The organism is Nocardia sp. XZ_19_385 (genome assembly GCF_015355755.1).
In the GTDB taxonomy this organism is placed as follows: Bacteria; Actinomycetota; Actinomycetes; order Mycobacteriales; family Mycobacteriaceae; genus Nocardia.
In genome coordinates this window covers 1368524-1481661 of sequence record NZ_JACVEE010000002.1, presented here as the reverse complement: position 1 = coordinate 1481661, position 113138 = coordinate 1368524, and the positions used below count along the sequence as shown (strand labels likewise).

Annotated in this window: 113 protein-coding genes, 2 tRNA genes, 1 pseudogene and 1 riboswitch (1 of these 117 cut by a window edge); of the genes and pseudogenes, 49 read left to right on the top strand and 67 right to left on the bottom strand. The window is 67.1% G+C overall.

From position 1 onward, the window contains the following. The 4 genes in view from hpt to dacB are tightly spaced (at most 56 nt apart) and all read right to left on the bottom strand, a layout consistent with a single transcriptional unit that may run on beyond the window. Nucleotides 1-469 carry the 5' portion of a hypoxanthine phosphoribosyltransferase gene (gene hpt / locus IBX22_RS19585; protein ID WP_194816971.1) on the bottom strand. 89 nt of this gene lie to the left of the window's left edge, so 469 of the gene's 558 nt are visible here — the first part of the coding sequence; it begins with the start codon at nt 467-469; the stop codon falls past the left edge of the window. A gap of 56 nt (nt 470-525) precedes the next feature. Then, nucleotides 526-1551, bottom strand: a complete 1026-nt coding sequence (tilS, locus tag IBX22_RS19580) for a tRNA lysidine(34) synthetase TilS (RefSeq protein ID WP_194816970.1) — start codon at nt 1549-1551, stop codon at nt 526-528. Next, entirely contained in the window at nt 1527-2648 is a 1122-nt protein-coding gene (locus IBX22_RS19575; protein ID WP_194816969.1) for a zinc-dependent metalloprotease, read from the bottom strand. The genes tilS and IBX22_RS19575 overlap by 25 nt, the downstream gene beginning before the upstream one ends. A 13-nt stretch (nt 2649-2661) precedes the next feature. Then, nucleotides 2662-4101: a D-alanyl-D-alanine carboxypeptidase/D-alanyl-D-alanine-endopeptidase gene (gene dacB, locus IBX22_RS19570; protein WP_194816968.1), complete on the bottom strand. Its 1440-nt coding sequence runs from the start codon at nt 4099-4101 to the stop codon at nt 2662-2664. A gap of 184 nt (nt 4102-4285) precedes the next feature. On the opposite strand from dacB, the gene IBX22_RS19565 reads away from it, so the two are divergent. Next, nucleotides 4286-4777, top strand: coding sequence for an inorganic diphosphatase (locus IBX22_RS19565; protein WP_194816967.1), 492 nt, complete (start codon nt 4286-4288; stop codon nt 4775-4777). Between the two features lie 82 nt (nt 4778-4859). Here IBX22_RS19565 and IBX22_RS19560 read toward each other — a convergent pair whose 3' ends face one another. Beyond that, complete coding sequence (locus IBX22_RS19560) at nt 4860-6809, bottom strand: CocE/NonD family hydrolase (protein WP_194816966.1); 1950 nt, start codon at nt 6807-6809, stop codon at nt 4860-4862. Nucleotides 6810-7043: 234 nt separating this feature from the next. Here IBX22_RS19560 and IBX22_RS19555 point away from each other — a divergent pair, with 234 nt between their 5' ends. Continuing rightward, nucleotides 7044-8555 (top strand): alpha/beta fold hydrolase, encoded by a 1512-nt coding sequence (locus IBX22_RS19555; RefSeq protein ID WP_194816965.1) that lies wholly within the window; start codon nt 7044-7046, stop codon nt 8553-8555. 39 nt (nt 8556-8594) lie between these two features. Here the strand turns inward: IBX22_RS19555 and IBX22_RS19550 are convergent, their stop codons facing one another. The 5 genes from IBX22_RS19550 to IBX22_RS19530 all read right to left on the bottom strand — a co-directional run bounded on the left by IBX22_RS19550 (nt 8595) and on the right by IBX22_RS19530 (nt 13662). Continuing rightward, the gene (locus tag IBX22_RS19550; protein WP_194816964.1) at nt 8595-9239 is read right to left on the bottom strand and encodes a response regulator transcription factor; all 645 of its coding nucleotides are present in this window, start codon (nt 9237-9239) and stop codon (nt 8595-8597) included. Further along, a complete protein-coding gene (locus IBX22_RS19545) occupies nt 9227-10474 on the bottom strand; it encodes a sensor domain-containing protein (protein WP_194816963.1) in 1248 nt (415 codons plus the stop codon). Before IBX22_RS19545 ends, IBX22_RS19550 begins: the two co-directional genes overlap by 13 nt. Before the next feature lie 2 nt (nt 10475-10476). Continuing rightward, a complete protein-coding gene (locus IBX22_RS19540) occupies nt 10477-12252 on the bottom strand; it encodes an MDR family MFS transporter (protein ID WP_194816962.1) in 1776 nt (591 codons plus the stop codon). Next, nucleotides 12249-12752: a MarR family transcriptional regulator gene (locus IBX22_RS19535; protein ID WP_194816961.1), complete on the bottom strand. Its 504-nt coding sequence runs from the start codon at nt 12750-12752 to the stop codon at nt 12249-12251. Before IBX22_RS19535 ends, IBX22_RS19540 begins: the two co-directional genes overlap by 4 nt. A gap of 88 nt (nt 12753-12840) precedes the next feature. Continuing rightward, the gene (locus tag IBX22_RS19530; RefSeq protein ID WP_194816960.1) at nt 12841-13662 is read right to left on the bottom strand and encodes a crotonase/enoyl-CoA hydratase family protein; all 822 of its coding nucleotides are present in this window, start codon (nt 13660-13662) and stop codon (nt 12841-12843) included. 142 nt (nt 13663-13804) lie between these two features. Between IBX22_RS19530 and IBX22_RS19525 the strand changes: the two genes are divergently transcribed. The 3 genes from IBX22_RS19525 to IBX22_RS19515 all read left to right on the top strand — a co-directional run bounded on the left by IBX22_RS19525 (nt 13805) and on the right by IBX22_RS19515 (nt 15346). Beyond that, a complete protein-coding gene (locus IBX22_RS19525) occupies nt 13805-14131 on the top strand; it encodes a 2-oxo-4-hydroxy-4-carboxy-5-ureidoimidazoline decarboxylase (protein ID WP_194816959.1) in 327 nt (108 codons plus the stop codon). A gap of 120 nt (nt 14132-14251) precedes the next feature. Then, on the top strand, nt 14252-14803 hold the full coding sequence (locus IBX22_RS19520; RefSeq protein ID WP_375540256.1) for a flavin reductase family protein: 552 nt from the start codon (nt 14252-14254) through the stop codon (nt 14801-14803). A gap of 99 nt (nt 14804-14902) precedes the next feature. Continuing rightward, nucleotides 14903-15346 (top strand): hypothetical protein, encoded by a 444-nt coding sequence (locus IBX22_RS19515; protein ID WP_194816958.1) that lies wholly within the window; start codon nt 14903-14905, stop codon nt 15344-15346. Nucleotides 15347-15453: 107 nt separating this feature from the next. Here the strand turns inward: IBX22_RS19515 and IBX22_RS19510 are convergent, their stop codons facing one another. Then, nucleotides 15454-16509, bottom strand: coding sequence for an alpha/beta fold hydrolase (locus tag IBX22_RS19510; RefSeq protein ID WP_194816957.1), 1056 nt, complete (start codon nt 16507-16509; stop codon nt 15454-15456). Nucleotides 16510-16707: 198 nt separating this feature from the next. Here IBX22_RS19510 and IBX22_RS19505 point away from each other — a divergent pair, with 198 nt between their 5' ends. After that, a complete protein-coding gene (locus tag IBX22_RS19505) occupies nt 16708-17085 on the top strand; it encodes a glyoxalase superfamily protein (protein WP_194816956.1) in 378 nt (125 codons plus the stop codon). A gap of 47 nt (nt 17086-17132) precedes the next feature. Next, nucleotides 17133-17585 carry a DUF2752 domain-containing protein gene (locus tag IBX22_RS19500; RefSeq protein ID WP_309234689.1) on the top strand — a complete coding sequence of 151 codons (453 nt, stop codon included), beginning with the start codon at nt 17133-17135 and terminating at the stop codon, nt 17583-17585. 34 nt (nt 17586-17619) lie between these two features. Here IBX22_RS19500 and IBX22_RS19495 read toward each other — a convergent pair whose 3' ends face one another. The 3 genes from IBX22_RS19495 to IBX22_RS19485 all read right to left on the bottom strand — a co-directional run bounded on the left by IBX22_RS19495 (nt 17620) and on the right by IBX22_RS19485 (nt 23642). Continuing rightward, a complete protein-coding gene (locus IBX22_RS19495; protein ID WP_194816954.1) occupies nt 17620-18954 on the bottom strand; it encodes a M1 family metallopeptidase in 1335 nt (444 codons plus the stop codon). Beyond that, entirely contained in the window at nt 18954-22865 is a 3912-nt protein-coding gene (locus IBX22_RS19490) for a Pls/PosA family non-ribosomal peptide synthetase (RefSeq protein WP_194816953.1), read from the bottom strand. The genes IBX22_RS19495 and IBX22_RS19490 overlap by 1 nt, the downstream gene beginning before the upstream one ends. A 141-nt stretch (nt 22866-23006) precedes the next feature. Further along, nucleotides 23007-23642, bottom strand: a complete 636-nt coding sequence (locus IBX22_RS19485; RefSeq protein ID WP_194816952.1) for a LysE family translocator — start codon at nt 23640-23642, stop codon at nt 23007-23009. A gap of 126 nt (nt 23643-23768) precedes the next feature. Beyond that, nucleotides 23769-23883: riboswitch (SAM riboswitch) on the top strand. A 47-nt stretch (nt 23884-23930) separates the two neighbouring features. Here IBX22_RS19485 and IBX22_RS19480 point away from each other — a divergent pair. Further along, nucleotides 23931-25241: an aminotransferase class V-fold PLP-dependent enzyme gene (locus tag IBX22_RS19480; protein ID WP_194816951.1), complete on the top strand. Its 1311-nt coding sequence runs from the start codon at nt 23931-23933 to the stop codon at nt 25239-25241. A 51-nt stretch (nt 25242-25292) separates the two neighbouring features. Here the strand turns inward: IBX22_RS19480 and IBX22_RS19475 are convergent, their stop codons facing one another. Beyond that, nucleotides 25293-25586, bottom strand: coding sequence for a hypothetical protein (locus IBX22_RS19475; protein WP_194816950.1), 294 nt, complete (start codon nt 25584-25586; stop codon nt 25293-25295). Nucleotides 25587-25741: 155 nt separating this feature from the next. On the opposite strand from IBX22_RS19475, the gene IBX22_RS19470 reads away from it, so the two are divergent. Both IBX22_RS19470 and IBX22_RS19465 read left to right on the top strand, forming a co-directional pair. Then, nucleotides 25742-26383, top strand: coding sequence for a TetR/AcrR family transcriptional regulator (locus tag IBX22_RS19470; protein ID WP_194816949.1), 642 nt, complete (start codon nt 25742-25744; stop codon nt 26381-26383). A gap of 87 nt (nt 26384-26470) precedes the next feature. Then, nucleotides 26471-27874 carry a lipase family protein gene (locus tag IBX22_RS19465; protein ID WP_228538877.1) on the top strand — a complete coding sequence of 468 codons (1404 nt, stop codon included), beginning with the start codon at nt 26471-26473 and terminating at the stop codon, nt 27872-27874. Between the two features lie 3 nt (nt 27875-27877). On the opposite strand, the gene IBX22_RS19460 is transcribed toward IBX22_RS19465, so the two are convergent. Next, entirely contained in the window at nt 27878-28234 is a 357-nt protein-coding gene (locus IBX22_RS19460) for a MerR family transcriptional regulator (protein WP_194816948.1), read from the bottom strand. Nucleotides 28235-28299: 65 nt separating this feature from the next. Here IBX22_RS19460 and IBX22_RS19455 point away from each other — a divergent pair, with 65 nt between their 5' ends. Further along, nucleotides 28300-29406, top strand: a complete 1107-nt coding sequence (locus IBX22_RS19455; protein ID WP_194816947.1) for an alkene reductase — start codon at nt 28300-28302, stop codon at nt 29404-29406. 66 nt (nt 29407-29472) lie between these two features. Here IBX22_RS19455 and IBX22_RS19450 read toward each other — a convergent pair whose 3' ends face one another. The 4 genes from IBX22_RS19450 to IBX22_RS19435 all read right to left on the bottom strand — a co-directional run bounded on the left by IBX22_RS19450 (nt 29473) and on the right by IBX22_RS19435 (nt 33906). Beyond that, on the bottom strand, nt 29473-30849 hold the full coding sequence (locus IBX22_RS19450; protein WP_309234688.1) for a prolyl oligopeptidase family serine peptidase: 1377 nt from the start codon (nt 30847-30849) through the stop codon (nt 29473-29475). 9 nt (nt 30850-30858) lie between these two features. Continuing rightward, complete coding sequence (locus IBX22_RS19445) at nt 30859-31440, bottom strand: transcriptional regulator (protein ID WP_194816946.1); 582 nt, start codon at nt 31438-31440, stop codon at nt 30859-30861. A gap of 314 nt (nt 31441-31754) precedes the next feature. Next, nucleotides 31755-32861 carry a hypothetical protein gene (locus IBX22_RS19440; protein ID WP_194816945.1) on the bottom strand — a complete coding sequence of 369 codons (1107 nt, stop codon included), beginning with the start codon at nt 32859-32861 and terminating at the stop codon, nt 31755-31757. A gap of 802 nt (nt 32862-33663) precedes the next feature. Then, on the bottom strand, nt 33664-33906 hold the full coding sequence (locus IBX22_RS19435; RefSeq protein WP_194816944.1) for a hypothetical protein: 243 nt from the start codon (nt 33904-33906) through the stop codon (nt 33664-33666). A 584-nt stretch (nt 33907-34490) separates the two neighbouring features. Here IBX22_RS19435 and IBX22_RS19430 point away from each other — a divergent pair. The 5 genes and pseudogenes from IBX22_RS19430 (at nt 34491) to IBX22_RS19415 (ending at nt 37075) form a co-directional block, all read left to right on the top strand. Continuing rightward, a complete protein-coding gene (locus IBX22_RS19430; protein WP_194816943.1) occupies nt 34491-34817 on the top strand; it encodes a hypothetical protein in 327 nt (108 codons plus the stop codon). Then, on the top strand, nt 34798-35331 hold the full coding sequence (locus IBX22_RS19425; RefSeq protein WP_194816942.1) for a DUF6879 family protein: 534 nt from the start codon (nt 34798-34800) through the stop codon (nt 35329-35331). Before IBX22_RS19430 ends, IBX22_RS19425 begins: the two co-directional genes overlap by 20 nt. Continuing rightward, nucleotides 35280-36215, top strand: coding sequence for a helix-turn-helix transcriptional regulator (locus tag IBX22_RS19420; protein ID WP_309234686.1), 936 nt, complete (start codon nt 35280-35282; stop codon nt 36213-36215). Before IBX22_RS19425 ends, IBX22_RS19420 begins: the two co-directional genes overlap by 52 nt. A 221-nt stretch (nt 36216-36436) precedes the next feature. After that, nucleotides 36437-36586, top strand: a pseudogene (locus tag IBX22_RS37500) (translation initiation factor IF-2 N-terminal domain-containing protein); the annotation flags it as partial. Between the two features lie 54 nt (nt 36587-36640). After that, entirely contained in the window at nt 36641-37075 is a 435-nt protein-coding gene (locus IBX22_RS19415) for a helix-turn-helix domain-containing protein (protein WP_309234757.1), read from the top strand. Between the two features lie 542 nt (nt 37076-37617). Here IBX22_RS19415 and IBX22_RS19410 read toward each other — a convergent pair. Beyond that, on the bottom strand, nt 37618-38337 hold the full coding sequence (locus IBX22_RS19410; RefSeq protein WP_194816940.1) for a hypothetical protein: 720 nt from the start codon (nt 38335-38337) through the stop codon (nt 37618-37620). Between the two features lie 1183 nt (nt 38338-39520). On the opposite strand from IBX22_RS19410, the gene IBX22_RS37495 reads away from it, so the two are divergent. Then, nucleotides 39521-39781, top strand: coding sequence for a hypothetical protein (locus tag IBX22_RS37495; protein ID WP_228538876.1), 261 nt, complete (start codon nt 39521-39523; stop codon nt 39779-39781). Beyond that, nucleotides 39763-40044: a hypothetical protein gene (locus IBX22_RS37490; protein ID WP_228538875.1), complete on the top strand. Its 282-nt coding sequence runs from the start codon at nt 39763-39765 to the stop codon at nt 40042-40044. The genes IBX22_RS37495 and IBX22_RS37490 overlap by 19 nt, the downstream gene beginning before the upstream one ends. A gap of 92 nt (nt 40045-40136) precedes the next feature. Here the strand turns inward: IBX22_RS37490 and IBX22_RS19400 are convergent. The 5 genes from IBX22_RS19400 to IBX22_RS19380 form a co-directional block, all read right to left on the bottom strand. Beyond that, nucleotides 40137-40212 (bottom strand) — tRNA-Thr (locus IBX22_RS19400). Between the two features lie 59 nt (nt 40213-40271). Next, complete coding sequence (locus IBX22_RS19395) at nt 40272-41477, bottom strand: DNA polymerase III subunit delta' (protein WP_194816939.1); 1206 nt, start codon at nt 41475-41477, stop codon at nt 40272-40274. A gap of 31 nt (nt 41478-41508) precedes the next feature. After that, nucleotides 41509-42015, bottom strand: a complete 507-nt coding sequence (locus IBX22_RS19390; RefSeq protein WP_194816938.1) for a DUF664 domain-containing protein — start codon at nt 42013-42015, stop codon at nt 41509-41511. Between the two features lie 93 nt (nt 42016-42108). After that, entirely contained in the window at nt 42109-44997 is a 2889-nt protein-coding gene (topA, locus tag IBX22_RS19385) for a type I DNA topoisomerase (protein ID WP_194816937.1), read from the bottom strand. A gap of 295 nt (nt 44998-45292) precedes the next feature. Beyond that, complete coding sequence (locus tag IBX22_RS19380; RefSeq protein WP_194816936.1) at nt 45293-45499, bottom strand: cold-shock protein; 207 nt, start codon at nt 45497-45499, stop codon at nt 45293-45295. A gap of 498 nt (nt 45500-45997) precedes the next feature. Here IBX22_RS19380 and IBX22_RS19375 point away from each other — a divergent pair, with 498 nt between their 5' ends. Further along, nucleotides 45998-48316, top strand: a complete 2319-nt coding sequence (locus tag IBX22_RS19375) for a DEAD/DEAH box helicase (RefSeq protein WP_228538873.1) — start codon at nt 45998-46000, stop codon at nt 48314-48316. Nucleotides 48317-48612: 296 nt separating this feature from the next. Here IBX22_RS19375 and IBX22_RS19370 read toward each other — a convergent pair whose 3' ends face one another. The 7 genes from IBX22_RS19370 to ssd form a co-directional block, all read right to left on the bottom strand. Beyond that, complete coding sequence (locus IBX22_RS19370) at nt 48613-49047, bottom strand: Rv3654c family TadE-like protein (RefSeq protein WP_309234685.1); 435 nt, start codon at nt 49045-49047, stop codon at nt 48613-48615. After that, on the bottom strand, nt 49044-49355 hold the full coding sequence (locus IBX22_RS19365; protein WP_194816934.1) for a TadE family type IV pilus minor pilin: 312 nt from the start codon (nt 49353-49355) through the stop codon (nt 49044-49046). Before IBX22_RS19365 ends, IBX22_RS19370 begins: the two co-directional genes overlap by 4 nt. Nucleotides 49356-49396: 41 nt before the next feature. Beyond that, entirely contained in the window at nt 49397-49609 is a 213-nt protein-coding gene (locus IBX22_RS19360; protein WP_194817802.1) for a DUF4244 domain-containing protein, read from the bottom strand. Between the two features lie 90 nt (nt 49610-49699). Next, a complete protein-coding gene (locus tag IBX22_RS19355; protein WP_194816933.1) occupies nt 49700-50314 on the bottom strand; it encodes a type II secretion system F family protein in 615 nt (204 codons plus the stop codon). A 968-nt stretch (nt 50315-51282) separates the two neighbouring features. Next, nucleotides 51283-52074, bottom strand: coding sequence for a type II secretion system F family protein (locus tag IBX22_RS19350; RefSeq protein WP_194816932.1), 792 nt, complete (start codon nt 52072-52074; stop codon nt 51283-51285). Nucleotides 52075-52180: 106 nt separating this feature from the next. Continuing rightward, on the bottom strand, nt 52181-53368 hold the full coding sequence (locus IBX22_RS19345) for a TadA family conjugal transfer-associated ATPase (protein ID WP_194816931.1): 1188 nt from the start codon (nt 53366-53368) through the stop codon (nt 52181-52183). A gap of 40 nt (nt 53369-53408) precedes the next feature. Beyond that, entirely contained in the window at nt 53409-54521 is a 1113-nt protein-coding gene (ssd, locus tag IBX22_RS19340) for a septum site-determining protein Ssd (RefSeq protein ID WP_194816930.1), read from the bottom strand. A 417-nt stretch (nt 54522-54938) separates the two neighbouring features. Between ssd and IBX22_RS19335 the strand changes: the two genes are divergently transcribed. Further along, a complete protein-coding gene (locus IBX22_RS19335) occupies nt 54939-55742 on the top strand; it encodes an HAD-IB family hydrolase (RefSeq protein ID WP_194816929.1) in 804 nt (267 codons plus the stop codon). A 502-nt stretch (nt 55743-56244) separates the two neighbouring features. Here IBX22_RS19335 and IBX22_RS19330 read toward each other — a convergent pair. From IBX22_RS19330 to IBX22_RS19305, 6 genes are all read right to left on the bottom strand, one after another. Beyond that, a complete protein-coding gene (locus tag IBX22_RS19330; protein WP_194816928.1) occupies nt 56245-56994 on the bottom strand; it encodes an oxidoreductase in 750 nt (249 codons plus the stop codon). Between the two features lie 11 nt (nt 56995-57005). Continuing rightward, entirely contained in the window at nt 57006-57455 is a 450-nt protein-coding gene (locus tag IBX22_RS19325) for a MarR family winged helix-turn-helix transcriptional regulator (protein ID WP_228538872.1), read from the bottom strand. 95 nt (nt 57456-57550) lie between these two features. Beyond that, nucleotides 57551-59248, bottom strand: coding sequence for an ABC transporter ATP-binding protein (locus IBX22_RS19320; RefSeq protein ID WP_194816927.1), 1698 nt, complete (start codon nt 59246-59248; stop codon nt 57551-57553). Nucleotides 59249-59256: 8 nt separating this feature from the next. Next, a complete protein-coding gene (locus IBX22_RS19315; RefSeq protein ID WP_194816926.1) occupies nt 59257-60216 on the bottom strand; it encodes an ABC transporter permease in 960 nt (319 codons plus the stop codon). After that, complete coding sequence (locus IBX22_RS19310; protein WP_194816925.1) at nt 60209-61135, bottom strand: ABC transporter permease; 927 nt, start codon at nt 61133-61135, stop codon at nt 60209-60211. Before IBX22_RS19310 ends, IBX22_RS19315 begins: the two co-directional genes overlap by 8 nt. Nucleotides 61136-61202: 67 nt before the next feature. After that, nucleotides 61203-62804, bottom strand: a complete 1602-nt coding sequence (locus IBX22_RS19305) for an ABC transporter substrate-binding protein (RefSeq protein WP_228538871.1) — start codon at nt 62802-62804, stop codon at nt 61203-61205. Nucleotides 62805-63198: 394 nt separating this feature from the next. Here IBX22_RS19305 and acs point away from each other — a divergent pair, with 394 nt between their 5' ends. From acs to IBX22_RS19285, 4 genes are all read left to right on the top strand, one after another. Further along, nucleotides 63199-65154 carry an acetate--CoA ligase gene (gene acs / locus IBX22_RS19300; protein ID WP_194816923.1) on the top strand — a complete coding sequence of 652 codons (1956 nt, stop codon included), beginning with the start codon at nt 63199-63201 and terminating at the stop codon, nt 65152-65154. A 384-nt stretch (nt 65155-65538) separates the two neighbouring features. After that, complete coding sequence (nhaA, locus tag IBX22_RS19295) at nt 65539-66786, top strand: Na+/H+ antiporter NhaA (protein WP_194816922.1); 1248 nt, start codon at nt 65539-65541, stop codon at nt 66784-66786. Then, nucleotides 66783-67277, top strand: a complete 495-nt coding sequence (locus tag IBX22_RS19290) for a phage holin family protein (RefSeq protein ID WP_194816921.1) — start codon at nt 66783-66785, stop codon at nt 67275-67277. Before nhaA ends, IBX22_RS19290 begins: the two co-directional genes overlap by 4 nt. Nucleotides 67278-67356: 79 nt before the next feature. Beyond that, nucleotides 67357-68307: an alpha/beta hydrolase gene (locus IBX22_RS19285; RefSeq protein ID WP_309234683.1), complete on the top strand. Its 951-nt coding sequence runs from the start codon at nt 67357-67359 to the stop codon at nt 68305-68307. Here the strand turns inward: IBX22_RS19285 and IBX22_RS19280 are convergent. The 4 genes from IBX22_RS19280 to nth form a co-directional block, all read right to left on the bottom strand. Next, nucleotides 68300-69493, bottom strand: a complete 1194-nt coding sequence (locus IBX22_RS19280) for a MarP family serine protease (RefSeq protein ID WP_194816919.1) — start codon at nt 69491-69493, stop codon at nt 68300-68302. The genes IBX22_RS19285 and IBX22_RS19280 overlap by 8 nt on opposite strands. After that, entirely contained in the window at nt 69490-70194 is a 705-nt protein-coding gene (locus tag IBX22_RS19275) for a CoA pyrophosphatase (RefSeq protein ID WP_194816918.1), read from the bottom strand. The genes IBX22_RS19280 and IBX22_RS19275 overlap by 4 nt, the downstream gene beginning before the upstream one ends. A gap of 121 nt (nt 70195-70315) precedes the next feature. Further along, nucleotides 70316-70945 carry a TlpA family protein disulfide reductase gene (locus tag IBX22_RS19270; RefSeq protein WP_375540255.1) on the bottom strand — a complete coding sequence of 210 codons (630 nt, stop codon included), beginning with the start codon at nt 70943-70945 and terminating at the stop codon, nt 70316-70318. Beyond that, the gene (nth, locus tag IBX22_RS19265; RefSeq protein ID WP_228539176.1) at nt 70942-71652 is read right to left on the bottom strand and encodes an endonuclease III; all 711 of its coding nucleotides are present in this window, start codon (nt 71650-71652) and stop codon (nt 70942-70944) included. Before nth ends, IBX22_RS19270 begins: the two co-directional genes overlap by 4 nt. Before the next feature lie 232 nt (nt 71653-71884). Here nth and IBX22_RS19260 point away from each other — a divergent pair, with 232 nt between their 5' ends. Further along, on the top strand, nt 71885-72112 hold the full coding sequence (locus IBX22_RS19260; protein ID WP_309234682.1) for a hypothetical protein: 228 nt from the start codon (nt 71885-71887) through the stop codon (nt 72110-72112). Nucleotides 72113-72289: 177 nt separating this feature from the next. Then, on the top strand, nt 72290-72964 hold the full coding sequence (locus IBX22_RS19255; RefSeq protein ID WP_019044571.1) for a Crp/Fnr family transcriptional regulator: 675 nt from the start codon (nt 72290-72292) through the stop codon (nt 72962-72964). Nucleotides 72965-73044: 80 nt separating this feature from the next. On the opposite strand, the gene IBX22_RS19250 is transcribed toward IBX22_RS19255, so the two are convergent. The 3 genes from IBX22_RS19250 to IBX22_RS19240 form a co-directional block, all read right to left on the bottom strand. Then, nucleotides 73045-73836, bottom strand: coding sequence for an MBL fold metallo-hydrolase (locus IBX22_RS19250; protein WP_194816915.1), 792 nt, complete (start codon nt 73834-73836; stop codon nt 73045-73047). 73 nt (nt 73837-73909) lie between these two features. Continuing rightward, entirely contained in the window at nt 73910-74380 is a 471-nt protein-coding gene (locus tag IBX22_RS19245; RefSeq protein WP_194816914.1) for a RidA family protein, read from the bottom strand. Between the two features lie 3 nt (nt 74381-74383). Continuing rightward, nucleotides 74384-74548 carry a DUF4177 domain-containing protein gene (locus IBX22_RS19240; RefSeq protein WP_194816913.1) on the bottom strand — a complete coding sequence of 55 codons (165 nt, stop codon included), beginning with the start codon at nt 74546-74548 and terminating at the stop codon, nt 74384-74386. Nucleotides 74549-74740: 192 nt separating this feature from the next. Here IBX22_RS19240 and IBX22_RS19235 point away from each other — a divergent pair, with 192 nt between their 5' ends. Both IBX22_RS19235 and IBX22_RS19230 read left to right on the top strand, forming a co-directional pair. Beyond that, complete coding sequence (locus IBX22_RS19235; protein WP_194817799.1) at nt 74741-75778, top strand: ArsA-related P-loop ATPase; 1038 nt, start codon at nt 74741-74743, stop codon at nt 75776-75778. Further along, nucleotides 75779-76894, top strand: a complete 1116-nt coding sequence (locus tag IBX22_RS19230; protein WP_194816912.1) for an ArsA family ATPase — start codon at nt 75779-75781, stop codon at nt 76892-76894. Between the two features lie 89 nt (nt 76895-76983). Here IBX22_RS19230 and IBX22_RS19225 read toward each other — a convergent pair whose 3' ends face one another. Continuing rightward, nucleotides 76984-77307 (bottom strand): WhiB family transcriptional regulator, encoded by a 324-nt coding sequence (locus IBX22_RS19225; RefSeq protein WP_040686051.1) that lies wholly within the window; start codon nt 77305-77307, stop codon nt 76984-76986. Nucleotides 77308-77674: 367 nt separating this feature from the next. Here IBX22_RS19225 and IBX22_RS19220 point away from each other — a divergent pair, with 367 nt between their 5' ends. Then, nucleotides 77675-80062, top strand: a complete 2388-nt coding sequence (locus tag IBX22_RS19220) for a transglycosylase domain-containing protein (protein WP_309234681.1) — start codon at nt 77675-77677, stop codon at nt 80060-80062. A 64-nt stretch (nt 80063-80126) separates the two neighbouring features. Here IBX22_RS19220 and IBX22_RS19215 read toward each other — a convergent pair whose 3' ends face one another. Beyond that, nucleotides 80127-80591 (bottom strand): GatB/YqeY domain-containing protein, encoded by a 465-nt coding sequence (locus tag IBX22_RS19215; protein ID WP_194816911.1) that lies wholly within the window; start codon nt 80589-80591, stop codon nt 80127-80129. A gap of 121 nt (nt 80592-80712) precedes the next feature. Here IBX22_RS19215 and IBX22_RS19210 point away from each other — a divergent pair, with 121 nt between their 5' ends. The 3 genes from IBX22_RS19210 to IBX22_RS19200 all read left to right on the top strand — a co-directional run bounded on the left by IBX22_RS19210 (nt 80713) and on the right by IBX22_RS19200 (nt 82888). Continuing rightward, nucleotides 80713-81675, top strand: a complete 963-nt coding sequence (locus IBX22_RS19210; protein ID WP_194816910.1) for a metallophosphoesterase — start codon at nt 80713-80715, stop codon at nt 81673-81675. 68 nt (nt 81676-81743) lie between these two features. Further along, the gene (locus IBX22_RS19205; protein ID WP_194816909.1) at nt 81744-82733 is read left to right on the top strand and encodes a hypothetical protein; all 990 of its coding nucleotides are present in this window, start codon (nt 81744-81746) and stop codon (nt 82731-82733) included. An 81-nt stretch (nt 82734-82814) separates the two neighbouring features. After that, a tRNA-Pro gene (locus IBX22_RS19200) sits at nt 82815-82888 on the top strand. A gap of 60 nt (nt 82889-82948) precedes the next feature. On the opposite strand, the gene IBX22_RS19195 is transcribed toward IBX22_RS19200, so the two are convergent. From IBX22_RS19195 to IBX22_RS19185, 3 genes are all read right to left on the bottom strand, one after another. Beyond that, nucleotides 82949-83266: a DUF222 domain-containing protein gene (locus tag IBX22_RS19195; RefSeq protein ID WP_309234680.1), complete on the bottom strand. Its 318-nt coding sequence runs from the start codon at nt 83264-83266 to the stop codon at nt 82949-82951. A gap of 49 nt (nt 83267-83315) precedes the next feature. Next, entirely contained in the window at nt 83316-83882 is a 567-nt protein-coding gene (locus IBX22_RS19190; RefSeq protein ID WP_194816908.1) for a hypothetical protein, read from the bottom strand. 62 nt (nt 83883-83944) lie between these two features. Next, entirely contained in the window at nt 83945-84391 is a 447-nt protein-coding gene (locus tag IBX22_RS19185; RefSeq protein ID WP_194816907.1) for a hypothetical protein, read from the bottom strand. Nucleotides 84392-84521: 130 nt separating this feature from the next. Between IBX22_RS19185 and IBX22_RS19180 the strand changes: the two genes are divergently transcribed. From IBX22_RS19180 to IBX22_RS19165, 4 genes are all read left to right on the top strand, one after another. Beyond that, complete coding sequence (locus IBX22_RS19180; protein WP_194816906.1) at nt 84522-85154, top strand: TetR/AcrR family transcriptional regulator; 633 nt, start codon at nt 84522-84524, stop codon at nt 85152-85154. A 63-nt stretch (nt 85155-85217) separates the two neighbouring features. Beyond that, the gene (locus tag IBX22_RS19175; RefSeq protein ID WP_309234678.1) at nt 85218-85550 is read left to right on the top strand and encodes a hypothetical protein; all 333 of its coding nucleotides are present in this window, start codon (nt 85218-85220) and stop codon (nt 85548-85550) included. Further along, complete coding sequence (locus IBX22_RS19170) at nt 85550-86131, top strand: carboxymuconolactone decarboxylase family protein (protein ID WP_194816905.1); 582 nt, start codon at nt 85550-85552, stop codon at nt 86129-86131. Before IBX22_RS19175 ends, IBX22_RS19170 begins: the two co-directional genes overlap by 1 nt. A 219-nt stretch (nt 86132-86350) precedes the next feature. Then, complete coding sequence (locus IBX22_RS19165) at nt 86351-87358, top strand: Fic family protein (RefSeq protein WP_228538869.1); 1008 nt, start codon at nt 86351-86353, stop codon at nt 87356-87358. Between the two features lie 6 nt (nt 87359-87364). On the opposite strand, the gene IBX22_RS19160 is transcribed toward IBX22_RS19165, so the two are convergent. Continuing rightward, entirely contained in the window at nt 87365-87979 is a 615-nt protein-coding gene (locus tag IBX22_RS19160) for a hypothetical protein (protein ID WP_194816903.1), read from the bottom strand. Between the two features lie 54 nt (nt 87980-88033). Between IBX22_RS19160 and IBX22_RS19155 the strand changes: the two genes are divergently transcribed. The 5 genes from IBX22_RS19155 to IBX22_RS19135 all read left to right on the top strand — a co-directional run bounded on the left by IBX22_RS19155 (nt 88034) and on the right by IBX22_RS19135 (nt 93378). Next, a complete protein-coding gene (locus tag IBX22_RS19155) occupies nt 88034-88549 on the top strand; it encodes a GNAT family N-acetyltransferase (RefSeq protein WP_194816902.1) in 516 nt (171 codons plus the stop codon). A gap of 78 nt (nt 88550-88627) precedes the next feature. Beyond that, on the top strand, nt 88628-89326 hold the full coding sequence (locus IBX22_RS19150) for a GntR family transcriptional regulator (protein ID WP_194816901.1): 699 nt from the start codon (nt 88628-88630) through the stop codon (nt 89324-89326). Next, nucleotides 89323-91041 carry an allophanate hydrolase gene (gene atzF, locus IBX22_RS19145; RefSeq protein ID WP_194816900.1) on the top strand — a complete coding sequence of 573 codons (1719 nt, stop codon included), beginning with the start codon at nt 89323-89325 and terminating at the stop codon, nt 91039-91041. Before IBX22_RS19150 ends, atzF begins: the two co-directional genes overlap by 4 nt. Before the next feature lie 108 nt (nt 91042-91149). Beyond that, nucleotides 91150-92382, top strand: a complete 1233-nt coding sequence (locus IBX22_RS19140; protein ID WP_194816899.1) for an FAD-dependent monooxygenase — start codon at nt 91150-91152, stop codon at nt 92380-92382. 570 nt (nt 92383-92952) lie between these two features. Further along, entirely contained in the window at nt 92953-93378 is a 426-nt protein-coding gene (locus IBX22_RS19135; RefSeq protein WP_194816898.1) for a hypothetical protein, read from the top strand. Between the two features lie 108 nt (nt 93379-93486). Here the strand turns inward: IBX22_RS19135 and IBX22_RS19130 are convergent, their stop codons facing one another. From IBX22_RS19130 to IBX22_RS19120, 3 genes are read right to left on the bottom strand one after another with little or no spacing between them, the layout of a single operon-like run. After that, complete coding sequence (locus tag IBX22_RS19130) at nt 93487-94947, bottom strand: catalase (RefSeq protein ID WP_194816897.1); 1461 nt, start codon at nt 94945-94947, stop codon at nt 93487-93489. Then, entirely contained in the window at nt 94944-95390 is a 447-nt protein-coding gene (locus IBX22_RS19125) for a Fur family transcriptional regulator (protein ID WP_194816896.1), read from the bottom strand. Before IBX22_RS19125 ends, IBX22_RS19130 begins: the two co-directional genes overlap by 4 nt. Before the next feature lie 38 nt (nt 95391-95428). Further along, the gene (locus IBX22_RS19120) at nt 95429-98281 is read right to left on the bottom strand and encodes a tetratricopeptide repeat protein (protein ID WP_194816895.1); all 2853 of its coding nucleotides are present in this window, start codon (nt 98279-98281) and stop codon (nt 95429-95431) included. A 220-nt stretch (nt 98282-98501) separates the two neighbouring features. On the opposite strand from IBX22_RS19120, the gene IBX22_RS19115 reads away from it, so the two are divergent. Together IBX22_RS19115 and IBX22_RS19110 are read left to right on the top strand one after the other, a co-directional pair. Next, complete coding sequence (locus IBX22_RS19115) at nt 98502-98870, top strand: hypothetical protein (protein ID WP_194816894.1); 369 nt, start codon at nt 98502-98504, stop codon at nt 98868-98870. Then, nucleotides 98867-99097, top strand: coding sequence for a hypothetical protein (locus IBX22_RS19110; protein ID WP_194816893.1), 231 nt, complete (start codon nt 98867-98869; stop codon nt 99095-99097). Before IBX22_RS19115 ends, IBX22_RS19110 begins: the two co-directional genes overlap by 4 nt. Here the strand turns inward: IBX22_RS19110 and IBX22_RS19105 are convergent. Both IBX22_RS19105 and IBX22_RS19100 read right to left on the bottom strand, forming a co-directional pair. Next, on the bottom strand, nt 99094-100356 hold the full coding sequence (locus IBX22_RS19105; protein WP_228538868.1) for a 26S protease regulatory subunit: 1263 nt from the start codon (nt 100354-100356) through the stop codon (nt 99094-99096). The genes IBX22_RS19110 and IBX22_RS19105 overlap by 4 nt on opposite strands. Continuing rightward, nucleotides 100343-101437, bottom strand: a complete 1095-nt coding sequence (locus IBX22_RS19100; protein WP_194816892.1) for a tetratricopeptide repeat protein — start codon at nt 101435-101437, stop codon at nt 100343-100345. Before IBX22_RS19100 ends, IBX22_RS19105 begins: the two co-directional genes overlap by 14 nt. Before the next feature lie 321 nt (nt 101438-101758). Here IBX22_RS19100 and IBX22_RS19095 point away from each other — a divergent pair, with 321 nt between their 5' ends. Then, entirely contained in the window at nt 101759-103009 is a 1251-nt protein-coding gene (locus IBX22_RS19095) for an APC family permease (protein ID WP_194816891.1), read from the top strand. Between the two features lie 40 nt (nt 103010-103049). Continuing rightward, nucleotides 103050-104390: a serine hydrolase gene (locus IBX22_RS19090; RefSeq protein WP_194816890.1), complete on the top strand. Its 1341-nt coding sequence runs from the start codon at nt 103050-103052 to the stop codon at nt 104388-104390. A 17-nt stretch (nt 104391-104407) separates the two neighbouring features. Here the strand turns inward: IBX22_RS19090 and IBX22_RS19085 are convergent, their stop codons facing one another. From IBX22_RS19085 to IBX22_RS19075, 3 genes are all read right to left on the bottom strand, one after another. Next, nucleotides 104408-104665 carry a Txe/YoeB family addiction module toxin gene (locus tag IBX22_RS19085; protein ID WP_194816889.1) on the bottom strand — a complete coding sequence of 86 codons (258 nt, stop codon included), beginning with the start codon at nt 104663-104665 and terminating at the stop codon, nt 104408-104410. Further along, on the bottom strand, nt 104662-104910 hold the full coding sequence (locus tag IBX22_RS19080) for a type II toxin-antitoxin system Phd/YefM family antitoxin (RefSeq protein WP_194816888.1): 249 nt from the start codon (nt 104908-104910) through the stop codon (nt 104662-104664). Before IBX22_RS19080 ends, IBX22_RS19085 begins: the two co-directional genes overlap by 4 nt. Nucleotides 104911-104984: 74 nt before the next feature. After that, complete coding sequence (locus tag IBX22_RS19075; RefSeq protein WP_194816887.1) at nt 104985-105866, bottom strand: oxygenase MpaB family protein; 882 nt, start codon at nt 105864-105866, stop codon at nt 104985-104987. A gap of 78 nt (nt 105867-105944) precedes the next feature. Between IBX22_RS19075 and IBX22_RS19070 the strand changes: the two genes are divergently transcribed. Further along, nucleotides 105945-106568, top strand: coding sequence for a TetR/AcrR family transcriptional regulator (locus tag IBX22_RS19070; RefSeq protein WP_194816886.1), 624 nt, complete (start codon nt 105945-105947; stop codon nt 106566-106568). Here the strand turns inward: IBX22_RS19070 and IBX22_RS19065 are convergent. From IBX22_RS19065 to IBX22_RS19050, 4 genes are read right to left on the bottom strand one after another with little or no spacing between them, the layout of a single operon-like run. Further along, nucleotides 106563-107474, bottom strand: coding sequence for an aminotransferase class IV (locus tag IBX22_RS19065; protein ID WP_194816885.1), 912 nt, complete (start codon nt 107472-107474; stop codon nt 106563-106565). The genes IBX22_RS19070 and IBX22_RS19065 overlap by 6 nt on opposite strands. A gap of 18 nt (nt 107475-107492) precedes the next feature. After that, a complete protein-coding gene (locus tag IBX22_RS19060; RefSeq protein WP_194816884.1) occupies nt 107493-107639 on the bottom strand; it encodes a hypothetical protein in 147 nt (48 codons plus the stop codon). A 60-nt stretch (nt 107640-107699) separates the two neighbouring features. Beyond that, on the bottom strand, nt 107700-108734 hold the full coding sequence (locus tag IBX22_RS19055; RefSeq protein ID WP_194816883.1) for an aspartate-semialdehyde dehydrogenase: 1035 nt from the start codon (nt 108732-108734) through the stop codon (nt 107700-107702). Nucleotides 108735-108737: 3 nt separating this feature from the next. Beyond that, nucleotides 108738-110003 carry an aspartate kinase gene (locus tag IBX22_RS19050; RefSeq protein ID WP_194816882.1) on the bottom strand — a complete coding sequence of 422 codons (1266 nt, stop codon included), beginning with the start codon at nt 110001-110003 and terminating at the stop codon, nt 108738-108740. Nucleotides 110004-110180: 177 nt separating this feature from the next. Between IBX22_RS19050 and IBX22_RS19045 the strand changes: the two genes are divergently transcribed. After that, complete coding sequence (locus IBX22_RS19045) at nt 110181-110588, top strand: YjbQ family protein (protein ID WP_194816881.1); 408 nt, start codon at nt 110181-110183, stop codon at nt 110586-110588. On the opposite strand, the gene IBX22_RS19040 is transcribed toward IBX22_RS19045, so the two are convergent. Next, entirely contained in the window at nt 110585-111169 is a 585-nt protein-coding gene (locus IBX22_RS19040; protein WP_194816880.1) for a dihydrofolate reductase family protein, read from the bottom strand. The genes IBX22_RS19045 and IBX22_RS19040 overlap by 4 nt on opposite strands. A gap of 34 nt (nt 111170-111203) precedes the next feature. Further along, nucleotides 111204-111776 carry a dihydrofolate reductase family protein gene (locus IBX22_RS19035; RefSeq protein ID WP_194816879.1) on the bottom strand — a complete coding sequence of 191 codons (573 nt, stop codon included), beginning with the start codon at nt 111774-111776 and terminating at the stop codon, nt 111204-111206. A gap of 74 nt (nt 111777-111850) precedes the next feature. Here IBX22_RS19035 and IBX22_RS19030 point away from each other — a divergent pair, with 74 nt between their 5' ends. Continuing rightward, on the top strand, nt 111851-112423 hold the full coding sequence (locus tag IBX22_RS19030) for a TetR/AcrR family transcriptional regulator (RefSeq protein WP_194816878.1): 573 nt from the start codon (nt 111851-111853) through the stop codon (nt 112421-112423). A 50-nt stretch (nt 112424-112473) separates the two neighbouring features. Further along, nucleotides 112474-112665: a DUF1918 domain-containing protein gene (locus IBX22_RS19025; RefSeq protein ID WP_194816877.1), complete on the top strand. Its 192-nt coding sequence runs from the start codon at nt 112474-112476 to the stop codon at nt 112663-112665. On the opposite strand, the gene IBX22_RS19020 is transcribed toward IBX22_RS19025, so the two are convergent. After that, nucleotides 112666-113016: a spore germination protein GerW family protein gene (locus tag IBX22_RS19020; protein ID WP_194816876.1), complete on the bottom strand. Its 351-nt coding sequence runs from the start codon at nt 113014-113016 to the stop codon at nt 112666-112668. It lies immediately after the preceding gene. Nucleotides 113017-113138: the final 122 nt, after the last annotated feature.

Genomic DNA, 113138 nt, shown 5'->3' with positions numbered 1-113138 from the left:
CGAATTCGTTGGGGATGTCGAAGCCGACGTTGGCGACCTCGACCGGGGTCTTGAGGGCGTCCGGCTTGCGCAGCAGGGTGACGACCTCGAGCGAGGCGGGATTGCGGGTCTTCAGGTTGCGCATCAGCCAGGACAGGGTGAGGCCGGAGTCGATGATGTCCTCGACGATCAGGACGTTGCGGCCGGCGATGTCCTTGTCCAGGTCTTTCATGATGCGAACCACGCCCGAGGAGGAGGTGGAGGAGCCGTAGGAGGACACCGCCATGAATTCCAGCTGGGTCGGGATGGATAGCGCCTTGGCCAGGTCGGTCATGAAGAAGATCGCGCCCTTGAGCACGCCGACCAGCAGCAGGTCGCCCTCGGCGGCGTCGGGCGGGTAGCGCTTGGCGATGACTTCCGCCAGCTCCTGGGTCTTCTCGGCGATCTGCTCTTCGGTGATCAGCACCGATTTGATGTCATCCCCGTACACGTAAGTGGTGTCCCTTCCGTGAATTTTCGTTACCCAGTCACTGCCCAGACATCCGTTTACCGCCTGTGCATCGTCAGCCTGCCATGTTCGCGCCCGGCAACCAACCTCGTCCTCGGCGACCCGCCGCCGACCGCCACCCCGCCCTGCCCGCGCCAGGCCGTGACCAGCGCATCTACCGCACGTAAGTGCTTGTCGGTCAGTGCTTTCGCACCACCCGCCAGGAGCCAGGCGCGGATCGCGCGGCGGCGCAGGGCGGCCGGAGCAGTGGCGAGAATCTCGATGGACAGGGTGTCCTCATCAGTGGCGGTCGCCGGGTCGGTCCGATGCCCGCGTGCCGCCTCTAGCAAATCCGTAGCAAGCACATCGAGCACCGCGCCGTCCTCGCGCAGCTGCTCGGCCGTGCGGGCCAGTGCCGCGGCGACTCCGCCGCCGAGCACATCCTCGAGCAATGGCAGCGCCTCGGACCGCAGCCGCACCCGGGTGAAGTCGGGCGAAAAGTTGTGCGGATCCTCGTGCGGTGTCGCGCCGAAATCGGCGCAGAACTGCCGGGTCACGGCGCGACGCACGCCGAGCAGCGGCCGACCCCACGGTTCGGCATAGGACGCCATTCCCTGGATCGAGCGGCCGCCCGAACCGCGCGCCAAACCGAGCAGCACGGTTTCGGCCTGGTCATCGAGGGTGTGGCCGAGCAGCACCGGCAGCCCGGCGCGGGCCGCGCCCAGCGCCGCGTACCGCGCGTGCCGGGCCGCCGCCTCCATTCCGCCCTCGGTACCGACCTCGACCTCGAGCACGCGAGCGGATCGGCAACCGAGACGCAGCGCCGCCGCGGCGGCATCGGCGGCGACCTGCGCCGACCCGGGCTGCAACCGATGATCGACGATCAACGCGTCGACCGAATCCGCCTCGACGACAGCGGCGGCGGTCAACGCGAGCGAATCCGCGCCGCCCGACAACGCCACCGCGACCGCCCGCGCCGGTGCGTACTCCGGCAACCAGGCTCGGACGGCCTGCCGGATTTCCAGGACCGCGGCGGTCTCCGGCAATCTCCGGGTGCGCGCTAGGCGAGAACCCGGGCGATCCACAGGTCCGGATCTTCGATTTCGGCTGTGCGGGGCAGGGTTTCGGCCTCGGTCCAGATGATGTTGAACTGCTCCATGCCGACCCGGTCGACGACGTGGTCGACGAAGGCCTTGCCGCGCACATACTGCGCGACCTTCGCGTCGACGCCGAGCAGCGCGCGCAGCAGGCGCTGGATCGGATTGGCCGGACGAGTGCGGCGCTTGTCGAAGGCGGCCCGGATCTGGCCGACCGTCGGAACGACCGCGGGGCCAACGGCATCCATCACGTGATCGGCGTGGCCTTCCAGCAGCGTGCCGAGCATGAGCAGCCGATCCAGCGCCTCGCGCTGCGCCGGGGCCTGGGTGGCGCGCAGCAGCCCGACCACGCCCCGCGACGCCGGATCGTCGGCGCCGGTGCGGCGGCGCTCACGCAGCTCCTCCACCAGTCGCGACAGGATCTCGGTCATCGGTTCGTCACCGACCTGGCCGAGGATCTCGACATTGTTGCGCATGTAGTCGGCCAGCCACGGCGCCGAGGAGAACTGCACCCGGTGCGTCACCTCGTGCAGGCACACCCAGAGCCGGAAGTCGCTGGGCGAAACCCCCAGCGCGCGTTCCACTCCCATGATGTTCGGCGCGACCAGCAGCAGCGTGCCGTCCGGACCGGTGAACGGATCGTATTGTCCGAGAATCGCTGTCGAGAGGAACGCCAGCATCGCGCCGGCCTGCACGCCCGCGGGCTTACCGGCGAGCAGACCGCGGTCCTTGTCCTCGCCTTCGAGACCGGTCAGGGCGGCCATCGAATCGGCGGCGGCGGAAATCCAGCCGGGCCGGTCGACGATGCGGGCGGCGGGCACCGGGCGGTCGTCGAGCAGGCGACTCACTTCGCGCACCGGACCTTCGGCGCGCACCGAAGCGGCGGCGAGTTCGCTCACCACCTGCTCGGCCGACGAGCGCGAGGTGCGCGGCCCCGAAGGCACCAGCGCCGCGCCGGTTTTCGCGGCCAGCTTCCAATCGATGGCGCCGGACAGCGAGGAACGGCGTCTCTTGTCTACCGACGAACCCGGACCAGAAGACCCGATCGCCTTGTCAGCGTTTTCGGCTGAACTTGTCTCGAACATGGTCAACCACCCGTCACGAGCATCCACAGTTACGCAACGTGCCGGCGATGGCATCCAAGGCGGGCCTGCTCGCCTCGGGCGGCCGATCGTTCGACATCAGTGCGAAGGTCAGTACTCGGCCGTCTCGGTCGAGCACATAACCGACCAACGTGCTCGACACCGACAGAGTTCCGGTCTTCGCCCGCACCCAGCCGGCCGCGTGATGGTTCTGGGCGACATAGCGCGGTGCCAGCGAACCTGTGGCGCCGGCGATGGGCAGGTCATCCAGCAAAGGCGCCAAAGTGGCGGCGAGCTGGCTGTTTTCGGGCACCGCCTTGGTGCCGGTCGGCTTCACCAGCTGATTTCCGGTGGGCTGAGCCGCAGTGGCCAGGATCTCGTCGAGCGCGCGCGGGGACACCCGGTCGTCGGTGGAGAGCCCACTCGCATCGTGCATGACCGTCCCGCTCATCTCGAAGCCCGCCTTGTTCAGTGTGGCGGTCACCGCGGCCACGGCACCGGCGAACGAGGGTTCCCGTCCGGTGGCCTTGGCGATTTCGCGGGCGACGGTTTCGGCGAGCACATTGTCGGAGTGCACCATCAGCTGGTGCAACCGTTCCTTGAGCGGTGCGGACCGCACGGCGGCCACCTCGGGCGCACCCGGTGCGGCATTGCCGAGGCGGACCTTCGCGGGGTCCAGGCCGAGCGCGGCGGCCAGCGCCTGCCCGGCGGCCAGCGCCGGGGTCGGGGTGCGCGGGGAGTATTCGACCAGCGGATCCAAACGGCCGCCGTCGATCATCACCGATTCGATCGGGGCGATGGAACCGCCGGGGATATCGCTGTCCTCCCAGCCCTGAGCCATGGTCGGGCCGGGGTAGGCAGAGGTGTCGACGACGATGGTGTCGGCCTTGCGGCCGGACTTGCGGATCTGCTCGACCAGGTCGGACAGGCGCGGCGCGTCCGGGTAGTAGCCCTTGCCGTCGGGCTGCGCGGTCAGCGTCGGATCACCGCCGCCGACCAGGACCAGTTCGTTCGGGGCCGAGCCGGTCACCACCTTGGTGGTCACCCGGGAATCGGCGGGCAGGGCCAGCATCGCGGCGGCCGAGAGCATGATCTTCGCGGTCGAGGACGGAATCATCGCCCGGTCCGCGTCCTGGCTCCACAGCGTGGTTCCACTGTCCGCGTCGGTGACGATCCCGGAGAACGCGCCCAGATCCGGGTTCGCGATGACCTGCGCGAGCGCGACCGTGAGTCCGGCGGGCGTCGGCGCGGGTGCGTTCGGCGGTGCGGGCGCCACCTGCGGGGACGGTTTCACCGGGGCCGGTGGATCGGCGATGGTCAGCCCGCCGTGCCGGAACTCCGGTGTCCACGGCCGCAGCACCGCCAAACCCGCGGTGCCCGCCGCCAGCAGCACGGCCAGCACGAGCACGATCGGGATCCACGTCCGGCGCCGTCGAGCGGGCGCGACGTCACCCATGTTGTTGTTGCCACCTACCACGTGCAGCAGTCTCCCTGGCTTCGCTGAGCGCACTCCCCCGTGCACCTGTCCTGCAACCCCACCGACCACACTATCCTCGTACCGCTAACGTTCCCCCGAACAACCTGGCGAGTCGGCAGTCGTGCCTGCTCGAGACAACAGCACCAGCGCAGAAGGAGATGGCGTGGAATTCGACGTCACCATCGAGATCCCCAAGGGTTCCCGCAACAAGTACGAGGTCGATCACGAGACCGGGCGCGTCCGTCTCGACCGCTACCTCTACACCTCGATGGTCTACCCGGCCGACTACGGCTTCATCGAGAACACCCTCGGTGAGGACGGCGATCCGCTGGATGCGCTGATCCTGATGCCGGCCTCGGTGTACCCGGGCGTGATCGTCGAGGCCCGTCCCGTCGCCATGTACAAGATGGAAGACGAAGCGGGCGGCGACGCCAAGGTGCTGTGCGTGCCCGCGGGTGATCACCGCTGGGATCACATCCAGGATCTGGCCGACGTGCCCGAGAATGACCTGGCCGACATCAAGCACTTCTTCGAACGCTACAAGGACCTGGAGCCCGGCAAGTACGTCAAGGGTTCGGAGTGGGTCGGTCGCGCCGAGGCCGAGGCCGAGGTCGAGGCTTCGTTCAAGCGTCTGCAGGAGAACGGCGGACACTGAGTCCCGCGAAAAGCGGGAAGTCCCTAGGGACTTCCCGCTTTTCTTGTGCCGGGTGGGAATCGGCCGCGAGAATTCCGTGCATTTATCCGGCGGCGGACTCGGCGGCGGTGGTGTCGACGGCGAGGAACGCGAGCCAGCTCGGATGACGCGGATCGAGCAGGATCGACTGGTCCTTGATCTTCCGCGATACCGCCGGAGTGAGGAAGTGGCGCGGCCAGCTGGTCCTGGTGACCGCCACCCGTAGCCGGTGCCCGGCGCGCAGCACCGCCTCGGTGGCATTGATGTCGATGTCGAGTTCGTGCGGCACACCGGGTTTCACCTCGAGCAGCGATGCCGCGGTGAGCGGATGTTCGGCCGCGATCAGTTCGCCGTCGATGTGCAGGCTGATGTCCTCGTCGAGCGCGCGGCGGCTGGACAGCAGAGCGCCGCGGGTGAGCACGGCCGTCGCGCCATTCGGGGCGACATCACAGACCGTCACCGCCCAGAACGCGTCGGTGCCGGTGGCGACGACCCGCAGGTGCAGGTTCATCGCGCCGGACAGCAGGGTGTCGGCGGCCATCGGGGCACCGGTGAACACCACGGCCGGGGCCTGGGCGGCGCGGTCGTCGGAGGTCCAGCTGTCGCCGAGCAGAGTGGTCACACCCATCAGCATCAGTGAGCCGCTCTGCGAGGGCAGCGGCAGGCGGTGCCTGGGCAGCTTCAGACGCGTTGTCCTGGAGTCGATCTCACCGCCCAGCGTCCCGTCGGCCGCGGCATGACCGGCGGTGCCGGTGGATTCGCCCGACAGGTACCAGCGATGTACGCGGGCCTGCGGATGCGGGAACTGGTGCCGGGAAACCCATTTGCCGGTGCCGAGCTGACGCACGGTGACCGGTCCGTAGGCGTCGATGCCGTTGTCGATGCCCTTGATCCAGCGGTCGAAGAACGCGCACTGCAACTGGTCCAGGCGCTGCGGATTGTCCGGGGCGCCGAAGCCGGAGCCCGGGTTGATGTGGAAACCGTCATCCACCACAACCTGTTTGGCGCCGCCGGTCAGCGCGAGCCGCCCGAACAACCGGGTGGGTGAGCGATCGAAGACGTCGTGCCAGCCGCCGTGGATCCAGGTCGCCGCGGTGATGTCCTCGATGCGGGCGCGGCGGCTCTCGGCGTCCGGCTGGATGAAGTGCTCGGGATGCTGGTCGTCCAGCAGGACACCGAGCAGCGAGCCCAATCTCGTTACCGGACTGGTGATCCGGTCGTAGAGGTAGCGCGGTGCGGCGCCGGTCTTGATCAAGCCGGGCGCGCTCGGCAGCCATTTCAGCCCGTTCACCGCGAGCAGCCAGAACGGCGTGAACACCGACTGCACGCCGCCGGTGAGGGTGAGGTCCTTGTTCGGATCCTCCGAACCGACCAGGGCGAACACAGCTTTCAAGCCCGCGGGCCGTCTGCCTGCCGCCTGGAGTGCCGAGATGGCCAGGTAGGAAATGCCGGTCATTCCGAGATCGCCGTTGCACCAAGGCTGTTCGCGCACCCAGGACAGCACCTCGAGCGCGTCCTGCTGCTCGCGCTCGGACATGATCTGCATGCGGCCGGTAGACGTTCCGGTGCCGCGTACATCCACGTTGACGTGCACGTAGCCGCGCGAGATCAATGTTCGGCTGGCGCGGACCGCGTCCAGAGTGCCACCGCTGAGGGCGCGCAGCATTTCCCGGCCACCCGCCCGGCCGCTCGGTGAAGGCGCGACCAGCCGTCCCACCAGGGGCGCGGCTACTCCGACCAGGTCGATGAGCGGATTGGCCCTGGTCATCAGGGTCTTGTTGTAGGGGGTCAGGGTGATGATCGCGGGCAGGGGGTCGGCGACCGGCCGGCCGCGGCGGTGCGCCGGGCGCGTGATATCCGCGGAAAGCACTGTCCCGTCCGACATTCGGATGGCCACACCCCGATCCACATGGATCCGGTGATAGCGCCGCGGGCCGATCCCGAACCGCGCGTTGGGCGGCAGGCCCGTCTGCTCCTGCGGCCGCGATAACGGAGACACTCCAGAAGGCGCCATTGCCCACTCCTTGCCCGGCCGAGCCCCAATGCTCGAAAAGACCGTCCCAGACAGGATAGCGAGGACGCGCCGACCTGGGAATCCTCGACACGGTAGTGCTGGCACTACCGTGACCACTCCCCCAGCCGCGAACCCGGATTCGGGCGTGCGCGCCATGGGCGGAACGGGCTCGAAATCCTAGGCTCGAGCTGGACCGGGACGATGTGCGGCCCGGCCCGAACGGGAGAGGAATCCATGACCGTCGATCGGCGGAGGAAACGCAAGCAGAGGACGATCGCGGTGCTGGCCGCGGTCACCGGCGTACTCGCCGGAGCCGGAACGGCCGTTGCCGCCCCGGCCGATCCGCTCGCTCGCTTCTCCCAGCAAGAGCTGCAATGGAAGTCGTGCGACGACCCCGGCCTGGACCCGGCGGGCGCACAGTGCGCGGATGTCACGGTGCCGCTGAATTACGCCGAGCCGCAGGGCCGCACCATCACCATGGCGATCTCCCGGATCCCCGCCACCGACCCGGCCCAGCGCCGCGGCATCATGATGTCCAACTCCGGCGGACCCGGTGGGCCCGGGCTCGACTTCATGGTCGAGGTCGGCTCGGGGCTCACGCCGCAGGGCCGGGCCGCCTACGATCTGATCGGCATGGACCCGCGCGGTGTCGGCCGGTCGACGCCGATCAACTGCGGCTGGCCGCGTGGCTTCGGCCTGCATTCGGCGGGCGTCGACGCGGGCTCGTTCGCGGAATCCGTTGCGATGCAGTCGGAGTTGGCCGCGCGCTGTGCCACCGCCTACGGGGATGCGTTGCAGCACTACAACACCCGCAACACCGCCCGCGATATGGATGTCATCCGCGGCCTGCTCGGGGCGGACCGGATCAGCTACTACGGCACCTCCTACGGCACCTACCTGGGCGCGGTCTTCATGCAGATGTTCCCCGAACGCAGCGACCGCTTCGTCCTGGACAGCTCGGTCGACCCGCACCGGTACGGCGCGGGCATGCTGCGGGACATGGGCCCGGCCAACGAGGCGGCGCTGGATCTCTGGGCGGATTGGGCGGCGGGTCACGACGGCGAATTCCGCTTGGGCGCAACCCGAGATCAGGTCCGGGCCACACTCGTCAAGCTGATCGAGCGTGCGGGGCGGGACCCGATCAAGGTGGGTGAATACCTGCTCGACGACCACTGGCTGCCGATGGTGCCCTACGTCGGACTCGACGACCCCCGCAAGTACGAGCTGATCGCCACCCAGATCCGGCAGATCGCCGACGCCGCCGAAGGCAAAACCGTGCAACCCGGCCCGGAGCTGACGACAATCCTCGCCCTCGTCACCGAGGCGCTACCGCGGGACAGTTCGGCCCAGATGGCGATCATGTGCGGTGATGTCGGCGTGCCCCGGGATCCGTCCTGGTATTGGGGCAATATCGAGGCGGCGCGGGCGAGCCAGCCGGTGTTCGGCGCGTTCTCCAACAACATCACGCCGTGCGCCTTCTGGGCTCCGCCCGCCGAAGCACCTACGGCCGTGGGCAATTCGTCGCCGGCGCTGATCGTGCAGTCCACCGGCGACACCCGCACCACCTACGGGGCGGCGCAGGCCATGCGCCAGGCGCTCAGCGGTTCCCGGATGGTGACGCTGCAGGATGTTCCGATCCACGCCATCTTCGGGCGCTACCCGAACACCTGCGTGTACGGCGCGATCAACAGCTATTTCGACACGGGCGTGCTGCCCGAGGCGGACTACTCCTGCCGAGTCGACTGACGCCTCCGGACGCCGGAACCCGCTGCGGGTTCCGGCGTTTCAGGCATTGAGGTAGGCAAGGACCGCGAGCACACGCCGGTGCCCGACCTCGTCGGCCGCCAGCCCCAACTTCGCGAAGATACTTCGAATGTGTTTGAGCACAGCGCCTTCGGTGACCACGAGGCGCTCGGCGATGGTGGCGTTGTTGTGTCCCTCCGCCATCAGGGCGAGCACTTCGCGTTCCCGCGCGGTCAGCGTGCCCAAGGGATCATCCGCCTTGCGCCGCACCAGCAGCTGCGAGATCACCTCTGGATCCATGGCCGTGCCACCGGCCGCGACACGGCGCAACGTGTCGAGGAAGCGGTCGACCTTGCCGACCCGCTCCTTGAGCAGATAGCCGACACCCCCGGCGCCGTCGCCGAGCAGCTCGGCGGCATAGCTGTCCTCGACGTAGGACGACAGCACCAGCACCGGCAGGCCCGGATGGATGGCGCGGGCGCGCACGGCGGCGCGCAACCCGTCATCGGTGAAGGTGGGCGGCAACCGGACATCGACCACCACCGCGTCCGGCCGGTCGGCGGTCACCGCGGTCAGGAAGTCGTCGGCATTGTCCACGGCCGCAACCACTTCGATGCCCGCGGTGCTCAGCAACAGGACCAGGCCCTCGCGCAGCAGCGCGTCGTCCTCGGCGATCATGACCCGCACGGCAACTCCACCCGCAACACAGTAGGCCCACCCGCGGGACTGGTGAGCGTCATCCGGCCGTCCAGGGCTTCGGCTCGGCGCCGGATGCCCGCCAGCCCGCCATCCTCGGTTTCCCGCGCGCCGCCCGCACCGTCATCGGTGACCTCGATGGTCAGCAGCTCCGGCGCACCACCCAGGATGATGGAAATACCCTGGGCAGCACTGTGTTTGGTGGCATTGGTGAGCGCCTCGGCGATGACGAAGTAGGCCGCGGCCTCCACCGCGGCGGGCCGTCGGCCCACACCGCTCAGATCCAGTACACACGGGATCGGGCTGCGCGCCGCGAGCGCGGAGATCGCGCTGACCAGCCCCCGATCGGAGAGCACCGGCGGATAGACGCTGCGCACCACATCCCGCAGCTCGGCCAGCGCGGCGGTGGCGGTGTCCTGCGCCTTGCGGACCATGGCGTCGGCCGCGCCTGGATCCTGTGCCCGGAGCTGGTCGGCGAGACCGAGTTGCATGATCACCGCCGCGATCCGGGCCTGAGCGCCGTCGTGCAGATCCCGTTCGATACGGCGCAATTCGGCGCCGTGCGCGTCGAGCGCGGCGGCCCGGGTGGCGGTCAGCTCGGCGACTCGATCGGCTAGTGCCGCCCCTTCGGCGGGACCGAGCAGTGCCCGCGCGAGCAGCGCCTGCGACCGCGCGAACACCGGAGTCTGGAGGGCGATCAGGGCCAGCGGCACCGCCAGCAGCGCACTCAGCAGCGCGGTCGGCCAGGAGACGACGTCGATACCGAAATTGGAGGCGGGCGCGTTTTCCGGGAGGAACTTCCAATACCCCAGCAGCAGGATTTGATTGAGCACGCTGAGCGGCAACGCGAAAGCGATACAGCCCATCACCAGCCCGGTCAGCGCGTGCAGCAGCAGCCAGCCGATATCGCGCAGATTGGCGGGGTCGGCGAAAACCGTGGTGAGTTGCCGGCGCAGGTCACCGGTCAACGGCTGGTAGGCAGCTTCGATCGGCACGCCGAGTTCCTTTGCAGCCCTGCGACGTTCGACTGCGACCAAGGGCCGCAGCAACCGAATCGCCTCGGGTATCGCCGGTATTCCGACGCCGATCAAGCTCAACCCGGCCACGAACACGAGCGCGACGACAGCGAACATCGAAACCAGGCTGGTGAGGCCACCCATCACCAGATAACCGACCGCGGCAGGTAACTGCCGCAGCCGGTCCCGGAGATAGTGGCGCACGTCCATGCTCAGGTGTTTTTGCCCGATCCCCGCGTCGGCGGCTGCGCCACCTCACCACCGGCGAGCAGCAGACCGGCCTGATCCACCACCGCCACTTCGGTTTCCAGCACCGAGGGCGACTCCTGCTCCTTCTTGGCGGCGCCGGCGGCCTGGATGCCACCCGCGGACCGCAACGGCACCTCCTTCCAGAACAGCACCAGGATCAGGCCGATCAGCGCGATACCGGTCGCGGACAGGAACACCGACGACATGGAATCGGCGAAGCCGACCTGGAAGGGCCGGGCCAGTTCCGGGCTCAGCTGCTGGATGATCGAACTGTCCTTCAGGACGTCCGCGGCGGCCGACGTATCGTGCGCGGCAAGTCCTTTCGACAGCGCCACATCGGCCGGGTTGCTGCTGTTCAGCCCGGCCACCACGGCCTGCTGGAAGGCCGGATCCTTGGCCGCGCTCTGCATCTGGTCGGTGATGTTCGGCGTCAGCTGCGAGAACAGGATCGACAGGAACACCGCGACACCCAGCGTGCCGCCGATCTGCCGGAAGAAGGTCGCCGACGCGGTGGACACGCCCATGTCCTTGGGCGGCAACGCGTTCTGCAGCGCCAGGGTCAGCGGCTGCATCAGGTTGCCGAGCCCGAAGCCGGTGCACGCCATGAAGATCATCGCCAGCCACAGCGGGCTGTCGGCGGTGAGAAAGTGCAGCAGGAACAGGCCCAGCGTCAGCATGGAGGCGCCGAGGATCGGGAAGACGCGGTAGCGCCCGGTCCGCGAGATCAGCTGACCCGACAGCACCGAACCGGTCATCAGGCCGAGCACCATCGGCAGCATCTGCAGACCGGCCATGGTCGGGCTCGCACCCTTGACCACCTGCAGATACTGCGGCAGCAGTGAGATTCCGCCGAACATGGCCGAGCCGACCACGAACGAGATGACCACGCCGAGCGCGAAGGTGCGGTTGCCGAAGATCCGCAGCGGGATCAGCGCCGTGTCCTTGAGCCCCTTCTCCACCACGATGAAGCCGAGGATGCCGGCCACGCCGATCACGTAGCAGGCGATGGAAGCCGGACTGCCCCAGCCCCATTCGCGACCCTGCTCGGCCACGATGAGCAACGGCACCAGGCCGACTGCCAGCACCACCACGCCCCACCAGTCGACCCGGTCGGTGGAGTGCGGCTTCTTCGGCAGCTTCAGCACCTTCGACACCACGGCCAGCGCGAGCAGGCCCAGCGGCACGTTCACCAGGAACACCCAGCGCCAGCCGGCGACACCGAGGATGGTGTCCTGCCCGGCGAACAGGCCGCCCAGCACCGGGCCGATGACACTGGAGGTACCGAACACCGCGAGGAAGTAGCCCTGGTAGCGGGCGCGTTCCCGGGGGCTGACGATGTCACCGAGAATGGCCAGCGCCAGCGACATCAGGCCGCCCGCGCCGAGGCCCTGGAAGGCGCGGAACGCCGCCAGCTGGTACATCGATTGCGCCAGGGTGCACAGCAGCGACCCGAGCACGAACAGCACGATCGCTGTCATGAAGAACGGTTTGCGGCCGAACATGTCGGACAACTTGCCGTACAGCGGCGTCGCCAGGGTGGCGGTGATCAGGTAGGCGGTGGTGGCCCACGCCTGCATGGAGTAACCGTGCAGGTCGTCGGCGATGGTGCGGATGGCGGTGGAGACGATCGTCTGGTCCAGGGAGGCCAGGAGCATGCCGAGCATCAGGCCGCTCATGATCGTCAGAATTTGTCTGTGGCTGAAGCCGGACTGCGGTTCCGCGGTCGCTGTGGTGGTCAAGAAACTCGCTCCGTTTCACTCTCGTTCGCGTGTGCGGCGATCGCGGTGGCGACCATGCTGGGCCGGACCCGGTCGAAGTCGTCGACGAACTGCCGCAGCAGCTCCGCGAACTGCGTCCGGTGCTCCGGCGACCAGTCGGCCATTACCCGGGTGAGGTTGGCTCGGCGGCGCAGCCGGATCTCCTCGGCGACCTCGCGCCCCCGGTCGGTGACCACGAGCACCGAGGCCCGGCCGTCGGCCGGATCGGCGGTGCGCCGCAGCAATTGGCGTTCCACCAGCTGCGCCACTTGACGACTGATCGTCGAGGCGTCGGAGTACAGCGCGTCGGCCAGCGCGCCCGACCGCATCGGGCCGTCGCACAGCAGCCGGAACAGGATCGCGAAGGCCGCCGGATCTACCCCGGAGGTGTTGCGGACCTGGACCGCGGTGCGCTCGCGCAGGCGCTGCAGCCGGGTGAGCTGCACCGCGATCGTGTCGACTGCCTGTCCGTCAAGGTCCACCGGACCACCTTTACTTGCATCAATCAATTAGTTGCTTGATACAAGTAGTACGCATGGCGAAAGGAAAGGGCAAACGATTTCCTGGGCTTTACCGCCCCTTGAACTGCGGCTCCCGCTTCTCGAAGACCGCCTGGATCGCCTCGGTGAGGTCCTCCGACGGCAGGAATGCCGCGTTCCACGCCGAGACATAACGCAGGCCCTCGGCGACGGCGGACTTGTCGCGCTGGTCCAGCACATCCTTCACACCCTGCACCACCAGCGGCGGGTTCGCGGCGATCTCGCGCGCGGTGGCGTGCGCGGCGTCCAGAGCGGCTTCCTGATCGTCGAACACGTCGTTGATCAGGCCGATCTTCTCGGCGCGCGCGGCGTCGATGTCCTTGCCGGTGTAGGCCAGCTCGCGCAGATGGCCCTCGCCGATGATGCCCGGAAGCCGGTGCAGCGAACCGATATCGGCGACGATGGCGACCTTCGCCTCACGCAGGCTGAACTTGGCCTCGGCGCTGGCGTAGCGGATGTCGACGGCCGCGATCAGGTCCAGGCCGCCGCCGATGCACCAGCCGGAGACCGCGGCGATGATCGGCTTACCGCAGTCGGCGACCGCGGTCACCGAGGCCTGCATGCTGCGGATCTCCTTGAGGAAATCGGTGCGCGGCGCGGCGAGCGCCTTCTCGGCGAGCAGCGGGCCGAAGGTGCCGGCCATGGCGGGCAGATCCAGGCCGTAGGAGAAATGCTTGCCCGAACCGGTGAGCACGATGGCGCGCACCTCGGGGTCGGCGTCCAGTTCGATGAAGATGAGCGGGAGTTCGCGCCAGAAATCCGGGCCCATGGCATTGCCCTTGCCGGGACCGGTCAGCGTCACCTGCGCGACGTGGTCCTTGGTCTCGACGGTGAAGGCCTTCCAGTCAGTCATTTGTACAGCGTACTGCGCAGCCCCTATGCCGTCCGCGCGGTGTAAAACCTGCGCTAAATCGCTGCCATACGGCTGGTATCGGGCAGGCGGAGCGGCGGATCATTGGCACATCAGCAACCTGCACCACGGGTCGGAGGCCATCATGCTGATGCATCAAGGAATCGGACTCGACCGCTTCAACACCCTGACTCGCGGTCGCGCCGTGCACGCCCTGTTCGAATGCTGCGCCAATGTCACCTGGGCCGCCCGGCTCGCCGACGCCCGGCCCTTCCCGGATCGGGACGCGCTGCTGGCCATGGCGGATGTCGAGGTACTCGCCCTGTCCCAATCCGATCTGGATCGGGCGCTCGACGCGGTGGTGCACGAGCCGCTGACCGGGCGGACGGTGGGCGAGCTGGCCCGGGTCACCCGGGACCGGATCGACGCCATGCTCGGGCCCAGCGACGGGTTTCCGGAGTACCGCAGCTAGTTCGATTCGGCGTGGATCGAATCACTTCTTGCCCTGAACCCACAGCTCATCAGGGTTGTCGCGGAGCCACGATCGGGCACGCCCACGCGAACCCGGACGATCTGGGCGTAGTTTCGTCGTGTGACCGAAGCACTACCGCCCGAGACCGGCATCGAGATCCCGGATGACCTGAGCGGCATCACCGCCGAGCTGTACCGCGCCTCCATGCGCCACTATCCGGCCGGCGTCACCGTCGTCACGCTCAACTCCCCCAGCGGCCCGGTCGGCTTCACCGCCACCTCGTTCGCGTCGCTGTCGCTGGAACCGCCGCTGATCTCGTTCAACATCGCGCACACCTCGTCCAGCATCCAGGCCATGCTGAACGCCGAATCGGTGGTCGTGCACATCCTCGGCGAACACCAGCAGCACTTGGCGCAGCGGTTCTCGCGCAGCGCCGAGCAGCGGTTCACCGATCACTCGCTGTGGACCACGCTGCCGACCGGCGAGCCGGTGCTGCACGGCACTCCGATCTGGTTCAGAGCTACTGTCCAGCAGCTGATTCCGATCGGCGACCACACCTTCGTCGTCGCGCTGGTCACCCGCGTGCACGATCAGACCGACGAAAAGCCCTCCGCCGCACCGCTTCTCTACTACAACGGCCGCTACCATCGCCCGACCGAACTGGACCACTGAGGTCCCATCTGGTCATTCCGTTTGAAACGAATACTTCGGGAGACTCGACAGACAGCACAGTTTGTCCGCGGGGGGACCCATCTCACCGAGGGAGTTTTCATGAAACGGACCATCACAGCCCTTGCCGGAGTAGCCGCTGTCGCGCTGGCTCCGGTCGTCCTGACGGCGCCGGCCCACGCCGCGGACACCGTCTACTTCAGTGTCGGCAGCCGCAACTGCGCGATCGCGCCCGACGGCACCGTGGGTTGCGACTTCGGCGCCGACCCCGCCCGGCTGCAGTACACCTTCTTCCCGGTCCTGATTCCGGTGAACGACATCGTCATCGACCAGCCGTGGCTGCCCGCCCACCCGACCTTCAGCCCCGGCTCGCGCACCCTGCCCGGCGGGAACCCGAGCATCTACGACGTCAAGACCGGCGACGGCGCGTGGGGTCCCTACGTCGAGTTCGCGGGCGCACGTTGTGAAGTCGGTTTCCACGGCAGCTTCGGCTGCAAATCCAAGGGCCGGTCCTGGAACGAATACAGCGGCATCGTCTCCGCGTAACCCCCTGCCCAGCAAGGAAAGCCCCGCAACTCCACTAGGAGCTACGGGGCTTTCCTGTGGCGTTACTTCTGGGCCGGGCGTCGTTGACCGCCCCAGGAGAAACGAACTCAGACCGCGGTAGCGGTCCGCTGGCGTGTGCGCTCGACGAGCGAGACCAATTCGGCGTTGAACCGGTCGGCGGCCTCGACATTGCCGAGGTGGCCGGTCGGCCAGACGTGGTAGTCGACCAGGCTGCCGACACCGCGCAGCGCCTCGACGATCGGGCGGCTCATCCGTTCCGGCAGCAGTTTGTCGTGCGCGCCCGCGATCACGGTGGTGGGCACGGTCAGATTCTCGGCGGCGGCGCCGAGGTCCATTTCGGCGAGTGCGGCGGCATGCAGGCCACGGGCCAGCGGCCGGCAGGAGCGCACGACACCGAAGGAGAAGTTCACCTCGTCGGCGGTGGCGGTCGCGGCCATCACCCGGTTCTTGAAGATCAGGTTGACCGGCCACAGCCCGGGTAGTGGCACCGGCGCGGAAAGCACTGTCTCAGCCAGCATGATCGGCATGCGAACGCCCGCGCCGAACAACGTGACCGGGCGCTTCGCCACCGACAGCGGCTTGTTGAACAGGGGTAGGAGATCGGTCTCGTACCGGATGCCGCCCGCCGCCGTGTTCACCAGCAACACCGCGGCAGCGCGCTCGCGTACCTGCTCCGGATAGCGAGCGGCCCACGCCTGCAAGGTGATTCCGCCCATGCTGTGCCCGGCGAGCACGGCGCGGCGGCCGCGCGGCAGGGTCGCGTCGAGGACGGTGCTGAGGTCGTCGGCGAGAGTGTCGGCACTCGGGGTGCGGCGGCCGAGGTCGCTCGCACCGTGGCCGCGCTGGTCGTAACAGACCACCCGATACCGGTCGGCGAGCGCGTTGATCTGCGGGTTCCAGTACTCGATGCTGCAGCTCCAGCCGTGGATCAGGACGATCACGTCGCCGTCCGCGGGGCCGTAGGCGTGCACCCGGAGCCGGGCTCCGTCCACGGTGGTCACCGGGATGATCTGGGGCGGGGTGGCGGGCTTGTTCAAAGCCGCGGTGGCAAAGGTGCGAGACCGCAAACTCGCACGGTAGGCGGCGGTTAGCGGCTCGGCGCCGCGGACCCCTGCCAGCGTCTTCATCGACGTGACCAGCATTCGAGCACTCCTTTGTGTCTGCCGCCACACTACAGTGCAAGCTGCGTGCTAGCTAGTGCAAGCACTCGATGACGGAAATCCTGGCTCAAACTGTTGGATACCCGAAAATCGGTCCGGCGAACAAATGCGTTGGAGCCCGAAAATGCCGGAGCGCCAGATGTTCCGGAGGTTGTCGGTGCGCGCTGGCATGATCGCGGCATGGCGACCGAGCAGATCGGCCTCGCGGCCCCGATACCCGTCCTGCGGATGTTCGAGGTGGCCAAGGCCTACGAGTTCTACCGCGACTATCTCGGCTTCACCGTCGATTGGGAGCACCGGTTCGGCGATGATTTCCCGCTCTACGCCCAGGTGTCGCGGTCCGCGGCGAAGCTGCACCTGAGCGAGCACCACGGCGACGGCACGCCCGGGTCGGTGGTGTGGGTCGCGGTCGACGACATCCATGCCTTCCATGCCGAACTCGCGCGGAAGGAGTACCGGTACGCCAAACCTGGCTGCCCGGAAGACGGTCCGGGCGGGCCCGGGTTCGCTCTGACCGATCCGTTCGGCAATATCCTGCGGTTCGCGCAACCGGAGTAGCGGATCGCATGGCGGCAAGGGTGGCGGCGCGGCTACCGTTGTTGCTTGTGAACAGCACGCACCTCGCCTCCGGACCGGCCCCGCACCCGGCGAAGTATTCGGGCTGGCGCGCGCTGCCCGCGCCGCTGGTCACCGCGGCCGCCGGTATCGGAGCCGTTGCGCTGCTGCACTTCCGGGATCCGCACGTGGAGGGGTCCTACGGGCTCTGCCCCGTCTACGCGCTCACCGGGATCTACTGCCCCGGCTGCGGCGGCATGCGCGCGATCCACAACCTGACCGACGGCCGGATCATCGATTCGCTGCACAGCAATCTGATCGCGATCCCGCTGCTGCTCACCTTCGCCTGGTTTGTCGGCATGTGGACCATGCGCGCCTGGCGTGGGCAACGACTGACGCTCCCGCAGGTCAACCGGCCCGCGATGGTGGTCGTGGCTATCCTGGTCGTGATCTTCTCGATAGTTCGCAACACCCCGTGGGGCACCTGGCTCGCCCCCGTCTGATTGTCCGAGAGCTGGCCGCGCGCTACCTGGTCTTCTAGCGGGTAGGCGGCGGCAGCGCGGGCAGTGGCTCGCGACGCAACCAGCTGTCCCACAGCGCGTGTAGCGGCAGCGAGCTGTAATGCCCGGCCAGATCCGTGAACTCCTCGGTGTCGACCGAGGAGTGCTGGTAGCGGATGGTCCAGTCCCGCAGCAGATCGAAGAACGCGAGATCGCCGAGTTCCAGGCGCAGCGCGTGCAGGGTCAGCGCACCGCGCTTGTACACGCGGTCGTCGAACATGCGCAGCGGACCGGGGTCGCCGACGAGGATGTCCTGCGGCTGCCGCGCCAGATTGTGCCGGGCCGCGCGGGCCTGCTGGTCGGCGGTGGGGCCGCCGGAGGCCTCCGACCAGATCCATTCGGCGTAGCAGGCGAACCCCTCGTGCAGCCAGATATCGCGCCACTGCCGGATGGTGAGGCTGTTGCCGAACCACTGGTGCGCCAGTTCGTGCGCCACCAGGCGCTCGGCCCCGCGTCGTCCGTCGCAGTGGTTCGCGCCGAACACCGAAATCCCTTGCGCCTCAATGGGGATTTCCAGGTCGTCATCGGAGACCAGCACGGTGTAGGCCTCGAAAGGGTACGGCCCGAACAGTTCGGTGAACAGCTCCATCATCTCGGGCTGGCGCGCGAAGTCGTGCTCGAAGTGCAGGCGCAGCCGGGCCGGCAGCACCGCGTGCATCGGTACCGGGCTCTGCATAGGGCCGACCCGATACCGCTGATACGGCCCGATCTGAATCGTCGCCAGATAGGTCGCCATCGGTTCGGTCTGCTCGTACACCCAGGTGGTCTGGCTCGCCCTGGTCTGCTTGCGCAGCAGCTTGCCGTTGGCGAGGGCGTAGAACGGGCTGTCGGTGGTGATCGAAATGCGGTAGCTGGCTTTGGAACTCGGATGATCGTCGCAGGGAAACCAGGAGGCGGCGCCGTTGGGCTGGCTGGCCACCAGCGCGCCCTCGGTCAGTTCCTCCCAGCCGACCTCACCCCACGGGCCGCGCACCGGTTTCGGCACACCCGCGTACTGCACGGCCAGCACCAGTGCGCCGCCCGCCGGGATCTTCTGCGTCGGCGTGATCACCAGTTTGCCGTTCTGGTGCGCGTACTTCGCGACCTTCGCGCCGTTGATGGAAACCTTGGTGACAGTGAGCGATTGGGACAGATCCAGTGCGAACCGATCCCGGGCGGCGGTGGTGACGGCGGTGATATCGGCGCGCCCGGTCAGCCGATTGCTGGCGACCTTGTAGACCAGGTCCAGCTCGTAGCGCGAGACGCGGTAGCCGCGGTTGCCGTTCTGCGGCAGGTATTCATCGATCGGCGGCTCGTAGAACTTCGCCGCCATCAGCGGTCACCGGACCACGGAGCGATCGGGTTGCCCCACCACCGGCTCGACGGCGGCACCGAATCACCGCGCATCACCAGCGAGGCGGGCCCGATGGTGGCGCCCGCGCCGATGCGCGAGGCGGGCAACGCGACGCAGTGCGGGCCGAGGGTGGCGCCGGGCTCGAGGGTGACGGTGTCCATCGCCATGATGCGGTCGTGGAACAGGTGGGTTTGCACCACACAACCGCGTTCCACGGTCGCGCCGTCGCCGAGAGTCACCAGGTCAGCCTCCGGTAGCCAGTAGGACTCGCACCATACCCCGCGGCCGATCTGTGCGCCGAGCCCCCGCAGCCACAAATTGAGTACGGGCGTGCCGGTCGCGGCGCGGGCGAACCAGGGCGCGGCAACGGTCTCGACGAAGGTGTCGGCCACCTCGTTGCGCCACACGAACGAACTCCAGAGCGGATGCTCCCCGGCCCGGATTCGGCCCACCAGAAGCCATTTCGCGGCCACCGCGCTGGCGCAGGCGACCGCACCGGCAAGCAGCAGCACCCCGCCGCTGAGCAGGGCCGCGATCAGGTGGCCGAAGGTCTGCGCCAGCCAGGCCAGCGTGAAGATCACGCCGAGGCCGATCGCGAAGGTGACGAATACCGGGATCAGCCTGCAGGTTTCGACGATGCCGCGGGCTATGCGCAAGCGGGCGGGCGGGTCGAAAGTGCGCTCGGTGCTGGCGCTTTCCGATGCGCGGCGCAGCCGGACGGGCGGGCTACCCAGCCACGAGGAACCGGCTTTCGCCTTCGACGGCGCGGCCGAAAGTACAGCCACCAAGCCATTTTTCGGCACCCGGCGGCCCGGCGCGGTCATCCCGGAATTGCCGAGGAACGCCCGCTTGCCGACCTTCGCCTCCCCGATCCGCAGCCAGCCGCCGCCGAGTTCGTAGCTGGCGATCATGGTGTCGTCGGCCAGGAAGGCGCCGTCGGCGACGGTGGTGAACTTCGGCAACAGCAGCACGGTCGACGCTTCCACCCGCTTGCCGATCTTGGCCCCGAGCAGCCGCAGCCAGATCGGGGTGAGCAGGCTGGCGTAGAGCGGAAACAGGAAAGTGCGGGCCGAGTCCAGCAACCGCTCGGTGGACCAGACCTGCCACCCGACGCGGCTGCGGACCGGGTGATAGCCCTCCTTCAGGCCGATGCTGAACAGCCGCACCGCGAGGATCGTGACTGCGGCATAGACCCCGAGACTGAGCAGCACGGCGACGGGCAGGATCGCGAAGGCGCGCGCGAGTCCGGCAGTGAGCGTGGGGGTATCGCGCACCCACCAAGCGATGAAGACACCACCGGTACCGAGTCCGATGATCGGCACAGCCGCCAGCACCATCGAGGTGATGCCGAAGATCAGCACCCAGTGCGCGGCGCGCGGCGGTGTGGTGTCGGGCCAGCGGTGTTGCGCCTTACCTACTTTCACCGCGGGCGAGCCACCCCACTCCTGCTCCGCCTTGACCTTTCCCGATACCGCGGATCCGGGTGCGATCTCGGCGTTCTTGCCGATCTTGGTGCCGGGCAGCAGGATCGATCGCGCGCCGACGACAGCGCCGGGCCCGATGGTGATCGGGCCGATGTGCACCAGGTCGCCGTCGAGCCAATACCCGGACAGATCGACCTCGGGTTCGATGCTGCAGCCGTCCCCGAGTTCGAGCATGCCGGTGACCGGCGGCAGGGTATGCAGGTCCACGCCCTGGCCGATCTTCGCGCCGAGCGATCGCGCGAACGGCACCATCCACGGTGCGCCCGAGAGGTTCTCCGCACCGCTGGCCTCGGAGAGCCGCACAGCGGTCCACAGGCGCAGATGCACCCAGCCGCCGCGCGAATAGCTGCCGGGCTCGACACCGCGCAGCAGCACGCGGGACCCGATGACGCACAGCAGCATCCGTCCGGGCGGGGAAATGAACAGCAGGAACGCCACCAGCGCCCACCACCAGGAGAGATGCGGCAGCCACGGCAGCGCACCGGATCGGGCGGCGATATTGCCGACGATCCCCAGCCAGGTCAGCCACTGCAAGCCGGTCAATGTGGTCAGCGGGATGGTCGCGAGGACCTGGAACAGCTGAGCGCTCAGCGGGGTCGGGCGCACGACGCGCTCGTCGACGGCCTCGACCGGGGCGCTGGCATCGAGGAAGTCGGCCAGCGCGCCGAGGCGCGGATGGTCGTAGAGATCGGCGACCGCGACATGGGGGTAGCGCTCACGCAGTGCGGCAACCAGCTGCGCGGCCGCCAGCGAACCGCCGCCGAGGTCGAAGAAGTCGGTATCGGGCCCGGTGGCCTCCGCGCCGAGAATCGAATCCCAGAGTCCCGCAACCCATTGCGCGGTCGACGACAGCACGGTGTCGGCATCGGGGTCTTTGTTCTTGGGTAGCGGCCAGGGCAGCGCATTCCGGTCGACCTTGCCGGAGGTGCGGGTGGGCAGTTCGGCAACCACGGCCAGACGGGGCACCAGCGGAGCCGGAAGCTGTTCGGCGAGAATGGCCCTGGCACGGGCCGCGTCGAAGCCGTCATCCGGGCCGGTCAGGTAACCAACCAGAATCTTGTTGCCCGCCTTGGTGGTTCGGATCGCCGCTGCCGCGCCGGTGACTCCGGGCAGATGCTGCAAGGCGTTGTCGATTTCACCGAGTTCGATCCGGCGGCCACCCAGTTTGATCTGATCGTCGGCCCGGCCGAGGAAGACCAGGCCCTCCCGGTCATTGCGCACCAAATCGCCACTGCGGTAAGCGCGTTCCCAGCCGACCGACGCGAGTGGCGCGTACTTCTCGGCGTCCTTGGCCGGGTCGAGGTACCGGGCCAAGCCGACGCCGCCGATGACCAGTTCGCCGGATTCCCCCTCCCCCACCGGATTTCCCTCGGCATCGACGACGGTGAGATCCCAGCCATCGAGTGGCAAACCGATCCGAACCGGCCACTTGCCGTTGAGCAGTGCGGCACACGCGACCACGGTCGCCTCGGTGGGCCCGTAGGTGTTCCATACCTCCCGGACGGTCTCCGAATTGCCATTGCCCGCGAGCTTTTCCGCGAGTTCCGGTGGCACCGCCTCGCCACCGAAGATGAGCAGCCGGACCGAGTCCAGCGCCTCCGCGGGCCAGGTCGCGGCCAGCGTCGGCACGGTGGAGACGATGCTGATCTCGCGGCGCACCAGCCACGGACCCAGGTCCGCGCCGGTCCGCACCAGCGCGCGCGGCGCGGGCACCAGGCACGCACCGTGCCGCCAGGCCAGCCACATCTCCTCGCAGGAGGCGTCGAACGCGACCGAAAGACCCGCCAGCACCCGGTCATCGGGCCCGATCGGGGCGTCCTGCAAGAACAGCCGGGCCTCGGCGTCGACGAACGCGGCGGCGTTGCGATGGGTGACCGCAACACCTTTCGGCGTTCCGGTCGAACCGGAGGTGAAGATTATCCACGCGTCGTCCGCCGGCGTCGGCAACTCGGTGGATTCCCGTGCCGTCGTGGCAGTTTCGACCCCGGTGCTTTCGATGCCCGCACCGGTCACGATCGCACTGACGCGCGCTTCACCGAAGACCAGCCGCGCGCGCTCGTCGGGATCGTCGGCATCGACCGGCACATAGGCCGCGCCCGCATGCAATACCGCCAGGATCGCGACATACAGGTCGCTGGAGCCGGACGGCATCCGCACCCCGACCCGGTCCCCGGCCCGCACACCCGCCGCAGCCAATCGCCCGACCACGGTGTCGACCTCGGCGAGCAGTTCGGCATACCCGAGGACGGTCGTACCGTCATCGATAGCGGGAGCGTCGGGATAGGTGTCGGCGGTCGCGGCCAAGATGTCGGCCAGGGTCCTCGCAGGCGGGGCAAGAGTGCCACGCAGCAACGGATTCGATAGCGCGTCCCCGCCCGCTACGGCATCGACCTCCGGCTGGAGCATGCGTCCTGCCCACCTCTCATAGACCTACCTAGCGCAGACGGCGGAAATCTTGCACGACCAGGGTTACCAAAGGGCAAACACCACGGGTAACCAACTGTCCACGGTACCTCCGGTAACGCCGGATTTCGCGTCGGCGGGGTCCTATGCGGCCGAGGCCACAGTGCCGATACCGAGGGCGGCGAGGATGCCGGCGGAGGCCTGCTCCAGGCGGTCGCGCACGGCAGGCTTGCGCAGCAAGGTGACGGCCCGCGAGGCGAGCACCGCGACCAGCACCATTTCGATTGCGGCAATGGCGGATTCGATGGCACCGAGCGCGAGGGTGTTGACGAAGGTCACCTCGGAGAGGAACTGGGGCAGCACCGCCAGGTAGAACAAGCCGACCTTCGGGTTGAACAAGCATGAGATGACGCCCGCAGTGAACGCTGAGCGAATCGACGCGGGTGCGGCCGCGCGCCCTTGCGCCGACGCCGTCTCGTTGCCTGCCTTCCGCTGCTTGCGCAGGTCGATCAGCGCGCGAATTCCCAAGTACAGCAAGTACATTCCGCCGATCAGTTTCAGCAACCGGTAGGCCGTCGCGGACTGTTCGAGCAGCGCGGCGACGCCCGCGGCGACCACCAGCGCCCACACCATGCCGCCCAGCGCCGAACCGACGGCCGCCGCGATCCCCGGTCGGGCATCCGCGATCGAGTAGCGCAGCACCAGGAACGTATCCGGGCCGGGCGTGAGCGAGAGCAAGACGCAGAGTCCGACGAAGCTGAGCAGCAGCGAAAGTGTCACCCCTCCATGGGACCGCATCCGCACCGAGAATGCAAGATTATTCCTAGGACTGCATTTTCATTCACCCATGGAGCCTGCGGACAAGGCGGTTGACAGCACGCCGGTCCGTCTGCCAATCTCGGTTCAGGTCATGAGTACCAGCGCTAAGCCCCGGCTAGCTGGTCGGCAACCCTCCTCCGCGGTGGGGTGCTCCGGGTGACGACCCGGCCGTACGCCCATTCGGGCGCGGCAAGCGCGGACTCGACCGATCTCTCGATTGCGGGTCCCTGGAACGATGGGATTTACGTGATGACTGCTGTGGCCACCAAGACCTGCGCCCCCCTGGCTCGGGTATCCGGCGACGACCTCCAGGTACCGCTCGTGCAGGGCGGAACCACCACCTACGCCAACTTCGACTACGCCGCCAGCGCCCCGGCATTGGCCCAGGTCACCGACCGGGTGCAGCAGCTGCTGCCGTTCTACGCCAGCGTGCACCGCGGCGCCGGCTACGCCTCGCGCATCTCCACCGAGTGCTACGAAGCCGCCCGCGGTTCGGTCGCCCGTTTCCTCGACGCCGCCGACGACCAGGTCGTCGTCTTCACCCGCAACACCACCGACTCGCTGAACCTGCTCGCCGCCTGCGTCCCCGGCGACACCGTGGTCCTCGACATCGAGCACCACGCCAACTTCCTCCCCTGGACCAAGCACGGCCGCCGCGTCGTCCGCGCCGCCGACACCATCGAGGAGACCATCCGGCTACTCGTCGCGGAACTGTGCAGCAAGCCCGCCGCCCTGCTGGCCGTCACCGGCGCCTCCAACGTCACCGGCGAAGTGCTGCCGCTGGAGCGCCTCGCCCAGATCGCCCACCAGTGCGGCGCCCGCATCCTCGTCGATGCCGCCCAGCTGGCCCCGCACCGCCGAATCAGCCTGCGCGCCAGCGGGATCGACTACCTGGCATTCTCCGGCCACAAGCTCTACGCACCGTTCGGCTCGGGCGTCCTCGTCGGCCGCCGCGACTGGCTCGATCAGGCCGAGCCGTACCTGGCCGGTGGCGGCGCCGTTCGCGAGGTCACCACCACCGGCGCCCAGTGGGCTCCCGCCCCGCAGCGCCACGAAGCCGGCTCGCCGAACGTCCTCGGCGCCGCCGCCCTCGCCGCCGCCTGTGACGCCCTGTGTCAGATCGACCCCGCCACCCTGATCTCCCACGAACGCGAACTCGCCGACCGCCTCCGCGCGGGCCTGTCCGCCATCCCCGGCGTCACCCAGCTGCGCCTCTGGTCCGACAGCCCCGACGTCGTCGGCATCGTCGCGTTCACCCTGAACGGCTTCGCACCCGGCGAGGTCGCCGCCTACCTCTCCGCCGAGCACGGCATCGGCATCCGCGACGGCCGATTCTGCGCCCACCCCCTCCTCGCCCGCCTCGGCCTCGACGGCGCGCTGCGCGCCAGCATCGGGCTCGGGTCCAACTCCGCCGACGTCGACCGGCTCGTCCAGGCCGTGGCCACCCTCGTGGCAAACGGCCCGAGCTGGAAGTACGCCAAGACCGACGGTCTCTGGAACCCCACCCCCGAGACCCGCGACTTCGCCGACGCCGCCGCCGGTGCGGCGCCCTGCCTCTAGACCGACTGCCGCCCGGGATGGAAACCATCCCGGGCGGCAGCCCGGCAGCCGCTACTTAAGCTTGGATTCGAGTTCCCCGAGTCGCTTTTCCAGCTCATCGACCGTTTGGATGAGATCCGACATCCTGGTCGAGAGTCCACCCTTGGACTCGCTCGCACCCTGATCGTCGGCCTTCTCCTCAGCCTTCGCCCCGCCTTCCTGCTGCGGCTCGCCCTCCGGATCCTGAGCCGTCACCCGCGGCGCCGTGACCGCGGTCGTTCCCGTATCGGCCGCCGCGAGAGCGGGCCCCTGCAGAGCTACGCCGATGGCGGCCGCGGCCACGATCACTAGCGAGATTCTTCGCATCGACTCTCCTATTTGTGGGGTGTTTTCCAACAGAGCGAGCCCGATCCTAAGAACCGAACGCACTCGCGACCCCGAACAAACCGCCCGCCCACCTATCCCCACCCAGTGCGCCGTGGCCGCCGTCCGACCCACGCTCCGCATTACGCTGTGCGGCGATGGGTACGTCACAGACCAGGCACAGCTATTCCGGACAGTCGGTCCTCGAGCGACGTGCGGAGCGCCGGGCGTTGTTCATCGAGGCGGCGCTCACCGTGTTCGCCGGCAAGTCCTATGCGAAAAGTTCTGTGACAGAGATCTGTTCGGCGGCGGGCCTGTCGCGGCGGCAGTTCTACGAGGAGTACGCCAGCCGCGAAGACCTGCTGATGGCCGCCTACGACGCGGCGCAACAGGCCGCCCGCGCGGCAGTCGCGACGGCCGCGGCGGAGACGTCCGGCGGCTCGGCTCGGGAGCTGGTATCGGCGGGGCTGACCGCCTACCTGGCGGCGATGGTCAGCGATATCCGCCGAGCCAAGGTCGCCTACGTGGAAGTGGTCGGAGTCAGCGACCGAGTCGAGCAGCACCGGCTCGGGGTGCGCGACGAGTGGGCGCGAACCATCGAGGCAATCGCTGCGAACCTGCCCGAGGTGCACACCCCGGCCTGCGGCTGGCCCACGGCCATGGCCGGATTCATCGGCGCGCTGAATGGCGCGGCCCATCACTGGAGCATGGACGAGCAGCGGCCGCCGGTGCGGGCCCTCGTCGAGATGTTGTCGACGCTGCTGTTCGCGCTGCTGATCCCGGCACCCGCCGAGGACTGATTGCGATCCCCGTCACGTTCGTGCCATAGTGACCTCCAACATTGAGACGCAGGTGTCTCAATGCGGGAACAAGGATGAGGGTCGACGATGACCGAGTGGAAATCACGCGTGCTGCGCCGCACCGCAGCCGTGATCGTGGGTATGAGTGCGGTACTGGCCGGGACCACCACGGCCGTCGCGGAACCGGAACCGTCGGCCCAGCCCACCATCCAGGGCGCGGCCCCGGTCCCCCTGCCGCCGGAATTCGATGCGGCCTTCTATAACCCGCCCGCCGAGGCAGTGGCCAACACCCAGCCCGGCGGTCTCATCGCGATCCGGCAGGTCAACGTCGCGAATTTCGGGATCATCCCGCTCAATGTCGACGCCTGGCAGGTGTCCTACCGCTCCAACAACACTGCGGGACAACCGATTCCGGCCGTCGCCACCGTGCTGAAGCCGCGCGGCGCGGCCCCGGAACCGCGCAAACTGCTGTCCGTCCAGATCGCAGAGGACTCCCTCGCCGGTTACTGCGCGCCGTCCTACGCGCTGCAGTTCCTCTCGGTCGCCAGCTTCGCCGGGCAGATCGTCGCCCCCGCCGAATTCATTTTCGCGCAGGCCGCGCTGCAACAGGGCTGGGCTGTCGTCATCCCCGACCACCAGGGCCCGAACTCGGCATATGCGGCCGGCCCGCTCGCCGGGCGGATCACCCTCGACGGCATTCGCGCCGCCACCTCCTTCGAGCCGCTGGGCGTCGGGACGTCCGCGCCGGTCGGCATGTACGGCTACTCCGGCGGAGCGCTGGCCACCCAGCACGCCGCCGAATTGAAGCAGAGCTATGCCCCCGAACTGAATGTCGTCGCAGCGGCCACCGGCGGCAACGGGCCGGACCTCGGCGCCGCGCTCGACATGGCCAACGGCCAGGCGACCGCCGGGCTGGTCTTGGCCGCGGTCATCGGATTGACCCGCGAATACCCGTATTTCGCCGAGTACATCGATCGCAGTATCGACCCGCTCGGCCGAGCGCTGATCACGGCCAAAGGCCCGCTGTGCGTGCAGTACCAGTCCATGCTGCTGCCCTTCGTCGACCTGAAGGGGCTGCTGTGGTCTTCGGCGGGCGACCCGATGCGGCATCCGGCGGTGCAGCAAGTCATGGAAGAGACCCGGCTGGGTAAGACGGTCCCGGATATGCCGATGTTCGTCTGGCACTCCCGCTGGGACGAGATCCTGCCGCTGGGCTCGGCCAATCAGATGGTCGATAGCTACTGTGCCGACCCGCGAGCCAACGTCCAGTACACCCGGGATTGGGCCAGCGAACACATCGTCGCCGAAGTCAGCGGTGGCCCCGCCGCCCTGCTCTGGCTCCGCGATCGGCTGAATGGCGTTCCCGCGCAACAGGGTTGCAGCACCACCGACGTCAGCTCGATGGCCGCCGCCCCGGGCGTCCTGCCCTACGCCGGCTCGATCCTCGGTGAAACCGTGATGTCCCTGTTCGGAAAGCCCATCGGCTCCTGACAGTCAGACAGCGGCCCGCCCGATGACATCGTCGAGCACCTCGCGGGAGCGCAGCAGATCACGGATCTTCCGGTCGATGCGCTCCCGTTCGGTCCTCAGCTCGTCCACCAGTTCCGGGGTGGCGAATTCGTTGGCCCCGCCGTCGGCATCGCGCATACACGGCAGGATCTGCGCGATCTTCTTGCTGGACAACCCCGCCGCGTACAGCTCCTGGATGTGGATGACCCGGTCCACGGCCATCTCGGGATAGTCCCGGTGGCCGCCCGGGGTGCGCCCGGAGACCAGCAGCCCCTGCTCCTCGTAGTAGCGCAGGGAGCGCTCACTGACGCCGGTGTGTTCGGCCAACTCTCCGATTCGCATCCGCCACCTGGCCTTTCAGATCCGGGCTTGATTCTGACATTGATGTCAAGTTTTAACCTACTCGCATGACGCACAACGCAGCACCCACCAGCCTCTTCGACTCGACCCGGATCGGCGCCGCACAGCTGCCGAATCGTCTTGTGATGGCGCCGATGTCACGCAATCGCGCCGCTGCCGACGGCACCCCCACCGACCTCATGGCCACCTACTACGCCCAGCGCGCCGGCGCGGGGCTGATCATCGCCGAAGCGGCGACCCCCAACCTGGTCGGCAAGACCTTCGCCGGCATCCCCGGCATCTACACCGACGCCCACATCGCCGGGTGGCGGCGGGTCACCGACGCGGTGCACGCCGAAGGCGGCCGGATCTTCCTGCAACTGCAGCACGGTGGCCGCATCGGTCACCCGGACAACACCGGGCTCACCCCGATCGCACCCTCTGCGATTCCACTACCCGACACCATCCACACCGCCCGGGGCGCTCAGCCCGCAGTCCGGCCCCGCGAAATGACCATCGACGAAATCCACGCCACCACAGCCGATTTCGCTACCGCCGCCCGCAATGCGATCACAGCCGGCTTCGACGGCGTCGAAGTGCACAGCGCCAACGGCTTTCTGCTGCACCAGTTCCTGTCCGGCAACACCAATCACCGCACCGACAGCTACGGCGGCTCCCTCGAAAACCGCATCCGCTTCACCACCGAAGTCGTCGCAGCCGTCACCGCCGCGATCGGCCCGGAGCGCGTCGGCGTCCGCATCGCCCCCGGCGTCACCGCCAACGCCATCGCCGAATCCGACACCGCCGAGCTGTACCCCGCCCTGATCGCGGCCCTGTCCACCCACAACCCGGCCTACCTGCACGTTGTCTTCGCCGATCCGGATTCCCCGGTCTTCCAGGACATCCGCCACACCTGGTCCGGCACCCTGATCGCCAACCCCTACCTCGGCTGGGGCGAACCCCTCCCCGCCGACGGCGGCAAACAGCACGCCGAACGCCTCCTCGCGGCAGGCGCCGACCTCATCTCCCTCGGCCGCCCCTTCCTGGCCAATCCCGACCTGGTCGAACGCCTACGCCGGAACGGCCCCATCAACCCGTTCCGCGACTCCTACTTCTACGGCGGCGACGCCACCGGCTACACCGACTACCCGGCCCTCACCCCGGTCCCGGCTTGATCATCGCGTTGGCGCAGAAGTCGTACGAGGGCCAGCAGCAGGACCTCGACGGCATTTCTCGCCTACTCAGGGGAGCAGCAGGCCCCAATAGAGTGCCCAGAGCACGAATCCTGTTCCGCCGCAGACCAAGAGGGACCACCGCGTACGTGCGCCGATGTTCGAGCCTGCGAGGGTGTGGCGGGCGCGAGCGAGCACGAACCCGAGCGCGACCACTGCGCCGAGGGCGATCAGCTGCAGTGCCAGCCACGGCAGGGTGCGGCCGAACAGCAAGGGGCCGAACGAGGTTGCTCGGGTGGTGAGGATGTAGCCGAGCTGGACAACGGTGCCCGCGATACCGATCACCGTCGCGCACACCAGCACTCGTGCCGGCACCCGATCAGACAGTCGCCAGGACTTGACCACACCGGTGCACACATAGCCGGCCATGGCCAGGATCATGCCGAACAGCAGGCTCAGCTGCACCGCGGTCGACTCCCACCAGGAGGCAGGTTCCAGTGCCCGCACCGAATGCCCCTGCGCTGCGGGTCGATCCGCCGAGGGCGGTGCGGCCGAGGCCGGGAGGCCGTTCACCCACTCGCCCATGAGCTCGCCGTATCCCGGCGCCAGCTCGGGGAGTTTGTCGAAACCATTGGTGGTCGACTGCCCGCCGTGCTGAGCGTTCGGCAGGGTGCGGAGCGTGTAGTTCGCCTTTCCGACACTGTCGAAGGCGGCCTGGAAGCCGCGCAGACTGTCACCGGGTGGCGTGAGACGGTCCTGGTCACCCCAGATCGCGAGCACCGGTTGCGTGATTCGCTGCAGCACCGGAATCGGATCGTAGTCGGCCTGCGCGAACTGGCCGGCGGCTACCAGCTGACGAATACCGTTGCGGGCCAACACTTCGACCATCGAACCCCGTACGCCTGCCGCGCCGAACCGGGTCTCGTTGGCCCACGCCTGTTGCGCGGCGGGTGCGGCCGAATTCGCGCCGATCGTGATCAGAAAGGCGGCCTCGGTGGATCGTGAAGCAGCCAGTGGCGCAACCCATCCGCCCTCCGACAGCCCCCACAACCCGACACGCGCAGGGTCGACTTCGGGCCGATTCCGCAGAACGGCGAGGCCTGCCAGCGCATCGTCAGCCAGGAGGGAGTAGTCGCGGTGCGATGGCGTGTACCCCTCGGTGCGCTTGTCGTAGCGCAGCGCGACGATGCCCGCGCGGGCGAAGGCCTCGGCGACGAGGTTGTAGTGCTCGCCGCGGCCGTCGCCCGATCCGTGCACGAGCACGACGCCCGGCCTGCCGGTCGCGCCTGCCGGGGCGTGCAGTGTGCCGGTAGTGGTTGTGCCATCACCTCGGTCGAAGGTGATCTCGGTGGTGCTGACGGCGGTCTGCGCATGCGCCGCCGGAAGCCCGACCGCGGCGGCAATCGTGATGGCCAGCAATACAATTCGTCGAAAGAGCGTGAGCACGTCGAAGTCCTAGTCTGCGGTGTTCATACCGGGTGCCGGGAAGGCGAGAAAACGCGTCAGCACGCGACGAGTCCCGGGGCGGTCCTGCTGGTGCGACTGCTGAAAACGTTTGAGCAGCGCTATGTAGTCCTCGAAGAATCCCTCGAGTTCCGCGGGCGTCGCGTAGATCGCGCCACGCGAGAAGGGCATCAGGTCGGCCCACTCACCCAGCTCGGCACGTTCGGCCTGGAAACGCTGGAACATCTCGATGTCCTCGCTGATGTGCTGGGCGACAAGCCCTTCCAACAGCTCGCGCACCTCCGGCGACTGTTCGCGATCCATCCGGTACCGCAGATCCTTCGGCGGCGACCGCCACCACCGCTCCTTCCCCTTCGCCAGCTCCGGAGCCTCTTCGATGAAGCCGTGCTCAGCGAGCTGGCGCAGGTGATAACTGGTAGCGCCGGTGTTCTCCCCCAGCTGCGCCCCCAAGGCCGTCGCGGTCGCGGGCCCTTTCTCGGCGAGCGCCCGCAAGATGCGCTGCCGCAGGGGATGCGCGAGCGCGCGCAGGGCAGCGGGATCGGCGATCTCCCTCGGTGGTACCTCATCGGCCATACTTGCACAGTACTCTTTGCACAGATATCTATGCAAAGAAATTTCTGCAACCTCCCCCGCGCCCTACTCTGCGACTCCTGGATACAGCAAAAAGACCCTCCCCGGATTCCCGGAAAGGGCCTTTGACCTCGGAGCTGCCTGTGAGAATCGAACCCGCGACCTTTCATTACGAGTGAGCCCGGAAGTGTCTCACCCATCTTTGCGGGTCCGAGCAGTCCAGTTCATAGGCCTTTTCGCGTCCAGCTAGTACCGCACAGTCTCGCCGGTTTCGCCTTGTCTTGACACACTGGCGGCACAGCGGACACACAGCCCGATCAGTCTCGACTTTCGATCCAGCTGAGCAGAGCTGCTTCGAGCGCTCCTCCAGCAGTAAGCCCCGAATCACTGGCGGCTTGCTCGAAGCGCTGAATCAGCTCCACCGGCACCTGAGCGTTGACCTTGCTTCGGTTAGGTTTTTCCGTTGGTGTTGGCGCGACGGCGAGCAGCTCCACTTCTCGCGCAAGTTCCTCGAAAAGCTGGTCATAGTCTGCGTGCTTTGGAACCATCTGATCGCCACGGCGAAACCACTTGAGACGGGTGTTTTTTGCCGCGTTCCGACGCGAGGCCTTGCCGCGGTTGTGAACATAATCCTGCCGAACTCTGTTCAGATCAGCGAACAGCTCGGATCGGATGTCGTTCTTCTCGCACCCGTGGGCCTGAGCTAACTGGTCGCGGTACAGCTCTTCCCACTGAGTCACCATGTACGTAACCCACTGCGCTGCAAAATACTTCAGGATCGATGACTGGTCACTCTCGTCGGGACCCCGGATCCATTGCTCGGCGGTGGCGACCCCAGGGTCTGCCATCGCGCTCATCTCCGAATAACTCAACGTCCGGCAACTGGATGTTTCGGTTGCCCGCAACGACTGAAGATCGAGGTACTTGGGTCCACGTGCAGCACCGGAACCAGCCGCACGGTTACTCTCTTCCAAACGCTGGTCGATCAAGCCCATGATGCCCTGGTGGCCAACCCTGGCAGATAACACCGCCAGTTTGAAGTCGAGTTCCAAATCCGTCAGAACCTCGGCGACCGTGACCTCGGTCCCTTCGTAGGAGAGCAGCGCCTCCTGCGCCTCCTTCACCACTGCAATGTACCGGCCGAACTGGGCTATCTCGGTACTCCTCACGTCCAGCGCCTTGGCCGCCAGGTACGCCGGCTCGATCCATTGGCGGACGACCGAGCCCTCAGCAGGCGTTCCCGCCTCCCAAGCTTCGACGAGCGGGCCGCCCATTGCCTGCACGATGACACCCGCTGCCTGTGCATGCGGCAGATCGCGATTCGCTTCGACGAGCATCCGGATCGGCGAGGGTGTGTTGTCGTATGGGATCGTGATGTTCTCCAGCACCTTGCTCCACCGGTTGAGCTCCTGCTGAGTTGGCATTCCAGGATCATAAGGACCGCACCCGACGCAAACGACGGTTTCGAAATCGGAGCCATGCATCTCCTGCGAGTGTCATGTCGACGCTGCACGGCGGACGTCCTGAATGTGAGTGCGTGCCGTGCTACCGGTGTCGGAAAATCACTCGGCGAACCGATACCTATGCCGAGGTAGCGAGCGCGACAGTCCGTTCCTAGAGCTCCAACAGGGACACCCGCCGAACGATTATGCTCTATTGCTATGGCAGTGATCAGACCTAGTTTCGGTAGTCATATCTGGCGGAGGACCGACGGTGGCATAACCACCATGAGGCACCAGGTAGGCGGCTCTGCCTACTACGAGAACCGGCCTGGAGCGACCAAATGGGAGAAGGATCTCGCCGACGCAAAGCAGCCAAAGTACACCCGCATCTACAACGGTCGGCAATCAGAGAACCAGCCTGACGGCGGGTTCGATATTGAAAGGTTCCTTCACTCCGATCCATGTGTAGTGATTGCCACAACTAGGCCGCCCTGGGGCGAATGGGAAGAGTTGGAGAGTTGGGAAACCAGCTAGCTGTCGCCCTTGGCGGAAGCGAGGTAGGTGGGTAGCCGATTCTGTTCACGCGCCGGCGACCGGAAACACCCCCGGTCAGCATTGCCTGGTCCCGGGGGGGCATCGTGGTTCAACGGCTAGTTGTCGCTGCCGTCCTCATCGTGGTTCTGGGCTTCGTTCCAGTTGTCGTTAGCCGAGCCGTCTGGCCCAGGTCCCTCCACACGAACCATCATTTGGTCACCTTCTTCCGAGCATCGTTGCTGTCAGGGGCTTATGCGCCGTATCGCTCGAATGGTGTTGAAGCCCAACCGCTGTAGGTGTTCTCGGTGTCGAGTGCGATCACGTCGCACGCGTTCACCAGCGACACGGGTACGTCCCCGCCGAGATGGTCCAGGCTTGGCACGATTACCGCGTCCGCGCCGGCCGCGCACACTGAGCCGATCAGTAATCGGATTGGCCGTTCGAGTCTGGCGTCTGCCTCGATAGGTTTGTCCAGTTCGTAACCGTATCGCATTGCGGCACAGTAGATCTGGTGTATCAGCCAGTCTTTGGATTCCCCGGCTAGATCAGTCCGTAGGTATCCGATGGCAATGGGTTGGCTCATCCCCTGCCCGCTCCCTGGAAACTGCGCTGGCGCAGACAAATCGAGCCGCCCGAGGAGCGGCGTATCTCAACGTTCGGCCACGCGGCGATCAGTGCCCGACCGGTATGGGTGATCTCCCACCGACTCGGTTCGTGGCACCGGCGCACGAACCTGTTGTCTACGAGCGCATCTAAGGCGCCGCGGACTGACTTCGTGGAATACCCGGTCCAGGTGCTGATCTCTTTGACGGTGAGTACTGATGACTGCCCAGTCAGAGCGGTAAGCACGGCCGCTTGCGAATCTGTCAGTGCCACGGCAGCCCCTCACGTCGTCATTGGCTTGCACTCAGGGCCAGGTCGACTGACACCGGCCCTGAGCGCTGATCCGACGCTAAGACCGGGAGGTCTTCCAGCACCAGAAGTTTGCGACAGTTTGCAAATTCTCCGGCGGTGTAGCTCGTCACAGCGGACGATAGGAGGGCTATCTTGCAAATGCTCACGCTAGGGAGAGCTCTCATGCAACTTCGGTTCCTAGGCAAGAACACTGGTCAAGGCCAATCGCCCACCCTCTACGCCAGCGATCGGAAAACCTACGTGTTGCAGGGATGGCGGACAGACCAGGACGGAACAGTCGAGATACCGCACCAGCTGCTCGGCTACCTGGAATGGGGGACATTCCTCGATTCGCCACTCAGCGACACCGGCCGAGGCACATTCCTCGTCACCGGCAACCAGATCACCGACCCAGATACGTTGGCCCAGATGGACATCCCGGATCATGAGGCCGGCATCGAAATCCCCAAGGGACAGGAGATTCGCCCTGATGCGACTGCTCGACTATGAAGCCGGTACCGCGGCTGTCGCGGCGGCCACCAAATCCGCACTACATCTCGAACTACGCGACAGCTACTTCACCGCCCAGGAGGTCGAACGCTTGCGCCGGTTCCGCGCCGGGGAGCCCGATCCCGACCTGGCCGAGTGGTTCGCCCCGTGGACCCGGCTCGTCAGCGAGATGACAAGCCGCGGTGTGACAATGCAGCGACTGCGGGTAATTACAGAGCCACTGGCCGAGTACAGCCAATGGCTGCATTCGATCACCAGCTACAACATTGACGCCGGCGAGGATGTTCGCTGGCTCGGCCGTCATCGCACACACCCGGAAGAGCTGCCCACCGACGATTGGTGGCTGCTGGATGATTCGCTCGTCGTGTACAGCCTCTTTGGGGAGGACGACGAACTCAACGGATTCGCAGCAACCGATGACCCAGCTATCGCGGCGCATTTCCGCCGCGTGTGGGATCAGTTGTGGCCGAACTCAACACAACACGAGCACTATCGTCCCGAAGTGCAGAGTTGAGCGGTGTAGATCAGGCCAAGCAGGCACTCGGCGCGCGCCTTCGGGAGTTGCGTCGAGACGCCCGCCTGACCGGATTGCAGCTGGCGGCACTACTCGGATGGCATTCCAGCAAGGTATCGAGGTTCGAGCACGGCAAGCAGGTTCCGACAGACGACGAGATCCGCGAGTGGTGCCACCAAACCGGTGGCGAGCTGTATGTCCCCGACCTCATTGCGGCAGCACGAAACGTCCGCTCTGCCTACATGGAGTGGAAGCGCCTCCACGGGGCCGGCCACAGGCAGCGCCAGCGCAAGTCAATCGAATTGGAAGGGCATGCGAGGTTGTTGCGTTGGTTCGAGCCAGCGCTTATTCCCGGCCTGCTCCAGACTCGCGCCTACGCCGCCGCCGTCCTCCGAGCATGCATCGACATCCTCGATACCGGTGTCGACGACCTCGATGCCGCAGTCGATACCAGAATGCAGCGCCAAGCCATCCTCGACACGGAGGGGCACGAGTTCCGGTTCGTGATCGCCGAGCAGGGTCTGTACAGCACGGTTGGCAACGACTGCGTGATGGTTGAACAGTTACGGCATCTGTTCGAGGCGCTGCCGAACCCACGTGTCGGTCTCGGAATAATCCCCCGCGCAGCCGACTTCGGTGTCCCGGCGACCAACTTCGTCCTGTTCGATCGCAGGCTGGTGTTGGCCGAAACGGTCGCGGCTGAGCTGACGATCACAGCGCCCTCTGAAATCGCCCTGTACGAGCGCACATTCGCAGTACTCGCAAAGCGTGCGGTCTATGGAGACAACGCCCGAGCGCTGATAGCCGCCGCCTTGGAGATGCGAGCTAGTACCGGCCGACTTGACCGTAAGAGCGTTGCGCCTGTGCGCCGCGACAAGGGGTGATTGACAACCCGCTGTCTATCCTGGACAATCTTTTTGGGCTGACCTTGTGCGCCCTAAAATAGTTCGCCCCCGATGTCTTCGGGGGTATTTTTATGCCCTGAGCATTGCATTTACCACGAATACCCGGGATTCAGGATCAGGGCATCGTGGTCACATGACGCACTGTCACGCTTGTTTGACGCAAACTGTCACACTGAGTGTGAGCGAAGTGAGGGATGCCGGTGGCAGGCAAGATCCGTGTGCATGAGCTGGCCAGGGAACTCGGCATCCCCAGTAAAGAACTGCTCGCACAGCTCAAGGAACAAGGCGAGTTCGTGAAATCGGCGTCGTCGACGATCGAGGCGCCCGTTGCCCGTCGTGTTCGCGATTCGGTCGTCAAGGGCGGATACGCCAGCCGAACGAGCTTGCCGCCGAGGCCCGTCCCGGTGGCCTGGTCACCTTCACCGACCGACGAGCTCCTACTGGAGGACGAGCCGGAGCTGCTCACAGCCCGGGAAGCGGGGGCCGAACTCGACATAAGGCCGGCGACCATCCGTCAGTGGGTCTCCCGCGGCTACCTACGAAATGCCGGACATCGAGGTAGAGCAGCGCTTTACGACTGGGTCGATCTCGAAAGAGTGCACTGCCGAACACGGAACCGAACGAACAAAGCTCCTGACTGGCCACAGCTCGACGTGCCGGCGAACTACTTCGGCCGATTTATCACCACCGCCGAAGCCGCCAGACTGCTCGGGGTCTCCCCTTCGACTGTGCGGAGCTGGGTCACTCGGGGTCATCTCGTCCCTGTACGGGGAAGTCGCCGCGGCCACGTTTTCACGGTCGGGAGTGTGCTGATGGCCGGGCGCCGGACCGTGACGTAACGCGCCCGACTACCTCCTACTTTTCGCTTCATCGCACTGGCGGACGCATTCGCTTGCCCGCCGAGCGGACCCTCGTCATGTCCGCCCACAAAACTCCGTAGCAACCGCTGCGGTCCATGACCCGGCCATTCACTGGTCCGGGTTCACCACCCCGAAAGAGGGAGGTGGCGCCTTGGAGCTTTCCATGCTCCTCGGTGCTGCGCCTCTGCTGACTGCCTTGGGCTACTTCGCGAAGCGGGCTCTCCCGCCGCTCACGGAGCTCTTGGTGGCGGTTCTGCCTCTGCTGTCGAATCGTGTGAACGAGCGCGCGATCCGTCTGGCAGAGGCGAACAAGCAGGGCGAGTAGCACCGGAAAATGCCCTCAGTCTTTCGGGTAGCGAAGCCCTCAGAGTTATATGCATAAATGCGCATGCTGTAATGTATTGCATTCACACGCCGACCTTCTCTGCTCTGATGGCGCTGCCCGGTGGGACGGTCAACGTCATGACACGCCAGTCCGACTCAAAAGTCTGTTCGAGAACAATAGACGGGTCGGTAGTCTTCTACCCCTCCAGCTGCCCGAGGTTGAGGCTGTGGATCTTGCGGCGGCGGATGACGTCGATGAAATCGCCGCTCTCGCTGAGCTTCACGGTCGCGGAGGTGACCAGCCCGAACTCACGGAGCTGCTCCAGGCCGGCGCGGCGGGTGCTTTCCGAAAGGCCGAACCGGTTGGCGGCGCGCTCGGGTGAGAACCACACCATGGTGTTGTCCCTCCCCTGCTGCTCGCACCGCAGGACGAGAAGCATCGCGAGGCCGGGGCCGTTGAGGTGAGCGATGAGGCCGGTGGTCCACAGTGTCGAGGGAAGCCGAAAGTAGCGATGCCGGAGAAGAGTCCAGCTCGGCATCTCGTTGGTGCGCAGATGGTTGTACATCTCTGCGGGAGGTTTATACCGCTCGCCGTCGCCGAGATCCGACAGCACGGTAACCCCGCTGGGCTGGCCTCCGCGCTCACGCAACCGGATCATGTCGCGCTCGGCGAGTTCGCGCAGCGTGGCCTGGACTCGCCGGGTGCCCCGTTCTTCAACATCGTTAAGGCCCAAGAGTCCAGCCCAGGCCCTGGCCGGTCGGACGACTTCGTAGGGTGCCGCGGCGGCGACCCAGAGCAGCGAAAGGTAGAGCTTCAGGCGCAGCTGGCCGCCGCGTCCACCGCCGCCATGTTCTCCACTGCTGAGCAGTCGGGCAAGAGGAGGTTTGCTGTCCTCGTCATCGTCGGCAACGAACATGTTTCGCACCGGCGCACCGGCCTTGCGGCGCTTAGGCCCTAGCCGCGCGGCGAACTCGTGCGCTACCGCGCCAGGGGTTCCGGGCGCTCCTCGCATCCCTGGGGATACGAGCACCGATGCCACGTTCTCCGCCGATGCCAAGTTCTCCGCTGAAGCCATAAATATCCTAGGTAGTTGAAGTACTTCATAGTTCGATGCACAGAGATACTTGTTACCAGTGCGCAAGCGTAGGGGTTTCCTTAGTGCGCTAACGTATCAGGCGATGCGCAAGCGCAGGGGTCACCTTTGTAAAGGTTACCGAGTGATCGTCCGTTCCGGAATCTCGGCTTGACATCGCGCTGACCTGGCGATTAGCGTCACGCGGGATGACAGACGGGTAGGAGAGGCAGTCGGGTTGGGTAGACCCGCTAAAACTTCGAGTTCCGGCCTCTGCCCGCCGGAGCCGCCGTAGTCATCCGGGAGGCCGGGTTCGTCCGGGCTCGGGCCCGCGCAGCGGCCCGGCCTCTCGTCAGCACTCGCGCCGCAGCCCTCAGGCTGGTCAGCCCACTTCCTCCGTGTCCTCCGTGCACGTATCAGCGCGAATCCCTCGGAAACTGGGATGTCGGACTCTGACCCCGCTCACCGTGCTGGCCGCCGAATGAGGCTGAATGCGGGCCTTCCCGCCGGTTCATGGGCGGCCGCAAGCTCGCGCAGCTCACGAAGGCGGACGGGGACGCGCTCGTTACGTGGATGCTGACACAGGGTCGAGTGGACCAACGACGGAAGGTCAACCCCGATTCCCTCTCATCGCGGGTAGCCGCGTTCGTCGCATTGCACACGAACGGGGTTGCAGCGCAATCGATTCAGGCCGAGTTCCCCGGCAAGGACATCCACACACCACTGTCCGCGCTCGTACGTGCCGGGCGTGTAACCCGCACCGGCCGGGCCGTCTACACGGCGACAGCGACGGCTGCTGTGGAGCGTGGCGTGAAGCCAGTGACTGTGCGGTCGACCCTCACCGCGCTGAGCATGATGGTTCAGTCATACGTGGACCAGGGGCGCCTACCGCGCAACGTCATCCCACTCGCGAGCGGCCAGCCGACGAGATCCCCGAGGACGACGACGCGGCCGACGAGGCGAAGTCATGGACCGTGGCAGAGATCGAACAGTTCCGCGAAGCGGCGCAGACAAACCGTCTGTACGGGTGCTGGCTCATGTCCCGTACGGGATGCGGCGATCGGAAGTGCTGGGGATGCGTTGGACTCGATTCTCTGACGCAGCACTGAAGGTCCGCCGCGGTCGGGTCGCGGTGGGCACGGACACCGAGGAGAACTTGCCGAAGGCTCGCCGAAGCCGTCGCGATCTGCCGCCGCCGGCCGAACTGGCCAGCGCGCTTCGCGCGTTTAAGGAGGTGCAGCGTGCCGAATGCCTGGCGCTGGGTGTCGCGTGGTCGATGACCGACTAATCGCGGCGCACGCAGATGGAAGACAGATCCGGCCGGAGTGGTACACCGACGAGTTCCAGCGGATCGCGAAGGCGGCCGGGTTGCGCCGTATCCAGTTGAAGGGCCTGCGGAATACGTCGGTGTCGCTCATGCTCGCGTTGGGATCCCAGTCCACATCGTGGCGGCCTGGCACGGGCACGGGCACGATCGCGATGTCGCTTTCGGTCTACTCCGACACGCACACAGACGATTTGAAGGCGGCGGGGGCCGCGCTGTACAGCTGAGCCGCGAGCGTGAGTCCACCGCCCGTTGGCACACTGTTGGCACACTGAAACGAAAAAGTCCCTCCCCGGCGAACCGGAAAGGGCCTCTGACCTGGAGCCGCCTGGGGGAATCGAACCCCCGACCTTTTCATTACGAGTGAAGCGCTCTACCGACTGAGCTAAGGCGGCGTGCCTTTTCAGGCGTCGCGAGTCTATCGTCTCGGTGTCCAGATCGCGAAAACGGCAGGTCAGGCCGTTTGGGCGGCGATGAGGGTGGCGACCATCGCGGCGAGGGCGAAGCGGGGTTTGACGTTGGTGTCGAGGGCTTCGCGGCAGGCGAGGACGGCTTCGATGGAGCGGAGCAGGCCTTCGGGGCGGACGCGGTCGGCCAGGTCGTGGATCTGGTCGGACAGGTCGGGGTGGGTGAGGGTGACGCCGGAGCCGTTGCGGGCGGCGCCGAAACCGACGGCGAGGGCGTCGCGGTAGACGCCGGCGACGTCGATCAGGGCGCGGTCGAGGGCGTCGCGGCCGGTGCGGGTGGCGCGAGATTTCTGCCGGCGTTCCAGATCCTTGAGGACACCGGCCGAGCCGCGGGTCGCGCCGGCCGCGCCTTTTCCGGTGCCGCCGGCGCCCATGGCCGTGGCGAGTTCATCGCGTTCGCGTTCGTCGCGGGCCGCGCTCATCTGCTTGGCTTCGTCGTCGGCGGACTTCACGAGATCGTCGGCGGCGGCGTAGGCGGCGCCCGGCCGGGCGACCGCGGCGACCAGACCCAGCGCTCGTTGCCGGCGGGCGCGGGCTTCTTCGTCGGTGGCCAGGCGGCGGGCGCGGCCGACATGACCGCCGCTGATGGAAGCCGCCCAGGTGGCGGTCTTTTCGTCGAGCTGGTCGCGATCTTGCAGCACCTGCGCGATCGCGGCGACCGACGGCGTCACCAGATGCACGTGACGGCAGCGGGAACGCAGCGTGATCGAGATGTCCTCCGGGTCCACCGAGGGCGCGCACAGCAGGAAGACGGTGCGGTCCGGTGGCTCCTCGACGACTTTCAGCAGGACGTTGCCCGCGGCCTCGGTCAAGCGGTCGGCATCCTCGATGACGACCACCTGCCAGCGGCCGGTGCTGGGACGACGCGAGGCGATCTGCACGATCTCGCGCATCTCCTTGGTGCTGATGCTCAGCCCCTCGGGGATCACCCGGCGGACATCGCCGTGCGTGCCCGCCATCGTCGTGGTGCAGGCGTGGCAGCGGCCGCAGCCGGGAGTGCCTTCGTCGGTGCACTGCAGGGCGGCCGCGAAGCACAGGGCCGCAATGGATCTGCCCGAGCCGGGCGGGCCGGTGAACAGCCAGGAATGCGTCATCGCGCCTTCGATGACACCAGCGCGAGCCGCGACGGCGGCAGCCGTCAGCTCGGACTCGACCGCATCCTGGCCGACCAACCGATCGAAGACACCTGGCACGCGCTACACCATAGCGGGCCGCACCGACACCTCAGGACACTCGGCTATAGGTGCTGTTCTGGCCGTCCAGCTCTTCCCGAATGATGTCGGCGTGGCCGGAGTGGTGCGCGATTTCACGGAAGACGTGCAGGAACGTGGTCCGCACCGACTGCCAGATACGCCCCTCCACCCACGGATTGGTCGGTGTCGGGATGGAGGTGTCGAGGCTGTCCACCGTCCGGATCAGCTCGGCAGTCGCCGCGGCCGCCTCGTCCCAGGCGGCGAGCAGCTCCTCGACGGTCTCGCCGGGCGCCATCTCGTACTCACCGCCGAACGTGGTCACGTCCAGTTCCGCGTGCTCGTCGCGCTCGACGATCACCTTGATCCAGTGCCGCTCACAGCTGTTCAGGTGATGCAGCAGTCCGCCCAGGGTCAACTCGCTGGCCGTGGTGCGCTTGCGCGCCTGCTCATCGTCGAGACCGCGCACCGTGATCTTGAACAGCTCGCGCTGCTCGGCGAGCATCGCGATCAGATCCTCGCGCTCCTGATCAATGGCCATGGAAAGATCCTTTCGCCGTGCCTCCGTGATACCGATCGAGGCTACGACGATTCGAGCACCCCCTCACCCGGATCAGGTAACCCGGGCCGGGGCTCAGGCCTTTTTGGCCGCAGTCTTCTTCGCGGCGACCTTCTTGGTGGTCGTCTTCTTGGCGGCGGTCTTGGTAGCGGTCTTCTTCGCCGCCGTCGCGGCCGTCTTCTTGGCGGCCTTCTTCGCCGGCGCCTTCTTGGCCGTCTTCTTCACCGGCCCGCGCGCCCGGCGATCCGCCAGCAGCTCCGAAGCCCGCTCGTCGGTGATGGATTCGACCTCGTCACCCTTGCGCAGGCTGGCGTTGGTCTCACCATCGGTGACGTACGGACCGAAGCGGCCGTCCTTGATCACCATCGGCTTGTCGGTGGCGGAGTCGTTGCCGAGTTCGCGCAGCGGCGCCGCACTGGCCGCCTGCCGCCCACGCCGCTTGGGTTCGGCGTAGATCTTCAACGCCTCGTCCAGCGTCACCGTGAACATCTGCTCCTCGGTGGCCAGCGAGCGAGAGTCGGTGCCCTTCTTCAGATACGGGCCGTAGCGGCCGTTCTGCGCGGTGATCTCTTCCTTGGACTCCGGGTCGACGCCGACCACGCGCGGCAGCGACAGCAGCTTGAGCGCGTCGTCGAGGGTGATAGTGGCCAGGTCCATCGACTTCAGCAGCGAGCCGGTGCGCGGCTTGGGCGCGGCGGCCTTCTTCGCCGTCTTCTTGGCGGGCGGCGCGGTGGCGTCCGGGGCAGCGGGCTCGGGCAGGATCTCGGTCACATACGGACCGAAACGTCCTTCCTTGGCGACGATTTCGTGTCCGGTCACCGGATCCGCGCCGAGCTTGCGACCTTCCTGCGGCGTCGAGAACAGCTTCTCGGCGACCTCGGCGGTCAGCTCGTCCGGCGGCAGATCATCGGGCAGATTCGCCCGCTGGGAGATCGAATCCCCTTCGGGGTCATCGGGATTGGTGACCATGCGCTCCAGGTACGGCCCGAACCGGCCGACCCGGACCACGACGTCGCGGCCCTCGTCATCACTGAACAACTTGATCGAGTTGACCTCGCGAGCGTCGATCTCGTCGAGCTGCCCACCGACCATCTTCTTCAAGCCGCCCGAACGCGCGACCGACCCTTCGACACCGTTGTCGCCACCGAAATAGAAGGAGGACAACCAATTTCCGCGCTGCTCACGCCCACCGGCGATGGCGTCGAGATCGTCTTCCATCGCGGCGGTGAAGTCGAAGTCGACCAGCCGGCCGAAGTAGACCTCCAGCAGCCCGATCACCGCGAACGCCACCCAGGACGGCACCAGCGCGCTGCCGCGCTTGTACACATAGCCACGGTCCAGGATCGTCTTGATGATCGACGCGTAGGTCGACGGACGCCCGATACCGAGCTCTTCCAGCGTCTTGATCAGCGACGCTTCCGTGAACCGCGCCGGCGGATTCGTGCTGTGCCCATCGGGATTCAGCTCGACCGCGGTGACGCCCTGGCCCTGTTCCAGTGCGGGCAAACGAGATTCGGCGTCGTCGGACTGGCCGCCGGCCTCCTCGTCCACGCTCTCCACATAGGCCTTGAGGAAGCCCGCGAAGGTGATGGTGCGACCGGACGCGGAGAACACGCACTCCTCGCCGGTGCCCGCGACGCCGCTGATCCGCAGCGTCAGCGTGGTGCCCCGGGCGTCGGCCATCTGCGAGGCGACAGTGCGCTGCCAGATCAGCTCGTAGAGCTTGAATTCGTCGGTGTCGAGCCGCGAGTGCAGCTGGCCCGGCGTCTGGAAAGTATCGCCAGAGGGGCGGATCGCCTCGTGGGCCTCCTGCGCGTTCTTCACCTTGCGGGTGTATTGACGCGGTGAAGGCGAGACGTAGTCCGCGCCGTACAGCTGCGTGGCCTGCGAACGCGCCGCATCGATCGCCGACTGCGACAGCGTGGTCGAGTCGGTACGCATGTAGGTGATGTAGCCGTTTTCGTAGAGCCGCTGCGCGACCCGCATCGTGCGCTCGGAGCTGAACCGCAGCTTGCGGCCCGCCTCCTGCTGCAACGTCGAGGTCATGAACGGCGGATACGGCTTGCGCGAGTACGGCTTCGACTCGGCCGAGGAAACGACGAGGTCGGCGCCGTCGAGCGCCTCCGCCAGGCGGCGGGCGTAGGTCTCGTCCAGCACCACGACGCCGGAGCCCTTGAGCTGGCCGTCGGAGCCGAAATCGCGACCACTCGCGACCCGCGACCCGTCGACCTGAACCAGCCGCGCCCCGAAGGTCCGCGGGTTGGACGAATCACTTCCGGCGCCGGAACCCGCGTCGAGTTTGGCTGCGATATCCCAGTATTCGGCCGAACGGAACGCCATCCGCTCGCGTTCGCGCTGCACGATCACCCGGGTCGCGACGGACTGCACGCGGCCCGCCGACAGCTTCGGCATGACCTTCTTCCACAGCACCGGACTGACCTCGTAGCCGTAGAGGCGGTCCAGGATGCGGCGGGTCTCCTGCGCGTCGACCAGATCGTTGTCGAGTTCGCGGGTGTCGGCGGCGGCGGCCTGAATGGCCGGCTCGGTGATCTCGTGGAACACCATGCGGCGCACCGGCACCTTGGGCTTGAGCGTCTCCAGCAGGTGCCAGGCGATGGCCTCGCCCTCGCGGTCGGGGTCGGTGGCGAGGTAGAGCTCGTCGGCGTCCTTGAGCAGATTCTTCAGCTCGGAGACCTTGGCCTTCTTCTCCGGGCTCACCACATAGATCGGCTCGAAATCGTGGTCGACGTCCACGCCTAGGCGGGCCCAGGGCTCGCCCTTGTACTTGGCGGGCACGTCCGCGGCACCGCGCGGCAGGTCCCGGATATGACCGACAGAGGCTTCGACCACATAGTTGCGACCCAGGTACGGCGCGATCTTGCGGGCCTTGGTCGGGGACTCGACGATCACGAGACGACGCAGGGGACGGCCCTGGTCGGCGGAACCGAGGTCTCGTGCTGCCACCGGCGAATACACCTTTCCTTCTCGACCCGCGCGACGCTGGTGCGCCATCTATCGCGGTTTGGGGCAAGCGTTGGCAACATCTGCCGCCGCTACCAGACACGTTTATACCTTGACGTTGGCTGCGGGTGATTGCTTGCGACCCCGAACCACCGAGCGTACGTGGTAACCGGAACCCAGTATGCAGTGTGTGGAGCGGAAGGTGCCGTATGCCACTCGGTTGTGCCCTACCCCGGATATAGCTCGTCCCCCACCTCCGTTACCGGGGGTGAGGGACGAGCTGTGGATTAGGCGTCGCTCAGCTGAGCGCGCGAACTCCGGTGGCCTGCGGGCCCTTGGTGCCCTGGCCGACCTCGAACTCGACCTTCTGGTTCTCCTCGAGGGTACGGAAGCCCTGACCCTGGATCTCGGAGTAGTGGACGAAGACGTCAGCGGAGCCGTCCTCGGGCGCGATGAAGCCGAACCCCTTCTCCGCGTTGAACCACTTCACAGTTCCCTGTGCCATTCTATTCCTTCTCTTTCTTACCGGAACGGCGGACAACTGGGTTCGTCCACCGGGTCCGTTCCGACCGTTGTACTGTTGGTTCCCCCTGCAGGAAAGCACCAAGCACACCGTTCGCAACATCGATCCTGCTGACGGTTTGGACTTTGGATCCGTCCCTCGAACACAGAAGCTTGCGACCAGGAACCAGTGAACCATGTCTCCGAGCAATTCAACAGTCGAGTTACCGACAATTTGCAAAAAAGTTGATCTTGCGAATGCGCAGGTGAGGGACACAATGGGTGAATCCAGACTCAAGGTTCGTTTGCCTCTAGATAACCTAGTGAGCATCTGGCAAACCCCCTGTGACCCGGGTCGCTATTTGGTATCGAAATGGCAGGTAGCCCTTGCCAACCGCACACGTTTCACACTTTCTCGGCGTGTCGGACGTCCCGCGTCGTGAATCCACTCGACCGGGCAACCCCCTCGCACAGTCCCACGGAGCTCAGCTACGGCCGATCGTTGCTGAATCGTGTCCTGCCTGGTGACCCCCGACTCACCCATGTCGTAGAGCTACCGACACGGCCCGCCCGCACCACCGAGTGGCCGTCCTGGGCGGCGCCGGATGTGGTCGACGCGTTGCACGCGACCGGGATAGCAATGCCCTGGAGCCACCAGACCCGGACCGCCGAACTCGCCGCGGGCGGGCAGCACGTGGTGGTCAGCACCGGCACCGCGTCCGGGAAATCCCTGGGATATCAGCTCCCCGTACTGACGGCGCTGCGCGAAGACTCCAAGGCCACCGCCCTTTATCTGGCGCCCACCAAAGCGCTGGGGGCCGATCAACTGCGGGCGATCGGCGAATTGACCCACGAGGGACCGCTGCGCGAAATCCACCCGGCCACCTATGACGGCGACACTCCGGCCGAGATCCGGCAGTGGGTGCGGGCCAACGCGCGCTGGGTCTTCACCAATCCCGACATGCTGCACCTGGGGATTCTCCGGTCGCACCAGCGCTGGGCACGGGTGCTGCGCCGCCTGCGCTACGTGGTGATCGACGAATGCCACGCCTATCGCGGGGTCTTCGGATCGCACGTGGCGCTGGTGCTGCGCAGATTGCGGCGAATCGCCCAGTACTACGGTGCGGACCCGGTGTTCGTGCTGTGCTCGGCGACGACCGCCGAACCCGCGGCCGCCGCAGCCCGGTTGATCGGAGCGCCCTGCGTCGCGGTGACCGAGGACGGGTCGCCGCAGGGGGCGCGCACCGTCGCCCTGCTCGAACCACCCCTCACCGCGCTGACCGGCGAAAACGGGGCTCCGATCCGGCGTTCGGCGACCTCGGAAGCGGCCGGGATCATGGCGGACCTGGTTGTCGAAGGAGCGCGGACGCTGACCTTCGTACGCTCGCGGCGGGCTGCCGAACTGATCGCGATGGACACCCGGCTGCGGCTGCGCGAGGTCGATCCCGAGCTCGCCGAGCGGGTCGCCGCGTATCGCGCCGGATACCTCGGCGAGGATCGGCGCGAGCTGGAGGCGGCCCTGTCCGACGGCACCCTGCTCGGTGTGGCCACCACCAACGCGCTCGAGCTCGGCGTGGACATCGCCGGGCTGGACGCGGTGGTCATGTCGGGTTTTCCCGGGACCGTGGCCTCGTTCTGGCAGCAGGCCGGACGGGCCGGGCGGCGCACCCAGGGGTCGCTGGTACTGCTCGTGGCCAGGGACGATCCGCTCGATACCTACCTGGTGCGGCATCCGGAGGCGCTGCTGGACAAGCCCGTCGAGGCCACCATCACCGATCCGCACAATCCCTATGTCCTGGGCCCGCAGTTGCTCTGCGCGGCCCTGGAACTGCCGCTCACCGACGCCGAGGTGGACGTGCTCGAGGCCCGCGAGTTGATGGAGGATCTCGCAGCTCAGGGCCTTGTTCGGCGGCGCGGGAACGGCGGCGGGCGCTGGTATGTGACCGATGTCCAGGCCGGGCCGCACGATGCCGTGGACGTGCGGGGAGGGATCGGGGCGCCGATCGCGATCGTCGACGGGGAGACCGGGCGGCTGCTCGGCACCGCCGACGCCGGGCGGGCGCCGGCCACCCTGCATCAAGGCGCGGTGCACCTGCACCAGGGCGAGACCTATCTGGTCGACGAGCTGGACCTCGACGGCGGTGTCGCGTTCGTGACGGCCATCGATCCCGGGTTCACGACCAGCGCCCGGCAGCGGACCTCGATCGAGATCGACTACATTGCCGAAAAGCGCCATCATGGGGCTGTGACCAGCGCATTGGCGCAGGTGACGGTGACCGGTCAGGTGATCGGCTATCTGCGCACACTGCGTACCGGCGAGGTGCTCGACGTCGTCGAACTGGATCTGCCGGCGCAGACGCTGCACACCCGCGCGGTCCTCTACACCGTCACGCTCGACCTCTTGGAGCGCGCCGGAATCGAGCCGCCCGACGTCCCCGGGGCCTTGCACGCGGCCGAACATGCCGCGATCGGGCTGCTCCCGCTGGTGGCGACCTGCGACCGCTGGGACATCGGCGGCGTCTCCATCGCCGAGCATCCCGACACCGGGTTGCCGACGATCTTCGTCTACGACGGGCAGCCGGGCGGGGCCGGATTCGCCGAGCGCGGGTTCGCGCAATTGCGGCACTGGCTGGCGGCGACGCTCGCGGCTATCGAGGCCTGTGGATGCGCGGCCGGGTGCCCGTCCTGCGTGCAGTCGCCCAAGTGCGGCAACGGCAACCATCCGCTGCACAAAGATGCTGCGGCATCGCTGCTCGGGGCCGTGCTGGGCGAGCTGGACCGGACGCCGATGCCTGGTGAAGGCGCGGATTCCGGTTCGTGACGGTCCCGCGCCCCGGGCGTGACCGGGCCGCCACCTCGCTGGTCGGTCACCAGGGCTGCGCGTCTTCGCCCAGGTAGGCCGACACGCGGAGGCGGGGCCCGGTTCTCGCCGGATTAAAGAGGATCGAATTCAGGTTAACTGTGCTATTGCCACATCCTTTCCTGTGCGACGTGCGGTTTTATTCGAATGGCTCAGCAGGTTGCTCGATAAATAGAACCGATGTCGCATTTGTTGGGTCATCGGAATTACCGGAATTGCGCGCACTCAGGTCGCCGAGTGGTAAGTGCATACCGCAGTCACCGTTCATCGTCGACCGGTCCGGCGCGTGCGACTGCGCTAACTGTGCGAACACCAAACAGACCCATTGGTACATTTTGTTCTGCCGTCACAGTTACATCCCATTGCGACACCGCACACGTCCGTGCCCGCGCTCGCACAAGCCGTGCGATCTCCGCGGCCGCGGCGCATCCCGCCGCCGCACCCGACTCGAGCGCACCCGCACCCGCCAACGCCGCCAGATCGGCCGCCGCCTGCACCCGATGCCGTGCCACGACACCGATCCCGACCTGACTGATCAACAGCGTTGCCGCGATCAACCCGGCGAGTGCGAGGCAGGCCAGCACGGTCGCGCCACCACTGTCCGCACGAGCGAATGACTGTCCGGACTCCGCGATCCGGGCGGCAGGTCCAGGAGTCGGTGGCGTGCGGGCGGTTTCGCCGTCCGCACTCACCGGGACACTCCAGGCTCTTGCGCGGCAACAGCGTCCGCGCGCAGCACAAGAGGCAGCAGGGGCGACCGGGCGGAGACAACCGCCACCACCCGGTCACCCTCGGTGCGCAATGCGATGTCGGCGCCTCGGGGCGCTATCCGCCGAGCCACCGACATCGCGTTCGCCTCGTCCCCGCGGGCCGCCAACCGAGCTGCTTCGCGCGCGGCGTCGACACAACGCACCTGCGTCGACGCCGCCAGCAAGGCCCCGAAGCACAGCACTACCGCGACCACGACCGCGCTCAGCGCGATCGCTGCCTCGACTGTCACCGCACCCCGGTCCCCTGCGAGACTCGCTGCTCCCCAGCGCTTTACAAAGCGGTGTTCAACGCCTTGTCGATGATCTTCGTCAACGCGTTCACGATCGAATCCCCGGTCACCACGCCGTACAGCACGGCCCCGAAGGCCGCCGCGGCGATGGTGCCGATCGCGTACTCGACGGTCGACATCCCCGCGTCGTCCACCGCCGCCCGCAGCAGCCGCGCCCGCACCTCCAGACACCACCGCTGCGCCAGCACCCGCATCCGCCAGCCCGCCCCATTCTCGATTCGCACCGGATTCCCCTCTCTTTCCCGCCCGCGCGGCCGATCCGCGCGAGCACGCCTGCGCCGCCGTCACAGCAGCCCGTCCCCGAGGACTTGTCCAGCGAGCCCGATCACCACGGGCACGATGCCCAGGCACAGAAACGCGGGCAGAAAACACAGCCCGAGCGGACCACTGATCAACACCCCCGCACGTTCGGCCCGGGCCGCCGCCGCGTCCTCCAGCGCACCCCGGTGCTGTTCGGCCAACTCCCCCACCGCTACTGCCAGCGAGGCACCCGATCTCGCCGACCGCCGCGCCATCCGCGCCAACGCCTCGACCTCCTCCGCCCCGGCCCGCCCCGCCACCTCCCGCACCGCCCGCTCCCACGCCGTCCCCGCATCCGCCCCCAACGTCAGCAGATCCGCCGCCCGCCCCAACGCCTCCCCCAGCACCTCGGGCGCACCCCCCGCCACCGCCCGCGCCGCCCCCGCCATCGGCAACCCCGCCCGCAGACACGCAGCCAGCAGATCGAAAACGGACGCGACCGCCAGCGGATCCACCCCACTCCCCCGAACCCGCTTGCCCCCCACCGACTCGCCCCCGCCACCCCACACCACCCGCAGCCGGCGCGCCACCGTAACCCGCCCCGGCAGCACCACCACCGCACACGCCACCATCAGCACCGCCACCCCAGACCCGCCCATCCCAACTCCTTCCGTTGCTCCCGCCCCATCGAGTCCGTGCTCCCAGACCTGCCGACCAGCTGCATCGTCCACAACTGAGACCACCCCAAATGCACCGAATGCCTTGGCGCACAATGTCACCCGCGCCGTCTGCGGCATGTGCACTGCTGCCGTTTTCACGGGTGCGATTGAAGGCCGAGGTTGTACACGGCCATCCCCAACCTGCAACCCTGATCGCGCTGCGATGTGTATTCCGCCGCCGAAAGGCGCGGGCCGAGGAAGCGCCGCGATCGGCAGAGCCAGCCTCCTTGCGTCAGTCCCACGAGAACTGGTTGCGAGGCGAAGGGGTCGCTTATGCGGCGGGAGCGGGGGTGCGGTGAGGCTTCCGATTCCGGTGGGACAGAATGCCTGCTGCGGTGCGGAGGGCGGTTGGGCCTCGGCAAGGACCGACGTTGCGGCATGCAGGGGCGAGTCAGTCTTCCGGGATTGCGCGTGGTCCGAATTGTGCACAGTCATCCCCAGTGAGTTGAGGGGTGGGTTCAGTCGATCGCGCGGGCTGTGGCGTTTCTGTCCAGGCGACCGGATCGCCGATGGGGCGGTAGTCGTTGTGTTGCGGCGGCGAATCGGCGCTGTGCGGGTGGGCTTCGGCTCGCCGAATCGGCTCGGGCAGAATCGATTGTGCGGGTGCCATCTCTGGGAGTGGAGCTGATGGTGGCTGACGCTCACTGACCCCGTGAGCTGGTTGATCCCGCCCAGCTGGGATGCCGGGTAAGGGTGCATGCGGGTGGGGTCGTCGGAACCGTTAGCGCTCGGCGATGGGCGCTGCGGTGGGTGGGAAAAGGCGGTGCCCAGATCTCCTGGGTCCGTGGGCGTCCTGCGCGCTGGTGAGTGAACGCGCGGTGGCGCGGATTCACGAATCCGCGGGCGGCGCGATCGGATCGGTCGAAATGTTGCAGGGTGCGAATTGTGCACAGTTGTCCACAGGTTGGTCATGTCAGGACCTTTCGGGTGATGGCGTCGGTCCAGAGGACGCCCGCGCAGGCGAGGGCGGTGCCCAGTGGGAGTAGGAGGGTGCCGGCGGGGGTGGTGAAGAGGGTGGTCAAGGGGGCGGCGCCCATTAGTTGGCCGAGGGCTATGCCGAGCAGCGGGAGGTAGGCGAGGACGGTGGCGGTGGCGCGGGCGCCGGCTAGGGCGGCGGTGGTTCGGCTGCGGAAGCGGGTGCGGGCCAGGAGGTCTGTGCGGGCGGCGGAGAGGAGTTCGGCGAGGGCCAAGCCGTGCTGTTCGGCTACTTGCCAGGCGGTGGCGACGCGGGCGAGTTCGGCGGTGATGACCGAGTTGGGAAGGTGCAGGGCGGTGGCGCCGGAGCCACCTAGGCGGCTGCGGGCCGCGCTGACGGTGAAGGCTTGGGCGGCGAGGCCACGGGATTCGCGGGCTGCGACCTCGGCGGCGGAGCTTGGGTGGGCACCGACGCGGAGTTCGGCGATCACCGCTTCGAGGGCATCCAGCAGGTTGGCGCTTTCCGTGTCACGTTGGCGGTCGCGGCGGAGGCGGTGCGTCCGGATGGCGATGGTGCCGGTCATGAGCACGGCTGCGGTGAGTGGGCCGATACCTACCAGCACCACGGCCGCGAGACCGATCACGATCAGCAGCGAAATCACAATGCGGGACAGCGGCTTTCGCGCCGCTCCCGGACCTGCGAACGTCGCACCGAATCTGCGGCGTGCCGCCGGAGGCGGTGCCGCGACCAACGCTATGACGAGGCAGACATACGCGATGATCATCGAATCGGGCCTTCCGACGGCTGCGGCGTCGCCTCGACACCCAGCATCGGTGTCGCCAGGCTGCATGGCATCGCGTCTGGCGACCTGACAGGCGCGAGTGTCGCGATCATCGTTGGCACCGATCGGCCAACAGGCGGGAAAGGGCTTCCGCGGCTGGGGCCTTGCCACCGTCGGCCGCCCAGGCCGGGGCTATTCGCACGCGGCCGTCCGGATCCCGTTGAACCAGGCCGATTTCGCGCAGGCCGCGGGTGCCGTCGGCGCGGCGGTGGACGTGCAGGACCACCTGGACGGCGGCGGCTAGTTGGCTGTGCAGGGCGGTTCGGTCCATACCGCCCAGGGCCGCAAGGGCTTCCAGACGGGCGGGGACCTCCTGTGGGGAGTTCGCGTGGACGGTGCCGGCTCCCCCGTCGTGGCCGGTGTTCAAGGCAGTCAGGAGGTCTACCACTTCGGCGCCGCGCACCTCGCCGACGACGATTCGGTCCGGTCGCATGCGCAGTGCCTGGCGGACCAGGTCACGGACGGTTACCGCGCCGACGCCCTCGACGTTGGCGGTGCGGGCGACCAGGCGGACGACGTGGGGGTGCGGTGGGGCCAGTTCGGCGGCGTCCTCTACGCAGATGATGCGTTCGCGGGCGTCGACTTTGGCCAGCAGGCCGGACAGCAGTGTGGTCTTGCCCGCGCCCGTGCCGCCGACCACCAAGAAGGCCAGCCGGGCGCGAATGATGCTCTCCAACAACACCTTCGCCGCCGGGGGTACCGCTCCGGAGGCGGCGAGTGCGTCGAGCCCCTGGGTGGCCGGGCGCAGGATGCGCAGAGACAGGCAGGTGCCGCCGTGGGCGATCGGGGCGAGCACCGCGTGCAGCCGCACGCCGAATGAATCCCCGAGTGCCGCTTCGCTTCCCGACAATCGCCCGTCGACCCACGGCTGTGCGTCATCGAGCCGGCGGCCCGCCGACAGCGCCAGGCGTTGCGCGAGCCTGCGCACTGCGGCCTCGTCCGGAAAGGTGATCGAGGTGTGCTCCAGTCCGCGTCCGCGATCCACCCAGACCGCGTCGGGCGCGGTGACCAGCACATCGGCGACGCGAGGGTCGTGCAGCAAGGGTTCGAGCACCCCGGCACCCGTGAGCTCCGTTTGCAACAGCCGCAACGCCCGGAGCAGATCGGTATCACCGAGCACCGCACCGGCTTCGGCCCGAATAGCCGCCGCCACCTGGGCCGGTTCCGGATCTCCGGTGTGCCCCGCCAGCCGTTCCCGCACCCGGTCCAACAACTCCGAGGTCACCAGTGCGCTCATCGCGAGCCCTCCGAGCAGGATCGCTCCCTCAACGGGCCGTTCACCGAACCCCCTGCGCTACAGGTGAACTCAAGACGGACAGCACCGCGTCGGCGGCGTCTCGCAGCGGACCGCGGCGCGGGAGAGTGAGCCCGCCGCGTTCGAGTCGGGCGGCGAGGCCGGGTTGGGTGCGGACGGCGGCGAGTAGGGGCAGGTCTAGGACCTCGGCGATGTCGGAGGCGGAGAGGCCGCCGGGCGCTGGACCACGAACTATCAAGCCCTGGTTGGGGTTTCGGGTGGCGATGTAGGCGGCGACGGATTCGGCGGCGGCGAGAGCGCGCAGGCGGGCCGGGACGACGAGGACGACCAGATCGGCGGAGTCGAGGATCGCCTCGGCGTGCGGGCCGCGTTCGGCGGAGAGGTCGCAAATCACGAGATCGCCTGCGGCCCTTCCGGCTTCGATTACAGCGTGGATCGCGGCGGGGGTTATTTCGGTGGGCAATCGACCGGCACCACCACGCCCGCAGGACAGGACGGCCAGCCCGGGTGCGGCCGCGGGGAGGGCGGCGTGCAGGGCGGCGGCGGAGATGCGGCCGTCCTCGACGACCAGGTCGGGCCAGCGCAGGCCGGTGGCGTTCTCGAGGCCGAGCAGCAGGTCGAGACCACCGCCGAGGGGTGCGGCGTCGACCAGGACGGTGTCGGTGCGGAACCGTTGCGCCGCCGAACGAAGCGCGGTGGCGGCCGCCGATGTGGAGGCTCCGGCGCCGCCGCAGGCACCGGCGACGGCGATAACCACACCATCGCCATGGCGGTATTCGGCGTGCTCAGCAAACTTCTCGATAAGCCGCACGGCGGCCCCCGGCAGGCCGATGACGAGCTCGGCGCCGACCGCCGCGGCGGCCTGCCAATCGGGCAGTTCCGGCTCACCGTCGGTGACCAGGACGACGCCGATGCGGCGGAGATATCCGGCCTCGGCACAGGCCTGGCCGGTGGCGGTATCGAGGATGACGAGCGGCGCCGCGGCCCAGCTGTGCCGGCCGATGGGGAGTTCACGTTCGTCCAGGCCGCGTTCCGCGGCGGCGGCGATGCGGCGGACTTCGTCACGGAGCCGGCCGTCGCGAATGAGTACGAGGGCCGGTGGAGCCGCGATCACCTGCGCTGCTTCGAGTTCCATGCGGTGAGCGTGGTGCACCGTGCAGAGGAGCGGAAGACCCGTTATGCCGAATGTGGATAACTCGGGGGGTGTGGATAACTTTTCTTTTCGCCCTGTGCAGACAAGGGCCGTCCTGAAAATAGAGGACGGCCCCAGCCGGGGGGGGAGGAGGCTGGGGCCGTCGGGTTCAGCCCCGGGGGGTCGGGCTGAACGCGCCTGGACTATGTCCAGGTGTCAGCAATACTACACCCAAGCCCTGGCAGGAACGCAAGTCCGTCCTTCGAGAAATTTGTGCTCGTCAGCGGCCCGGCGTCTTCCGGGCAAACCCCGCGCCACCTGGTGCGCAGAGACGATCGATCGTTCCCTGACCCGCGCTCGTTCGCGCACCGGCGGACCGTCGTTCCCCGAGTCCGGGCACCGCGGCCCTATTCTGAACGAGTGACAGACGACGGTGATCATCGCGTGGCCGCTTTCTTCGATCTCGACAAGACGGTGATCGCCAAGTCGAGCACCTTCGTCTTCAGTAAGCCCTTCTTCGCCCAGGGCCTGCTCAACCGCCGCGCCGTGCTGGAGAGCAGTTACGCCCACTTCATGTTCCTGCTCTCGGGCGCCGACCACGATCAGATGGAGCGGATGCGCGAGCACCTCACCAAGATGTGCGCGGGCTGGGATGTCGAGCAGGTGAAATCCATTGTGGCGGAGACACTTCACGAGCTCGTCGATCCGCTGATCTACGCCGAGGCCGCGGATCTCATTGCGGACCACAAGATTCGGGGCCACGACGTGGTGATCGTGTCGGCCTCGGGCGAGGAGATCGTCGCGCCGATCGCGGAGGTGCTCGGCGCCTCGCACACCGCCGCCACCCGGATGGTCGTCGAGGACGGCAAGTACACCGGCGAGGTCGACTTCTACTGTTACGGCGAGGGCAAGGTCCAGGCCATCGAAAAGCTCGCCGCCAGTGAGGGTTACGACCTGTCGCGGTGCTATGCCTACTCCGATTCGGGGACCGATCTGCCGATGCTGACCGCGGTCGGCCATCCCACGGCGGTGAACCCGGATCGAAACCTGCGCCGCGAGGCGGTGGCCCGGAACTGGCCGGTGCTCACCTTCTCCAATCCGGTGTCGCTGTGGGCCAGATTCCAGGCGCCGTCGTCGACCACCCTTGCCGCGACAGCGGCCGTCGGAGTGAGTGCGGTGGTGGCCGGCGCGATCTCCTACCGGCTGCTGCGCAAGCGCCGCTGAGCTTTAGCTGGCCTGGCACCCGGCGCACCGCAGTGCTGTTAGACGGCGCAGCCGAGTGCTAGCGGGGAGCGTTTGCTGACATAATTCCGGAGCCGGAGCGACCAGGCATTTAACCACGAAACGCCGACGAACACGCCGGTAATCTTATGTTTCCCGAACCCTTGAGTGGCGCCGGTCACAGTGGTAAAAAGGTAGCTACGGAAGGACGGAAGGCCTGGGCGGAATCGGAAGAGAAGATTCAGTCTCCCATCCCACCCTTCCCAGCACGGACACCAGGCACCCACGCGGAGCGCGCCGCGACAAGGGCAGAAGCGTTGTGGGCCTGCGAGATTCGGGTTGTTACGGCGAGAGCCTCGCACAGGTTGCGGGGATGAACCGTAGGAGACCGATTCCTCGCCGAGGCCGCCGAACACAACCCACCCAGCACGCTTGGTAACCGGGTTGTCCGTGCTTCGCGGGCGGTGAAGTCGCACAAGCGGCTACGCCGCCCGCTGCGCGTTGTCTAGCCCACTGCCGAATCGGCGATCGAGGCCGCTTCGCGCGCGCCGTCTTCCAGTGCGGCGCAGCACAGAATCACCCAATCCCCCACCGCGGCCGGATCTCCGGTGCGGAAACCGGCGGCCGCGTCCAGGTAGGCCTGGCGGCGGCGCAGCCAGAACACTTCCGGCACCCCGAGGCTATGCGGGTCCAGCCCACTAGACACGGTGACGAGACGCGATGCCGCCCGGGCGACCACGCCGTCGGCGGTCCCGAACGGCTGCAAGGCAAGCAATTCCCCGTGCACCACCGCCGCGATCACCGGCGCCGGCGCCCGCGTTGCCTGCACGGTCTGCGCCAGCAGGTCGAGGCGTTCGGCGACACCGGCCACCGCGCGCGGGCGGCCGAGCAGCGTCTCGTCCGAAACCAGATCGGCAGCGGCCAGCAGATGCAGCCGGGCCAGCGCCTGCAGCGGGGCACGCTGCCAGGTACCCGCGAGATTCCGCAGCGCGTCGGCGTCGAGCGCCTGGCCCACCCGCAGCGAGCCCGCCAGGATCGGGTCCTCCACCACCCCGTCCACCGACGGCAATCCGGTGCTGCCGCCGTCGATCGCCGCGGACGAACGCGCGGCCCGCACGGCGGCTTCGGCAGCCGTGGTCGGCCACCCCCGCCGGTTCGCCTTGTGCCGGTGCACGGCCGCGAGCGCGTCGCGGGCGCGGTCGGCGGCATCGCGGACACCGGGCAGGTCGACGAGTGGCTGTAGCGGGTCGGTCACGAGATACGAGGCTAGCGGGGCGCCACGGCGTGCCCGGCGGCGATCTGCCGTTCGATTGCGATCAGAGTGTGCAACTGCTGCTCGGAGAGCAGATCGGTGAACCGTTCCCGGATAACGGCCTGGTGCCCCGGCGCCGCCTCCACATAGGCCTGCCGCCCCGCCTCCGTGAGCACCACGTCGTCCCCGCGCCCGTCACGCTCGCAAGCTTCGCGCGCAATCAACCCGCGCTGCTCCATCCGCCCGAGTTGCCGCGACAACCGGCTGTGCGCCCAGAGCATCCGCTCGGCCAGGCCACGAACGCGAATGCAGTCGTCGGCCGAGGTGAGCTCCACCAGAGTCGCGAGGACCTCGTAGTCGGGCATCGACAGCCCCGCACTGCGCTCCAGCTCCCGCGCGACCTCCGCATCCACCAGCTCGCGCAGCCGACGATAAGCGGACCACGCCTGCAACGACTCGACCATGCGGCACAGCCTATCGGATTCTATTTACATGTAACCGATCTCCACCCGAAGCAGTGCGGCACCGGGGAAGCGAAGCGCCCCGGTGCCGCTACCCCTTACCCGGTCAGCAGCTCCCGGCCAGGGATGGCGTCGAGCAGCCGGCGCGTGTATTCGGTTTGCGGATTATCGAATACCTCTGCGGTGGAAGCTGATTCGACCACCGCCCCGTTCTGCATAACCAGCACGTCGTCGGCGATCTGCCGAACCACTGCCAAATCATGGGTGACAAACAAATATGACAACCCCAGCTCCGCCTGCAAGTCGTTGAGCAGGTTCAGAATCTGCGCCTGCACCAGCACGTCCAGGGCCGAGACCGCCTCGTCGCAGACCACCACCTCCGGATTGAGCGCCAGCGCCCGCGCGATGGCGACGCGCTGCCGCTGTCCACCGGACAGCTCGTTCGGATAGCGGCGCATCACCGTGGTCGGCAGCGACACCTTGTCCAGCAGGTCACGCACGGTGGCCTCGCGTTCCTTGGCGTTGCCGATCTTGTGCGTGCGCAGCGGCTCCTCGATGGTCCGGTAGATCGAGTACATCGGGTCCAGGGAACCGTAGGGGTCCTGGAAGATCGGCTGTACTCGACGCCGGAACGCGAAGGCCTCCTTGCTGTTCAGCTTCGCGACCTCGCGACCATCGAAGGTGACCGAACCCGAGGTGGGTTCGAGCAGTCCGAGCACCATCTGGGTGACGGTCGACTTGCCGGAGCCGGATTCGCCCACGATCGCGGTGGTCGTGCCGCGTTTCAGGCGGAACGACACATTGTCGACGGCGGTGAAGTCCGTCGACTTCCACGGCGCGCTGCCTCGGATCTTGAACGCCTTGGTGAGATTCTCCGCGACCACCACGTCGTCGGTGACCGTGGCGATGGCCGGATCTTCGGCCAGCACCTGCTCGGCCACCTGTTCAGCGACCTCCACCGCCTGCTCGCGGATTTCGGCGCGCTTGCGCACCGCCGAAAGCCGTTGCGAGGCAAGCGACGGCGCCGAATTGACCAGCTTCTTGGTGTACAGGTGCTGCGGGTTGCGCAGAATCTGCAGTGCCGGACCGGATTCCACCACCCGGCCGCGATACATCACCACCAGGTGCTCGGCGCGTTCGGCGGCGAGACCGAGATCGTGCGTGATCAGCAGCACCGCGGTGCCGAGTTCGCTGGTCAGCCCGTCGAGATGGTCCAGGATCTGCCGCTGCACGGTGACGTCGAGCGCGGAGGTCGGCTCGTCGGCGATCAAGAGCTTCGGCCGGCAAGACAATCCGATGGCGATGAGCGCGCGCTGGCGCATACCACCGGAGAACTCGTGCGGGTACTGGTTCATCCGGCGCTCGGCGTCGGACATACCCGCTTCCTCGAGCAGCTCGGCGGCCCGTTTCGTGGCCTCCTTGCCTTTCGCGATCCCGTTGGCCTCCAGGGTTTCCCGGATCTGGAAGCCGACCTTCCAGACCGGATTCAGGTTCGACATCGGATCCTGCGGCACCAGGCCGATGCCTTTACCGCGCACGGCCACAATGTCTTTCGACGAGGCGGCGGTGAGATCCTTGCCGTCGAACATGATCGAACCGGAGGTGACCTCGCCGCTGCCGGGCAGCAGATCGATGATCGCGTGCGCGGTCGTCGATTTGCCGGAGCCCGACTCGCCGACGATCGCCACCGTCTGCCCCGGATACACCGCCAGGCTCACCCCGCGCACGGCGGGGATCTTCTTGGCCTGGGAGGTGAAACAGACGTTGAGGTCCTTGATTTCGAGCAGTGGCTGCATCGCCCCGGTCACCTCTTCCTGGCTTTCGGATCGAGCGCGTCGCGCACGGCGTCACCGAGCATGATGAAGCTCAGCACGGTCAGCGCGAGCGCGGTCGCGGGATAGAACAGGATCGGCGAGGTGCGGATCTCGATCCGCGCCTGCGCGATATCGGAACCCCACGACACGACGGTGCGCGGCAGTCCGACACCGAGGAAGGACAGCGTCGCCTCGGTCACGATGAAGACGCCGAGCCAGATCGTGGTCACCACGATGACCGGGGCCGCCGCGTTCGGCACCACATGCCGCAGCAATGTACGGAATCGGGAGACACCCAATGCCTTTGCCGCGGTCACATATTCGCTGTTTCTGGCTTCGATCACCGCACTGCGGGCGATACGAGCCGCCTGCGGCCAGGTGAACGTCGCCAGAATGGCGACGACGGTCCAGATCGTCCGCTGGTCGAGCAGCTGCATCACCACGATCGCGGCCAGCATCAGCGGGATGGCGTAGAAGACCTCGCCCACCCGGGACACCACCGAATCGAGCAGGCCGCCGTAGAACCCGGACAGCGCGCCGAGGATGCCGCCGATCACCACGAACAGCAATGCCGAACCGACGCCGACCGCCACGGAAGCTCTTGCGCCGTAAATGGTTCGGGCGTAGATGTCGCAGCCCTGTTTGTCGAAGCCGAACGGATGCCCGGAACTGCGGGGCGCCATGCTGAACGCGCCGTCGCAGAACTGCGGATCCTGGCTGGTGAACAGCGAGGGAAAGAACACCACCACCATGACGAACAGGATCATCAGGGTGGCCACCACGAAGATCGGGTTGCGCCGCAGCTGCTGCCAGGCGTCGGCCCAGATGCTCGTCGGGGTGCCGGTCTCGACGACTTTGTCGGTGGCGAGCACCTCCACTTCGTCGGGTGGCGCGACGTAATACTCCTGCCCGGACCGGGCTTCGGCGCTGGGCTTCTCGAGGTCAGGCATAGCGGATCCTCGGGTCGAGTGCGGCATAGAGCAGGTCGATCAGGAGATTCGAGATCAGGAAGATCACGATGAGCACCGTGACGAAGGAGACCACCGTCGGCGGCTCACCGCGCACGACGGCCTGATACAGCGTGCCGCCGACACCTGGAATGTTGAAGATGCCCTCGGTGACGATCGCGCCGCCCATCAGCGCGCCGAGATCGGCGCCCAGGAAGGTGATCACCGGGATCATCGAGTTGCGCAGAATGTGCACAGTGATGACCCGGGGGCGGCTCAAGCCCTTGGCGGTCGCGGTTCGCACGTAGTCGGCGGTCATGTTCTCCGCCACCGAGTTCCGCGTCAGCCGCAGTACGTAGGCGAACGACAGCGACCCCAGCACGAACGCCGGGACGAGTAACTCGCCATAACTTGCCTTGCCGGTGACGGTCACCGGCGCGATGCCCCACTTCACGCCGAGCAGGAACTGCGCCAGGAAGCCGACCACGAACACGGGAACCGCGATGATCACCAGGCTGATGACCAGCATCGTCGAGTCGAACAGCTTGCCCTTACGCAGCCCCGAGATCAGGCCGAAAATAATGCCGAAAATGCCCTCGATGGCGACCGCCATCAAGGCCAGCTTGATGGTGATCGGGAACGCCCGGGCGAGCTCGTCGCGCACCGGCCGGCCGGAGAAGGCCGTCCCGAAATCGAAGGTGACAATGCCCTTCAGGTAGTACAGGTATTGCATCAGGAAGGGTTTGTCGAGGTTGTAGCGAGCCCGCAGGGCGGCCTCGACACCCGGTGTCAGTGGTTTCTCACCGGCCAGCGCCTTGATCGGATCACCCGGGATCAAGAACACCATCGCATAGATCAGCAACGTCGCCCCGAGGAAGACGGGGATCATCTGGAGCAGACGCCGCAGGACATACCAAGCCATAGCTGTATTCCTCCGGAAAAGGCTGAGAGCCGCACCCCGGTGTGGCGGTGCGGCTCCAGCGCGGCGATTACTTCAGTTCGAGGTTCTCGAAGTCGAACAGGCCACTCCAGGCGAGCTCGCCCTTGACCCGGTCCGAAACACCCGCGGCGGCAATGTAATCCCACAGCGGAATGTCGGCCGCGTCCTTGATCAGCAGGGCCTGCGCCTCGCCGACCAGCTTGTAGGACGCTTCCTCGCTCGACGCGGCGAGCGCGGCCTTGAGCAACCGGTCGAACTCCGGGTTGTTGTAGTCGACGTTGTTGGTGTCGGAGAAGCTGAAGTACTGCGAGGTGAGGAACTGCAGCATGGTCGGGTAGTCGCCCTGCCAGCCGTAGCGGAACGCCTTGCCGATGGTCTTGGCGTTGACCTCGTCACGGATCTGCTTGAAGGTCGGGTACGGGGTGGCGACGGCATCGATGCCGAGGGTGTTCTTGACGCTGTTGATCACGGCCTCGGCCCATTCCTGGTGGCCGCCGTCGGAGTTGTAGGAGAACTGGTACTGGCCCGACCACGGGGAGATGGCGTTGGCCTGGGCCCACACCTTCTTGGCCTCTTCCGGGTTGTACTTCAGCGACTCGACGCCGGGCAGGTTGCCGTTGAAGCCGGGCAGGGTGCTCGCGGTGAAGTCGAGCGCGGGCTTGCGGGTGCCGTGGAAGATCTTCTCGCAGATCTGTTCCCGGTTGATGGCCATCGAGATGGCCTTGCGGCGCAGCACGCCTTCTTCGCCGCCGAAGTGCGGGACCGTGGCCTGGATGCCGATGTGCTGGTTCTGCGCGGTCGGCTTGCTGATCGCGCGGTCACCGAGGTCGTTCTTGTAGGTCGAGAGCGCGCTGGCGGGGATGGTGTCGAGCGCGTCCAGGTTGCCGCCCTGCAGGTCGGCGTAGGCGGTGTCGAAGGACTGGTAGTGCACGAACCGCAGGCCGTCGTTCTTGGCCGGGCGGCCGCCCTTGTAGTCCGGGTTCTTGTCCAGGTCGATCTTGACGTTGTGTTCCCAGGTCTTGAACTTGTACGGGCCGTTGCCGACCGGCGCCTCACCGAAGGCCTTCATGTCCTTGAACGCGACATCAGGCAGCGGGTAGTAGGGCGCGTAACCCAGGCTCAGCTCGAAGTCGATGGAGGGCTGGGTGAGTTCGACGGTGAAGGTCTTGTCGTCAACGACCTTGAGGCCCTTCATGGTCTGCGCCTTCGGCGGATCGGACGACACCTCGTCGAAGCCGGCGATCGAGGCGTAGACGTAGCTCTGCAGCTGGGCGTTGGTGCCCAGGGCGCCGTAGTTCCAGGCGTCGACGAAGTTCTTCGCCTTCACCGTGGTGCCGTCGGTGAACTTCCAGTCCGGCTTGATCGTGATCTTGTAGTTCTGGCGATCGGTGGTCTCGATCTTCTCGGCCATCTCGTTGGTGGCTTTGCCGTTGGCGTCGTAGTACTTCAGCCCGGCGTAGAGCCGGTCGACGACTCGACCACCCATGTTTTCGTTGGTATTGGAGGGCACCAAGGGGTTCTGCGGCTCACCGCCGTTGACCGTCACGATGCCGGCGTCGGCACTGTCGTCCGACGAAGAACAAGCGGTCAGCCCGAGGCTTGTGGCCACCAGTGCTGCCGCGGTCAGCGCGATTGCTCTGTTGAATCTCAACGCAACTCCCGATCTCGGTGCGAGGGGATCGCCGGCACACGCACGGTCCAGCACCGACGCCTCCCGGCCGATCCACCCAGGATGCATCGGAGGTTAACCATCCTGGACAGTCCTGTCCTGGGATCGACAAAGGTTCATTCCACAATTTACAAATCCGGTGGTTTGTGCTTTACACGGAAAAGATCACGCGAATGCGGCCGATCCACCGGAACATTGCCTCTACCTGAGGCCTTCGGCGGTTCGGCGGGTCGACCCACCTCACAGCCGAGTTTCCCTGGCTGTGATCGTTCGAAACCTGGTGGACACACTCGGCACGGCATCGGGCCTCGTTGGATACTGTCGACCTCGGTCGCATCGAATCGTGCGCTCAGGTTACGTGGAAAGAAGAGAAGAGATGACCGAAACCACTGCCGATCATCAGGATTCGTACCCGCCGACGCCGGAGTTCGCCGCCGCGGCCAATGCGGATGCGTCCCTCTACGCGCAGGCCGAGGCCGACCGCGACAAGTTCTGGGCCGCGCAGGCCGACCGGTTGCACTGGCACCAGCGGTGGTCGCAGGTGCTGGACTGGTCCGACGCCCCCGTCGCGAAGTGGTTCGTCGACGGCAAGCTCAATGTCGCCTACAACTGCGTGGATCGGCATGTGCTCGCCGGGCACGGCGGCCAGGTCGCCATCCACTGGGAAGGCGAGCCCGGCGATTCCCGCGAACTCACCTACAACGAGCTGCTCGCCGAAGTATCCAGGGCCGCAAACTATTTGACCGAGCTCGGACTGGAAGCCGGGGACCGCGTCGCGATCTACATGCCGATGGTCCCGGAAGCCATCGTCGCCATGCTGGCCTGTGCGCGGCTGGGCCTGACGCACTCGGTGGTGTTCGCGGGCTTCTCCCCCACCGCGTTGCGGCAGCGCGTCGACGATGCGCAGGCCCGGCTGATCATCACCACCGACGGGCAGTGGCGCCGGGGCAAAGCGGCGCCGCTCAAGGAAGCCGTCGACGAGGCGCTCTACGCGAACGGCGATGTGCCGCACAGCGTCGAGCACGTGCTCGTGGTGCGACGCACCGAGATCGAGGTGCCGTGGACCGACGGCCGCGACCTGTGGTGGCACGAGACCGTCGCGCAGGCCTCCCCCGAGCACGAGGCGCAGGCCTTCGACGCCGAGCACCCACTGTTCATCCTCTACACCTCCGGCACCACCGGAAAGCCCAAGGGCATCCTGCACACCACCGGCGGCTACCTCACCCAGGCCTCCTACACCCACCACAACGTCTTCGATCACAAAGCGGGACAAGACGTCTACTGGTGCACCGCCGACATCGGCTGGGTCACCGGGCACACCTACATCGTGTACGGCCCGCTGTCGAACCGGACGACGCAGGTGGTCTACGAGGGCACCCCCAACTTCCCGGACGAGCACCGGCACTGGAACATCGTCGAAAAGTACGGTGTCAGCATCTACTACACGGCGCCGACGCTGGTGCGCACCTTCATGAAATGGGGCAAGGAGATTCCCGCCGCCCACGATCTGTCCTCGCTGCGCGTACTCGGCTCCGTCGGCGAACCGATCAACCCGGAAGCCTGGCGCTGGTACCGGGAAGTCATCGGCGGCAACCGGACTCCGATCGTGGACACCTGGTGGCAGACCGAAACCGGATCCATCATGATCTCCCCGCTGCCCGGCGTCACCGCCGCGAAGCCGGGAGCCGCCATGACGCCACTGCCCGGCATCTCGGCCACAGTCGTCGACGAAGAAGGCAAGCCGGTACAGCTCGGCGAGACCGAGGCGAACGGCTACCTGGTGCTGGATCAGCCGTGGCCGTCCATGCTGCGCGGCATCTGGGGCGACATGGACCGCTACCGGGCCACCTACTGGGAGCGCTACGCCCAGCAGGGCTGGTACTTCGCCGGCGACGGCGCCAAGCTCGACGCCGACGGCGACCTGTGGGTGCTCGGGCGCGTGGACGACGTCATGAACGTCTCCGGGCACCGCATCTCCACCGCCGAGGTGGAGTCGGCGCTGGTCGGGCACTCCGGAGTCGCCGAGGCCGCGGTGGTCGGCGCGACGGACGCGACCACCGGCCAGGGCATCGTCGCCTTCGTGATTCTCACGGCCGAGGCGAAGGACACCGGCGCAGCGCTCATCGACGACCTCAAAGCAGAGGTATCCCGGGCGATCAGCCCGATCGCCCGGCCGCGCGAGATCCACGTGGTGCCGGAGCTGCCCAAAACCCGCAGCGGCAAGATCATGCGGCGACTGCTGCGCGATGTCGCCGAAGGCCGGGAACTGGGCGACACCTCAACCCTGGTCGACCCGAACGTCTTCGAGGCGATCCGGGCCAAACAGGCGTGACCCCGCGCCGCGGATGACAAAAGCCCGGCACAAAAGGCAGCGACGCACAGGCCGCAAACGCGCACGGATGGCAGGTGCGCAGAGCCAGCAGGTACGCAGAGGTAGCGGGTACGCACCCGGCAGCAGCGCGGCACCGTAGAAGCACCGCGGCACCCGGGAAGCAGCGCGGCACCGGGGAAGCGAAGCGCCCCCGGTGCCAATGGGCCGAAAGGTGGCCGGGACGAAAGCCGAGCGCAGCGAGGTGCCGTCCCGGCCACCACGACCAGGCGTTAGGATTGCGTAAGGTGTGCCGGGAAGTCTGGTCGGCGTGCGGTCGCGCTTCACCGCCGGTATCGGCAGGGTTGCGCGCCCGTGGCTTTTGCCCACCCCGCCGAAAGGTTTCTCGTGATCAACCAAGTGCGTTCCGAGTTGACCCGGTACCTGCGGATCGAGACCGTCGGTGGCGCCATCCTCCTCTTTGCGGCAGCGATCGCGCTGCTGTGGGTTAACTCCCCCTGGGGCGACAGCTACACCACGATCGCCGAGACGGTGCTGCCGATCAAGCCGCTGCACCTGGAACTCACCGTGGCCGACTGGACCAAGGACGGCCTGCTCGCCATCTTCTTCTTCGTCGCGGGCCTGGAGGTCAAACGCGAACTGGTGGTGGGCGAGCTCGCCGACAAGCGCCGCGCCGCCTTGCCGATCATCGCCGCGGCCGGCGGTGTGGTCGTGCCCGCGCTGATCGCGCTCGCAGTTGGCTTCGGCGTGCCCGGCATGGACAAGGGCTGGGCCATTCCGGTGGCCACCGATATCGCGTTCGCCTTGGCCGTACTCGCGATGACAGGCTCCCGGGTGCCGACGAGCGCGCGGGTGTTCCTGCTGAGCCTGGCGGTGGTCGACGATCTGCTGGCCATCATCCTGATCGCGGTGCTGTTCACCGCCTCGGTGTCGGTGCTGTGGCTGCTCGCCGCCGTGGCCGCCTGTGCCGGGTGGTGGCTGGCACAGCACAAGCGGCTGCGCACCCCGCTCGTCTACCTGCCGCTGGCGCTGGCGGCCTGGTACGCGCTGCACGAGGCCGGTATCCACCCGACCCTGGCTGGTGTCGCGCTCGGCCTGCTGACCCGGGTCAAGGCCGATCCCGGCGAAGACGAAGCGCCCGCGACCCGCCTCGAACACCTGGTGCAGCCGATCTCCGCCGGGCTGTGCGTGCCGCTGTTCGCGTTGTTCGCCTCCGGCGTTCCGTTGGACGGCAAGGTGTTCGGGGAGATGTTCACCGACCGGCTCGCGCTGGCCATCATTCTCGGCCTGCTGCTGGGCAAAGTCATCGGCATCTTCGGAATCAGCTGGGTGGCAATCCGGTTCGGCATCGCGAAACGCCCACAAGATCTCGAATATCGCGACATGTTCGCCCTGTCGGTGCTCGGTGCGATCGGGTTCACCGTTAGCCTGCTTGTGGCAGAGCTCGCGTTGGAAGGCGACTCCGTCGAATTGGCGAAGGCGGCGGTGTTGGTCACCTCAATGGCGGCATCGCTCGCCGGTTCGGCGCTACTGTTGCGACGTGGGCGTGTCCATCAGGCGCGGCGCGACGCAAAAAGCACACACCCCAGGCTTGGCGTGGGATCTCAGGACATGGAAGAAGGGTCGACGAAGTGAGTTTCGCACAGGGCAACGGGAACGACGGCGCGCGCGACCGCTCCTTGACCGCCATTCCCCTGACCGATGCCAACCCGCCCGGATCGGCGAGCTTCGGGACCCTGGTCCGCGACGCCACCGAGCAGATGTCCACGCTGGTGCGCGCCGAGGTGGCGCTGGCCAAGGCCGAGGTCACCGGTGAGATCAAGAAGGGGCTGCAGGGCAGCGTCTTCTTCATCCTCGCGCTGACCGTGCTGCTGTTCAGCAGCTTCTTCTTTTTCTTCTTCCTCGGTGAGCTGCTCGATGTGTGGCTGGCGCGCTGGGCCGCGTTCCTGATCGTCTTCCTGCTGATGATCGCCACCACCGCGGTGCTCGCGTTCCTCGGCTATCTGCGGGTCAAGAAGCTGCGCGCGCCCGAGAAGACGATCGACTCGCTCAAGCACGCCAAGGATGTGCTGCCCAGCGGATTCGGCGCCGGCGCCCAGCAAACCCATTACTCGCTCGAGAAGTAGGGCCTTCGGTCGCTCCGCGGGCTCCGCTCGGTGGGTCTCGGCGCACAGCACGCCTTTTGGCCCACTAGGCTTCCTCGGCGTGTCGTCGAACAACTTTCCGGATCCGTCCAGCGTCCGTTACGACGGACCGTGGACGCATCGGGACGTGCATGCCAACGGCATTCGCTTCCACGTCGTCGAGGCAGCCGCTACTGAGGAGAAGGTGGACGCGCCACTTGTGGTGCTGCTGCACGGTTTCGCCGACTTCTGGTGGTCCTGGCGGCATCAGCTGACCGGACTGGCCGACCTCGGCTACCGCGTGGTCGCGGTGGACCTGCGCGGCTACGGCGACACCGACAAACCGCCGCGCGGCTACGACGGCTGGACCCTGGCCGGTGATATCGCCGGTCTCATCCGCGCGCTCGGCCACACCGACGCGACCCTGGTCGGGCATGCCGACGGCGGGCTGGTCTGCTGGACCACCGCCGTCCTGCATCCGCGCCTGGTGCGGTCCATCGCGCTGGTCAGTTCGCCACATCCGGCGGCGCTGAAGAGCGCCGTGCTGCGCGACGGTACTCAGCGCGCGGCGTGGCTGCCGAACTTCCTGCGCTACCAGCTCCCCCGCTACCCGGAACACCTGCTGACCACCGCGGACGGGTTCGAGGTGGAGCGGCTGCTGCGCCAGCGGGTCGGTGGAAGCTGGTCGGGCACTGCCGAATTCGTCGACACCGCGCGGCGGATGCGTTCGGCCATCCAGATTCCGGGCGCGGCGCACTGTGCGCTGGAGTATCAGCGCTGGGCCTTCCGCAGCCAGTGGCGGCCCGATGGCCGCCGGTTCATGGCGACCATGCGGGTGCCGGTCGCCGTGCCGGTGCTCGCGTTGCGCGGAGAGCTCGACAACTATGTGGTGCCTCGCACCTTCCAGCGCGGGCACCAGTGGTCGCCCGGCGCGCGGCTGGTCGGCATCCCGGACGCCGCGCATTTCGCGCACCAGGAGAACCCGGAGGCGGTTACCTCCGAGCTCGCCCAGTTCCTCCCCGAGATCAGCTGAGGACGCAGGCCCCGGTGTTGATGGGGGTGTTCGCGGCATCCGCCGCACTGATGTCCGGCTGGATCTCGTTGAGCGTCAGCACATATCCGGTGTCGTCGTCGGTGACGGCGGCGCCGAAGACGATGCCGAGCACCTGACCTTCCGTATCCACCAGCGGCCCACCGGAATTACCCGCCCGGACCAGACCGCGCACGGTGTAGACCTCACGCTCCACGGTGCCGTTGCGGTAGATCGTCGGGCCGGTCAGGTCCAGCGTCTCGCGGACGCGGGCGGCGCTGGCCGTGTACGGGCCGCCGCCCGGGTAACCGAGCACGATCGCGCTCTCTCCCGAAGCCGCCGGCTCCGGCGCGCGCTTGACCTCCGGTGCGGTGAGCCCCGGCACCTTCAGCACCGCGACATCGCGGGACGGATCGAACAGCACGACGGTCGCGTCCAGCGGACCGCGCGGGGTGTCCACCGAGACGCTGGTGGTGCCCGCGACGACGTGGGCGTTGGTGATCACCCGCTCTTGGCCGATCACGAAACCCGAACCTTCCAGCGCCCGCTGGCAACTCGGCGCGACACCGCGGATGCGCAGCACGCTCTGCTGCAGCGCGGCCGCGACCGGGCTGGCCAGCACGCTCGGGTCCGGCGCCGCGACCGGCGCCGTGGGCGCGCGGCCGAACGGCCCGATGACATCGGGCAGCCCGGAAGTATTGAGCAGCTTGGAGAATTCGTTCGGGACCTTGCGCAGCCAGTTCGGCGCGATCTGATTGACGTCGGCCAGCACCCGGGAACCGTTGATCGCCGTGGCGATCGCTGGTTGCGAGGAGGTGGCCAGCGGCAGCGCCAGCAGCCACGCGGTGACCAGCACCGCCACCGCCTGCAGGACCGCGCCGGTCACGCTGTCGACGCTGCGGGTGAACGGGTGCCGCATACCGCCGCGCGCGGCCCGGCCCAGCACCATGCCGGCCACTTCGCCGACGATCACCAGCAGCACGATCAGCAGCACGCCGGTGAGTACCCGGGTGCGGCCCTCGTCCACATGCTCGAGGATGTGCGGGGCGATCAGGATGCCCGCGACCGCGCCGAGCACCACACCGAGGAACGCCAGCGCCGAAGCCACCGCGCCCTGCCGCCAGCCCGAGGAGGCGGCGAGCAGCGCGAGCAGCACGACGGCGATGTCGAGCCACACCGAGGACGTCATAACGTCATCCCCAATGCCGCCAGCGATTCTTCGAGATCACGCACGTCATTCTGGTCCCAATCCAGTTCCCATCCGGCGTTTTTGAAGATGCCGTGCAGGATGCCGCCGGTCAGGCCCCAGACCAGCATCCCGTCGACCTGGAAAGCCGGGCTCTGATAACCCGTGCGGCGCACCATGAACCGGTTGGCGGGGTCGAGCAGTTCCGACAGCGGCACCCGCACCACCCGCTCGGTCTCGCCTTCGTTCACCACCCGCACCTCGGCGGGATTGCGCCAGTAGCCGAGCACCGGCGTCACGTCGAAGCGCGACGGCGGGACGAACAGCTTCGGCATCACGGCCAGCGGAGCCACGTCCTCGCGCCGGACGCCGGTCTCCTCACAGGCCTCGCGCAGGGCGGTGTCGACCGGGCCCTGGTCGCCCGGGTCGACCGCACCGCCGGGGAACGCCACCTGGCCGCGGTGCTGACGCATGGTCGAAGCCCGTTGGGTGAGCAGCACATCGGCGTCGCGCGGCAGCGCCCGGGCGCTGCCTTCGGCCGAACCGCTGAACAGCACCAGGACCGCCGCCTGCCGCGGCTCCTTGATCACGGTCATGGCCCGGCGCATCGCCCGCGCCAGGGACAGGGTGTCGGTGGCGTCGGCATCCGCGGACTCGACCGCGGGGCGCAGCCACGCGGGCGCGTTCTGCGGCTCCAAGTTCATCCGCCGACTCCGGTGCTCGTTCGCAACCCAACCTCCGTCGCCGATGTTCGCACCCGCAACATTTGCTGCGAGATACCTTGCGCTGTAAACCATCTCATGTCCGCCCCGGTGCCCGCAGCGATCATGTGCGAACTCCGAGCCGGTCGGCGACAGTGTCGGCGATGTCCTCGACGCTGGTGAACCGGCGCACCACCACCTCGGCGATGGAGCCGTCCGCGCGCACCAGCACCGAGACCGGCAGCACCGCGGGGGCGCCGGCCGCTGTCCGCACCTGGGCCTTCGGGTCGAGCACACCGGGCAGCGTGACGTGCAGCTCCGGCAGCAGCGACAGCGCTGTGGCCGCTTCGGGATCGCTGTGCACAGTCAGCACGGTAATCGCGTTTCCGGCGCGCTGCGCGTACTGCTGTAGATCTGGCAACTCCTGCCGGCAGGGCCCGCACCAGTAGGCCCACAGGTTCAGCAGCGCGGGCTTGCCCGCGAGCGCGGCGGCCAGGTCGACCGGTTTGCCGTCGGCCAGACAGTCGAGAGTGAGACCGGCAAGCGGGCCGGTAGCGGCGGTTCCGGGCGCGGCCTGGGGACAGGGCGTCAATCCCGCCGCGGCGCGCAGCGCGTCGGAAACCTGGGCGCTCTGCTGGACCTGATGCGCGGGCGCGGTCTCAGCGTCATCGCGCGGCCACAGCGCGACAGCCAAAGCCACCACCGTGATCAATCCCACCAACGCCCAGCGCACCGCGATTGGCACCCTTTTCACAGGCCGACCATCCGGAGCAGATGCTCGCGTTCGGGTCCCTTCACCAGCTTGGCCGCGGCTTCGGGATCGGTCGGCCCGGTAACACCGAAGGACGGGCAGTCGTTGGCCAGCACGCACGCGCCGCAGGCCGGCTTGCGGGCATGGCAGACCCGGCGGCCGTGGAAGATCACCCGGTGCGAGAGCATCGTCCAATCCTTGCGCTCGATCAGCGCGCCGATGATGTGCTCGACCTTCACCGGGTCTTCCTCGGCGGTCCAGCCCCAGCGCCGCACGAGCCGGCCGAAATGGGTGTCGACGGTGATGCCCGGAACCCCGAACGCGTTGCCCAGAATGACGTTGGCGGTCTTGCGGCCAATGCCGGGCAACTTCACCAATTCCGCCAGAGTGTGAGGCAACTCACCCTCATGATTTTCCAGCAGGGCCTGCCCCAGTCCGATCAAGGAACTGGTCTTGTTGCGGAAGAACCCCGTCGGCCGGATGTATTCCTCCAGCTCCGCGCGGTTCGCCTCGGCGTAGGCGCGGGCGTCGGGATACTTCGCGAACAGCGCCGGCGTCGTCAGATTGACCCGCTCGTCGGTGCACTGCGCGGAAAGTATTGTGGCGACCGCCAATTCGAGCGGAGTTGTGAAGTCCAGCTCACAATGCGCATCCGGGAAGGCCGCGGCCAGGGTGCGGTTCATCCGGCGCGCCCGGCGCACCAGACCCAGCTGGGTTTCCGCTTGTCGCGACCGGGTTTTCCGCTTCGGAACGGCGGTGGATAAGGGTTGCGCATCGGTCGCCTCGGCATCCGGTGACGAACCGTTGACGGCGGCTGCAGAGGGGGTGACACGCACGCGTCCACCATACGGAACCGGCGAGCGACGGTGCCCGGTCAGTTCTGCTCCCGTGTTCCATCTGAGACCTTGACCGTGTTTACTTCCCGGTATGCAAGGACTCGCTGTGGTGCTCTTCCCAGTGGCGTTGATGCTGTTCGCACTGGTGATGGAGCGGGTCGAGAATCGGCTCCGCAAACTTCTGGAACCCGACCCCGAGGTTCAGCAGTACCTGGACAAAGCAAGCAACGCCGAGGTCACAGAGCTGACCAAGCTCGGACTCCCTGCTGCGGTAGCCCGGGTGCGCAAGCGCCGGACCCGCAGTGAAGAATTGGACGTCGCCCGCGCCAGTTAGCGGTTCGGGCGTGTCCCATAAACGCTTAATCGTCCGCAATAACCGCAGGGCAGTGCTCAACGCAATGCACTCTTTACGTGGTGTCTGTCACTACCGTTCAGTAAAGCCGCGTAGACTGCGCTGTTGGCCGATCGCTATCGGTCCAGGACAGAGCCATTTCCCATAAGGAGCACATTCGTGGACGAGGCCCTCGCCAGAGCAGGCATCTTCCAAGGCGTTGAGCCCACCGCGGTGGCCGCACTCGCCAAGCAGCTGCAGCCCGTGGATTTTCCACGCGGCCACGTCATCTTCAATGAGGGTGAGCCCGGCGACCGGCTGTACATCATCACGTCCGGAAAGGTGAAGATCGGCCGCCGATCCCCCGACGGTCGTGAGAACCTGCTGACCATCATGGGCCCGTCCGACATGTTCGGCGAGCTCTCCATCTTCGACCCGGGCCCGCGTACCTCGACCGCTACCACGGTCACCGAGGTCCGCGCCGTCACCATGGACCGGGATGCGCTCAAGGCCTGGATCGACCAGCGCCCGGAGATCGCCGAGCAGCTGCTCCGCGTGCTTGCCCGGCGTTTGCGCCGCACCAACAACAACCTGGCCGACCTGATCTTCACCGACGTCCCCGGCCGGGTCGCCAAGGCGCTGCTGCAGCTCGCTCAGCGCTTCGGCACGCAGGAAGCCGGCGCGCTGCGGGTCACCCACGACCTGACCCAGGAAGAGATCGCGCAGCTGGTCGGCGCCTCTCGCGAGACCGTGAACAAGGCCCTGGCCGACTTCGCGCACCGCGGCTGGCTGCGGCTGGAGGGCAAGAGCGTTCTCATCTCCGACTCCGAGCGTCTGGCGCGCCGCGCGCGCTGAGGCTCGAAGCCAAGTTCACACCGAGAAGCCCGCCGATTCGTCCCAGACGAACCGGCGGGCTTCGGTGTTCGGAGGCTGGATTACGGGTGCGTGCGCAGGTATTCCAGCTGGGCCTGCACCGAGCTACGGGCCGCGAGCCACAGCCGCTTGTCGACATCGGCGTACACCTTGCGGACCACCGCCATCGCACCCGCGTCCGGGCCCAGCTCTTGCAGGGCCGCGCGCACTTGCTCGAGGCGCTCCTGCCGATGCTTGATGTAATACCGCGCGACCGGCTCCAGATCGGGATGCTCGGGGCCGTGCGCGGGTAGCAGCGCCTTGCCGGTACCCGCGGCAAGCAGCCGGTCCATCGAGGCGAGGTAATCGGCGAGGGTGCCGTCGCTGGCGTCCAGCACGGTGGTGCCGCTGCCGAGGATGGTGTCGCCGGTGAGCACCGCGTCGTCGAGCACGAAACTCACCGAATCACCGGTGTGCCCCGGGGTAGCCAGCACCGCTATGCGGAGCCCGGCTGCCTCGATCACCTCGCCGTCTGCCAGGACCGCGTCCGAGCCGCGCAGGAACGAGCGGTCGGTGGCGCGTACCGGCGTGCCGGTCAGCTTCACCAGCCGGTCGATGCCGCCGGTGTGATCGTGATGCCGGTGTGTGATCAGCGTCAGCGCGATATTGCCGCCGGTGACCCGCGTGATGGCCTCGCTGTGCGCCTTGTCCTTCGGGCCCGGATCGACCACCACGAACTCCGGACAGTCCGGGGCGCGCAGGATCCAGGTGTTGGTGCCCTCCAGGGTCATCTGGCCGGGATTTTCCGCGAGCAGAACCGCGGCAGTCGGGGTGACCTGCCGCAGCTGCCCATACGCGGGGTGTGTCAGCGCCATTGTTCAAAACTAATGCGCGGCACCACGGCTGCGCATCCGCACTGCGGATCCCGGCGTTCGCCAGGGATTCTGGTCAGCGGACCTCGGCGATGACCTCGACCTCGACCGGGACGCCCTTGGGCAGCTCGGCGACGCCGACGGCGGCGCGCGCGTGCACGCCGGCCTCGCCGAAGACCTCACCGAAGAACTCCGAGGCGCCGTTGACGACCAGCGGCTGATCGGTGAAACCCGGTGCGGAGGCGACGAATCCGGTGACCTTCACGATCCGCACCACATTGTCGAGTCCGACCAGGGCGTGGATCGCGGCGAGCGCGTTCAGCGCGCAGGCCTCGGCGGCCTTGGCGGCCTCCGCGAGGGAGATCTCCGCGCCGGCCTTGCCGATCCACGGAAGTTCGCCCTTGACGAACGGGATCTGGCCCGAGGTGTAGACCAGCGAACCGCTCTGCACCGCCGGGATGTAGGCGGCGACCGGGGCCGCCACCTCGGGCAACGTCAGGCCGAGCTTGTCCAGGTTGGCTTGCCACTGCGTGGCGGGGGCGCTCATGGCTTACTGCTTCGGGCGCTTGAGGTAGGCGACGTGCTGCTCACCGGTCGGGCCGGGCAGCACCGAGACCAGCTCCCAGCCGTCGGCGCCCCACTGGTCGAGGATCTGCTTGGTCGCATGCGTCAGAAGCGGAACGGTGGCGTACTCCCACACGGTCAAGTCACTCATGAGCCGAGTCTATGGGGCAGCCCCCACCGCCTGACGTGCGCGTGCCCTCATGCGAATCCCGCGGCGACGGTTAGCTACGTCTCACTGTCTGATACAGAACTGCCGAAACGCCGCGCCTGTAGCGGATCCCTCAGGCGTGAAGTCGAAACGAGTTATAGGCTCGCGAGCGTGGGAGTACCAATAGCAGGGCCCATTTCGGCAGAGCCGACGGGTGATACAGGGGCGGAGCCCGGGCTCGAAACGGGTTGGCCGGTGCGCGCCGAAAAGGCCCGCCTGCACTTCGTTTCCGGCAAGGGCGGCACCGGAAAGTCCACGGTCGCCGCCGCCTTGGCGCTCGCGCTGGCCGCCGGCGGCAGGCGCGTACTGCTGGTCGAGGTGGAGAGCCGGCAGTCCATTGCCCAGCTCTTCGACCTGCCGCCGCTGCCGCCCACCGAGACCCGGATCGCCACCGCCGACGGCGGCGGTGAGGTGGTCGCGCTGGCGCTCGACATCGAGCACGCCTTCCTCGAGTACCTCGACATGTTCTACAACCTCGGCTTCGCGGGCCGGGCCATGCGGCGGATGGGCGCGATCGAGTTCGTCACCACCATCGCGCCCGGTCTGCGCGATGTCATCGTGACCGGCAAGATCAAGGAATGCGTTGTCCGCGTGGACAAGGCGGGCAAGCAGGTCTACGACGAGATCGTGGTGGACGCGCCGCCGACCGGCCGCATCGCCAGCTTCCTCGACGTCACCCAGGCCATGAAGGAAATCGCGAAGGGCGGCCCGATCGCCTCGCAGTCCGAGGGCGTCTCCAAGCTGCTGCATTCGGACCAGACGCTGATCCACCTGGTGACCCTGCTGGAGGCGTTGCCGGTCCAGGAGACCGCCGACGCGGTCGGCGAGCTCACCGCGAACGACCTGCACATCGGCACGGTCATCGTGAACCGGGCGTCGGAGGGTCAGCTGCCCGCCGAAGTGCGGGCTCGCGCGGCCTCCGGCGAGATCGATCGTGACGCCATCGCAGCCGGCCTGGCCAAGGCCGGGATCTCCCTGTCGGACAGTGATTTCGCGGGCTTGATCACCGAGGCGGTGGAACACTCGGCGACGCTGCAGGCGCAGGACGCCAGTGCGAGCGAACTGAGGAAGGTCGACGTGCCACAGCTGTATCTGCCCGCACTGGAAGACGGCATGGATCTCGGCGGCCTCTACGAGCTGGCCGAACACCTGAGCAAGCAGGGGGTGAAGTAAGTGGTCCCGCTGGATATTTCGAAGATCATCGAGGACCGCACCGCCCGGGTCGTGGTGTGCTGCGGTTCCGGTGGCGTCGGCAAGACCACCACCGCCGCGGCCATCGCGCTGCGCGCCGCGGAGATGGGCCGCAAGGTCGTCGTCCTCACCATCGACCCGGCGCGCCGGCTGGCCCAGTCACTCGGCGTCGCCGACCTGGACAACACCCCGCAGAAGGTGGAGCTCGGGCCGGAGATCAAGGGCGAGCTGCACGCCATGATGCTGAACATGCGGCGCACCTTCGACGACATGGTGCTCGAGCACACCAGCCCGGACAAGGCCGAGCAGATCTTCGCCAACCCGATCTATCAGACCGTGGCCTCGTCCTTCGGCGGCACGCAGGAGTACATGGCGATGGAGAAGCTCGGTCAGCTGGCCGGGCGGCGCGAGTGGGACCTGATCGTGGTCGACACGCCTCCCTCGCGCAACGCGCTGGACTTCCTGGATGCGCCCAAGCGGCTCGGAAACTTCCTCAACGGCAAGATGATCCGGCTGATCATGGCGCCGGGCCGCGGCGTCGGCCGGTTCGTGACCGGCGCGATGAGCTTGGCCATGCGCGGGGTTTCGACCGTCATCGGCGGGCAGATGCTCAAAGACGCGTCGAACTTCCTGCAGTCGCTGGAGTCGCTGTTCGGCGGTTTTCAGGATCGGGCCGACCGCACCTACGCGATGCTGTCCAAGCCCGGCACCCACTTCCTGGTGATCGCCGCGGCCGAACCGGACGCGCTGCGCGAGGCCTCGTTCTTCGTGGATCGGCTCTCGACGGAGCAGATGCCGCTGGCCGGGCTGGTGCTGAACCGGACGCATCCGGCGCTGAGCACGCTGCGCGGTGACCACGCGCTGACCGCCGCCGACCAATTGGCCGAGACCGATCCGCTGACCGCCGCGGTGCTGCGCATCCACGCCCAGCGCGCGGCGACCGCCAAGCGCGAGCAGCATCTGCTGCAGCGGTTCACCGGCGCGCACCCGCGGGTGCCGATCGCTCCGGTGACCGCGCTGCCGTTCGAAGTGTCGGATCTAGCGGCCTTGCGCGCCGTCGGTGACCAGCTGACCGGAGTGCAACCGGTCTCGGCGTGATCGCTTAAACGTTCGAAAATCAGATCGAATTGCTATGGGACAAAACGAAACCGAGCCCGCAACGCGGGCTCGGTTTTCGGCTTCTCGGCTCAGATCGCAATCTGATGCTGCCGCTGGGCTTGGAAGAAGTCTGCCCAGGACGTCACCTCCGGATGCTGTTTCAGCAGCGCCCGCCGCTGCCGCTCGGTCATGCCGCCCCACACGCCGAACTCGACCCGGTTGTCGAGGGCATCGGCGCCACACTGCATCAGTACCGGGCAATGCCGGCAGATGGTGGCGGCTTTGCGCTGCGCCGCACCGCGGACGAACAGCTGGTCGGGATCTACTTCCTTGCATCGAGCCTGGGCTACCCAGGCGATTCGCGCTTCGGCCTGCTCTACGTCCAATCGAGCGATGGGGGTTGTCATATGCATTTGGTGGGCCCCTTTGCAGTCCGAACACCGGGTCACGGCGCTCCAGAATCGCGTGCAAGCATCGCAGCAACCCAAACCCCGCTGCGAACTGCACCACATTCCACTTTGAGTGTTAGCTCTATCACACTGGGTTCTCAATCTAGGTAAAGGTATGGGGCTAGCGCAAGACCGTCTCGAGATTTTTTGGTACGACCGTCCCCGCAATCGTGATAGAGAACCGGGCGGTCGAGTCGGCTCGCCCTTCGCCATCTCGCGACACGCGGCAACCCGCGCGACGACACGCCCAACGGGGGCACGAACCGCGCGTTCGGAAGAACTCGCAAACACACCGAAGAGACCCGGAGCGGTTACCCGTAGGCTGGAGTTCGTGCCGATCACGCCGAATACACCCACCCCGTCGGCTTCGCCTTCTATCCCCCGGGCGCTCGCGAAGCTGGCCGGCAGCTGCGCGTTGGCCGCAGTGCTCGTCGCCGGGTTGTTGTTCCCTCTCGCAGGCGGTTTCGGGTTTGTCTCCAACCGCGCCGCCGACGCCGTGGACAATGTGTCCGCGGAACTGGTGGAGGGCACCGTGCCCGCCGTCTCGACGATGGTGGACACAACCGGAGCGCCGATCGCCTGGCTGTACGAGCAGCGCAGATTCGAAGTCCCCAGCGACAAGATCTCCAACGACATGAAGTTGGCGATCGTCTCCATCGAAGATCGGCGCTTCGCCGATCACGCGGGTGTGGACTGGCAGGGCACGCTGCGCGCGTTCCTGACCAACACCAGCAGCGGTGAGGTCCAGCAGGGCGCGTCCACCCTGGACCAGCAGTATGTGAAGAACTTCCAGCTGCTCGTCGTGGCCAAGACCGACGCCGAACGCCGCGCCGCCATCGAGACCACCCCCGCCCGCAAGATCCGCGAGATCCGGATGGCGCTCACCCTGGACCGTGAGCTCACCAAGGACGAAATCCTCACCCGGTACCTGAACCTGGTGCCGTTCGGTAACTCCTCCTACGGCATCCAGGACGCGGCCAAGACCTACTTCGGCGTCGACGCCGCACAGCTGAACGTGCAGCAGTCCGCGATGCTGGCCGGCATGGTGCAATCCAGCTCCAAGCTGAACCCCTACACCAACACCGAGGGCGTGCTGGCCCGCCGGAACACCGTGCTGGACACCATGATCCAGAACATCCCCAGTCGCGCCGACGAGTTCCGCAAGGCCAAGCTGGAACCGCTCGGCGTGCTGCCCGAGCCCAAGGGCCTGCCGCGCGGCTGCATCGCCGCCAACGATCGCGGGTTCTTCTGTGACTACGCGGTGCAGTATCTGGCCAACGCCGGCATCAGCCGGGACCAGATCGACAAGGGCGGCTACCTGATCAAGACCACCCTGGATCCGGCCGTGCAGGATTCGGTCAAGCGGTCGATCAACGAGACCGCCGACCCGAACCTCGACGACATCGCGCAGGTGATGTCGGTGGTCGGACCGGGCCAGGATTCCCATCCCGTGGTCGCGATGGCCTCGAGCCGCACCTACGGGCTCAATCGCGACGCCAACGAAACCATGCAGCCGCAGCCGTTCTCCCTGGTCGGCGACGGCGCGGGCTCGGTCTTCAAGATCTTCACCACGGCCGCGGCGATGGAGAAGGGCATGGGCATCAACGCCCAGCTCGACGTGCCGACCCGCTTCGACGCCAAGGGCATGGGTAACGGTGGCGCGCGCGGCTGCCCGCCGGAGACCTACTGCGTGGAGAACGCGGCCAAGTACAAGTCGCCGATGTCGGTGACCGAAGCGCTGGCCACCTCACCGAACACCGCGTTCGTCAAGCTGATCCAGGCCGTGGGCGTGACACCGACCGTCGACATGGCGGTCCGGCTCGGCATGCGGTCCTTCAACCAGCCCGGCGGCTCCGGGCACGGCAATCTGAGCGTGGCCGACATGGCCAAGAACCAAAACCTCGGCTCGTTCACCCTGGGCCCGGTCCCGATCAACCCGCTGGAGCTGTCCAATGTGGCCGCGACGCTGGCCTCCGGCGGCAAGTGGTGCCCGCCGAACCCGATCCGCGAGGTGGTCGACCGCAGCGGCAAGGTCGTACCGCTGACCCAGCAGGCCTGTGAGCAGGTTGTCGAGCCCGGTCTGGCCAACACCCTGGCCAACGCCATGGGCAAAGACCATGATCCGGGCGGCACCGCCTCCGCGGCGGCCGGGGCGACCGGCTGGAACCAGCCGGTGGCCGCCAAGACCGGTACCACCGAAAGCCACCGCTCCTCGGCCTTCCTCGGCTTCACCAATTCCCTCGCCGCCGCCACCTATATCTACGGCGACACCCCTACGCCCGGGGAGATCTGCTCGTTCCCGTTGCGCAGCTGCGGCAGCGGCAACCTCTTCGGCGGTAACGAACCGGCCCGCACCTGGTTCAACTCGGTCAAGACCGTGCTCGACCGGTACCCGCCGGGACTGCCGCCGCTGGACGACAAGTACGTGCGCGGCTCGAACAACGCACAGGTCCCCGATGTCGCCGGACTGTCGCAGGGCGAGGCGACCGCCGCACTGACCGCCGCCGGATTCCAAGTGACGGTCGTGAACGGGGCCGGGCCGCTGCCCAAGGGCGCGGTGATGAGTTCCGCGCCGAACGGGTCGGCGATCCCGGGCTCGGTGGTGACGATCTACATCAGTGACGGGACGCAACGCGCGCCCGCACCCGCGCCTGGTCCGGCGCCGCCGCCGCCGGCACTGCCGCCGGGGCTGCCGCTGCCGCCCTGGTGGCCCAGGTAGCTCTTCCAACGAAAACCGCCGACCCGGATCTTGTCCGGGTCGGCGGTTTTTCGTTTCGCTGGTGTCAGAGCCGGGCTTTGACGGCGGCCGAGATCCGGGAGCCGTCGGCCTTGCCTTCCGCGAGCGCCGTGGCGATCTTCATGACCTGGCCCATCTGACGCATGCCCGGGCGCTCCCCGTTCTCCTCCGCAACCTGGGCGATCGCGGTGTCGGCCAGATCGGCGACCTCGGCGTCGGTGAGCTGCGAGGGCAGGTACTCGTCGATGATCCGGGCCTCGGCGTGCTCGTTGGCGGCCAGTTCGCCGCGGCCGTTCTGGGTGTAGATCTCGGCCGACTCGTTGCGCTTCTTCGCCTCTTTCTGCAGCACGACGATGACGTCGGCGTCGGAGAGTTCGCGCGCCTCCGAACCCGCGACCTCGGCGTTCTGGATAGCGGACAGCAGCATGCGCAAAGTGGCGAGACGCAGCGTGTCCTTGGCTTTCATCGCGGCGGTCATATCCGTCCGCAACCTCGCTTTGAGTTCCGACATGAGCCTCACGGTAGCCGGTGCGCCGCTCCTCGCCCACCACATTTCGGCGCACACGCGGGGAACACACCCCTGTGCCTGAACACACTCGGCGGTTCGCAGGTGCCTCACCTATGCTGGGCAAATGCCCGTGATTTCGACCTCCGCTGTCCGCCGAACCGCGTTGGGAGCCGCCGGGGCCGCGGTGGCCGGAGTCGGTTATGCCTCGCTGATCGAACGAAACGCGTTCGTCCTGCGTGAGACCACGATGCCGGTGCTGCCGACAGGCTCGTCGAGCCTGCGGGTGCTGCACATCAGCGACCTGCACATGACGCCCGGCCAGAAGCTCAAGCAGCAGTGGTTGCGCGAGCTGGACCGGCTGGAGCCCGATCTGGTCGTCAATACCGGTGACAACCTCTCGCATCTGAAGGCGGTGCCCGCGGTCGTGCAGGCCATGGGTGGATTGCTTTCCCGCCCGGGTCTTTTCGTGTTCGGCAGCAACGACTATTTCGCGCCGGTGCCGAAGAACCCGCTCAAGTACTTCAAGAAGGATCACCGCCGGGTCTATGGCGCGCCGCTGCCCTGGCAGGATCTGCGCGCGGCGTTCAACGAACGCGGCTGGCTCGATCTCACGCACGTGCGCCGCGACCTCGAGGTGGCGGGTGTGCGCATCGCCACCGCCGGCGTCGACGACCCGCATCTGCAGCGTGATCGCTACGACACCGTCGCGGGCGCGCCGAATCCGCTGGCCGAGTTGCGGATCGGGCTGACGCACTCCCCCGAGCCGCGGGTGCTCGATCGGTTCGCCGAGGACGGTTACGACCTGGTGCTGGCCGGGCACACGCACGGCGGGCAGTTGGTGCTGCCGGGCTATGGCGCGCTGGTCACCAACTGCGGCATCGACAAGTCCCGGGTGAAGGGGCCCTCGAAGTGGGGCGAGCACACCCAGTTGCACGTGTCCGCGGGCGTCGGTACCTCGCCGTGGGCGCCGTACCGCTTCTGCTGCCGCCCGGAGGCCACGCTGCTGACTCTGGTCGCGGCGCCGCCGAAGCGTCCGCTCAGTGAAGCCGATCGTGGGCTGTCCGCGTCCGAGGCTGTCGCACGCTGAGTTAGCCGTACCGGCCGCGGCTTGCTAGGGTCCCCTGCCGAGACGAGAAGTCAACGCAGGGGACAACTTTGAGCGGCAGAGGATTCGACGGCTCGCGCGACGAAGGCGCGGGCAACACCGGGGTGGGGTATCCCCAGCAGCCTGTATTCGAATATTCGGGTGCGGTGGAGCAATCTGGGCAGTGGCAGCAGCCCGGCGTGGGAGAGCCTGCCCCGCAAGGTTGGGCGGGGCCGGATACGCAGTGGCAGCCCACCTTTCACAATCCGGCCCCCCACACGACCGACTGGGGACTGCCGATGCAGCCGCCCCCGATTTCACCCGGCCCGAGACCTGGGGCCAGCAAAGCGTGGATCGGGATCGCGGTGGCGGTGCTGGTGCTCCTCGGCGGTGCGACAGCGGTGGCCGTGCACGGCGAGTCCGAGGATCCGAGCATCGCGGACGCACCGGGCATGGTGAGTGCGCTGTCGACGAAGCCCAGCCCGGCTGCGAAGTCGAAGGCGGCCGAGCCGACGGCGGCTCCGAACGACGAGAAGCCGATGGTGCCCGGATACCAGGTGGTGCTCGCGCCCGACAGCGGCGCGGCCTACGACGTCCCCGCCGACTGGACCGTGGCGGCCCCGGACGTCACCGGCAAGTTCGGGGCGCCGCCCAACACCGTCATGGGCAAGGGCATGGCCTCGGAGGGCAAGGATTACTGCCCCGGCTCGACCCGCACCGTCGCGTTGCTCACCGGCTCCGATGCCGCCGATACCACCAGCGCCGCAATCGAACTCGGCGCCAAAGCCGCCCAGGCCTACTCCGGCGGCGCGAACCCCGGGCCGCCGCAACCGCTGGCCTCCTACGACGGCACCCAGAACGGAGTCTTCGTGGAAACCAGAGGCCGCATCAACAATCCGAACCCCGGCTGCGCCGCCGAATACTCCGTCTACACCTTCGCCACCCCGGCCGAGCAGGGCAATTTCGTGATGGTCATCGCTGCCGACATCGGCGTCCCCAAAGCCGTCGACCCGGACACAGCCAAACGAATCTTCGCCAGCGTCCGCCCCCGCAACACCTGACCTAGCGCCCAGATCAACCCTTTGACCTGGGGATTTAACTCCTACCCCCGCCCTGTTGTAAGCTACTCCAGGTTCGCTTCACGGGGTGTGGCGCAGCTTGGTAGCGCGCTTCGTTCGGGACGAAGAGGTCGCAGGTTCAAATCCTGTCACCCCGACGTGTTGGTTGAGACACAAGAAAGGCCCTGACCGGTTTCAATGGTCAGGGCCTTTCTGCTTCAACTGGCTGCCGCCAGCACCCTCCACACCTTTCGGGAACGCGAGCGGGCCTGCGGGGCCGCGTATTCGATTCGCCGGCGCGCTTCAGGGGCACTGATCCGCAGCAGATCCGCCAAGAGCTCCACAGTGTCCCGGTAGCCGGTGTCCGCGGCGAGGCCACGCCGCTCGGCTTCAGCGACTGCCGCGCGCATGGCGGCATCCAGTCGTCTCCGGCGGCGTTCGGTCTCGACGAGAATGCGCAGCAAGTCGACATCGGCCAGTTCTGGCCATCCCGGAGCTGGAGCATCCGGCGCCAGCACGGTCGAATGTATGGTCACCCGAAGCAGCCTACCGCAGAATAGAACATATGTTCGATTATCTGTCGGTTCAGCCGTGGGTCAATTCCTCAGCCATGCGGGTGGTGATGGTGGCCAGGACTCTAGCCGCGGTAGCCAGGTCTTCGGGTGCGACCGCGCCGTAGGCGGCGGCCACGATCGCGCCGGATTCAGCGCGAACCTTGCCCACCACGTCCTTGCCTGCGGTAGTGGGCTCGAGTTGGCCGTGGGGCATGTTCGCCAGTAGACCCTTGGCGAGTAGTGCATTCAGGGCGGTTTCGACCTCGGCAGGGGCCCACTGGGTCAATCCGGCGATCCGGTTGATGTGAGCGGCCCGCTCGACCGGCTCGCCAGTGGCCTGATTCAGCACGATCCACTGCTTCTCATCCAACGTGGTGCCGGTCAGTGCACGGGTCAGCACTGCGGTGTGGTGCTTTTCGGCTTGGCCGATGATCGAGGGAGTCAAGGTGGCGGGGGCCGGAGCTGATGGGGTCGCGGCGGCGACAGTGCTGCTCGCGGGCGGTCCGGCCTCGGCGGGCGATCCACCGCAGCCGGTAAGCAGCAATGCCGCACCGATGGCCGAGACCGCTACGCCGACAACGGTAGTTCTGCTGTTCATTTCGTGAAACCTCTTCTACGTGGATGGACGAAACCCGCAACGGCGCTCGTGCCGAATTCGGTTCAGGCGTGGGCCAATTCCTGGGCCATGCGGGCGGTGATGGTGGCCAGGACTCGGGCCGCGGTGGCCAGATCTTCGGCGGGGACCGCGCCGTAGGCGGCGGCCACGATCGCGCCGGATTCGGTGCGAACCTTGCTCACCATGGCCTTGCCGGTGTCGGTGGGCGCGAGCAGTCCGTGGGGTGCGGTGGCCAGCAGGCCCTTGGCGAGCAGTGCGTTCAGGGCGGTTTCGACCTCGGCGCGGGCCCACTGGGTCATTGCGGCGATCCGGGCGATGTGGGCGCTCTGCTCGACCGGCTCGCCGGCGGCAAGGGCTTGATTCAGCACGATCCACTGCTTCTCATCCAGGGTGGTGCCGGCCAGCGCGCGGGCCAGGACCGCGGTGTGGTGCTTCTCGGCCTGGCCGATGATCGAGGGGTTCAGGGTGGTCGGGGCGGTAGCGGTGCTCATTGCGATCTCCTCGTTCGGGTGATGCTCGGTGTCGTGAACAATTCTGACACTAAGTACCAGAAGTGCACAAGTACCAATTTGATCTGAGTTCCTTTCGAGCCTGAGGTTCTTCGCACGCTAGGATCTCGGTATGCCTTCAGACGACCGCGCCCTGCCGCTGCGCGAACGCAAGCGGATCCGCACCCGCCGCGCCCTGGCCGACGCCGCCCTGGCGCTGTTCACCGAGAAGGGTTTCGCCGCCACCACCGTGGAGGAACTGGTCGAGGCGGCAGAGGTCTCGCGCAGCACGTTCTTCCGGGCCTTCCCCACCAAGGAGGCCGTGGCCGTCGAGGCCGAGACCGAGCTCTGGACGGGCTATCTCCAGGCCCTCGCCGCTATTGATCTCACCGGGCCGATCCTCACCGCGTTACGCGACATCCTCACCGACGCGGCAACCGCGCTTCCCGACGACTGGGATGAGCGCTACATCGCCACACGCAGCCTGATCCTGACCGCCCCCAGCCTGCTCGGCTACATCGACTACGCCCGCTCGGGTGTGGAAACCGAAGTGACAGCACACCTTTCGGACAAACTTGCCCTGCCCTCCGGCGATCTGCGCCCCCGCATCCTCGCCGAGCTGACCACTACGGCCTGGAGCATCGCCGGACGTGGCTGGGTCGCCGCCGACGGTGCCGGCGGCCGGTCCGCGCTTATCACCCGCCTGCACGAAGCCTTCGCCGCCATTCCCGACGCCCTGCAGACAAAGGCTCCAACGCTCACATAGACAACCGACCGTGGTTGCAGGAATCCGCCGTGTGGTGGTCCATCCCCGCCTATCGTTGGGCACGTGGAATCTGCTGTGCCACAGGAGAACAACAAGCGAGCCGCGCACCGCGAGCTGGTCGGCCGCATCCTGCACGGGGTGGGCAGGGCGTCGCCGGACCTGCGCCGCAGCGCCTTTCACAACAGCGATGTCCCGCCTGCGTTGCAGCCGCTGATCGACAAGGTGGCCACGAAGCCGACGGAGATAACCGACGACGACTTCGCCACCGCCGCGGCGGCGGGTTTCAGCGAGGACCAGGTGTTCGAGCTCGTGATATCCGCGGCGGTGGGCCAGTCCGCCCGGCTGTACGACGCGGGCCTGGCCGCCCTGGCCGAGGCCACCGAGGAGACCGGCTGATGCGACCCGAAATCCTCAACAGCGGCTACCGTCCCGGAACCAAAGCCCTCTTCGCCCTCATCCGGCTGTTCTCCCGGCAGCCGGTCCCGGACGCCGCCAAACTCGTCTTCTATCGCCCCGACTTCTACGGCGACCTGTCGAAGAAATTCACCCACGAGGCAATGCGGGGCCCCTCCCCCTGGTCGGTAGCCGACCGAGAACTGATGGCGGCCTACGTATCGAAGATCAACGCCACCGCGTTCTGCATCGGCGCGCACACCGCGACCGCAGCCCAGGCATACCAGGACGAGAAGAAGGTCCATGCGGTCCTGGCCGACCTCGAATCGGCCCCCATCGACGACGGACTGCGCGCAACCCTACGGATGCTCGGCAAACTGACCCGAGAAGGAACGGTCACCGCCGAAGACATGCGAGAAGTCCTGTCCACAGGCATCACCCGCACCCAAATCGAAGACGCCCTGGCGGTCTGCGCCGCCTTCAACATCACCGACCGCCTCGCCGACGCCTTCGGCTTCGAACTACTCAGCCCCGAGGGCTACAACTCAGGAGCGAAGTACCTGCTCAAACGCGGCTACCAATAGCCCCGCGTGTCTCGATGTCCTAAAACTAAGGACAATTCTTCGAATTATGTCCTAAGATTGGAGACATCGAGACAAGGAGGCCTGCTCTTGCTCTATGCGACACCCGAGCTCGATTCCACGGATCAAGTGGTTCTCAGCCGTATTTATCAGCGGCGGGATGCGCTGGCCTCGGCTATGCGAGTGCCCAAGCGCTGGCCCGGATTGTTGCGCCGGAACTTGATGGCACGCGCTATCCGCGGCTCGAACAGTATCGAGGGATACGTCGTCGAGACCGACGATGCGGCCGCGGCCGTCGACTACGAGGAAGCCCTCACGGCCGACGAACGCACCTTCGCCGAGATCCGCGGCTACCGGCAGGCCCTCGGCTATGTGCTGACCGTGGCGCAGGGCGGCGCGGCGATCGACGAATCCACCATCAAGGCACTGCATTTCATGATGCTTGGCCACGATCTGCAGAAGAGCCCCGGGCAGTACCGCACCGGGCCGATCTACGTACGGGACGACACGACCGGGGACACGGTCTATGAGGGGCCGGGTTCGGAAATGGTCCCGGGATTGATGACCGAATTAGCCGAATCTCTCAGCACCGGTACCGAACCGATTGTCGCCGGAGCGATGGCGCATCTGAATCTGGTGATGGTTCATCCGTTCCGCGATGGAAACGGGCGGATGGCCCGGGCCCTGCAAACACTCATGGTTTCGCGCGGCGGCCTCGCCGAACCCCCGTTCTGCAGTATCGAGGAATGGCTCGGTGCGAACACCGAGGACTACTACCGGGTGCTGGCGCGGTCGGGGCTGGGACGGTGGTCTCCGGAACACGATGCCCGGTTGTGGCTCAAGTTCAATCTGCGCGCCCACGACATCCAAGCCCAGACCGTCGAAGGGCGCATGCGGCGGACCGAGGAAGCCTGGGCTCGGCTCGATCAGCTCGTCGCCGCGCACAAACTGCCCGATCGCGTCTCTGACGCGCTCTACGACGCGTTGATCGGTTTCCGCATTCGGCGGCACAGCTATTCGACCCGCGCCGACGTCGACGAGCGCACCGCTACACGCGATCTGAAAGCCCTCACCGACTTGGAATTGCTCGCCGCGCGCGGCGCGACCAACACTCGGCACTACGTCGCGGGGAGGAACTTGCTGGAGCTCAAAGCCGCCCTGCGGGAGGATGTTCCGCGAAAGATCAACGATCCCTACCCGACGCTCAGAGCTGAATTGCTCATGCCGTAGTACGCGTCACCACCGGCTGCGGTACTGGGTATGGGATCGCGCGACCGCGCTGACCTGCTGAGCTTGTTCGGCCTGCCGATCTTGTTCGTGCTGCCGATCCTCTTCGACCGTCCGGGTTAGCACGTCCATAATCGCTTGCGCGGTCCCGCTCAGCCGCTCGGCCTTGTTCTCTTGCTCCGCCGGACGGGATTGTTCGAGTGCGGTGCGGATTGTGGTGTCGGTGTAGCCGAGTAGGCCGCGGAGGGCTGTTGCTTGGTCGGCGGCGGGGTCGAGTTGCTGGATTCGGGTTCGTAGTTCGGTGAGGTCGGTGCGGAGATCCTCGAGAGTTTCCGGGGCATCGGCGTGCCGTACCTTGTCGAGGACCGTCAGTAGGGCTCGGTCAAGCTCGGTTTGTTCGCGTTCTAGTGATTCGATGCCGTGGATCAGGGTGGCGCTGCTGCGCCAGTTCACGTAGTCGTACAGGCGGCGGACGGCCCATTGGGCTTCGACGTTGGTGTCCAACGCTTGGGCCTCGTCGTGGCGGGCGACCACTTCGTGGCGGACTCGTTCGGCTTCTTCGATGGTCGAGAGCGTCGCCAGGGTGATCAGATGTTGTCGCAGTTCGCTTTCCAACTCTTGCATTCATCGATGGTGAACCTCCCCGCGGCCGGCGGGGGGCTGAATTAAGTTGTTCGGATGACTGTTCGCGACTGGCCCACCCGCGTTGAGACCGCAACGGACATTCCCGCGGTCCGGGAGATCGTGCTCGCCGCCTTCGATACGCCGGAGGAGGCCGATCTGGTCGACGCGTTGCGCGCGGATTCGGCTTGGATCGAGGGGTTGTCGATTGTGAGCACGTTGCCGGATGGGACGCCGGTGGGGCATGCGTTGCTGACGCGGTGCCATATCGGGGCGGCGCCGGCGCTGTGTCTGGCGCCGTGTTCGGTGCTGCCGGAGTATCAGCGGACGGGGGCGGGGTCGGCGGCGATCCGGGCGGCGTTGGATGCCGCCGCGAAGCTGGGCGAGCACGCGATAGTCGTGCTCGGGCATCCGGAGTACTACCCGCGGTTCGGGTTCGATCGGGCTTCCGAGCACGGGATCAGTGTGAGTTTCGAGGTGCCGGATGAGGCGCTGATGGCGCTGACGCTGGATGCCGATCGGCCGCTGCCCAGCGGAAAGGTCCGCTACGCGGCGCCTTTCGGGATCGACTGAGCGTTTGTGAGCGGAGTTTAACCCGCTGCTTACCTATGGCGATCTTGTAGAAACGCGAGGTCAATAGCGTATACACCCATGTCGACACGGATGGCTACAACGGCCGGGCGGCCGCTGCGGGATGTGGTGTACGAGACCCTGCGCGGCGAGCTGATGAACGGGGACATCAAGTTCGGGGAGCGGTTGACCGAGCCGAAACTGTCGGCGCGGTTCGGGATTTCGCGGACGCCGATCCGGGAGGCGCTGACGGTGCTGTGCTCGGACGGGCTGCTGCGGCGTGAGGAGTACGGATTCAGCCCGGTGCGGCCCAGCATTCCGCTGATCCGGGACCTCTACGAACTGCGAATCACACTGGAACTGGGCGGGATTCAGCGGGCCATCAACAATCCGGCGATCCAGCACGATCGAGAGCTGCTCACCGCTGAGCGGGCGGCATGGCTGGCGTTGCGCGCCGATCCGCCGGAGCAGGAGCCGGGTTTCGTGGTGCGGGACGAGGAATTCCATGTCACGCTGCTGCGTTCGGCGGGCAATGCGGAGCTGGTGCGGTCGCTGGAGTCGGTGAACTCCCGGATCCGGCATGTGCGGATGTACGACTTCATGGTCAACAACCGGATCGAAACCACCATCACCGAACACCTGGCGATCCTGGACGCTGTTCTGGCACAGGATCTTCCACTGGCTTATCAGCTGCTGCACCGGCATATCGGGGAGTCGCTCGATGTGGTGCTGGATCGGGTCACCCGGGCGATGGCGGCGATGTCGATGGAGGACAAATGACCGCGGGCACGACACCGCACCTCTCCCCCACCGAGCGAGTAGCTGCCGCCTATCGGCGTATCGCCGAGGTGGATCGGCCCGAGGTCTGGATCACGCTTCGGGCCGAAGCCGATGTCACCGCCGACGCCGCGGCAGTCGAACGCCGACTGGCCGACGGTGAATCGCTGCCGTTGGCAGGCACTTTGGTGGCGGTGAAGGACAACATCGATGTGGCAGGGCTCCCCACTACCGCCGCCTGTCCTGAATTCGCCTACACCGCGGACGTTTCCGCTGCCGCAATCGAGCGGCTGGTGACGGCAGGCGCGGTGGTGCTGGGCAAGACGAATCTCGATCAGTTCGCCACCGGCCTGGTCGGTACCCGCAGCCCCTACGGCGCGGTGCGGCATGCGCAGCATCCCGAGTTGATCTCCGGTGGGTCTAGCTCGGGGTCGGCGGTGGCCGTGGCGCTCGGACTCGCGGATATCGGAATCGGCACGGACACAGCCGGTTCCGGGCGCGTTCCGGCGGCGTTGCACGGCATTGTCGGCATCAAGGCCTCACTGGGAATCATCCCCGCGCACGGTGTCGTACCGGCGTGCGTCGACTACGACGCCGTCACGGTGTTCGCCGCCGATCTGGATCGGGCGGTTGCGGCCGCCGCGATCATGGCGGGTCCCGAAGCCCGGGATCCGCGCAGCCGTGCGTGGCCGGCCGATGTCCGGCTCGCCGCGCCACAAGTCCCGCGTCTTGCTGTGCCCCGCGGTGCGGACCTCACCGCACTCGATCCGTCCTATCGCGAAGCGTTCACGAACACCCTTGCTGCCGTGGCTGATTCGGGGGCTACCACCGAGGAAGTGGACATCTCAAGCCTGCTCGATGCCGCCCGGCTCCTGTACGACGGCGCCATCGTCGCCGAGCGCTATGCCGCTGTCGGCGCGTTCCTCGACACGGCACCGGCCGGAGCCGATCCCACGGTCGCAGCCATCATCGGCGCGGCCCGCGCGACCACCGGGCCCGGCTTCGCCCAGGACCTGGACACATTGGCCAAGGCTCGGGTGGCCGCGCTCGAACTCCTCGCCGGGTTCGACGGACTACTCCTGCCGACCACCACCGAACATCCGAGTATCACTGCGGTACAGGCGGATCCGTTCGGCATCAACCGTCGCATGGGCACCTACACGAATTTCTGCAATCTGCTCGATATGGCCGCCGTGGCCGTGCCCGGCGCGCCCACCGCCGACGGCAAACCCTTCGGGGTGATGGTGGTGGTACCCGCGTTCGCCGATCAGGTCGCGGTGGATATCGCAGCTCGCGTCACCGGGTCCGAAGCCCCAGCTTTGATCGATCAGGGTGTGGATCTAGCAGTTTTCGGCGCACATCTGCGCGGCCAGCCGCTGCACTGGCAACTGGAGCAGATCGGCGCCCGCTTCGCCGGGGAGATCCGCACGACCGATGCCTACCGTCTCACCGCCCTCGATACCGTGCCGCCGAAGCCGGGCCTGGTTCGCCACGGACCGGGGTTGGGTGCACCGATCCTCGGCGAACTGTTCCGGGTCTCGCCCGCGGGCCTCGGGAGCTTTCTTGCCGCGTTGCCCGCACCGATGGCGCTGACCAGCATCAACCTGGCGGACGGGCGCGAGGTCATCGGTTTCGCCTGCACCTTCGATGCCGCGCAGGCGGCTACCGACATCACCGCCTACGGCGGATGGAAGGCCTTCTCGCAGAACCGGAACTAGACCTCTGACCTCGACAAACGACCGTCTTAAACATTTGTACTAGACAAATGTGCAAGACCTCTGTTAGACATATGTCTAAGACATTCGCTCTAACAAAGAGGACCGCAAATGAACGCCGACCACTCCACCACCCAGCCCCGCATCCTCGTTTCCGGCGGTGGCATCGGTGGCAATGCCGTTGCGCTGCAACTGCTCCGGGCCGGCATCCGCGCCACCGTGGTCGAGCGCGCCACCGCTCCCCGGCCCGGCGGGCAGTCGGTCGACCTGCGCGGCGCCAGCGGCGAGGTCGCCGAGCGGATGGGCCTGATGCCCGGCATCCGCAAGCACCAGATGGACGAGCGCGGCCTGATCTACCTCGACGCCGAGGGCGCGGAAATCCTGCGGATGGACATGGAGGCCTTCGACGGCAAGGGCGCCGTCGCCGAAATCGAGATCACCCGAGGCGATCTGAACCAGGTGCTGCTGGACGAGCTCGAGGCGGCGGGCGGAGTCGACTACCGCTACGGCGAGTGGATCACCGCGATCGAGCAGGACGCGGACGGCGTGGACGTCACCTTCGGCTCCGGCGCGACCGAGCGGTACGACCTCGTCATCGGCGCGGACGGCCTGCACTCGGCCACCCGCCGCTTGGCCTTCGGACCCGAGGAGGAGTTCAGCACCTACCTCGGCGGCTACATGTCCTTCTTCACCATGCCCACGCCCGCCGGCCTGGAGCCGCATTGGTTCTCCATGCACTCGATGGTCGGCGGCGCCATGATCGGGATTCGGCCCGACAACGACCCGGCGACCTGCAAGGCGATCATCACCATCCGCACCAGCGCCGACCCCGCGCTGCGCCGGGATATCGCCGCCCAGCAGCAGTTGATCCGGGAAAAGCTGGCCGGGGGCGGCTGGGAAGCGGACACCATCGTCGCGAAAATGGCGCAGGCCCAAGACTTCTACTTCGACGAGCTGGCCCGGATCGACCTGCCGAGCTGGTCGGAGGGCCGGGTGGTGCTGCTCGGCGATTCGGCCTTCTGCGGCTCGCCGCTGGCCGGGCAGGGCACCGCGATGGCCATCACCGGCGCCTACGTGCTGGCCGGTGAGATCGCCGCGCACACAGGCGATCTGCCGCAGGCGCTGGTCCGCTACCAGGAAGTGATGGGGCCGTTCGTCGCGAAGTCGCGGGACCTGCCCCCGGGCGGGCTGAAGGCGATGACGCCGATGACGCGCTTCGGCATCCGCGCCGGCCAGGCCATGACCAAGCTGATGCTCTGGAAGCCGCTGCGGCCCTTGATGATCAAGATGATGAGTTCGACCGAGGATTACGACCTGCCGGACTACTCCGTGCAGGCGGTCTGACAATTCTGAACCGCTGGGCGGGCCGGTCACCCCTCGTGATCGGCCCGCCCATACCCGTGGGTGGGATCGTCGGCGCACCCCGAATGGTTACCTTCGGCAGCGGCGCGGCGCCGATCAGCTCCCGGAAGAGCCACTGAGTACTGCCCGGTAAAAACCGACCGGGCCGGTCACCCCTCGTGCACCGGCCCGGTTGGCTTTACCTCCGCGACCCGGCCTGCCACCCCTCGTAGACAGGCCGGGTCCCGGATCCCCCACCCCCGGTTGGTGGCTGTGCTCCGGCGTTGAGACAACTTTGCAACCGCGGCCTTAGTGGGGTCTTAAGAAGAACTTGTACGACCAAAAATGCAGGTAGAGGACCAATCATCGACGCACCGACGGCTCATGGCGGATGATGGAGGTCGGTGCACCAACGAGGATTGGAAAGTCGATGGAAACCGTGGTGGTCTGGGTCCTTGCCTGCCTGCTCTATTGGTGGGGGCTGCTCTAGGACCGCGGGAATCCCCGCATTACGGCGGCCCTTCTACTACACTCGGTCGTAGACAATTCGCACTCCGCCCGATTGGCGTCGCCATGACTCACCCCACCACCACCCGGACCGAACCAGTTCCCGCGTTACGTTGGGCCACAGCCATCTTCGCGGTCGCGCTGGTAGTGCACGGCTACGATCACCTACGCCGCGGCATGGACACGGTGTCCTCCACCGTCATGGCCCTGGGCACCATCCAGATGTTCGCGGCCGTCATCACCATCGCGCTGGTGGCCACCGGCCACCGCTGGGCCCCGCCCGCCGCCATCCTGGTCGGTTTCGCCAGCGCGATCGGCTTCACCCTGGTCCATCTCTTCCCGGACTGGTTCGGCCCCTTCAGTGACAGCTTCATCAACCCACCTGCCTCGGCGAAGGTCACCGGATTCTCTTGGTTCGCAGCCATTTTCGAGATCACGGCCGCTCTCGCCATCGGCAGCGCCGGCCTCCGCGCCCGCCGCGTGATCCCATGATTGCCCACCCGCCCCCTGGGTAGACAAAAGTCGGGGAGGTGCGACCTGGGTGGACACGCACCTCCCCGACCTGGGGGGTTCAGTTATTCAGTTGGGTGTTGCCGGAGGTCAGCCCTCGAGGCCCTCGCGGACTGCTACCTCGATGCGCTTGCCGAGGTCGGCGTCGACGTTCTTCCAGTACTGGAAGACGCGGGACAGGATGGGTTCCTGGACGCCGCCGAGGATGTGGCCCGAGACGTTGGCTACCAGGCGGTCGCGCTCGTCGTCGTTCAGGACCTCGCGGACCAGGGTGCCGGCCTGGGCGAAGTCGTTGTCCTCGCGGTGCTGGATGTAGCCGGCGCGCAGCATGGTGGGGTCGAAGTCCCAGGCGCCGCCGTCGGGGGCCTGATGCGGCTGGGCGTGCGGGCCGCCGAAGGAGTTGGGGGCGTAGACCGGGACGCTGGCGTCGTTGTAGCCGAAACGCATGGCGCCCTCCTTGGAGTAGGAGTTCACCTCGGCGGCCTTGGCCCGGTTCGGCGGCAGCTCGTGGTGGTTGACGCCGATGCGGTAGCGGTGCGCGTCGGCGTAGGCGAAGACGCGGCCGAGCAGCATCTTGTCCGGCGAGAAACCAATGCCCGGAACGAGATTCGACGGCGCGAAGGCGGCCTGCTCGATGTCGACGTGGAAGTTGCCGGGGTTGCGGTTCAGCGTCCAGCGGCCCACCTCGATCAGCGGGTAATCCTTCTGCGACCACACCTTGGTCAGGTCGAACGGGTTGAAGCGGTAGGACTCCGCCTCAGCGACCGGCATGACCTGAACCTTGAGGGTCCAGCTCGGGAAGTCGCCGCGCTCGATGGCCTCGTAGAGGTCCTTGCGGTGGTGGTCGGGGCTGGAACCGGCCAGGGTGTCGGCCTCGGCCTGGGTCAGGAACTCGATGCCCTGATCGGTCTTGAAGTGGTATTTCACCCAGAAGCGCTCGCCCTCGGCGTTGATCCACTGGTAGGTGTGCGAACCGAAACCGTCCATGTGCCGGTAGGTCTTCGGGATGCCGCGGTCACCCATCAGCCAGGTCACCTGGTGCGCGGTCTCCGGGCGCAGGGTCCAGAAATCCCACTGCATGGTGTGGTCGCGCAGACCACTGCCGGGCAGGCGCTTCTGCGAGTGGATGAAATCGGGGAACTTGATCGGGTCCTTGATGAAGAACACCGGGGTGTTGTTGCCGACGATGTCGTAGTTGCCGTCTTCGGTGTAGAACTTCACCGCGAAACCGCGCGGATCGCGCCAGGTGTCGGGGCTGCCCTGCTCACCGGCGACAGTCGAGAAACGCACCAGCGACTCCGAGCGCGCGCCCGGTTGGAAGAGCTTGGCCTTGGTGAAGCGGCTGACGTCGTTGGTGACAACCAGCTCGCCGTAGGCGCCCGAGCCCTTGGCGTGCACGACGCGCTCCGGCACCCGCTCGCGGTTGAAGTGCGCGAGCTTCTCGATCAGGTAGTGGTCGTGCAGCAGGATCGGGCCCTGCGCGCCCGCGGTGAGGGACTCGTCGTCGCTGGGGACCGGGGTGCCGGTGTTCGTGGTTGTCGGCTTGATCATGCGAAAGCCTCCTCGGCTTTTGAACTTTGACAGGTTGGGCAAGTGCCCCAGAACACGACCTCGGCTTCGTCGACGACGAATCCGTGGGCGTCCACTGGGGTCAGGCAGGGGGCTGATCCCACAGCGCAGTCGACATCGGCGACCGTGCCGCAGTTCCTGCACACCAGGTGGTGATGGTTGTCACCGGTTCGGGTCTCGTACAGCGCGGACGAGCCCGCGGGCTCGATGCGCCGCAGGATCCCGGCGCGCACGCAGGCCCGGAGCACGTCGTAGACGGCCTGCGTGGACACCGACCCGAGCGCTTCCCGCACGGTGACCGCCACCGTGTCGGCATCGGAATGCGGCCGGTCCGCGACGGCACGCAGCACGGCCAGCCGCGGCGCGGTGACCCGCAGGCCCGCGTGCCGCAACCACTCGCGTGGGTCGGTGCCGGTGGTGTGCATGAACCCATCGTGGAGGCTTTTCTGGAATTAGTCAAGAATTAGAGTTTATCCAGTCGATCCAGTGCGGCACGCACCTCTGAGACCAGCGGCACGCCGATGGCCTCGAACAGCTCCATGGACTCGGTCAGGCACGCCCGCGCCTCGGCGATGTTGCCCGTGGCGGCGTGCACCTCCCCCAGGCTGCGCAAACCGTCCGCCCGGCCGTGCCGGTCGCTGATCCGCTCGGCCGCCCGCAGCGAGTCGGCATAGCGGCGGCGGGCCTCGTCGTGGTTGCCCTGTTCCAGTTCGATATGGCCGATGCCGCGCAGAATGTCGACCTGGCCGAGGGTCAGGTTCAGCTCCACGGCGATGTCGTGGGCGGCGCCGAAACGCATTCGCGCCGTAGCCAATTCCGACCCGTTGCGCTCCACGTTGCCCAGCCCCCAGAGCGCCCAGGCCTCGCCGTGCCGATCCCGGATCCGCACCGCCATTTCCAGCGCGTCGCTGTAGTAGCGCCGCGCGGCCTCCCAGTCCCCCACGTAGCGCGCCACGTGCCCGAGCCCGCGCAGCGCATCACCTTGGGTCCGTGGGTGATTGAACTGGCGGGCGATCCGCAACGCGTCGGTGTAAACCCGGCGCGCGGTGTCGGTGTCGCCCATCCGGCGGACCACCTCGCCGTACCCCCACAGCACCGAGGCCGCCCGGACGCGATCGCCGATGGCGTCGGCGATCTCGCCCGCCTTCTGGAAATGCTGTCGCGCCACACCGTAATGGCAGGCCAGCCGTTCGACGTGCCCCAGACCGTTGCGGGCGTCGCATTCGGCCTCGCGATATCCGACGTCGCAGGCGATCCGCAGCGCCTTGTTGTAGAACCATTCCGCGCCACTGTGATCACCGGTCAGCCACGCGGTCTGGCCGAGTTCACACATCGCCTCGGCCTGCCGGTGCGTGTCGTCCTGCTCGACCGCGATGTCGAAGGCCCGCTGGAAGGCGGTCCGGGCCGGTTTGTACAGGCCGCCGATCTGATCGATCCGCCCCAGCTCCAGCAGCACGCCGGTCTCGGTGCGCCGGTCGGAGATACGACGTGCGACCTGCAGCGCCTTGTCGTAGAGCCAGTGTGCGTCGGCCCAGTAACTCAACCCCCACAGCGCGGGCGCGAGCCGCCGGGCCAGCTCCGCGGTCTCGGCGGTGAACGGCGCCGCGTCGATGCAGGCGAGCAGGTTCTCCCGTTCCGCCATGAGCCATTCCTCGGCTTGGGCGTATTCGGCCGAGGCCGCCGCGTCCTCCGGATAGGCATGACGCGCGCCGACCCCGGGGCCTGGCTGTTTCGGCGTGCTCATTTGCCGGGCGAAGGCCAGGTTGCCGCCGATCAAACGGCCCAGGACAGCGGCGTGGTCGGAGGGTGAATCCTCTTGCTCGGCATGGAGTCTGGCGAAGAGGCGGGTCAAATCGTGCATGCGATAGCGGCGGCCGCCGGTGCGGCGAGTCCGCGAATATTCCAGGAACCCCGCTTCGAACAGCTTGCGCAGCAAGACTTTCGCCTCGGCACCGTTGACCGCGACGGCCATGATGATGGTGTCGGCCGAGATTTCCGGGCCCGGGTACCAGCCGAGCAGACGTAATGCCCGGCGTTGCGCGGGGTCTCGCAACCGTCGATAGGACACCTCGTAGGCCGCGAGCATCGACTCACCCTCGGCGCTGAACCATTCCATGATGTCCTGGGCGGCGGATTCGCCCAGAACATATTGGGCCGGAGACTGTTTCAGCCGCTGCGTGAGTGCCGCGAACTCGAGCGCGCTGTCGGCCAGCAGTTCCTCACCGTGATGGGCGATCTGACCGGCGATCAATCGGATCGCCATCGGCACACCCCCCGAGGTCTCCAGGATCTGGCGCACCGCCGCGGCGTCGTAACCCGGCCGCAGATCCGCGAGCCGGACCAGCAGACGCTCGGCTTCGGCGGCCGACAGCGGGTCCAGATGCAGCGGCGACGAACCGGCCAGCCCGGTGAGCTTGGCCCGGCTGGTGATCAGCACGAAACACCCATCTGCTTGCGGGAGCAGCGGTTTCACCTGATCGCTGTCGAGCACGTTGTCGAACACGAGCAGCATCCGGCGCGCCTTCATGGCGTTGCGCCACTGGGCGGGCCGGGCCCCCGGGTCGACCTCGATGCTCTCCGGCGGCACCCCGATCTCCACCAGCAGCCGGGACAGCACCTCGTCGGGTTCGCGCGGCTCGCGGCCCACGGTGTGGCCGTGCAGGTCGAACCAGAGCGGACCGTCCGGGAAATGCCGGGCGAAGGCCGCCAGCGCGTAGCGGGCCAGCACCGTCTTACCGATGCCGGGCGGCCCGTCGATGACGTGCACCGCGGACAGGCGGCCGTGCAGATGCCCGATCACCCGGTCGTGCAGCGCCCATTTCGCCGCCTCGCGACCGGTGAAATGCGGCACCTCGGCGGGCAGGTCACCGGCGGCCGAGATGGTCAGCCGGCTCTCGGCGCGCTTGGCCCAGGCGTTGCGCAGCTCATGGCGCTCCGCCTCCGGCATGGCGCCGATATCGGCGACGTCGATCAGCTCGTCCCAGGTCGTACGGTAAATGGCGGCAAGGGTTTTCAGGACGCTCACGGTCGGCCGGACGGCGCTGCGCCCGTGCGGCCAGGCCTCGTATTCCGAGACCCGGCTCGCCTTCATCGCGTGCCCGCCGACGATCTCGTTGTAGCGTTCGGCCACCGCGGACTGGGTGAGTTCATTGGCGTGCCGCCACGCCAGCCGGGGCCGGCATCCGCCCTGCCGGAACTCGGCGACCAGCGGCTCCAGCAGCTCGTGCCCGGCCAGTCCGAGGCCGAGAAAGGTCTCCCGGACCCGCCTGCGATCCTCGGCGCCGTAACCGCCGCGGCCGCTCTCACCAGTGCGCATGGCAGTGCCCTTTCACCAAACCGGGCCCCGCGCCGGAAATTCCGGACGACGGTTGTGATATTTCCTGGGTACCAGCGGTATTTCCGCTGGTCAAGGCGCTGCTGTTAGCCATGAAATCTCTGTGTTTGCTGGGATCGCTGAATGCACCCCGCGCTTGTCACCATGAGATCAGTCGACGACTGCACCCTCGTCGGCGGCGAAACAGAAAGGGGGGCACGCGATGGCGATCACCGAAATGGAGTGGCTCATCACGAGCGACGTGGCTTTGGAGGTGGCGTTCCGGGTCGATCTACCCGAGCCGGGCCGAGGCGGGTGGGTGCTGTCCTACCTGCCCACCAGCCTCCGATTCACCCGCGAACAAGCACTGTCCGGCATCGTGCTGGCGGAAATGATTCTGCTGGAGCAGCTTTCACCCGCACAGCCGCTGGACCGGGAGGTCGCGCAGCTGCGGGCGGCCGAGCTCGGAGTCACGCTGCTCGACGTCATGTGTGTCCTCGCCCTGCGGGCCTGCACCGGTTGCCGCGAAATATCCCGCGCCGCAGCCGAAGTCACACGCCGGTTGACCGAAACGAGCGGAGCGGGCCGGTGATCGTCATTCTCGGGCCGCTGGTCATCTCCATCCCGATCCGCGAGGAGTACGCCGTGCGGGTGGTCTACGCGATCACCGGCATGATCATGCTCGCCATCGCGGTGCTGGCCTACGTCCACGGCGTGGAGTTCGGCGAGGCCGGCGCACCGGAAATCACGAAGACCATCGCGCCCGGGGAGTGCGTGATGTTCTGTAACCCGCGGCCGTCGGAAACGCATCCGGCCTAGCGCAGCTTGCGACCTCGCATGTAGCGGGCGAGCTGGTCGTAGGTGCCGTCGCCGTTGGCGAATTCGACCACGTTCCTGGCGGATTCGAACCAGGCGCCGGCGCTGGGCTTGATGTCGGCACGGACCGCCTCCAGGTCACCCATGGTGATTGGGCGGACCTCGCCGGTGCGGATGGAGTCGGCCATGGCCAGCTGGGTGGCCGAGGTGCACAGGTGGGCCAGGTCGGCGCCGGAGAAGCCGTCGGTGTGGTGGGCGAGGGCGGCGAGATCGACGCCACTGACCGGGCGGTCGCGCAGGTGGTAGTGCAGGATCGAGGTGCGGGCGGTCGCGTCGGGCAGGCCGACCAGGATCATCCGGTCGAAGCGGCCGGGGCGGCGCAGGGCTACGTCGACGTCCCAGGGATGGTTGGTGGCGCCGAGCACGTAGACGCCGTCGTTGCTGTAGGTGGCCGAATCCAGCTCGGTGAGTAGCTGATTCACCACCGTGCGCATGGTGGCCGAAGCGGACATCTGGCCGCGCTTGTGCCCGAGGGCGTCGAGTTCGTCGAGGAACAGCACGCACGGGGCGTTGCGGCGGGCCACCTCGAAGACGCTGTGCAGGTTGCGTTCGCTGGCTCCGGTGTAGATATCGAGGATGTCGGCGATCTCGATCGGATAGAAGTTCGCGCCGAGCTCACCGGCCACGGCCGCGGCGAGGAAGGTCTTGCCACAGCCGGGCGGCCCGTACAGCAGCAGACCGCCGCGGGCGGAGGTTCCGAAAGCCTGGGCCAGCGCGGGATTTCGGAGCGGGCCGAGCAGGGCCAGGTCGAGCTGGCGTTTCACCTCGTCCATGCCGCCGACATCGGCGAGGGTGACCCCGGACTTCTCCACGGTGCCCGCATCACGGTCGGTGGCGAATTCGGCCGGACCGGAATCGACGAACGCCGGGGCGATGATGTCGCCGACCTGTTCCTCGGCGGCAGCCCAGAAGTCGTACTCGTCGAGATCCGCCGTTGCCGCATCGCGTTTCCCGGACGAACCCGGCAGCGCGCCGGCCGAGTTGCCGGCCAGGGCGATGGTGCACTGCTGTAGCAGCCCCAGCGCCTGGGCATTTCCGGGTTCCTGGGTGAGCGCCGCACCGCACTGCGCGAGCGCCTCGGTGAACTGGCCGCGCTCGACCAGTAATTCGATGACGCGCAGCCGGAGCGCGATCACTTCGGGGCTGCGGTCCAGTGCGGCGAGCATTTCCGTCAGAACCGGGTCGTCGTTAGGCCGGGGCATGACGTCTCTCCTTCACAGATCGAATGATCCAGCGCAGGAATTGCAAAGCCAGCGCTCCGAATACGACGCAGGGCATCGCGACGCCGATCGGATCGGCCGAGCCGGTCCCGATGGCGAGCAGCACGAGCAGGAAGATCGCGCCGAGCAGCAGCACTCGCGCGATCGAGACCACATCGGTCCGAAAGACCGACCAGACACTCGGCCACTGCCTGCGCGGTACCGAACGCAGACCGAAGATCACTACAGCCACCACCACCGCCAGTCCGGCGAGGCCGATCAGCCGGCCGGGGCCGGTCACGATGTCGAGCGTCCGGGATCCGGAGGTCTCCGGTGCTGCGCCGAACAGCAGTACCGCACCGACGACCAGGAACATCAGCAGGTGCAGGCGCACCAGCGCACGGTGAACCACCAGTCCGATATTGCGGCGGACCAGCGGACCCATCGCCGCCGGATCCAGCTCGCCCACGCGCAGCAGTCCGTCGGCCGCCGCGCCCAGCCGTCCCGACCGCAGCCGCACGATGGCCAGATCATGCGCGGCGGCCGGGTGCTCCGGGTCGATGTCCAGGGCCCGGCTGAACGCGGCTGCGGCCTGCCCGGCTGTCCGCATGCCCGCCTTGCTCTGCTGGAGCAGAATCGATCCGCGCAGCCAATGCAGGTTCGCGTTCTCGGGGGTCAATTCCAGCGCCCGTTGAATGGCGGGCAGCGCCACCTCCGGATCGGATCGGGTGACGGCCGCGAGCACCCGGAAATTCGCGGCCGAATCCGGGCCGAGCTCGACGGCGCGCCGGGCCGCGGACTCGGCGGCCCCCGCTTCGCCCAGCGCGTTGCGGGCGAGGGCCCGAGCGCGCAGCCCGAACTCCGAATCCGGTTCGACGCGCAGCGCCGCGTCGGCGGCGGCCGCGGCGGCCCGGAAGTCGCCCAGTGACAGGCACGAGTCGGCCAGGTAGGCGGCGGCGGTCGCGTTGTCCGGATCGCTGGCCAGCTCCTCGGCCAGCAGCTTGCGGGCATCGGCGTACCGGCCGAGCTGTTCCAGGTGGATGGCCCGCGTAAAGCGCGTGCTCGCCACCGGTCGCTCGATCACCAGACCACCTCGTCTCGGGTTGCCGACCTCCGCGATCCTAAATTTGCAGACCGAGCGGTACGAGTTCTCGCCGATTCCGATACCGAATCGTTTCCGCTGGTCACAAGCGGTGAGCCGGGCCACAGTCCGGGGGCGGAATAGTTCCTCCGGGGCCCTCGTTGTAGCTGACTGTCGGCGTCCGGACAGCCCCGGGCCGCACCCCATTCGTCGCTTCGAGCGACCACCCGCCGAGAGGCGCTTGTGGGACGTCGGCTTTTGATCGCGACGCCGCCAGGTGCCCCCCGCCTGGCGGCGTTCGTCGTCTCCGGCCATGCTGCTGAAGTGACTGCACACAGCGAAGCGTTGGCGCGCCGGCTCGGCCTCGGGGACTCGGTGGTGATCGGGCTCGGGTCGATGGTGGGCGCCGGGATCTTCGCGGCGCTGGCGCCGGCGGCGGGTGCGGCCGGATCGTGGTTGCTACTCGCGCTCGGTATCGCGGCGGTGCTCGCCTACTGCAACGCGACCGCGTCGGCGCGGCTGGCGGCGCTGTATCCGGTGTCGGGCGGGACCTATGTGTACGGGCGGGAGCGACTCGGCGAGTTCTGGGGATATCTGGCGGGGTGGGGTTTCGTCGTCGGGAAGACGGCATCGTGTGCGGCGATGGCGTTGACGGTAGGAAGCTATGCCTGGCCGGAACATTCGCGGGTGGTCGCGGTCGCCGCCGTCGTGGCGATCACCGCGCTGAACTACTCGGGGGTGCAGAAGTCGGCGCTGGCTACCCGCATCATTGTCGCGGTCGTGCTCGGTGTGCTGGTTGTGGTGGTCGGCACCGGGCTGTTCGGAAATCATTCGGCGGCAACGGCTCTGCCCGACCGGATCGGCCCGCGCGGTGTGCTGGAGGCGGCGGGGCTGTTGTTCTTCGCGTTCGCCGGGTACGCGCGGATCGCGACACTCGGTGAGGAGGTGCGCGAGCCGCGGCGGACCATCCCGCGCGCCATCATGATCGGTTTGGGGCTGGCGCTCGCGATCTATGCGCTGGTGGCGGTGGCGGCATTGAGCACACTCGGGTCCGCCGGGCTGGCCGCCGGGGCCGACCCCTTGGCCAGGCTGGTATCCGCCGCGGGCGCACCGGAATTGGCGCCGGTCGTGCGGGTGGGCGCGGTGCTCGCCGCGACCGGGTCGCTGCTCGCACTGATCCTCGGGGTCTCGCGGGTCCTGCTGGCCATGGCTCGCGACCGCTGGCTGCCCGGTGCGCTGGCCGCGGTACATCCGCGCTTCGGCGTGCCACACCGGGCCGAGTTGCTGGTCGGGGTGGTCGTTGCCGTTGTCGCGGCGAGTTTCGATCTGCGTGCGGCTATCGGTTTTTCGTCGTTCACCGTGCTGGCCTATTACCTGGTCGCCAATGTTTCGGCCGCCACATTGAGCGCGGCGGAGAACCGCCCGGCCCGCTGGGTGACGATTGTCGGTGCCGCCGGATGCGTGGTCGTCGGATTCTGTCTGCCATTCAGCTCCGTACTCGCCGGGCTGGCAGTTCTCGCGGTCGGAGCCGGTTGGTACTTCGTGCGCCAAAAGCGCGCCGGGACGACGGAGTAATCCCTCGTGGAGGGGTCCTTACCCGTTAGCCTCAATCACTATGGGGCGCTTCGGTGGATTCCTGACTGGGTTCGCGGCGGTTTCGCTGGTGGCGGGCAGTGTTCTCACGCCGAGCGCGCAGGCCGCGCCCGCCGAGACACGCTGCGCGGTAACTTCCGACCGCGATCCGCAACGCGCCAGACCTGAGCAGGTCGGGATGGATTCGGCGCCCCTGCAAGAGGCGCTGGAGTTCGCGGCCGGAAGAAACCGGTTCAATGTGCAAGTCTTTCGCCACAACTGCCTGATCGGGGAAGGACCGACAAACGATCAGAGCGGCAATGTGGCGTGGAATATCTGGAGTTCCACCAAGAGCGTGGTTTCGATGCTCGCCGGAATCGCCTGGGATCAAGAGAAGCTCGATATCGAGGCGCCGATCGGCCGATACCTACCGGAGGGGCTCGGCGATGAGCTCAGACGGTCGATCACCGTGGAGAACCTGCTCACCGAAACATCCGGAATGCGAGTCGGTGTTTTCACCGAAGGCATCACCGGGGTCATCCCGGTCGATCCGAACAGCGCCGTGCAGGCGCTCGGTGTGCCGCTGGACAATCCGCCGGGCGCGGCGTTCAGCTACAGCCAGCGCAATGTCGATCTGCTCTCGTATGTAATCGAATTGGCCGTGGGCGAGCCGCTGCAGCAGTTCGCGCAGCGCGAGCTATTCGATCCGCTCGGAATTCCGCCGAGTGATTACTACTGGGCCCGCGACCGCGCCGGACACACCTACGGGTACGCGCACCTGACGATCCCGCCCAACGATTTCGCCAAGATCGGGCTGCTGGTCCACAACGAAGGGCGCTGGGGCAGACAGCAAATTCTGTCGAAGGACTATCTGGCGAGAGCGCTCTCCCCCTCCGCCGCCAACCGCTGTTATGGCTACCTGTTCTGGCTCGGCGCCGGGTGCGCGGAGATACCGGATTACCTGCCCGCGGACTCGTATGCGATGTCCGGACTGGGCCTGCAGAACGTCTTCTTCATTCCGAGCCTGGATCTCACGGTGATGTGGACCGGCGTCTTCGGCAACGTCACCAACTACGGCTTGCAGGGCATCCTGCAGAACTTCGAGGAACTGCCGCACGAGTTCTTCCGGAAACTGCTGGCCGCCTTCCCCGGAACCACCGATCCGGGCCCCTACCTCGAACCCCCGATCCGCATCGACCCGAGCCGCTACTTCGACACCGGCATCCTGCTCGCGGTATTCGGTATCGGACCCTCCGCCTACCCCGGTTGCAACGTATTCGCCTGCCTGAATTACCCACTGGCACCGCCGTTTACCGACGCCCCACCCGGCTGCGCGGTCCTGGTCTGCCTCGGCCCCGACCCACGCACCCCCGGAATCCGCTAACCGCCTGGCCGACACCGTCACTCGTAGTGCTTGCCGACCTTGGCAATCCAGATCGCACCGTCGACCACCTTGTACACACTCCGATGCTCTTGCGTGATTCGCCGTGACCAATACCCGGCGAGGTCATGTTTGAGGGGCTCCGGCTTCCCGATCCCTTCGAACGGGTCGGCAAGTATCGCCTTGATCAACACGTTGACCTTCTTCAGCACGGTGCGGTCGCGCTGGAGCCAAGCGGTGTATTCCTCCCAAGCGACTTCCGAGAAAATGAGCTTCATTCGATGAGCTCGCGGCTGGTGCCGCCACCACCTTCGAGCTCCTCGATCGACCGGCGTAGACGTGCGCCATCGGGCCCGCTCAACAACTCGACGGTAGTGAGCAAAGCGTCGTAGTCATCCTTGGACATCAGCACAGCATTCCCCGCCTTCGAGACGATCTCTACCGTATCGTGATTCTCGTTAACCATCTTGACCAGTGGAAATAGGTTCTTACGCGCTTCGCTCGCAGTAATTGCCGCTGCCATAACTCCTCCACTCACTGGTACCAAATACGGTACCAGCGCGCACGGGCTCTTGGTAGCCACGATGCATCGCGGCGTCACACCGCATCGGCGGCCCGGCGGACGTTGCGCATAATTTCCGCCTTGCGCCGCAGCGCCACTACGCGGGTGATCTCGCGGACCGGCCGCGGCAGCACCTTGTCGACGGCGCGGACCAGGGTGGCGAAGTGGTTCAGTCGGCGCTCGTCACGGTCGGTCCAGGTCAGACCCAGGCGTTGGCGCGCGACGTCCGGCAGGACGCCGGTGTTCACCCAGCAGGCGAGTGGGCCGACGATCCGCCACATCACCAGCTTCCACAGCCACGCCGGGATCGGCTGCGGGACTGGAGGTTTCGACATCGTCACGAGGACGTCGCCGACACTCGGATGGTGTTCGAGGCGGTCCCGCAGGACGGCGTCGAACCAGGACTCGAAGCTGGGCAGGTCCTGGGGCACAGCGCGTTCCGGCAGTCCGGCCAGCAAGGCCATCCGCCGCCACCCGTCGTACAACTCCACCCGCTGGGCCGCGGTGAGACCGGGACCGAACCGCGTGGCGGCGATCTCGCTGGCGAAATAGCCGGTGGCCAGCACGAAGAAGTAGGCCTCGGGTTCCCATGCGTGATACTTGCGGCCCGCGTGGTCGATGCCGCCGATCGGCTTGTGCATCGCCTTGATGTCACGACCGTAGGCGGCGGTGTCGTCGCCGTAGAAGGCAAGTGCGAGCGTCGGCCAATACGACCGATCGAAGCGGCCGATCGGGTCGGTCTTGAAGATCGAGTGCTCGGCTACGCCCGAACCGATCACCGGGTGCGCGACCTGCAGCAGCAGTGCGCTCGGGGCGAGCAGGATCAGCCGCCAGTCCGCGGCCCACCGGGCGGTCAGCGAATCCTTGGGCAGGCCGGGCAGTTCCGCGAGATCGGACGCTTCGGCGAGTCCGGTCATGGGCGCACTCCTAATTCAGGAATCAGTTGTCTCTTGATTCAAGCTAGATTCAGGAAACATCTGTGTCAAGATGGCGGGATGACGAAGGAGGCGCGGGCCTACGGCGGGGTGTCGGCCGACGAGCGGCGGGCCATGCGCCGGGAACAGCTGCTCGAGGCAGCTTTCGCGGTGATGGCCCTGGAGGGGCCGACCGGGCTGACGGTCCGCACGGTCGCCAAGGAAGCGGGACTGTCGACCCGGTTCGTCTACGAGAGCTTCCAGGATCTGGACGACCTGGTGGGCGCGGCGTTCGAACTCGCCGTCCGACAGCTGACCGCGGCCGTGGACAGCGCGGTCGCCGCGGCGGCCCCCGAACGGCGGGCCAAGGTCGGCGCGGTCGTCGAAGCCATGGTGGATTTCTTCCTGGCCGCGCCCGCCAAAGGAAAACTGTTGTCCACCAAGGCGTATGGACATCCCGCGGTGGCCCGGCGCCGACTGGCGCGTTCCGAGGACATCTCCCGTGCCTTCGCGGCCGTGCTGCGCGAAATGACGTCGGGCGCCGACGATTCCGCGGTCGATCTGACCGCGCGGTTCCTCGTCGGCGCCTTCGGCGAAACCATTACGGCGTGGATCCAGCAGTCGCTGCCCTATCCCCGCGACAAATTCGTGCATGACAACGTCGAGCTGTTCCTCGCCTCGATCGCCACGCTGGAACGGCTATAGCGAGCTGACCCACCCGTGCACTTCGTCGGTGCGCAATGCGTCGGCGTGCCGTTTGCGCAGGGCCTGGGCGATGGGGCCCGGCTTGCCGGCGCCGACGGTGCGGCCGTCGACTTCGGTGACGGGCGCGCAGCCGGCGGAGGTGCCGGTGACGAAGACTTCGTCGGCGATGTAGAGCTCGGTGAGATCGACGGTGCGCTCCTGGACGGGAATACCGTCCTCGGCAGCCAGGGTGAGGATGGTGCGGCGGTTGATGCCGTCGAGGATGTCGCAGGAGACGTCGGGGGTGATGAGGGTGCCGCCGCGGACCAGGAAGATGTTGGCGGCGGAGAGTTCGCAGACGTGACCGTTGCCGTCGAGGAAGATGCAGTCGTCGTAGCCGCTGTCGATGGCGTCCTGTTTGGCCAGGACCGAATTCACGTAGGCGCCGTTGACTTTGGCGCGCGACGGGATCGCGTTGTCCGGAATGCGACGCCACGGACTGGATTTCAGGCGCATGCCGTGCTGCGGGACGATCGGCGTAGCCGGGTAGATGAACATGCTGACCTGAATGTCGCAGCCACGCACGCGGGTGCCCGGAATCGACTGCACCACATGGACGGTGGCGCGGACGAAGACGTCCTCGGTGAGTTCGTTGGCCGCGATCAGCTCGACCGCCGCGGCGCGGAAGCGGTCGAAATCCCACTCCTGCGCGAAGCGATCGATCCCGATGATCTTGCAGGACTCTTCCATCCGGCGGAAGTGGTCTTCCAGCCGGAATGCGGTGCGGGCGGATCCCGCCACGAAGACGGGAAAGACCGTGTAGACGCTCAGGCCGTACAGCACCGCCGAGGAGGCCACACTGACGTGGGCCGCCTCGGCGGGTACGAGTCGATCACCGAGATACACCTGGGGGTACGGATTCGCCATCGCCGCAGGCTATCAGTTTCAGTTACGCCGAACGGCCGCGTTGCCGCTCCACCAGTAGCGATCGGTGAGCAGCGGCCCGGCCGCGTTCAACGATGCTTCCATTTCCCTGCGGGCTTGTTCGTAGGCTTCCCGATCCCGCTCTGCTTGCTTCAGATCTTGAACCATGGCTACATGATTCGACGGACAGCCCGTCGCCGTCCAATGATTTTCCGGCGAGCTGCGCGATCAGCGCTGGCTGAGCAACACTTCCGCGATCTGAATCGTGTTGAGCGCGGCGCCCTTCCGCAGGTTGTCGCCGGAGACGAACAACGCCAGGCCGCGGCCGTCCGGCACACCCGGATCCTGGCGGATCCGACCCACGAGCGACTCGTCGGCACCGGCGGCCTGCAGCGGGGTCGGCACGTCGACCAGCTGCACGCCCGCGGCGCTCGCGAGGATCTCCTTCGCGCGCTCCACCGACAGCGGGTTGGCGAATTCGGCGTTGATCGACAGCGAATGCCCGGTGAACACGGGGACGCGCACGCAGGTGCCGCTCACCAGCAGCTCCGGCAGACCGAGAATCTTACGGCTCTCGTTGCGCAGTTTCTGATCCTCGTCGGTCTCGCCGCTGCCGTCATCAACCAGCGAACCCGCGAGCGGGATCACGTCGAACGCGATCGGCGCGACGTACTTGTTCGGCGCGGGGAACTGCACGGTATTACCGCCGTGCACCAGCTTCTCGGCATCGCCGATCACGGCGCGCACCTGCGAGGCGAGTTCCTCCACACCGGCCAGGCCGGAACCCGAAACAGCCTGGTAGCTGGAGATGATCAGGCGCTGCAGGCCCGCCTCCTCGTGCAACGGCTTGAGCACCGGCATGGCCGCCATGGTGGTGCAGTTCGGGTTGGCGATGATGCCCTTGACCAGGTTGCGGGTGGCTTCCGGGTTGACCTCGGAAACGACCAGCGGGACCTCGGGATCCTTGCGCCAGGCCGAGGAGTTGTCGATAACGGTGACGCCGGCCGCGGCGAAACGCGGGGCCTGCACCCGGGACATGGTGGCGCCCGCGGAGAACAGCGCGATGTCCAGGCCGGACGGATCGGCGGTCTCGGTGTCCTCGACCACGATCTCCTGGCCGCGGAACGGCAGCTTCTTACCGGCCGAGCGCGCGGAAGCGAAGAACCGCACCTCGTCGGCCGGGAAGTTGCGCTCCTCCAGCAGTTTGCGCATGACGGCGCCGACCTGACCGGTCGCGCCCACGACGCCTACTCGAATTCCCATGTCCTAGCGCCCCGTTCCCGCGTGCACGACGGCGACCTCGTCGCCGCCGAGATCGAAGGCCTTGTGCAGCACCTGCACGGCCTCGTCCAGCTCGGTGTCCTTGACCAGCACCGAGATCCGGATCTCGGAGGTGGAGATGAGGTCGATGTTGATGCCGGCCGCGGCCAGCGCCTCACAGAACTTGGCGGTGACGCCCGGGTGGCTCTTCATGCCCGCGCCGACCAGCGAGACCTTGCCGATGTGGTCGTCGAAGATGATCTGCGAGAAGCCGATCTCGTCCTGCTGCTTGGTGAGCATTTCCACGGCCGAGGTGAGGTCGCTCTTGGGCAGCGTGAAGGTGATGTCGGTCTTGCCGGTCTCGACCTTGGAGATGTTCTGCAGCACCATGTCGATATTGATTTCGGCGTCGGCGACGGCACGGAACACCTTGGCGGCGTAGCCCGGAACGTCGGGCAGACCGACCACTGTCACCTTGGCCTCGCTGCGGTCGTGCGCGACGCCGGTGAGGATTGCTTGCTCCAAGGGGATGTCCTCCATCGATCCGTAAACGTAGGTGCCCAGCTTGTCGGTGTAGGACGAGCGCACATGTACGGGCACGTTGTAGCGGCGCGCGTACTCGACGCAGCGCAACATCAAGACTTTCGAGCCGCAGGCCGCCATCTCCAGCATCTCCTCGTAGGAGACCTGCTCGAGCTTCTGGGCGTCGGAGACGATGCGCGGATCAGCGGTGAAGACGCCGTCCACATCGGTGTAGATCTCGCAGACATCGGCTTCCAGCGCGGCGGCGAGCGCGACGGCGGTGGTGTCGGAGCCGCCGCGGCCGAGCGTGGTGACGTCCTTGGTGTCCTGGCTGACGCCCTGGAAGCCGGCGACGAGCACGATGGTGCCCTCGTTCAGCGCTTCCCGCAGGCGGCCCGGGGTGACGTCGATGATCTTCGCGTTGCCGTGCGCGCCGGTGGTGATCACACCGGCCTGCGAGCCGGTGAACGAGCGGGCCTCGGCGCCGAGCGAGTGAATGGCCATGGCGACAAGCGCATTGGAGATGCGCTCACCCGCGGTGAGCAGCATGTCCATCTCGCGCTGCGGCGGCGTGACCGCCACCTGCTGGGCGAGATCGAGCAGTTCGTCGGTGGTGTCACCCATCGCGGAGCAGACGACCACCACGTCGTGGCCCTGCTTCTTCGTCTCTACGATCCGTTCAGCGACGCGCCGGATACGCTCGGCGGTCGCCACCGAGGATCCTCCGTACTTCTGAACCACGAGAGCCACGAGAAGGTCCTCCAAAATCGACTAACAGCTGGTAACAGCCACCTAGAGTACCGGCCGGGGTGCGCGCGATTTCCCGCTACCTCCCCCACCTGTGGAAATCCGCACAGTCACACATACTCTCGCGTGTCCCTGGGAAGGGTGTCCGATTCGCCGCGTACACCGGGGAATGATGGACTCATGAAGAGCTCACTGATCGATGTGCGGACGGGCAATCGAGAAGTCGTGCAGAACATCACACCGCAGTGCGCGGCCTTCGCGAAGCAGGTCGGCGGTGATGGCCTGCTGCATGTTTTCGTGCCGCACGCGACCGCCGGTATCGCGATCATCGAACTCGGCGCGGGCAGCGACGACGACCTGCTCGCCGCCCTGCGGGATCTGCTACCCGCCGACGATCGCTGGCAGCACGCGCACGGATCGCGCGGGCACGGGCGGTCGCATGTGATGCCCGCGCTGATTCCGCCCTACGCGAGCGTGCCGGTGCTCGGCGGCGAGCTGGCGCTGGGCACCTGGCAGTCCATCGCGCTGGTCGACCTCAATGTCGACAACCCGGACCGCCAGGTGCGCCTGTCCTTCCTCGGTGGCTAGCCGTTCTTGCGGTGGAACCAGCTGACCTGGATGCCGCCCTCGAGGTCCTTGCGGCGGTTCAGTTCGAACTGGGTCGGGTTGAACTGTCCGGTGAACGCGCGAGTGCCTTCGCCCGCGATACACGGGTAGCTCTTGATGACCAGTTCGTCGATCTCGTCGATGAGCTGCGCGGCGAGCTTGCCGCCGCCCGCGAGCCAGATGTCCTTGCCGTCCTCTTTCTTGAGGCGCTGGACCAACCCGACCGGATCGCTCTGGACGAGTTCGACGCCCGGCGCATCGATGCTGCCCAAGGTCGTGGACAGGACGTACTGGGTCTTCATGTGCGGGTACGGGCTCGCGATGCCGACCGCCAGGCCCGGTTCGTAGGTGCCGCGGCCCATGACCAGGGTGTCGAAATGCGCGGGGGAGGTATCCGCTGCGACACCGAAGTGCGGCCAGAGATGGCCGGGCAGCGTTTCGGGATAGTCGCTGCTGACCCAGGCCAGGAATTCCGGCGACAGATCGAAGAAGGAGATGTCGTCGCCGGGGCCGGCGATGTAGCCGTCGAGGGACATGCCGACGAAGTAGGTGAGCTTTCGCATGGGTGGACCTGCTTTCGTTGCTGGAGAAGGGTGGTCAGGCGCGGGTGAACCAGGTGACCAGGGCTCCGTTGCCGTATTCCTTGCGCTTGACCGGGGCGAACAGCGTCGGCGAGAACTCCCCCGCGAACACGGAGATGCCGCCGCCCGCGACTACCGGGTAGCTCTTGATGATCATCTCGTCGATCTCGCCGAGCAGCTGCGCCGCGAGGTTGCCGCCGCCGCAGAGATAGATGTCGAGGCCTTCTTCTTTCTTGAGCCGCTGCACCAGAGCGACCGGATCGCCGGTGACGATCTCGACCTGCGGATCGTCGAGCCGCAGCGATGTCGAGACCACGTACTGCTTCATATGGGCGTACGGGCTGGTGACGCCGTCCGACAGCCCGGGTTCCCAGGTACCGCGCCCGGCGACGATCGTGTCGAAGTGCCTGTTCAGTTCATCCACAGCCATCCCCACGTGCTGGCGGAGGTGGGTGGGGACGAACTCCGGGTATTCGGCGTTGAGCTCGGCCATCTGTTCGGCGTCGAAGGGGTAGAAGTCGTATTCGCCGTTCGGACCCGCGATGTATCCGTCGAGCGACACCGCAACGTAGTAGACAAGCTTTCGCATTGTGAACCGCCTCATCTGTTGTACTCTGTCCGAAGTGATTAGGAATGTAGTACTACGAACGGAGTGGTGTCAAGATGCGGACCAACCCTGAACGACGGCAAGCTTTGGTCGACGCCGCCATCGAGGTCCTGGCCAGCGACGGAGCCCGCGGACTGACATTTCGCGCGGTGGACAAAGCGGCCGGCGTCCCCGCGGGCACGGCCTCCAACTACTTCGCCAGCCGGGACGATCTGCTGACCCAGACCGGCGCGCGCTTCTACGAGCGGCTGCAGCCGAGCGCGGCGACCATGGCCCAGCTGTCGGACGGGCCGAAGACGCGCGAGAACATCGTCGCGCTGATGAAAGAGGTGGTCGGCCGGATCGAGGCCTTCCGCACCGGCTACCTCGCGCTACTGGAACTGCGGCTCGAGGCGACCCGGCGGCCGGAACTGCGCAAGGTGCTGAACGAACGGGTGCGCGCCGATCTCGATTTCAATGTGCGCAACCACCTCGAATCCGGGATGCCCGGCGACAAGGAGTCGGTTGTCCTGCTCTATCTGGCGCTGAACTGGCTGATCGTGGACCGGCTCACGCTGCCGGAGATATTCACCGAGGAAGAGAGCCAGCACCTGATCGAGGAGGCGGTGAACCGGCTCATCACTACCTGAATGCGCCCAAACGCCTGCGCCGCCACCGCGCGGCCTTCGATAATCGGTGCATGCAGGCGAATGTCGGAGACCGGCTCATCGTGCACGGACACGTGGTGGGGCAAGGGGATCGACAGGGCGAGATCATCGAGGTCCGGGGCCCGGAGGGCGCGCCGCCGTATGTCGTGCGGTACACCGACGGGCACGAATCGCTCGTCTACCCCGGCCCGGATGCGGTCGTCGAACCCGCTGACGCCGACTGACTAACCCTTCTTGCGCCCCGCCACCCAGGCGAAGGCGAGGATCCCCGCGATCAGGACCTTGCCTGCCGTCTCGATGATCGCGTTGACATCGATCGCCGGATGCCAGGTGAGCTTGCCGTTGTGGACCACGTAGGCGCCGACCGGTTTGCCGCCCAGCCCGAATCCGACGCCTTCACCTTCGCCGCTGCCTTCGCCCTCGGCGTCCCGGCCGCCGCCTCCGCCGCCACCGCCGCCCATGCCGATGGCCGCCGCGGGAATGACCGTCACGCCGTCGACCTGATGCGGTTCGCCGAATATCCGGCGCACGGCCATGGTGTCGGTGGCTTGGGCCAGCAGATCTGCGTATTTCATCGCGAACTCCCTTGTTGTGAGCATTGCCCCGGGTGGTCGGCGCGACGAAGAACTGAGCGTTAGCGAAGGCGTGGTCGCCGTCGAGGTGTCGTCGGCGACCGGCCCCCCGCATCGATCGTAGA

Bases quoted from the DNA above. Each gene is read 5' to 3' on its own strand.
- IBX22_RS19510 (WP_194816957.1), bottom strand. From the start codon at position 16,509: ATGCTGGTCACGTCGATGAAGACGCTGGCAGGGGTCCGCGGCGCCGAG.
- IBX22_RS19240 (WP_194816913.1), bottom strand. From the start codon at position 74,548: ATGAGTGACTTGACCGTGTGGGAGTACGCCACCGTTCCGCTTCTGACG.
- IBX22_RS19125 (WP_194816896.1), bottom strand. From the start codon at position 95,390: ATGCACACCACCGGCACCGACCCACGCGAGTGGTTGCGGCACGCGGGC.
- IBX22_RS19410 (WP_194816940.1), bottom strand. From the start codon at position 38,337: ATGTTCGTTGCCGACGATGACGAGGACAGCAAACCTCCTCTTGCCCGA.
- IBX22_RS19185 (WP_194816907.1), bottom strand. From the start codon at position 84,391: ATGAGCACCGCTACCGCCCCGACCACCCTGAACCCCTCGATCATCGGC.
- dacB (WP_194816968.1), bottom strand. From the start codon at position 4,101: ATGGGTGACGTCGCGCCCGCTCGACGGCGCCGGACGTGGATCCCGATC.
- IBX22_RS19225 (WP_040686051.1), bottom strand. From the start codon at position 77,307: ATGCATATGACAACCCCCATCGCTCGATTGGACGTAGAGCAGGCCGAA.
- IBX22_RS19530 (WP_194816960.1), bottom strand. From the start codon at position 13,662: ATGACTGACTGGAAGGCCTTCACCGTCGAGACCAAGGACCACGTCGCG.
- IBX22_RS19190 (WP_194816908.1), bottom strand. From the start codon at position 83,882: ATGAACAGCAGAACTACCGTTGTCGGCGTAGCGGTCTCGGCCATCGGT.
- IBX22_RS19345 (WP_194816931.1), bottom strand. From the start codon at position 53,368: ATGAGCGCACTGGTGACCTCGGAGTTGTTGGACCGGGTGCGGGAACGG.
- IBX22_RS19135 (WP_194816898.1), top strand. From the start codon at position 92,953: ATGACTCACCCCACCACCACCCGGACCGAACCAGTTCCCGCGTTACGT.
- IBX22_RS19575 (WP_194816969.1), bottom strand. From the start codon at position 2,648: ATGTTCGAGACAAGTTCAGCCGAAAACGCTGACAAGGCGATCGGGTCT.
- IBX22_RS19140 (WP_194816899.1), top strand. From the start codon at position 91,150: ATGAACGCCGACCACTCCACCACCCAGCCCCGCATCCTCGTTTCCGGC.
- IBX22_RS19445 (WP_194816946.1), bottom strand. From the start codon at position 31,440: ATGGCCGATGAGGTACCACCGAGGGAGATCGCCGATCCCGCTGCCCTG.
- IBX22_RS19165 (WP_228538869.1), top strand. From the start codon at position 86,351: ATGGCACGCGCTATCCGCGGCTCGAACAGTATCGAGGGATACGTCGTC.
- IBX22_RS19155 (WP_194816902.1), top strand. From the start codon at position 88,034: ATGACTGTTCGCGACTGGCCCACCCGCGTTGAGACCGCAACGGACATT.
- IBX22_RS19160 (WP_194816903.1), bottom strand. From the start codon at position 87,979: ATGCAAGAGTTGGAAAGCGAACTGCGACAACATCTGATCACCCTGGCG.
- IBX22_RS19430 (WP_194816943.1), top strand. From the start codon at position 34,491: ATGCAACTTCGGTTCCTAGGCAAGAACACTGGTCAAGGCCAATCGCCC.
- IBX22_RS19555 (WP_194816965.1), top strand. From the start codon at position 7,044: ATGACCGTCGATCGGCGGAGGAAACGCAAGCAGAGGACGATCGCGGTG.
- IBX22_RS19020 (WP_194816876.1), bottom strand. From the start codon at position 113,016: ATGAAATACGCAGATCTGCTGGCCCAAGCCACCGACACCATGGCCGTG.
- IBX22_RS19070 (WP_194816886.1), top strand. From the start codon at position 105,945: ATGACGAAGGAGGCGCGGGCCTACGGCGGGGTGTCGGCCGACGAGCGG.
- IBX22_RS19120 (WP_194816895.1), bottom strand. From the start codon at position 98,281: ATGCGCACTGGTGAGAGCGGCCGCGGCGGTTACGGCGCCGAGGATCGC.
- IBX22_RS19470 (WP_194816949.1), top strand. From the start codon at position 25,742: ATGGGTACGTCACAGACCAGGCACAGCTATTCCGGACAGTCGGTCCTC.
- IBX22_RS19035 (WP_194816879.1), bottom strand. From the start codon at position 111,776: ATGCGAAAGCTTGTCTACTACGTTGCGGTGTCGCTCGACGGATACATC.
- IBX22_RS19065 (WP_194816885.1), bottom strand. From the start codon at position 107,474: ATGGCGAATCCGTACCCCCAGGTGTATCTCGGTGATCGACTCGTACCC.
- IBX22_RS19515 (WP_194816958.1), top strand. From the start codon at position 14,903: ATGAAACGGACCATCACAGCCCTTGCCGGAGTAGCCGCTGTCGCGCTG.
- IBX22_RS19505 (WP_194816956.1), top strand. From the start codon at position 16,708: ATGGCGACCGAGCAGATCGGCCTCGCGGCCCCGATACCCGTCCTGCGG.
- IBX22_RS19025 (WP_194816877.1), top strand. From the start codon at position 112,474: ATGCAGGCGAATGTCGGAGACCGGCTCATCGTGCACGGACACGTGGTG.
- IBX22_RS19320 (WP_194816927.1), bottom strand. From the start codon at position 59,248: ATGCAGCCACTGCTCGAAATCAAGGACCTCAACGTCTGTTTCACCTCC.
- IBX22_RS19425 (WP_194816942.1), top strand. From the start codon at position 34,798: ATGCGACTGCTCGACTATGAAGCCGGTACCGCGGCTGTCGCGGCGGCC.
- IBX22_RS19280 (WP_194816919.1), bottom strand. From the start codon at position 69,493: ATGACGTCCTCGGTGTGGCTCGACATCGCCGTCGTGCTGCTCGCGCTG.
- IBX22_RS19380 (WP_194816936.1), bottom strand. From the start codon at position 45,499: ATGGCACAGGGAACTGTGAAGTGGTTCAACGCGGAGAAGGGGTTCGGC.
- IBX22_RS19495 (WP_194816954.1), bottom strand. From the start codon at position 18,954: ATGGCGGCGAAGTTCTACGAGCCGCCGATCGATGAATACCTGCCGCAG.
- IBX22_RS19275 (WP_194816918.1), bottom strand. From the start codon at position 70,194: ATGAACTTGGAGCCGCAGAACGCGCCCGCGTGGCTGCGCCCCGCGGTC.
- IBX22_RS19435 (WP_194816944.1), bottom strand. From the start codon at position 33,906: ATGCGATACGGTTACGAACTGGACAAACCTATCGAGGCAGACGCCAGA.
- IBX22_RS19030 (WP_194816878.1), top strand. From the start codon at position 111,851: ATGCGGACCAACCCTGAACGACGGCAAGCTTTGGTCGACGCCGCCATC.
- IBX22_RS19085 (WP_194816889.1), bottom strand. From the start codon at position 104,665: ATGAAGCTCATTTTCTCGGAAGTCGCTTGGGAGGAATACACCGCTTGG.
- IBX22_RS19525 (WP_194816959.1), top strand. From the start codon at position 13,805: ATGCTGATGCATCAAGGAATCGGACTCGACCGCTTCAACACCCTGACT.
- IBX22_RS19075 (WP_194816887.1), bottom strand. From the start codon at position 105,866: ATGACCGGACTCGCCGAAGCGTCCGATCTCGCGGAACTGCCCGGCCTG.
- IBX22_RS19045 (WP_194816881.1), top strand. From the start codon at position 110,181: ATGAAGAGCTCACTGATCGATGTGCGGACGGGCAATCGAGAAGTCGTG.
- IBX22_RS19040 (WP_194816880.1), bottom strand. From the start codon at position 111,169: ATGCGAAAGCTCACCTACTTCGTCGGCATGTCCCTCGACGGCTACATC.
- IBX22_RS19545 (WP_194816963.1), bottom strand. From the start codon at position 10,474: ATGGACGTGCGCCACTATCTCCGGGACCGGCTGCGGCAGTTACCTGCC.
- IBX22_RS19460 (WP_194816948.1), bottom strand. From the start codon at position 28,234: ATGCGAATCGGAGAGTTGGCCGAACACACCGGCGTCAGTGAGCGCTCC.
- IBX22_RS19465 (WP_228538877.1), top strand. From the start codon at position 26,471: ATGACCGAGTGGAAATCACGCGTGCTGCGCCGCACCGCAGCCGTGATC.
- IBX22_RS19180 (WP_194816906.1), top strand. From the start codon at position 84,522: ATGCCTTCAGACGACCGCGCCCTGCCGCTGCGCGAACGCAAGCGGATC.
- IBX22_RS19130 (WP_194816897.1), bottom strand. From the start codon at position 94,947: ATGATCAAGCCGACAACCACGAACACCGGCACCCCGGTCCCCAGCGAC.
- IBX22_RS19215 (WP_194816911.1), bottom strand. From the start codon at position 80,591: ATGTCGGAACTCAAAGCGAGGTTGCGGACGGATATGACCGCCGCGATG.
- IBX22_RS19055 (WP_194816883.1), bottom strand. From the start codon at position 108,734: ATGGGAATTCGAGTAGGCGTCGTGGGCGCGACCGGTCAGGTCGGCGCC.
- IBX22_RS19360 (WP_194817802.1), bottom strand. From the start codon at position 49,609: ATGCGGGTGCTGGCGCAGCGGTGGTGTCTGGAGGTGCGGGCGCGGCTG.
- IBX22_RS19355 (WP_194816933.1), bottom strand. From the start codon at position 50,314: ATGGGCGGGTCTGGGGTGGCGGTGCTGATGGTGGCGTGTGCGGTGGTG.
- IBX22_RS19245 (WP_194816914.1), bottom strand. From the start codon at position 74,380: ATGAGCGCCCCCGCCACGCAGTGGCAAGCCAACCTGGACAAGCTCGGC.
- IBX22_RS19475 (WP_194816950.1), bottom strand. From the start codon at position 25,586: ATGCGAAGAATCTCGCTAGTGATCGTGGCCGCGGCCGCCATCGGCGTA.
- IBX22_RS19315 (WP_194816926.1), bottom strand. From the start codon at position 60,216: ATGCCTGACCTCGAGAAGCCCAGCGCCGAAGCCCGGTCCGGGCAGGAG.
- IBX22_RS19490 (WP_194816953.1), bottom strand. From the start codon at position 22,865: ATGCTCCAGCCGGAGGTCGATGCCGTAGCGGGCGGGGACGCGCTATCG.
- IBX22_RS19105 (WP_228538868.1), bottom strand. From the start codon at position 100,356: ATGCCCCGGCCTAACGACGACCCGGTTCTGACGGAAATGCTCGCCGCA.
- IBX22_RS19080 (WP_194816888.1), bottom strand. From the start codon at position 104,910: ATGGCAGCGGCAATTACTGCGAGCGAAGCGCGTAAGAACCTATTTCCA.
- IBX22_RS19210 (WP_194816910.1), top strand. From the start codon at position 80,713: ATGCCCGTGATTTCGACCTCCGCTGTCCGCCGAACCGCGTTGGGAGCC.
- IBX22_RS19350 (WP_194816932.1), bottom strand. From the start codon at position 52,074: ATGATCATCGCGTATGTCTGCCTCGTCATAGCGTTGGTCGCGGCACCG.
- IBX22_RS19390 (WP_194816938.1), bottom strand. From the start codon at position 42,015: ATGGCCATTGATCAGGAGCGCGAGGATCTGATCGCGATGCTCGCCGAG.
- IBX22_RS19060 (WP_194816884.1), bottom strand. From the start codon at position 107,639: ATGGTTCAAGATCTGAAGCAAGCAGAGCGGGATCGGGAAGCCTACGAA.
- ssd (WP_194816930.1), bottom strand. From the start codon at position 54,521: ATGGAACTCGAAGCAGCGCAGGTGATCGCGGCTCCACCGGCCCTCGTA.
- atzF (WP_194816900.1), top strand. From the start codon at position 89,323: ATGACCGCGGGCACGACACCGCACCTCTCCCCCACCGAGCGAGTAGCT.
- IBX22_RS19325 (WP_228538872.1), bottom strand. From the start codon at position 57,455: ATGGTCGAGTCGTTGCAGGCGTGGTCCGCTTATCGTCGGCTGCGCGAG.
- IBX22_RS19150 (WP_194816901.1), top strand. From the start codon at position 88,628: ATGTCGACACGGATGGCTACAACGGCCGGGCGGCCGCTGCGGGATGTG.
- IBX22_RS19560 (WP_194816966.1), bottom strand. From the start codon at position 6,809: ATGGCGCCTTCTGGAGTGTCTCCGTTATCGCGGCCGCAGGAGCAGACG.
- IBX22_RS19455 (WP_194816947.1), top strand. From the start codon at position 28,300: ATGACGCACAACGCAGCACCCACCAGCCTCTTCGACTCGACCCGGATC.
- acs (WP_194816923.1), top strand. From the start codon at position 63,199: ATGACCGAAACCACTGCCGATCATCAGGATTCGTACCCGCCGACGCCG.
- IBX22_RS19250 (WP_194816915.1), bottom strand. From the start codon at position 73,836: ATGGCGCTGACACACCCCGCGTATGGGCAGCTGCGGCAGGTCACCCCG.
- IBX22_RS19090 (WP_194816890.1), top strand. From the start codon at position 103,050: ATGGGGCGCTTCGGTGGATTCCTGACTGGGTTCGCGGCGGTTTCGCTG.
- IBX22_RS19480 (WP_194816951.1), top strand. From the start codon at position 23,931: ATGACTGCTGTGGCCACCAAGACCTGCGCCCCCCTGGCTCGGGTATCC.
- IBX22_RS19440 (WP_194816945.1), bottom strand. From the start codon at position 32,861: ATGCCAACTCAGCAGGAGCTCAACCGGTGGAGCAAGGTGCTGGAGAAC.
- IBX22_RS19170 (WP_194816905.1), top strand. From the start codon at position 85,550: ATGCGACCCGAAATCCTCAACAGCGGCTACCGTCCCGGAACCAAAGCC.
- IBX22_RS19115 (WP_194816894.1), top strand. From the start codon at position 98,502: ATGGCGATCACCGAAATGGAGTGGCTCATCACGAGCGACGTGGCTTTG.
- IBX22_RS19310 (WP_194816925.1), bottom strand. From the start codon at position 61,135: ATGGCTTGGTATGTCCTGCGGCGTCTGCTCCAGATGATCCCCGTCTTC.